General features: G+C 71.3%; 112 protein-coding genes and 4 tRNA genes (2 of these 116 running past the window's edge). 72 read left to right on the top strand and 44 right to left on the bottom strand.

The features are described from left to right. Window positions 1-599, top strand: the 3' portion of a protein-coding gene (locus tag DWB05_RS03710; RefSeq protein WP_114375147.1) for an extracellular solute-binding protein. 436 nt of this gene lie to the left of the window's left edge; the window shows 599 of its 1,035 coding nt (coding positions 437-1,035); its start codon lies beyond the left edge, outside the window; its stop codon occupies window positions 597-599. A gap of 29 nt (window positions 600-628) precedes the next feature. Then, a complete protein-coding gene (locus DWB05_RS03705) occupies window positions 629-1,078 on the top strand; it encodes a hypothetical protein (RefSeq protein ID WP_114375145.1) in 450 nt (149 codons plus the stop codon). 145 nt (window positions 1,079-1,223) lie between these two features. Here the strand turns inward: DWB05_RS03705 and DWB05_RS03700 are convergent, their stop codons facing one another. After that, a complete protein-coding gene (locus tag DWB05_RS03700; protein WP_114375143.1) occupies window positions 1,224-1,865 on the bottom strand; it encodes a DUF1826 domain-containing protein in 642 nt (213 codons plus the stop codon). A 64-nt stretch (window positions 1,866-1,929) separates the two neighbouring features. On the opposite strand from DWB05_RS03700, the gene zigA reads away from it, so the two are divergent. Both zigA and DWB05_RS03690 read left to right on the top strand, forming a co-directional pair. Continuing rightward, window positions 1,930-3,132, top strand: coding sequence for a zinc metallochaperone GTPase ZigA (zigA, locus tag DWB05_RS03695; protein ID WP_114375141.1), 1,203 nt, complete (start codon window positions 1,930-1,932; stop codon window positions 3,130-3,132). Then, a complete protein-coding gene (locus DWB05_RS03690) occupies window positions 3,129-3,371 on the top strand; it encodes a hypothetical protein (protein ID WP_114375139.1) in 243 nt (80 codons plus the stop codon). The genes zigA and DWB05_RS03690 overlap by 4 nt, the downstream gene beginning before the upstream one ends. 8 nt (window positions 3,372-3,379) lie before the next feature. On the opposite strand, the gene DWB05_RS03685 is transcribed toward DWB05_RS03690, so the two are convergent. From DWB05_RS03685 to uvrB, 3 genes are all read right to left on the bottom strand, one after another. Beyond that, window positions 3,380-5,056, bottom strand: a complete 1,677-nt coding sequence (locus tag DWB05_RS03685; protein ID WP_114375137.1) for an ABC transporter permease — start codon at window positions 5,054-5,056, stop codon at window positions 3,380-3,382. Between the two features lie 175 nt (window positions 5,057-5,231). Further along, window positions 5,232-5,873: a flavin reductase family protein gene (locus DWB05_RS03680; RefSeq protein WP_114375135.1), complete on the bottom strand. Its 642-nt coding sequence runs from the start codon at window positions 5,871-5,873 to the stop codon at window positions 5,232-5,234. Window positions 5,874-6,007: 134 nt separating this feature from the next. After that, a complete protein-coding gene (gene uvrB, locus DWB05_RS03675) occupies window positions 6,008-8,194 on the bottom strand; it encodes an excinuclease ABC subunit UvrB (protein ID WP_114375133.1) in 2,187 nt (728 codons plus the stop codon). A gap of 84 nt (window positions 8,195-8,278) precedes the next feature. Here uvrB and ggt point away from each other — a divergent pair, with 84 nt between their 5' ends. After that, entirely contained in the window at window positions 8,279-9,979 is a 1,701-nt protein-coding gene (gene ggt, locus DWB05_RS03670; RefSeq protein WP_114375131.1) for a gamma-glutamyltransferase, read from the top strand. Here the strand turns inward: ggt and DWB05_RS14815 are convergent. After that, window positions 9,915-11,300 carry a hypothetical protein gene (locus DWB05_RS14815; protein ID WP_198669037.1) on the bottom strand — a complete coding sequence of 462 codons (1,386 nt, stop codon included), beginning with the start codon at window positions 11,298-11,300 and terminating at the stop codon, window positions 9,915-9,917. The two genes, ggt and DWB05_RS14815, sit on opposite strands and share 65 nt — an antisense overlap. A 123-nt stretch (window positions 11,301-11,423) precedes the next feature. On the opposite strand from DWB05_RS14815, the gene DWB05_RS14810 reads away from it, so the two are divergent. From DWB05_RS14810 to DWB05_RS03640, 5 genes are all read left to right on the top strand, one after another. Next, on the top strand, window positions 11,424-12,281 hold the full coding sequence (locus tag DWB05_RS14810; RefSeq protein WP_198669036.1) for an FAD binding domain-containing protein: 858 nt from the start codon (window positions 11,424-11,426) through the stop codon (window positions 12,279-12,281). Further along, window positions 12,274-12,762, top strand: a complete 489-nt coding sequence (locus DWB05_RS03655) for a (2Fe-2S)-binding protein (RefSeq protein ID WP_114375127.1) — start codon at window positions 12,274-12,276, stop codon at window positions 12,760-12,762. Before DWB05_RS14810 ends, DWB05_RS03655 begins: the two co-directional genes overlap by 8 nt. Beyond that, window positions 12,759-15,020, top strand: a complete 2,262-nt coding sequence (locus DWB05_RS03650) for a xanthine dehydrogenase family protein molybdopterin-binding subunit (RefSeq protein ID WP_114375126.1) — start codon at window positions 12,759-12,761, stop codon at window positions 15,018-15,020. The genes DWB05_RS03655 and DWB05_RS03650 overlap by 4 nt, the downstream gene beginning before the upstream one ends. 29 nt (window positions 15,021-15,049) lie before the next feature. Next, the gene (locus DWB05_RS03645; protein WP_114375125.1) at window positions 15,050-16,063 is read left to right on the top strand and encodes a TAXI family TRAP transporter solute-binding subunit; all 1,014 of its coding nucleotides are present in this window, start codon (window positions 15,050-15,052) and stop codon (window positions 16,061-16,063) included. Window positions 16,064-16,138: 75 nt separating this feature from the next. Beyond that, window positions 16,139-18,157, top strand: a complete 2,019-nt coding sequence (locus DWB05_RS03640; RefSeq protein WP_114375124.1) for a TRAP transporter permease — start codon at window positions 16,139-16,141, stop codon at window positions 18,155-18,157. Here DWB05_RS03640 and mtnA read toward each other — a convergent pair. From mtnA to DWB05_RS03615, 5 genes are all read right to left on the bottom strand, one after another. Continuing rightward, window positions 18,139-19,227 (bottom strand): S-methyl-5-thioribose-1-phosphate isomerase, encoded by a 1,089-nt coding sequence (gene mtnA, locus DWB05_RS03635; protein ID WP_114375123.1) that lies wholly within the window; start codon window positions 19,225-19,227, stop codon window positions 18,139-18,141. The genes DWB05_RS03640 and mtnA overlap by 19 nt on opposite strands. Then, complete coding sequence (locus tag DWB05_RS03630) at window positions 19,227-19,715, bottom strand: UPF0262 family protein (RefSeq protein ID WP_456298225.1); 489 nt, start codon at window positions 19,713-19,715, stop codon at window positions 19,227-19,229. The genes mtnA and DWB05_RS03630 overlap by 1 nt, the downstream gene beginning before the upstream one ends. Beyond that, window positions 19,712-20,128: a DUF983 domain-containing protein gene (locus DWB05_RS03625; RefSeq protein ID WP_232818372.1), complete on the bottom strand. Its 417-nt coding sequence runs from the start codon at window positions 20,126-20,128 to the stop codon at window positions 19,712-19,714. Before DWB05_RS03625 ends, DWB05_RS03630 begins: the two co-directional genes overlap by 4 nt. A 97-nt stretch (window positions 20,129-20,225) precedes the next feature. Next, entirely contained in the window at window positions 20,226-21,206 is a 981-nt protein-coding gene (locus tag DWB05_RS03620) for an N-carbamoyl-D-amino-acid hydrolase (RefSeq protein WP_114375121.1), read from the bottom strand. A gap of 51 nt (window positions 21,207-21,257) precedes the next feature. Beyond that, window positions 21,258-22,628 carry a dihydroorotase gene (locus tag DWB05_RS03615; protein WP_114375119.1) on the bottom strand — a complete coding sequence of 457 codons (1,371 nt, stop codon included), beginning with the start codon at window positions 22,626-22,628 and terminating at the stop codon, window positions 21,258-21,260. Between the two features lie 145 nt (window positions 22,629-22,773). Here DWB05_RS03615 and DWB05_RS03610 point away from each other — a divergent pair, with 145 nt between their 5' ends. The 4 genes from DWB05_RS03610 to DWB05_RS14590 all read left to right on the top strand — a co-directional run bounded on the left by DWB05_RS03610 (window position 22,774) and on the right by DWB05_RS14590 (window position 27,716). Next, window positions 22,774-24,498, top strand: coding sequence for an MmgE/PrpD family protein (locus tag DWB05_RS03610; RefSeq protein ID WP_114375117.1), 1,725 nt, complete (start codon window positions 22,774-22,776; stop codon window positions 24,496-24,498). A 31-nt stretch (window positions 24,499-24,529) separates the two neighbouring features. Further along, on the top strand, window positions 24,530-25,675 hold the full coding sequence (locus DWB05_RS03605; protein WP_114375115.1) for a bifunctional 2-methylcitrate synthase/citrate synthase: 1,146 nt from the start codon (window positions 24,530-24,532) through the stop codon (window positions 25,673-25,675). A gap of 105 nt (window positions 25,676-25,780) precedes the next feature. Beyond that, window positions 25,781-26,728 (top strand): branched-chain amino acid transaminase, encoded by a 948-nt coding sequence (locus tag DWB05_RS03600; RefSeq protein WP_114375113.1) that lies wholly within the window; start codon window positions 25,781-25,783, stop codon window positions 26,726-26,728. Between the two features lie 487 nt (window positions 26,729-27,215). Continuing rightward, the gene (locus DWB05_RS14590) at window positions 27,216-27,716 is read left to right on the top strand and encodes a histone (RefSeq protein WP_157967065.1); all 501 of its coding nucleotides are present in this window, start codon (window positions 27,216-27,218) and stop codon (window positions 27,714-27,716) included. A 68-nt stretch (window positions 27,717-27,784) separates the two neighbouring features. Here the strand turns inward: DWB05_RS14590 and otnC are convergent, their stop codons facing one another. The 13 genes from otnC to DWB05_RS03530 form a co-directional block, all read right to left on the bottom strand. Then, window positions 27,785-28,420 carry a 3-oxo-tetronate 4-phosphate decarboxylase gene (otnC, locus tag DWB05_RS03590; RefSeq protein WP_114375109.1) on the bottom strand — a complete coding sequence of 212 codons (636 nt, stop codon included), beginning with the start codon at window positions 28,418-28,420 and terminating at the stop codon, window positions 27,785-27,787. Beyond that, a complete protein-coding gene (gene otnK / locus DWB05_RS03585) occupies window positions 28,417-29,688 on the bottom strand; it encodes a 3-oxo-tetronate kinase (protein ID WP_114375107.1) in 1,272 nt (423 codons plus the stop codon). Before otnK ends, otnC begins: the two co-directional genes overlap by 4 nt. 3 nt (window positions 29,689-29,691) lie before the next feature. After that, window positions 29,692-30,549, bottom strand: a complete 858-nt coding sequence (locus DWB05_RS03580; RefSeq protein WP_114375105.1) for a class I SAM-dependent methyltransferase — start codon at window positions 30,547-30,549, stop codon at window positions 29,692-29,694. Next, window positions 30,546-31,619, bottom strand: a complete 1,074-nt coding sequence (locus DWB05_RS03575) for a glycosyltransferase family 4 protein (RefSeq protein WP_114375103.1) — start codon at window positions 31,617-31,619, stop codon at window positions 30,546-30,548. The genes DWB05_RS03580 and DWB05_RS03575 overlap by 4 nt, the downstream gene beginning before the upstream one ends. Beyond that, window positions 31,616-32,017: a 6-pyruvoyl trahydropterin synthase family protein gene (locus DWB05_RS03570; RefSeq protein WP_114375101.1), complete on the bottom strand. Its 402-nt coding sequence runs from the start codon at window positions 32,015-32,017 to the stop codon at window positions 31,616-31,618. Before DWB05_RS03570 ends, DWB05_RS03575 begins: the two co-directional genes overlap by 4 nt. 24 nt (window positions 32,018-32,041) lie before the next feature. Further along, entirely contained in the window at window positions 32,042-33,022 is a 981-nt protein-coding gene (locus tag DWB05_RS03565; protein WP_114375099.1) for a zinc-dependent alcohol dehydrogenase, read from the bottom strand. Beyond that, window positions 33,013-33,825: a RibD family protein gene (locus tag DWB05_RS03560; RefSeq protein WP_232818371.1), complete on the bottom strand. Its 813-nt coding sequence runs from the start codon at window positions 33,823-33,825 to the stop codon at window positions 33,013-33,015. Before DWB05_RS03560 ends, DWB05_RS03565 begins: the two co-directional genes overlap by 10 nt. Before the next feature lie 11 nt (window positions 33,826-33,836). Continuing rightward, window positions 33,837-34,352, bottom strand: a complete 516-nt coding sequence (locus DWB05_RS03555) for a hypothetical protein (protein ID WP_114375097.1) — start codon at window positions 34,350-34,352, stop codon at window positions 33,837-33,839. Next, window positions 34,349-34,894 carry a permease gene (locus DWB05_RS03550; protein ID WP_114375095.1) on the bottom strand — a complete coding sequence of 182 codons (546 nt, stop codon included), beginning with the start codon at window positions 34,892-34,894 and terminating at the stop codon, window positions 34,349-34,351. Before DWB05_RS03550 ends, DWB05_RS03555 begins: the two co-directional genes overlap by 4 nt. 49 nt (window positions 34,895-34,943) lie before the next feature. Further along, on the bottom strand, window positions 34,944-35,645 hold the full coding sequence (gene aqpZ, locus DWB05_RS03545; RefSeq protein ID WP_114375093.1) for an aquaporin Z: 702 nt from the start codon (window positions 35,643-35,645) through the stop codon (window positions 34,944-34,946). Between the two features lie 118 nt (window positions 35,646-35,763). Next, window positions 35,764-36,162, bottom strand: a complete 399-nt coding sequence (locus DWB05_RS03540; protein ID WP_114375091.1) for a hypothetical protein — start codon at window positions 36,160-36,162, stop codon at window positions 35,764-35,766. Then, window positions 36,159-36,461: a rod-binding protein gene (locus DWB05_RS03535; RefSeq protein WP_114375089.1), complete on the bottom strand. Its 303-nt coding sequence runs from the start codon at window positions 36,459-36,461 to the stop codon at window positions 36,159-36,161. Before DWB05_RS03535 ends, DWB05_RS03540 begins: the two co-directional genes overlap by 4 nt. Further along, window positions 36,461-37,564: a flagellar basal body P-ring protein FlgI gene (locus DWB05_RS03530; RefSeq protein WP_114375087.1), complete on the bottom strand. Its 1,104-nt coding sequence runs from the start codon at window positions 37,562-37,564 to the stop codon at window positions 36,461-36,463. Before DWB05_RS03530 ends, DWB05_RS03535 begins: the two co-directional genes overlap by 1 nt. 195 nt (window positions 37,565-37,759) lie before the next feature. Between DWB05_RS03530 and DWB05_RS03525 the strand changes: the two genes are divergently transcribed. Beyond that, entirely contained in the window at window positions 37,760-38,185 is a 426-nt protein-coding gene (locus tag DWB05_RS03525) for a flagellar assembly protein FliX (protein WP_114375085.1), read from the top strand. Window positions 38,186-38,310: 125 nt separating this feature from the next. Beyond that, window positions 38,311-38,727: an RNA polymerase-binding protein DksA gene (dksA, locus tag DWB05_RS03520; RefSeq protein ID WP_114375083.1), complete on the top strand. Its 417-nt coding sequence runs from the start codon at window positions 38,311-38,313 to the stop codon at window positions 38,725-38,727. A 137-nt stretch (window positions 38,728-38,864) separates the two neighbouring features. Here dksA and flgH read toward each other — a convergent pair whose 3' ends face one another. The 4 genes from flgH to flgF are packed head-to-tail and all read right to left on the bottom strand — an operon-like array spanning window position 38,865 to window position 42,125. Further along, entirely contained in the window at window positions 38,865-39,605 is a 741-nt protein-coding gene (gene flgH / locus DWB05_RS03515; protein ID WP_114375081.1) for a flagellar basal body L-ring protein FlgH, read from the bottom strand. Further along, on the bottom strand, window positions 39,602-40,567 hold the full coding sequence (gene flgA / locus DWB05_RS03510; RefSeq protein WP_114375079.1) for a flagellar basal body P-ring formation chaperone FlgA: 966 nt from the start codon (window positions 40,565-40,567) through the stop codon (window positions 39,602-39,604). Before flgA ends, flgH begins: the two co-directional genes overlap by 4 nt. Before the next feature lie 8 nt (window positions 40,568-40,575). Then, window positions 40,576-41,361, bottom strand: a complete 786-nt coding sequence (flgG, locus tag DWB05_RS03505; protein WP_114375076.1) for a flagellar basal-body rod protein FlgG — start codon at window positions 41,359-41,361, stop codon at window positions 40,576-40,578. A 23-nt stretch (window positions 41,362-41,384) separates the two neighbouring features. Continuing rightward, complete coding sequence (gene flgF, locus DWB05_RS03500; RefSeq protein ID WP_114375073.1) at window positions 41,385-42,125, bottom strand: flagellar basal-body rod protein FlgF; 741 nt, start codon at window positions 42,123-42,125, stop codon at window positions 41,385-41,387. Window positions 42,126-42,317: 192 nt separating this feature from the next. On the opposite strand from flgF, the gene DWB05_RS03495 reads away from it, so the two are divergent. The 9 genes from DWB05_RS03495 to speE all read left to right on the top strand — a co-directional run bounded on the left by DWB05_RS03495 (window position 42,318) and on the right by speE (window position 50,801). Next, a complete protein-coding gene (locus DWB05_RS03495; protein WP_232818370.1) occupies window positions 42,318-42,869 on the top strand; it encodes a flagellar basal body-associated FliL family protein in 552 nt (183 codons plus the stop codon). Window positions 42,870-42,882: 13 nt separating this feature from the next. Next, on the top strand, window positions 42,883-43,974 hold the full coding sequence (fliM, locus tag DWB05_RS03490; protein ID WP_114375071.1) for a flagellar motor switch protein FliM: 1,092 nt from the start codon (window positions 42,883-42,885) through the stop codon (window positions 43,972-43,974). Then, the gene (locus DWB05_RS03485) at window positions 43,974-44,420 is read left to right on the top strand and encodes a DUF6468 domain-containing protein (RefSeq protein WP_114375069.1); all 447 of its coding nucleotides are present in this window, start codon (window positions 43,974-43,976) and stop codon (window positions 44,418-44,420) included. The genes fliM and DWB05_RS03485 overlap by 1 nt, the downstream gene beginning before the upstream one ends. Next, complete coding sequence (locus DWB05_RS03480; RefSeq protein WP_157967064.1) at window positions 44,417-45,139, top strand: MotE family protein; 723 nt, start codon at window positions 44,417-44,419, stop codon at window positions 45,137-45,139. Before DWB05_RS03485 ends, DWB05_RS03480 begins: the two co-directional genes overlap by 4 nt. 50 nt (window positions 45,140-45,189) lie before the next feature. Continuing rightward, window positions 45,190-45,570 (top strand): chemotaxis response regulator CheY, encoded by a 381-nt coding sequence (locus tag DWB05_RS03475; RefSeq protein ID WP_114375065.1) that lies wholly within the window; start codon window positions 45,190-45,192, stop codon window positions 45,568-45,570. Then, a complete protein-coding gene (locus DWB05_RS03470; protein ID WP_114375063.1) occupies window positions 45,563-46,225 on the top strand; it encodes a protein phosphatase CheZ in 663 nt (220 codons plus the stop codon). The genes DWB05_RS03475 and DWB05_RS03470 overlap by 8 nt, the downstream gene beginning before the upstream one ends. Continuing rightward, window positions 46,225-49,230: a hypothetical protein gene (locus tag DWB05_RS03465; RefSeq protein WP_114375061.1), complete on the top strand. Its 3,006-nt coding sequence runs from the start codon at window positions 46,225-46,227 to the stop codon at window positions 49,228-49,230. Before DWB05_RS03470 ends, DWB05_RS03465 begins: the two co-directional genes overlap by 1 nt. Before the next feature lie 118 nt (window positions 49,231-49,348). Then, window positions 49,349-49,813, top strand: coding sequence for an adenosylmethionine decarboxylase (gene speD / locus DWB05_RS03460; protein WP_114375059.1), 465 nt, complete (start codon window positions 49,349-49,351; stop codon window positions 49,811-49,813). Window positions 49,814-49,931: 118 nt separating this feature from the next. Continuing rightward, complete coding sequence (gene speE, locus DWB05_RS03455; protein ID WP_114375057.1) at window positions 49,932-50,801, top strand: polyamine aminopropyltransferase; 870 nt, start codon at window positions 49,932-49,934, stop codon at window positions 50,799-50,801. An 86-nt stretch (window positions 50,802-50,887) separates the two neighbouring features. Here speE and fliP read toward each other — a convergent pair whose 3' ends face one another. The 3 genes from fliP to DWB05_RS03440 are packed head-to-tail and all read right to left on the bottom strand — an operon-like array spanning window position 50,888 to window position 52,199. Beyond that, window positions 50,888-51,631: a flagellar type III secretion system pore protein FliP gene (gene fliP, locus DWB05_RS03450; protein WP_114375055.1), complete on the bottom strand. Its 744-nt coding sequence runs from the start codon at window positions 51,629-51,631 to the stop codon at window positions 50,888-50,890. Between the two features lie 2 nt (window positions 51,632-51,633). After that, complete coding sequence (locus DWB05_RS03445) at window positions 51,634-51,900, bottom strand: flagellar biosynthetic protein FliO (protein ID WP_114375053.1); 267 nt, start codon at window positions 51,898-51,900, stop codon at window positions 51,634-51,636. Window positions 51,901-51,932: 32 nt separating this feature from the next. Continuing rightward, entirely contained in the window at window positions 51,933-52,199 is a 267-nt protein-coding gene (locus tag DWB05_RS03440; RefSeq protein WP_114375051.1) for a hypothetical protein, read from the bottom strand. Between the two features lie 198 nt (window positions 52,200-52,397). Here DWB05_RS03440 and DWB05_RS03435 point away from each other — a divergent pair, with 198 nt between their 5' ends. From DWB05_RS03435 to DWB05_RS03405, 7 genes are all read left to right on the top strand, one after another. Next, window positions 52,398-52,790, top strand: coding sequence for a flagellar basal body rod protein FlgB (locus DWB05_RS03435; protein ID WP_114375049.1), 393 nt, complete (start codon window positions 52,398-52,400; stop codon window positions 52,788-52,790). 85 nt (window positions 52,791-52,875) lie between these two features. Then, window positions 52,876-53,283: a flagellar basal body rod protein FlgC gene (gene flgC, locus DWB05_RS03430; RefSeq protein ID WP_114375047.1), complete on the top strand. Its 408-nt coding sequence runs from the start codon at window positions 52,876-52,878 to the stop codon at window positions 53,281-53,283. Between the two features lie 17 nt (window positions 53,284-53,300). Then, complete coding sequence (fliE, locus tag DWB05_RS03425; protein ID WP_114375045.1) at window positions 53,301-53,618, top strand: flagellar hook-basal body complex protein FliE; 318 nt, start codon at window positions 53,301-53,303, stop codon at window positions 53,616-53,618. A 108-nt stretch (window positions 53,619-53,726) separates the two neighbouring features. Continuing rightward, window positions 53,727-53,999 (top strand): flagellar biosynthetic protein FliQ, encoded by a 273-nt coding sequence (locus tag DWB05_RS03420; RefSeq protein ID WP_114375043.1) that lies wholly within the window; start codon window positions 53,727-53,729, stop codon window positions 53,997-53,999. Between the two features lie 6 nt (window positions 54,000-54,005). Further along, window positions 54,006-54,782 (top strand): flagellar biosynthetic protein FliR, encoded by a 777-nt coding sequence (locus tag DWB05_RS03415; protein WP_157967063.1) that lies wholly within the window; start codon window positions 54,006-54,008, stop codon window positions 54,780-54,782. A gap of 6 nt (window positions 54,783-54,788) precedes the next feature. After that, on the top strand, window positions 54,789-55,865 hold the full coding sequence (gene flhB / locus DWB05_RS03410) for a flagellar biosynthesis protein FlhB (protein WP_114375039.1): 1,077 nt from the start codon (window positions 54,789-54,791) through the stop codon (window positions 55,863-55,865). Continuing rightward, on the top strand, window positions 55,855-57,492 hold the full coding sequence (locus DWB05_RS03405) for an ATP-binding protein (RefSeq protein WP_114375037.1): 1,638 nt from the start codon (window positions 55,855-55,857) through the stop codon (window positions 57,490-57,492). Before flhB ends, DWB05_RS03405 begins: the two co-directional genes overlap by 11 nt. Before the next feature lie 21 nt (window positions 57,493-57,513). Here DWB05_RS03405 and DWB05_RS03400 read toward each other — a convergent pair whose 3' ends face one another. After that, on the bottom strand, window positions 57,514-59,316 hold the full coding sequence (locus DWB05_RS03400; RefSeq protein WP_114375035.1) for a gamma-glutamyltransferase family protein: 1,803 nt from the start codon (window positions 59,314-59,316) through the stop codon (window positions 57,514-57,516). 240 nt (window positions 59,317-59,556) lie between these two features. Here DWB05_RS03400 and otnI point away from each other — a divergent pair, with 240 nt between their 5' ends. The 3 genes from otnI (at window position 59,557) to DWB05_RS03385 (ending at window position 62,349) form a co-directional block, all read left to right on the top strand. Beyond that, window positions 59,557-60,336, top strand: coding sequence for a 2-oxo-tetronate isomerase (gene otnI / locus DWB05_RS03395; RefSeq protein WP_114375033.1), 780 nt, complete (start codon window positions 59,557-59,559; stop codon window positions 60,334-60,336). A gap of 39 nt (window positions 60,337-60,375) precedes the next feature. Beyond that, entirely contained in the window at window positions 60,376-61,260 is an 885-nt protein-coding gene (locus tag DWB05_RS03390) for a 2-hydroxy-3-oxopropionate reductase (RefSeq protein WP_114375031.1), read from the top strand. 204 nt (window positions 61,261-61,464) lie between these two features. Continuing rightward, the gene (locus DWB05_RS03385; RefSeq protein WP_114375029.1) at window positions 61,465-62,349 is read left to right on the top strand and encodes a helix-turn-helix domain-containing protein; all 885 of its coding nucleotides are present in this window, start codon (window positions 61,465-61,467) and stop codon (window positions 62,347-62,349) included. A 131-nt stretch (window positions 62,350-62,480) separates the two neighbouring features. Here the strand turns inward: DWB05_RS03385 and DWB05_RS03380 are convergent, their stop codons facing one another. From DWB05_RS03380 to DWB05_RS03365, 4 genes are all read right to left on the bottom strand, one after another. Further along, a complete protein-coding gene (locus tag DWB05_RS03380; protein WP_114375027.1) occupies window positions 62,481-65,090 on the bottom strand; it encodes a bifunctional acetate--CoA ligase family protein/GNAT family N-acetyltransferase in 2,610 nt (869 codons plus the stop codon). Window positions 65,091-65,200: 110 nt separating this feature from the next. Further along, complete coding sequence (locus DWB05_RS03375) at window positions 65,201-66,946, bottom strand: ATP-dependent nuclease (protein ID WP_157967062.1); 1,746 nt, start codon at window positions 66,944-66,946, stop codon at window positions 65,201-65,203. A 267-nt stretch (window positions 66,947-67,213) separates the two neighbouring features. Continuing rightward, window positions 67,214-67,289, bottom strand: a tRNA-Asn gene (locus DWB05_RS03370). A gap of 55 nt (window positions 67,290-67,344) precedes the next feature. Next, window positions 67,345-67,418: transfer RNA gene (locus DWB05_RS03365), tRNA-Cys, on the bottom strand. A 137-nt stretch (window positions 67,419-67,555) separates the two neighbouring features. Between DWB05_RS03365 and DWB05_RS03360 the strand changes: the two genes are divergently transcribed. From DWB05_RS03360 to DWB05_RS03345, 4 genes are all read left to right on the top strand, one after another. Continuing rightward, the gene (locus DWB05_RS03360) at window positions 67,556-68,212 is read left to right on the top strand and encodes a protein-L-isoaspartate O-methyltransferase family protein (RefSeq protein WP_114375023.1); all 657 of its coding nucleotides are present in this window, start codon (window positions 67,556-67,558) and stop codon (window positions 68,210-68,212) included. A 180-nt stretch (window positions 68,213-68,392) separates the two neighbouring features. Then, complete coding sequence (locus DWB05_RS03355; protein WP_114375021.1) at window positions 68,393-69,769, top strand: TolC family outer membrane protein; 1,377 nt, start codon at window positions 68,393-68,395, stop codon at window positions 69,767-69,769. Between the two features lie 10 nt (window positions 69,770-69,779). Continuing rightward, window positions 69,780-70,316, top strand: coding sequence for a DUF2497 domain-containing protein (locus DWB05_RS03350; RefSeq protein WP_114375019.1), 537 nt, complete (start codon window positions 69,780-69,782; stop codon window positions 70,314-70,316). Window positions 70,317-70,595: 279 nt separating this feature from the next. Further along, window positions 70,596-73,265, top strand: coding sequence for a valine--tRNA ligase (locus DWB05_RS03345; RefSeq protein ID WP_114376529.1), 2,670 nt, complete (start codon window positions 70,596-70,598; stop codon window positions 73,263-73,265). Here DWB05_RS03345 and DWB05_RS03340 read toward each other — a convergent pair whose 3' ends face one another. Next, the gene (locus DWB05_RS03340; protein WP_198669035.1) at window positions 73,266-73,859 is read right to left on the bottom strand and encodes a Uma2 family endonuclease; all 594 of its coding nucleotides are present in this window, start codon (window positions 73,857-73,859) and stop codon (window positions 73,266-73,268) included. Window positions 73,860-73,970: 111 nt separating this feature from the next. On the opposite strand from DWB05_RS03340, the gene ilvD reads away from it, so the two are divergent. Further along, the gene (gene ilvD, locus DWB05_RS03335) at window positions 73,971-75,689 is read left to right on the top strand and encodes a dihydroxy-acid dehydratase (protein WP_114375017.1); all 1,719 of its coding nucleotides are present in this window, start codon (window positions 73,971-73,973) and stop codon (window positions 75,687-75,689) included. Window positions 75,690-75,759: 70 nt separating this feature from the next. Here ilvD and erpA read toward each other — a convergent pair whose 3' ends face one another. Then, complete coding sequence (erpA, locus tag DWB05_RS03330; protein WP_114375014.1) at window positions 75,760-76,131, bottom strand: iron-sulfur cluster insertion protein ErpA; 372 nt, start codon at window positions 76,129-76,131, stop codon at window positions 75,760-75,762. 132 nt (window positions 76,132-76,263) lie between these two features. Here erpA and argS point away from each other — a divergent pair, with 132 nt between their 5' ends. The 18 genes from argS to phnE all read left to right on the top strand — a co-directional run bounded on the left by argS (window position 76,264) and on the right by phnE (window position 90,517). Continuing rightward, entirely contained in the window at window positions 76,264-78,024 is a 1,761-nt protein-coding gene (argS, locus tag DWB05_RS03325) for an arginine--tRNA ligase (RefSeq protein ID WP_114375011.1), read from the top strand. 28 nt (window positions 78,025-78,052) lie between these two features. Next, window positions 78,053-78,841 (top strand): SPOR domain-containing protein, encoded by a 789-nt coding sequence (locus DWB05_RS03320; protein ID WP_114375009.1) that lies wholly within the window; start codon window positions 78,053-78,055, stop codon window positions 78,839-78,841. A 4-nt stretch (window positions 78,842-78,845) separates the two neighbouring features. Continuing rightward, a complete protein-coding gene (gene nagZ, locus DWB05_RS03315) occupies window positions 78,846-79,862 on the top strand; it encodes a beta-N-acetylhexosaminidase (RefSeq protein ID WP_114375006.1) in 1,017 nt (338 codons plus the stop codon). After that, window positions 79,859-80,557, top strand: coding sequence for a site-2 protease family protein (locus tag DWB05_RS03310; RefSeq protein WP_114375004.1), 699 nt, complete (start codon window positions 79,859-79,861; stop codon window positions 80,555-80,557). Before nagZ ends, DWB05_RS03310 begins: the two co-directional genes overlap by 4 nt. Further along, window positions 80,554-81,351 (top strand): segregation and condensation protein A, encoded by a 798-nt coding sequence (locus tag DWB05_RS03305; RefSeq protein ID WP_114375002.1) that lies wholly within the window; start codon window positions 80,554-80,556, stop codon window positions 81,349-81,351. The genes DWB05_RS03310 and DWB05_RS03305 overlap by 4 nt, the downstream gene beginning before the upstream one ends. Beyond that, the gene (gene scpB / locus DWB05_RS03300) at window positions 81,348-82,037 is read left to right on the top strand and encodes an SMC-Scp complex subunit ScpB (protein WP_408608461.1); all 690 of its coding nucleotides are present in this window, start codon (window positions 81,348-81,350) and stop codon (window positions 82,035-82,037) included. The genes DWB05_RS03305 and scpB overlap by 4 nt, the downstream gene beginning before the upstream one ends. Next, window positions 82,034-83,101: an ABC transporter ATP-binding protein gene (locus tag DWB05_RS03295; RefSeq protein WP_114374999.1), complete on the top strand. Its 1,068-nt coding sequence runs from the start codon at window positions 82,034-82,036 to the stop codon at window positions 83,099-83,101. Before scpB ends, DWB05_RS03295 begins: the two co-directional genes overlap by 4 nt. Before the next feature lie 103 nt (window positions 83,102-83,204). Beyond that, window positions 83,205-83,390: a twin-arginine translocase TatA/TatE family subunit gene (locus DWB05_RS14585; protein ID WP_157967061.1), complete on the top strand. Its 186-nt coding sequence runs from the start codon at window positions 83,205-83,207 to the stop codon at window positions 83,388-83,390. Between the two features lie 41 nt (window positions 83,391-83,431). Then, entirely contained in the window at window positions 83,432-83,902 is a 471-nt protein-coding gene (gene tatB / locus DWB05_RS03285; protein WP_114374995.1) for a Sec-independent protein translocase protein TatB, read from the top strand. A 6-nt stretch (window positions 83,903-83,908) separates the two neighbouring features. Beyond that, window positions 83,909-84,697 (top strand): twin-arginine translocase subunit TatC, encoded by a 789-nt coding sequence (gene tatC, locus DWB05_RS03280; RefSeq protein WP_114374992.1) that lies wholly within the window; start codon window positions 83,909-83,911, stop codon window positions 84,695-84,697. 33 nt (window positions 84,698-84,730) lie between these two features. Next, window positions 84,731-86,005: a serine--tRNA ligase gene (serS, locus tag DWB05_RS03275; protein ID WP_114374990.1), complete on the top strand. Its 1,275-nt coding sequence runs from the start codon at window positions 84,731-84,733 to the stop codon at window positions 86,003-86,005. A gap of 55 nt (window positions 86,006-86,060) precedes the next feature. Then, window positions 86,061-86,137 (top strand) — tRNA-Pro (locus DWB05_RS03270). Window positions 86,138-86,155: 18 nt separating this feature from the next. Beyond that, a complete protein-coding gene (locus tag DWB05_RS03265) occupies window positions 86,156-86,467 on the top strand; it encodes an ETC complex I subunit (protein WP_114374988.1) in 312 nt (103 codons plus the stop codon). A gap of 155 nt (window positions 86,468-86,622) precedes the next feature. Beyond that, complete coding sequence (locus tag DWB05_RS03260; protein ID WP_114374986.1) at window positions 86,623-86,994, top strand: translation initiation factor 2; 372 nt, start codon at window positions 86,623-86,625, stop codon at window positions 86,992-86,994. Window positions 86,995-87,099: 105 nt separating this feature from the next. Next, a tRNA-Arg gene (locus tag DWB05_RS03255) sits at window positions 87,100-87,176 on the top strand. A 141-nt stretch (window positions 87,177-87,317) separates the two neighbouring features. Beyond that, complete coding sequence (gene phnF, locus DWB05_RS03250) at window positions 87,318-88,070, top strand: phosphonate metabolism transcriptional regulator PhnF (protein ID WP_114374984.1); 753 nt, start codon at window positions 87,318-87,320, stop codon at window positions 88,068-88,070. Further along, window positions 88,067-89,005, top strand: coding sequence for a phosphate/phosphite/phosphonate ABC transporter substrate-binding protein (locus DWB05_RS03245; RefSeq protein ID WP_114374982.1), 939 nt, complete (start codon window positions 88,067-88,069; stop codon window positions 89,003-89,005). The genes phnF and DWB05_RS03245 overlap by 4 nt, the downstream gene beginning before the upstream one ends. A gap of 33 nt (window positions 89,006-89,038) precedes the next feature. Beyond that, window positions 89,039-90,517, top strand: a complete 1,479-nt coding sequence (phnE, locus tag DWB05_RS03240) for a phosphonate ABC transporter, permease protein PhnE (protein WP_114374980.1) — start codon at window positions 89,039-89,041, stop codon at window positions 90,515-90,517. Between the two features lie 68 nt (window positions 90,518-90,585). Here phnE and DWB05_RS03235 read toward each other — a convergent pair whose 3' ends face one another. Further along, a complete protein-coding gene (locus DWB05_RS03235; protein ID WP_332871703.1) occupies window positions 90,586-91,257 on the bottom strand; it encodes a DsbA family oxidoreductase in 672 nt (223 codons plus the stop codon). A gap of 167 nt (window positions 91,258-91,424) precedes the next feature. On the opposite strand from DWB05_RS03235, the gene DWB05_RS03230 reads away from it, so the two are divergent. Continuing rightward, entirely contained in the window at window positions 91,425-93,113 is a 1,689-nt protein-coding gene (locus DWB05_RS03230) for a methyl-accepting chemotaxis protein (RefSeq protein WP_114374978.1), read from the top strand. 176 nt (window positions 93,114-93,289) lie between these two features. Here DWB05_RS03230 and DWB05_RS03225 read toward each other — a convergent pair whose 3' ends face one another. Both DWB05_RS03225 and DWB05_RS03220 read right to left on the bottom strand, forming a co-directional pair. Further along, window positions 93,290-93,937: a COQ9 family protein gene (locus tag DWB05_RS03225; protein ID WP_114374976.1), complete on the bottom strand. Its 648-nt coding sequence runs from the start codon at window positions 93,935-93,937 to the stop codon at window positions 93,290-93,292. A gap of 37 nt (window positions 93,938-93,974) precedes the next feature. Next, a complete protein-coding gene (locus DWB05_RS03220; protein WP_114374974.1) occupies window positions 93,975-94,547 on the bottom strand; it encodes a peptide deformylase in 573 nt (190 codons plus the stop codon). Window positions 94,548-94,756: 209 nt separating this feature from the next. Between DWB05_RS03220 and rpsU the strand changes: the two genes are divergently transcribed. Both rpsU and DWB05_RS03210 read left to right on the top strand, forming a co-directional pair. After that, complete coding sequence (rpsU, locus tag DWB05_RS03215; RefSeq protein ID WP_114374972.1) at window positions 94,757-94,960, top strand: 30S ribosomal protein S21; 204 nt, start codon at window positions 94,757-94,759, stop codon at window positions 94,958-94,960. A gap of 299 nt (window positions 94,961-95,259) precedes the next feature. Continuing rightward, window positions 95,260-95,622: a hypothetical protein gene (locus DWB05_RS03210; RefSeq protein WP_232818369.1), complete on the top strand. Its 363-nt coding sequence runs from the start codon at window positions 95,260-95,262 to the stop codon at window positions 95,620-95,622. A gap of 3 nt (window positions 95,623-95,625) precedes the next feature. On the opposite strand, the gene DWB05_RS03205 is transcribed toward DWB05_RS03210, so the two are convergent. After that, window positions 95,626-96,051, bottom strand: coding sequence for a DUF3293 domain-containing protein (locus DWB05_RS03205; protein WP_157967059.1), 426 nt, complete (start codon window positions 96,049-96,051; stop codon window positions 95,626-95,628). After that, the gene (locus DWB05_RS03200) at window positions 96,048-96,542 is read right to left on the bottom strand and encodes a gamma-glutamylcyclotransferase family protein (RefSeq protein WP_157967058.1); all 495 of its coding nucleotides are present in this window, start codon (window positions 96,540-96,542) and stop codon (window positions 96,048-96,050) included. The genes DWB05_RS03205 and DWB05_RS03200 overlap by 4 nt, the downstream gene beginning before the upstream one ends. Window positions 96,543-96,606: 64 nt before the next feature. On the opposite strand from DWB05_RS03200, the gene DWB05_RS03195 reads away from it, so the two are divergent. Together DWB05_RS03195 and DWB05_RS03190 are read left to right on the top strand one after the other, a co-directional pair. Next, the gene (locus tag DWB05_RS03195) at window positions 96,607-97,587 is read left to right on the top strand and encodes a TAXI family TRAP transporter solute-binding subunit (protein ID WP_157967057.1); all 981 of its coding nucleotides are present in this window, start codon (window positions 96,607-96,609) and stop codon (window positions 97,585-97,587) included. A gap of 36 nt (window positions 97,588-97,623) precedes the next feature. Beyond that, window positions 97,624-99,576: a TRAP transporter permease gene (locus DWB05_RS03190; protein ID WP_114374962.1), complete on the top strand. Its 1,953-nt coding sequence runs from the start codon at window positions 97,624-97,626 to the stop codon at window positions 99,574-99,576. A gap of 16 nt (window positions 99,577-99,592) precedes the next feature. Here the strand turns inward: DWB05_RS03190 and DWB05_RS03185 are convergent, their stop codons facing one another. Beyond that, window positions 99,593-99,949: a tRNA-binding protein gene (locus DWB05_RS03185; RefSeq protein ID WP_114376525.1), complete on the bottom strand. Its 357-nt coding sequence runs from the start codon at window positions 99,947-99,949 to the stop codon at window positions 99,593-99,595. Between the two features lie 126 nt (window positions 99,950-100,075). Here DWB05_RS03185 and DWB05_RS03180 point away from each other — a divergent pair, with 126 nt between their 5' ends. From DWB05_RS03180 to DWB05_RS03140, 9 genes are all read left to right on the top strand, one after another. Then, entirely contained in the window at window positions 100,076-100,864 is a 789-nt protein-coding gene (locus DWB05_RS03180; RefSeq protein WP_114374960.1) for an SDR family NAD(P)-dependent oxidoreductase, read from the top strand. A gap of 50 nt (window positions 100,865-100,914) precedes the next feature. Beyond that, the gene (locus DWB05_RS03175) at window positions 100,915-101,424 is read left to right on the top strand and encodes a macro domain-containing protein (protein ID WP_332871702.1); all 510 of its coding nucleotides are present in this window, start codon (window positions 100,915-100,917) and stop codon (window positions 101,422-101,424) included. Continuing rightward, a complete protein-coding gene (locus DWB05_RS03170) occupies window positions 101,421-102,917 on the top strand; it encodes an amidase (protein ID WP_114374958.1) in 1,497 nt (498 codons plus the stop codon). The genes DWB05_RS03175 and DWB05_RS03170 overlap by 4 nt, the downstream gene beginning before the upstream one ends. Window positions 102,918-102,991: 74 nt before the next feature. Next, entirely contained in the window at window positions 102,992-104,176 is a 1,185-nt protein-coding gene (locus DWB05_RS03165; protein WP_198669034.1) for an ABC transporter substrate-binding protein, read from the top strand. 92 nt (window positions 104,177-104,268) lie between these two features. Continuing rightward, window positions 104,269-105,189: a branched-chain amino acid ABC transporter permease gene (locus DWB05_RS03160; RefSeq protein WP_114374956.1), complete on the top strand. Its 921-nt coding sequence runs from the start codon at window positions 104,269-104,271 to the stop codon at window positions 105,187-105,189. Next, window positions 105,182-106,189 (top strand): branched-chain amino acid ABC transporter permease, encoded by a 1,008-nt coding sequence (locus DWB05_RS03155; RefSeq protein ID WP_114374954.1) that lies wholly within the window; start codon window positions 105,182-105,184, stop codon window positions 106,187-106,189. Before DWB05_RS03160 ends, DWB05_RS03155 begins: the two co-directional genes overlap by 8 nt. Next, window positions 106,170-106,937: an ABC transporter ATP-binding protein gene (locus tag DWB05_RS03150; RefSeq protein ID WP_332871701.1), complete on the top strand. Its 768-nt coding sequence runs from the start codon at window positions 106,170-106,172 to the stop codon at window positions 106,935-106,937. The genes DWB05_RS03155 and DWB05_RS03150 overlap by 20 nt, the downstream gene beginning before the upstream one ends. Then, window positions 106,930-107,613 (top strand): ABC transporter ATP-binding protein, encoded by a 684-nt coding sequence (locus DWB05_RS03145; protein ID WP_114374952.1) that lies wholly within the window; start codon window positions 106,930-106,932, stop codon window positions 107,611-107,613. Before DWB05_RS03150 ends, DWB05_RS03145 begins: the two co-directional genes overlap by 8 nt. 24 nt (window positions 107,614-107,637) lie before the next feature. Then, the gene (locus DWB05_RS03140) at window positions 107,638-108,474 is read left to right on the top strand and encodes an alpha/beta hydrolase (protein ID WP_114374950.1); all 837 of its coding nucleotides are present in this window, start codon (window positions 107,638-107,640) and stop codon (window positions 108,472-108,474) included. Window positions 108,475-108,483: 9 nt separating this feature from the next. Here DWB05_RS03140 and DWB05_RS03135 read toward each other — a convergent pair whose 3' ends face one another. Continuing rightward, window positions 108,484-109,437: the 3' portion of an AbrB family transcriptional regulator gene (locus tag DWB05_RS03135; RefSeq protein WP_157967056.1), read on the bottom strand. The gene runs 108 nt beyond the window's last position; only the last 954 of its 1,062 coding nucleotides appear in the window; its start codon lies off the right edge, out of view; it ends in the stop codon at window positions 108,484-108,486.

Raw genomic sequence — 109,437 nt, 5'->3', positions numbered from 1 at the left:
GCTACGAGGACATCGCCGATCCGGCGTTCCGCAACACCATCCTCACCCGCACCTCCAACCACCCCTACAACATTTCCCTTGCCGGATCGATCCTGCACTACAACGGTGCCGACGGGCTGGAGGCTTGGGCGCGGGGCGTGGTCGCCAATCTCGCGCGGCCGCCGCAAGGGGGAGATACGCCGCAGATCCTCGCGGTGGCTGCCGGCCAGGGCCGCATCGCCATCGCCAACACCTACTATCTCGCGCGGCTCCTGCGCTCGACCAACCCGCGCGAACGCGAAGCCGCACAGCGCATCCGCGCCATCTTCCCCAACCAGGGCGACCGCGGCACGCACGTCAACATCTCGGGCGCGGGCGTGGTGCGCACCGCCCCCAACCGCGAGGCGGCGGTCGGCTTCATCGAGTACCTCACCTCGGTGCGCGCGCAGGAGATGTTCGCCAACGGCAACAACGAGTACCCCGTGGTGGCGGACGAGGTGAACGTGGTGCCCGAGGTCGCCGCCTGGGGCCGCTGGAAGCAGGACCGGCTGAACGCCGCCACCTACGCGAAGCTCGGCCCGCAGGCGCTGATGATCATGCAGCGCGCGGGCTGGCTGTGAGGCGAGTGCCGGTCGGCGCGGGCTGCACGATGCGGACGTCGCTCGACGCCGAGAAGGGCGCAGCCCTGTCGGAGGCCGGCGGTGAGGCGACGGCGCACGTTCTCCTTGCTGCGCGAATCGCGGCGCGCGATGCGGGCCGGGCAGCCGTGGTGCTGAGCCGCGCCGGTGCGGCGGGCGAGGGGGCTGCAGCCTTCCTCGCCGCCCTGGCGCTCCTCCGCCTCGGCACCCGCGAGACGATCGGCCTGCTCCGGCCGGACGCTCCCGCCCCCTCGCGGGACGAGAGCCTGCTCGTCGCGGCGCTCGCCGGGCTGCAGCGCGGTGCGCCTTGGGTGGCGCAGCGCGCGCTTGCCGAGTGGCTGCCGCCCGATCTCGCGGTGCGCGCGATCGCCCTGTTGGCCAAGGCTGCCGCCGCGCTGGCGCGGGCCGGGCTGCGCGTCGAACCCTTCGCCGTGCCCCGGCCGCGCCGCGGCCTCGCCTGACCCCGATCGTCGCGGCGTCAGCCCCGTTCGGCGCCGCGACGCTCCCCGGGCGCCCGGCTTCGTTCCCACCCATGGCGCCCCAACGATCGCTCCGTTCCCACCTCGCGCCCCGCCAGCCGGGGCGCCTTTTTCTCGGCGGATCGTGTCAGAACCGTCCCGGCTCGTCGAGACAGAGGAGAAGCCGCGGACGGTCGGGCGAGGCATCGGGCGACCGATGCACCACCCCACGCCCGGCATTGCCCGGCCAGGCGTGGCCCTTGAGGATGGCGACCGCGAACCGCGGCAAGCGCCGCACGGCGGCCGGGTCGCGCAGAGCGGCGCGATTGTCGCCGAAACGGGCGCGATCGACGGCTGCATCGGGGACCCACTCCGTGCCGGCCCCTGCGTAGGTGCAGAGGAGACGCAAGCCCACATGGTCGGCGTGGAACAGCCGGCAGGCGGGGCTGTCGATCGCCTCCAGTCGTCCGCGCACGGCAGTCGTGCCGAGGAGCGCGGCGAAGAGCCGGGCAAGCCGGGCGATGTCGGTGGCGAGGCGGGTGCGGGCGCACGGATCCGGCGGCAGGTCGGCGACCAGGGCGGCACCCAGCCGGTCGGGCCGTTCCTCCGCAACGCGGCAGAACGGCGCGCGGGCGGCCAGACCCTCCGTGGCGTCCAAGAGTCGCGGCGGCGGAGGCCGGGTCCAGATCGCGAGGGTGATGCCGGGGTGGAGAATGGTGCGCAGCACGCCGGCGTGGCGAGCGGCGCGGGCGTGGGCAGCAGGGGATAGGGTGGTCGCCTCGCGCATCATGCTGTGTTATGTTATATTATAACATGTCAGCCGCAAACCTCACCCCTGCGGGAGACCTCCAACCATGCGCGACCACCGCCTTCCCGTCACCGTCCTCTCCGGCTTCCTCGGCGCCGGCAAGACGAGTCTGCTCAACCACATCCTCGCCAACCGCGAAGGGCGCCGGGTCGCCGTCATCGTCAACGACATGAGCGAGGTGAACATCGACGCCGCGCTGGTGCGCGAGGGCGGGGCGCTGTCGCGCACCGAGGAACGCCTCGTCGAGATGAGCAACGGCTGCATCTGCTGCACCCTGCGCGAGGACCTGATGGTCGAGGTGCGCCGCCTCGCCGCCGCGGGGCGGTTCGATGCGCTGCTGATCGAGGCGACAGGGATCGCCGAGCCGATGCCGATCGCCGCCACCTTCGACTTCCGCGATGCCGAAGGCCGCTCGCTCTCCGACCTCGCCCGCCTCGACACCATGGTCACGGTGGTCGATGCGGCGCGCTTCCTGCATGACTACGCCTCGACGGACAGCCTCGCCGCGCGTGGCGAGACCGCGGGCGAGGGCGATACCCGGCTGCTCGTCGATCTGCTCGTCGAGCAAGTGGAGTTCGCCGACGTGATCGTGGTCAACAAGATCGACCTCGTGACGGAAGCGGAACGGGAGCGGCTCGTCGCCATCCTGCGCAGCTTCAACCCTGAAGCGAGGATCCTGACCGCAAGCCACGGGCGCGTGCCGCTCGACGCCGTGCTGGACACCGGGCTGTTCGATTTCGGGAAGGCCTCGCGCGCGGCGGGTTGGGCGAAGGCGCTCGCCGGCGAGCATCTGCCGGAGAGCGAGGAATACGGCATCCGTTCCTTCGTCTGGCGCGCCCGGCGGCCGTTCCACCCCGCTCGTTTCCATCGTTTCATCGCCTCGGACCTGCCGGGCGTGATTCGGGCCAAGGGCTTCTTCTGGCTCGCAACGCGCATGGACTGGGCAGGGGTCTGGCAGCTCGCCGGCGCGATCGGGCGGCACGAGGCGGCCGGGTTCTGGTGGGCCGCCGTGCCGCGCGAGCGCTGGCCCGACGACCCTGAGTGGCGCGCGGGCGTGCGCAAGCTCTGGTGCTCTCCTTACGGCGATCGGCGGCAGGAGATCGTGTTCATCGGCCAGCACATGGACGAGGTGGGGATCCGTCGGGCGCTCGACCACGCGCTCTTGACGGAGGCCGAGTTCGCCATGGGGCCGGCCGCCTGGGCGCGGCTGCCCGACCCCTTCCCCGCCTGGCGCCGCGAGGCGGCGTGAGCGGGCTTGCCGGCTCCGGTCCCCCGCCGCCGCGCTTCGCCGAGGCGGTGGAGGCGATCGAGCGGGCGCTGATCGCCCTCGATGCGGCGGGTGTGGGACGCGAGGCCCAAGCCGCCGCCCTGCTCGCCGCGCTCTTGCCGCGTCTCGTCGCGCTGCACGGCCCGCATGCGGTGGCCGCCGTGTTCGGCCGCCTCGCTTCCGCCGTCGCCGAACAGGCCGGGACGCCGGGCAGGGCCTGACCTGCCGCTCAGTGCCCGGCCCGTCGCATGGCGCGGGTGAGGATGACCACGGGGATCAGCCCGACGGCAACGATCAGCAGGGCGGCGGTCGAGGACTGCGCGAGGCGTTCGTCGGAGGCGAGGTTGTAGACGCGTACGGCGAGGGTGTCGAAGTCGAACGGCCGCACGATCAGCGTGGCCGGCAGTTCCTTCATCGTGTCGACAAACACCAGCAGAGCTCCGGCGAGCAGGCTGCCGCGGAGCAAGGGGAGATCCACCTGCAGGAGCGTGCGGCCGGGCCCGCGGCCGAGCACGCGCGCGGCATCCTCCACCGAGGGTTTGATCTTGGCGAAGCCGGATTCGACGGCGGAGAGGGCGACGGCGAGGAAGCGCACGACATAGGCGAAGACAAGGGCAGCGATCGTCCCCGACAGGAGAAGCCCCGTCGAGACGCCGAAGGTCGCCCGCATCCAGGAGTCGAGCGCGTTGTCGAAGGCGCCGAAGGGAACGAGCACGCCGACGGCGATCACCGACCCCGGAATGGCGTAGCCGAGGGAGGCGAGGCGGACGGCGAAGCGGATCGCCACCCCGCCGGCCGTACGCAGAGCATAGGCGAGCAGCACGGCAGCGCCGACGCAGACCAGGGCGGCAAGGCCGGCGAGGATAAGGCTGTTGCGCGCGAAGGGCAGGATGGTGGGACCGAGCAGCGGATCGCCCTCCGTCACGGCGAAGTGCAGCAGCACGCTGGCCGGAACGGCGAAGCCGCCCAGCACGGGCAGCCCACAGATGAGCACCGCGGCCGCCGCGGCTGCCCGTGACAGCCGCCGCCGCTCGAGCGCCTGCTGCTTGGAGGAGGTGTTGTGGAACCGCGCCCGCCCGCGGGCGAGACGCTCGAGCGCGAGCAGGAGCGCAATCACGCCCATCAGGCAGGCGGCGAGCTGCTGGGCGGCCACCCGGTCGCCCATGGAAAGCCAAGCCTGGTAGATGCCCGTGGTGAACGTGTCGACGGCAAAATGCTTCACCGCGCCGAAATCGGCGAGCGTCTCCATCAGCGCAAGGCCCGCCCCGGCGGCGATGGCAGGGCGCGCCAGCGGCAGGGCCACACGGAGGAACATGGCACGCCGGTCGCACCCCAGCGTGCGCGCCACCTCGCCGAGACAGACGGACTGCTCGAGGAAGGCCGTCCGCGCGAGCAGATAGACATAAGGATAGTTGGCGAGGGCCAGGATCACGATCGCGCCCGGAAGCGAGCGGATCTCGGGGAACCAGTATTCGCCCCAGCCCCAGCCGAAGGTCGCACGCAGCCAGCTCTGCACCGGTCCGGTGAACTCGAGCAGGTCGGTGTAGACGTAGGCGAGCAGGTAGCCCGGCACGGCAAGCGGCAACAGCAGCGCCACCTCGAACAGGCGCCGGCCCGGAAAGGCGCAAGTGGTGACCAGCCAGGCGCAGGCCGTGCCGAGCACCACGACGATCACACCCACCCCGAGCGCGAGCAGCACCGAATTACGAACGAAGAGGGGAAGCAGCGTGCCGGCGAGATGGCGCCAGGTTTCGCCCGCCGGGGCGAGGGCCCCGGCGAGGACGGCGAGGACGGGGGAGGCGACCGCGAGGGCGACGAGGAGGGCGGCCGCCACCCAGCCGTTGGCCCGCCGGGGCGCGGCGCGTGGCAGTGCCGGTGGCAGGGGCAGGGCGAGGTCGCGCGGCACCGGGAGGGTCGTCGGTGGTTCGTCTGCGGTTGCGATTGCGAGTCGTTTGCAGTCGCATTTGTAGCATGTCTGCTGGGCCGGGGCCAACCCCGGTGTCGCGCCCCCGTCTCCCCGCCATCCGCCGGGAGGGACGCCGGTCGGGCTTCCGCGGCCCCGGCCGGGGAGACGCCGCGCGCTACTCCGCCGCCGTCCGGCGCGCCTGCCAATCCGCCACCGTCAGGCGCGGGATCTCGATCCGGTCCGTCGTGCGCGCGTACCAGCCTCGGCCGTGCATGCGCCCGATCAGGCCCAGTTTCGGCGTGTCGATGTAGGCCTTGGCGGCATCCAGCACGCAGTCGTCCCGCACGTGCGCGGCGAGCACGCGCCCCAGCACCACCGCCTTGCCGTTGCCGACCTCCACCACCGCCAGCCGCTCGCACTCCAACGCCACGGGGCTTTCGGCGATGCGCGGCGGCGTCACCTTGGTCGAGGCGAGCGGGGTCAGCCCCGCCATGGCGAGCTCATCGACTCCGGGTTCGACGTCGATCGCGGTGATGTTCATCGCCTCCGCCAACTCCTCGGAGACGAGGTTCACCACGAACTGGCCGGTCTGGCGGATGTTCTCCCCCGTATCTTTCAGCCCCTTGCCTTTGGAGCCGATGCCGATCGCCACCACCGGGGGGTCGGAGGAGACGGCATTGAAGAAGGAGTAGGGGGCGGCGTTGACCCGCCCTTCGGCATCCACCGTCGTCACCCAGGCGATCGGGCGCGGCACGATGGTGGAGACGAGCAGCTTGTAGGCGAGGTCGGGGCCGATGGCGGCGAAGTCGAACAGCATGCGGGGCTCCGGAGGTTGGCCATGCCGGACATAAGGCACCCGAACCGTTCCGGCGAGGGGCCGACGGACGTGCGGAGGGGCGAGCGCCGATCAGCGACGCGTGAGCCACCGTCTGGCACGCCGATCGTGCCGCCTCAGGGCCCTTTCCGCCCGCGCCGCCCGCCCCCCTTGCGTTTGGCCGGGTCGTACCCCCCGCCGCCGGGGCCGAGCGGCTTCGGCTTCCAATCCGACGCGCGTGCTCGTGCCACCGGCGGCGGCTCGAGACCGAGTTCCATCGCCTCGAGCCGGCGGATCTCGTCGCGCAGCCGGGCGGCGGTCTCGAACTCGAGGTCGGCCGCCGCCTCGCGCATCTTCCGCTCGAGCTCGGCGATGGTCGCGCGCAGGTCCTTGCCGACGAGCTCCGCCACCCCGCCCTGCTCGACGGGGGCGACGGTGACGTAGTCCTGCTCGTAGACGGAAGCGACGATCTCCGCCACCTGCTTCTTCACCGACTGCGGCGTGATGCCGTGCGCCTCGTTCCAGGCGATCTGCTTCGCTCGCCGCCGCTCCGTCTCCTCCAAGGCGCGCCTCAGACTCTCCGTCATCGTGTCGGCGTAGAGGATGACGCGGCCCTCGACGTTGCGCGCCGCCCGGCCGATGGTCTGGATCAGCGAAGTGGTGGAGCGCAGGAACCCTTCCTTGTCGGCATCCAAGATGGCGACCAGCTGGCATTCCGGGATGTCGAGCCCCTCGCGCAGCAGGTTGATCCCCACCAGCACGTCGAACACGCCCAAGCGGAGGTCGCGGATGATCTCGATCCGCTCCAGCGTGTCGATGTCCGAATGGAGGTAGCGCACCTTCACGCCGGCGTCGTTCAAGTATTCGGTGAGCGTCTCCGCCATCTTCTTGGTCAGCGTCGTCACCAGCACGCGCCCGCCCTTCGCCGCCACCGCCTTGCACTCGGCGAGCAGATCATCGACCTGGTGTTCCACGGGGCGGACGATGCAGACCGGATCGACGAGCCCTGTGGGACGGATCACCTGCTCGACGAACACCCCGCCCGTGCGCTCGAGCTCCCACGGCCCCGGCGTGGCCGAGACGAAGATCGTGTCGGGGCGCATCGCGTCCCACTCCTCGAACTTGAGCGGGCGATTGTCGACGCAGGAGGGCAGGCGGAAGCCGAACTCGGCCAGGATGGACTTGCGGTTGAAGTCGCCGCGGTACATCCCGCCCAATTGCGGCACCGTGACGTGGCTCTCGTCGACGAACAGGATCGCGTTCTCGGGCAGGTACTCGAACAGGGTGGGCGGGGGTTCGCCCGGCGCGCGGCCCGTCAGATAGCGCGAGTAGTTCTCGATGCCCTTGCAGCTGCCCGTCGTCTCCAGCATCTCGAGATCGTAGAGGGTGCGCTGCTCCAGCCGCTCGGCCTCGAGCAGCTTGCCTTGCGCGCGGAGTTCGGCGAGGCGCTCCTTCAGTTCCGCCTTGATGCCCCGGATCGCCTGGCTGATGGTCGGGCGCGGCGTCACGTAGTGGCTGTTGGCGTAGACGGTGATCGCCTCCAGGCTCGCTGTCCGCTCGCCCGTGAGGGGATCGAACTCGTGGATCGCCTCCACCTCGTCGCCGAACAGGGAGATGCGCCAGGCGCGGTCCTCGAAATGGGCGGGGAAGATCTCCACCACGTCGCCGCGCACGCGGAACGATCCCCTTGCGAAGGCGAGATCGTTGCGCCGGTATTGCAGCTCGACGAGCGCCCTGAGCAGCCGATCGCGATCGATCCGTTCCCCGACTGCAACCTTCACCACCATCGCCGAATAGGTCTCGACCGAGCCGATGCCGTAGATGCAGGAGACCGAGGCGACGATGATCACATCGGGGCGTTCGAGCAGGGCGCGCGTGGCGGCATGGCGCATGCGGTCGATCTGTTCGTTGATCTGCGCGTCCTTCTCGATGTAGGTGTCGGTGCGCGGGACGTAGGCTTCGGGCTGGTAGTAGTCGTAGTAGGAGACGAAGTACTCGACCGCGTTCTCCGGGAAGAAGGACTTCATCTCGCCGTAGAGTTGCGCGGCGAGCGTCTTGTTGGGGGCGAGGATCAGCGCCGGGCGGCCGGCATTGGCGATCACATGCGCCATGGTGAAGGTCTTGCCCGAGCCGGTGACGCCGAGCAGCACCTGGTCGTGCTCGCCGCGCTCGAGCCCCTCGGTGAGGGCGGCGATCGCCTGCGGCTGATCGCCCGACGGCGCGTAGTCGGAGACGAGCTTGAAGCGTGCGCGCTCGCGCCAGGCGGGGCGCCGGGGCGGCTTGAACACCGGGCGGCGAACGTCGATCAGACCGTGCGGGGGCATCGGGTCTCCTTCGCCCCGTGAGATAGGGCCGCCGTCCCGCCTTGGCCATGGCGGAGGCGGCCAGGGCGGGGCAGGATCGCGAGCATGACCGCCCTCCGCTTCGCCCTCGCCCTGTTCGTGGTCGCTGTCGTTGCGGTGCCGGTTGCCGCGCGCGGGCCCGAGATCGCCACCCGCCACATGGTCGCCGCCGCCCACCCGCTCGCCGCCGAAGCGGGGCTTGCGGTGCTGCGCCGCGGTGGCGCGGCGATCGACGCCGCCGTCGCCGTGCAGGCGGTGCTTGGCCTCGTCGAGCCGCAGTCCTCGGGCATCGGCGGCGGCGCCTTCCTCCTGCACTGGGACGCCGCGACGCGCGCCCTCTCCGCCTGGGACGGGCGGGAGACCGCGCCGCGCGCCGCCGGGCCCGATCTCTTCCTTCGTCCCGACGGCTCGCCCATGGGGTTCCACGAGGCGGCGGTCGGCGGCCGTGCGGTCGGCGTGCCCGGCGTGGTGGCGATGCTCGAGGCCGTGCATCGCCGGCACGGGCGGCTTCCTTGGGCCGACCTGTTCGCTCCTGCGATCGCGCTCGCCGAGGAGGGCTTCCCGGTCTCGCCGCGCCTTGCTGCCGCCATCGCCGCCGACCGCGAGCGCCTGGCGCGCGACCCTGCCGCCCGCGCCTACTTCTTCCTTCCCGATGGGTCGCCGCTGCCGGCGGGGCATCGCCTGCGCAACCCGGCCTATGCCGAGACGCTGCGGGCGATCGCGCGCGACGGCGCCGAGGCGCTGAGGGAGGGGCCGATTGCGGAGGCGATCCTCGCCGCGGTGCGCGGCGCTTCCTGGAACCCTGGCCTGCTCGCCGCGGAGGACCTGCGCGCCTACGCCCCGCGCGAGCGCGACCCGGTGTGCATGCTCTACCGTGTCTGGCGCGTCTGCGGCATGGGTCCGCCCTCCTCGGGTGGTGTCGCCGTGGGCCAGATCCTCGGCCTGCTCGCCCACACCTGGCTCGGCGCGATGGACCCGCGCGGGGCGGAGGCGGCGCACTGGCTGGTCGAGGCCGGCCGGCTCGCCTTCGCCGACCGCAACCTCTACCTCGCCGATTCCGACTTCGTGCGCGTTCCCGTGCGGGGCTTGCTCGATCCCGCCTATCTCACCGTGCGCGCGCAGGTGATCGACCCGGCGCGGGCGGCGGAGACCGTCCGCCCCGGCAACCCGCCCTGGCGCGAGGGCGGCCTCGCCCCCGACGACACGGCGCGCGAGTTCGGCACCTCGCACCTCTCCATCGTCGACTCGTCGGGCAATGCGGTGGCGATGACGACGACGATCGAGGACGTTTTCGGCGCCCGCGTGATGGCGGCGGGGTTCCTGCTCAACAACCAGCTCACCGACTTCGCGTTCCGCCCGGAGATCGATGGCCGGCCGGTCGCCAACCGGGTCGAGGGCGGCAAGAGGCCGAGGAGTTCCATGGCCCCGACCATGGTCTTCGACCCCCAAGGCGCGCTGCGCGTCGTCGTCGGCTCGCCCGGCGGCGCGCGCATCATCGGCTACGTGGCGCAGACCCTCGTCGCCATCCTGGATTGGGCGATGGACCCGCAGGCCGCGATCGAGCTCCCGCGCGTCGTCACCGTGGGGGCGGGGGCGGAACTCGAAGCGGGAACGGAGGCCGAGCGCCTCGCTCCGCTGCTCGAGGCGCGCGGCCATCGTGTGACCGTGCGCGCCCTGCCCTCCGGCCTCCATGCCATCGTCATCACCGCCCGGGGCCTTGAGGGCGGGGCGGATCCGCGGCGGGAAGGGGTCGCGCGCGGCGACTGAGCGCCTCCGCCGCGACCAGCGCAAGCGCGAAGGGAAAGAGCCACATCAGCCGCGCCGCGTAGCGGTCGTGCACCGCTCCGCCCATGCCGACCGCCACCGCATTGCCGATGGCGGCGGCGAGCGCGGCAAGCGCGAGCACCGCGACGGGCGAGCGGCGCGCGCCGGGCGAGACGGCGAAGACCAGGGCGAGCAGGGGCACGGCGGCGAGCGAGAGCGGACCCGCGACGACCGCCGGCCAGGCGCGCGCGATCTCCTCGTTCGTCTGCCGCGCGCGATCGAGGGCTTCCCCGGCCGCCGCCCCCAGCGCCTCGGCGAAGCGGGGAATGACGAGGCGGGCGAGCAGGGCGCGGTCCTCGTTCACCCGCACCGACAGGTCGGTCCCCACCCGGGCGGTGACCAGCTGTCGCGCGGCACGAGCGAGCCCACTCGCGACGAACTCGGGCCAATGGGCGGCGAGGACGCGCGGGTTGATTGCCGCGAGCTCCGCCTCGAGGCGGAAGAAGTTCAAGTCGCGCCAGACCGGCGAGCCGGGGTTCCAGAGGAAGTGGTCGGAGTCGGCGATCAGCGCGTCGCGGTCCTCGCAGAGCGTCACACCGGGCAGCGGGCAGTGGGCGTCGAGCCAGCGCTGCATCAGCCCATCCCCGACCAGGCGGGCGCCGAGGAAGACGGAGGAGCCGAAGGCAAGGCGGGCTTCGCCGTGCGCGAGACGGTTGGCGGCGAGGTTGAGCGCCGGGGCGAGGAGCAGAGCGGCGAGGATGGCGCCGAGCCCGGCGAGGCGCACCGGCGCCGCCCGCCAGGCAAGACGGAGGAGCAAGAGGGCGCCAAGCAGGGCGGCGAGCGCGGGCAGGTGGGTGAGATGCACCGCCGCCGCGGCGACGAGGGAAAGCCACACGCCAACCGCCTCGCGGCGGGAGAGCCCGCCGAGTGCGAGCAGCACCGCCGCCAGCACCATCGGCGCCGACAAGGCATCCGCCATCACCCAGGAGGCGAACCAGGGCGCGCCGGAGCAGAGGGCGAGCACGCCGACGATGGCGAGGTAGGCGGTAGCGCCCAGCCCCACGCGCCGCGCGGCGAGCCACATCAGCCACGCCGTCAGCAGCGCCTGCGCCGCCACCACGGGCCAGAGCGTGCGCCCCTGATGCAGGGGCCCGATCAACCAGCCATAGGCCGGCGGGCGGATCGGGCGGAACCATTCCGGCTGCGTCCACACCCAGAGGTAGTCGGGCGTGTCGGAGAAGATCAGCGGCCAGCCGTTCCAGACCGCCGGCCAGAGGAGGAGGGCGGCGGCGAGCGGAATGGCGAGCAGGGCAGGTCGTCGCATGGGAGGGGCGCTACGGGCGAAACTCGGCGCGGGCAAGGCGGCTGGCAGGAGGCTTGCCTGGACTCCCCTGGCGTCGCCCCGGCTTGCCGCGGGGCGCGTCTCGCCTGCACGCTTGGTCATCGGATGGACGGTACCCTGCACACCACGGAGGCAACGGGCACGCTGCCGCTGCGCTCGCGCTGGCTGATCCCGCCACTCGCGCTTCGTCGTCCGCGCGATGTCGACGAGGCAGCGGCGATGCTCGCGGAGCCGGACGCGATCGCCATGGCCGGTGGGGTCGAGGTGATCGCAGGGCTGAAGTTCGGCGGCCCGCCGCGCACGGTCGTGTTGCTGCGGGGGATCGCGGGCCTCGACGGGATCGAGCCCTGCGAGGGGGGCGTGCGCATCGGCGCGCTCGCCACGCATGAGCGGGTGGCGCGCGATCCTCTCCTGCGGGCGGCGGTGCCCGGCTTCGCCGAGGCGTGGGGAAGCATCGCCAACATCCGCATTCGCCACCAGGGCACGCTCGCGGGCTGCCTGCTCGCCGGCCTGCCGCAATACGACGCACCGCCCGCCCTTGCCGCCTTGAATGCCCGCCTCGTCTGTCGCGTACGAGGCGAAACGATCGTCGCGCCCTGGCACGCCCCGCGCGGCCTGGTGCTCGGCATCGACATGCCCGCCGGCGTCCGTTTTGCGCACGACCGCAGCCTTCGCCCCTGGCTGGTCGTCTCCGCCGCCGCCCGGTTCGAGGGGGGGCGCGTGCGGACGCTTCGTCTCGCGCTGGGTGGCGCGCATCGGTGCGCGGTCGTCGCCGATCTTGCCGACGCGGCGGAGCTCGACCGCGCGGCTCTCGGCCGCGAGGCGCAACGCCTTGCGGAAGCGTGGGCGCGCGCCCTGCCCGAACCCGATCACCTGCCACCCGGCACGCCCGGCGCGACCTGGCGCCGCCGCGCCGCCGCCGTCCTCGCCACGCGCCTGATCACCCGCCTCGCCGATGGTTGATCACACGGAACGGATCACCTTCGACCTCGACGGTCGCGCCGTCGTCGCCACCGTCGCGACCAACCGGCTGTTGATCGACCTCCTGCGGGAGGAGTTCGGCATCATCGGCGTGCGCGCGGGCTGCGACGGCGGGGTGTGCGGTGCGTGCACGGTGCTGATCGACGGCGTTCCCGCCACCGCCTGCCTGATGCTGGCCGTGGAGGCGGATCGGCGTCGCATCACCACCATCCGCGGCCTCGAGCGGGCGGACGGCACCCTGCATCCCGTGCAGCGCGCCTTCCTCGAGGAACGTGCGCTGCAGTGCGGCTCCTGCACTCCCGGGATGGTGCTGCTCGCTTCCGCCCTGCTCGCCGAGAACCCTGACCCCGACGAGGGGACCATCCGCGGCTGGATGAGTGCCGCGCTCTGCCGCTGCGGCGGTGGGGCCGCCATCCTGCGGGCGGTGCGCCGGGCCGCCGAGCTGATGCGCGAGACGCCATGACCGCCGCCAACGATGTCGCGCGGGTGCGCGGCACCTTCGCCTACGCCATCGACCTCGCCTTGCCCGGCATGCTGCATGCCGCGCTGGTGCGCTCGCCGCATCCGCATGCGGAAATCCTCGCCATCGACACCGCCGCCGCACTCGCCGACCCTGACGTCGTTGCGGTGGCCACCGCCGACGACCTCGCCGGGCTCGACCCCTGGCAGGGTGTGGTCGTGCGCGACCAGCCGCTGCTCGCCATCGGCAAGGCCCGCCACACGGGCGAGCCGGTGGCCGCGGTGGTGGCGCGCGATCCGGCCGCCGCCGCACGGGCTGCCGCCCGCATCACCGTGCGCTGGCGCGTCCTGCCGCCGGTGCCGAGCATCGAAGCCGCCCTCGCCCCGGATGCGCCGGCGCTGTTCGACCAGGGCCCGCCCGAACACCTGCCCAAGGGACCGGGGGCCGAGGCCTGGCGCGAACCGGCGCGCAACGTCCTCTGGCGCTTTCGCTTCCGGGCAGGGGACGCTGACGCCGTGTTCGCGCGCGCCGCGCACGTCTTCACCGACACCTACCGTTTCCCGCGCATGAGCCACCTGCCGATCGAACCCCTGTGCGCGGTGGCGCGTTGGGACGGCGATGGCGGAGAGGTGTGGTGCAACAACCAGGATCCGTTCCTGCTGCGCACCGATCTCGCCCGCATCTTCGCCCTGCCGGAGGCCGCGATCCGCGTGCACGCCCTGCCGGCCGGAGCGGGGTTCGGGGCGAAGTCCTACCCGAAACACGAAGCGCTCACGCTGCTCCTCTCTCGGCTCGCCCGCGCTCCCGTGAGGCTCGCGCTGACCTGGGACGAGATGATGCTGACCCTCTCGCAGCATGCCGCGGAGGTGACGCTGACGACGGCCGTCTCCGCCGAAGGCCGGCTGCTCGCCCGCCGCGCCTTGCTTCGCCTCGACGGCGGCGCCTACGCGGATGCCTCGGTCATCGTCTGCGAGAAGGGGGCCTATCGCAGCCTGCCCGGGCCCTATCGGTGGCAGGCGGTGGAGAGTGTCGGCGAGGTGGTGCGCACCGCGACCGTTCCCGCCGGCTCCTTCCGCGGCTTCGGCGGCCCTCAGGCCTGTTTCGCCGGCGAACGCCAGCTCGATGCGATCGCGCGTCGTTTGTGCCTCGACCCGGTCGAGTTCCGGGCGCGCAATCTTCTCCGTCCCGGCGAGGCGCCCTGGCCCGGCGAGACGCCGATGGACTCCGACCTCGAGGACGGTCTCGCCACTGTGGCCAGTCGCATCGGCTGGAGCAGCGCGCGCGCGCCGGGGCGCGGGCGCGGCATCGCCGTCGGCATGAAGGACGGCGGGGGCTTCTCCCGCCGCAGCCTTGCCGTGGTTAAGCTCGCCCGCGACGGCTCCGCCCTCGTGCTCTCGGGCATCGCCGATCTCGGCCAGGGTCCCGAACGGGTGGCGGCGGCGATCGTCGCCGAGGTGCTGGGCATCGATCCCGCGCGAGTCAGGCTCGCCCCCATCGACACCGACCGCACGCCGCACGATCAGGGCACGCATGCCTCGGTCGGTGCGGCGATGGTCGGGCTCGCCATCCGCCGCGCCGCCGAAGCCGTACGCGAGCGCCTGCTTGCCCTCGCCGCGGAGGTGATCGACGAGGCCTCGGGCGAGATCGCGCTCGAGGCCGGCATGATCCGTTGCGGCAACGTTGTGCTCTCGATCCCGGCCCTGTTCGACCGCGCCTTCGGCGCCCAGGGCAGCGAACTGATCGGCGAGGGCGAGGCGCGCAATCCGTTCGACGCCGCCGCCCCCTTGGGATCGCGCTGCGGCTTCTGGATGCCCTCCTTCGCCGCTGCCGAAGTGACGGTCGACGCCGAGACGGGACGCGTTGTGGTCGAACGCCTCGTCGTCGCGGGTGACGCCGGCCACGCCATCGACCCCGCCGGCTGTCGTGCGCAGACGGAAGGTGGCGCAGTGCAGGGCCTCGCCCAGGCGCTGATCGAGGCGCTTGCCTTCGACGGCGAGGGGCGTCTCGCCAACGGCGCGCCGCTCCTCTACCGCATGCCGAGCGTGCTCGACCTGCCGCGAGACTTCGAGGCGATCACGCTGGAACACGGGCTCGGGCCAGGGCCGCATGGCGCGAAGGGCTTGGGCGAGCACGCCATTCTCGCCGTGGCGGCGGCGATCGCCAATGCGGTGGCGGACGCGACGGGGGCGGACATCCGCTCTTTGCCGCTCAACCCCGACGCGGTGCTCTCCGCCGTTGCGGAAGCCGCAGGCGAGGGCTAGCGTTCGCGTTGCCACAGCAGGAGAGAGCCATGCGGAACGGACGTCGGCGCGTGTTGGGGGCTGCGGCCTTCGCCCTGGCAATCGGTGCTGCCCTGCCGGCGGCCGCGCAGGCGCCGCAGTTCTTCCGCATCGGCACCGGAGCGGCGGGTGGTACCTACTATCCCGTCGGCGGCATGATCGCGAACGCGATCTCCTGCCCGCCGGGGGCACCCTGCCGCGAGGCGGGCGGCACCGCCGGCGTGCCCGGCCTCGTCGCGGTGGCGCAGGCGACCCAGGGCAGCGTGCAGAACGTCAACCTGATCCAGTCGGGCGCGGCCGAGAGCGGCTTCTCGCAGTCGGACGTCGCGCACTGGGCCTACACCGGCACGGGCCTGTTCGAGGGGCGGCCGAAGCTCGATCGCCTGCGCTTCATCGCCTACCTGTTCGGCGAGCAGCTCCATGCCGCCGTCCGCCGCGACAGCCCGATCACCCGTTTGGAGGACCTCGCCGGCAAGCGCGTGACCGTGGGGCTGCAGGCCTCCGGTGCCCGCATCGGCTCCGAACTCGTGCTCGAGGCGGCTGGGCTGAGGGGCCGCTACACGCCGGAGTTCCTCTCCGCCGCGCAGGGGCTCGAGCGGATGCAGGACCGTGGCATGGACGCCGTGCTGCAGGTGGTGGCCGCTCCCGCCGCCGCCTTCACCGAGTTCTGCGCCCGCGCTGGTTGCCGCCTCCTTCCCTTCTCCGACGAGGTGATCGCGCGGGTGAGCGAGCGGGCACCCTTCTACACGCGGGGTGTGATCCCGCGCGGCACCTACGAGGGGATCGAGGAGGACGTGCCGACCCTCGTCGTCGGCGCGGTGTGGCTGGTCGGTGCCCAGGTGCCGGAGGCGCTCGTCTACGAGATCACCAAGTCGCTGTGGTCGGACACCACCGCCTCGCTCCTGCAGCGTGGGCATGTGCGGGCGCGCGACATCCGCCGCGAAACCGCATTGCTCGGCCGCGGCGAAGTGCCGCTCCATCCGGGTGCGGAACGGTTCTATCGCGAAGCGGGCATGCTGCGCTGAGGTGCTGCGGCACGGCAGGCGTGCGCCGCAGGTCGGCAAGGGCCGGGTGACGGCGCGCGGGGCGGCGAGGCCGCCGTGAAGCGCGAGATCGACGCCGATCGCGCAGCGGAACTCGAGCGGCACTACGACAGCGAGCTTGCCTTCCGCGAGCCGGCGGGCTTGCTCAAGCCGCTCGCGTCGCTCGTGCTGGTCGCCCTCTCCGTCTACCAGATCTACACCGCCGGCTTCGGCCTGCCGCCCGAGCACTGGCACAACGCGACCTACCTCGCCGCCGTGCTCGCTCTCGTCTTCCTCTTCTTCGACGCCCGAGTGCCGCTCGGGCCAAGCCTCGGCGGTGTGGCGATCGTCGATTGGCTGCTGGTCGCGCTCGCCGTCGCCGCCGTCCTCTATCTGCCGCTCAACTTCGACGTACTCACCTTCCGCATCGGTGTGCCCAACACCTGGGACCTGGTGATGGGCATCGCGCTGATCGTCGTCGTGCTGGAAGCCACAAGGCGCACGATGGGGCTGGTGCTGCCCATCATCGTGCTCGTCTTCATCGCCTATGGGCTCTACGGCAACCACGTGCCCGGCGTGCTCGCCCACCCGGGGGCGACGGTCGAGAACTTCGTCAGCCAGATCTACATGACGCAGGAGGGGATCTTCGGCATCCCCCTCAAGGTGGTGGCGACCTTCGTCTTCCACTTCGTGCTGTTCGGCACGATCGCGACCAAGATGGGGCTCGGCCAGTTCTTCATCGACGTCGCGACCGTCATCGCCGGGCGCTTTCCGGGCGGGCCTGCCAAGGTGTCCGTCGTCGCCTCGGCCTTTTTCGGCTCGATCTCGGGCTCCTCGATCGCGAATACGGTGACGACGGGAAGCCTCACCATTCCCGCGATGAAGCGCATCGGCTACCGCCCGCACTTCGCGGGCGCGGTGGAGGCGGCGGCCTCGGCGGGGGGGCAGATCACGCCGCCGATCATGGGGGCGGCCGCCTTCGTGATGACCGAGTTCCTGGGCGTGCCGTACACCACCATCATCACGGCCGCCCTCGTTCCGGCGGCGATGCATTACCTCGGCGTGCTGATCCAGGTGCATCTCGAAGCCAAGCGCGAAGGGCTGCGCGGGCTGACGGACGACGAGATGCCGCGGCTCGGGCCTGTGCTGTGGCGCGGCTGGCCGACCGTGATCCCGCTCGTCATCCTGGTCGCCACCATCATGCAGGGCTACACGCCCTATCTCGCCGCCTTCAACGGCATCATCGCCTGCATCGTCGTGGGGCTTCTCAACCCGCTGCAGCGGATGACGCTGCGTGAGTTGTGGGAGGCGCTGGAGACCGGGGCGAAATACGCCCTCGCCGTCGGCGTCGCCGCCGCGGCGGTCGGCATCGTGGTCGGCGTGATCACGCTGACCGGCGCCGCCTTCCGCCTCTCCTTCATGGTGACCCAGGCCGCGCAGAACGTCGCCGGGAGCGTGCTGCCGCTCCTCTCCTGGCTGCCGTTCGAACTCGCCTCGCTTCAGGGGCTCGCACTCTTCTTCACCCTCGTCTTCGTCGCCCTCACCTGCATCGCGATGGGGGCGGGGGTGCCGACGACGGCGCTCTACATCGTGCTCGCCGCCATCGCCGCCCCGGCGGTGACGCAGCTCGGCGTGCCGGCGATCGCCGCCCATCTGTTCATCTTCTATTATGGTCTGCTCGCCGATCTGACGCCGCCGGTGTGCGTCGCGGCGTACGCCGCCGCCGGCATTGCGGGCGCCAATCCGTTCCGCACCGGGCTCACCGCCTTTCGCCTCGGCTCGGCCAAGGCGCTGGTGCCCTTCGTGTTCGCCTATTCGCCGGCGATGCTGATCGTCGCGCCCGGTTTCGCCTGGGGCGACTTCCTGCTGGTGACGATCTCCTGCGCGGTCGGGGTCTGTGCGCTCGGCGCTGCGCTGACAGGCTACGCCTTCGCCCCGATGGGCTGGCTGGCGCGCGCGCCGCTGCTCGCCGCTTCCGTGCTGATGATCGCGCCGGGAACGACGCCGACGCTGATCGGCCTCGCCGTCGTCGTCCCGGTGCTCGCCGCCAACTGGTTCGCCGCGCGACGCCGCGGTGTTCAGGCCTTCTCCGGGTAGAGCGAGAGAAGACCCGCCTCGGAGGCCGCGCAACGCCCGCGCTCGGTGATCAGCCCGGTGACGAGGCGGGCGGGGGTGACGTCGAAGGCCGGGTTGGCCGCCCGGCTTCCCGGTGAAACCACACGCACGCGCCGCACCGCGCCGTCCTCGGCGAGCCCCGCGATCTCGGTCACTTCGGCCTCCGATCGTTCCTCGATCGGGATGAGCTCGCCGGAGGCGAGCGACCAGTCGATGGTGGAGAAAGGCAGGGCGACCCAGAACGGCACGCCGGTATCGGCCGCGGCGAGGGCCTTGAGGTAGGTGCCGATCTTGTTGGCGACATCGCCGTTGCGCGCCACGCGGTCGGTGCCGACGAGGACGAGATCGACCTCGCCGCGACGCATCAGGTGCCCGCCCGCATTGTCCGCCACCACCGTGTGCGGCACGCCGTGGCCGCCGAGTTCGAAGGCGGTGAGCGCGGCGCCCTGGTTGCGCGGCCGCGTCTCGTCCACCCAGACGTGCACGGGGATGCCGGCATCGTGCGCGCGGTAGATGGGGGCGGTGGCGGTGCCCCAATCGACCGTGGCGAGCCAGCCCGCGTTGCAGTGGGTGAGGATGTTCACCGGATCCCCGCCCTTGCGTTCGGCGATGCCGGCGATGAGGGGCAGGCCGTGGCGGCCGATCGCCTCGCAGCAGGCGGCATCCTCGTCGGCGATGGCGGAAGCCTCGGCCCAGGCGGCGTCGAAGCGATCCCCGCGCGGGCGGTTGCGCACCGCTTCCGCCACCCGCGCCACGGCCCAGGCGAGGTTCACGGCGGTGGGGCGCGTGGCGATCAGGCGGGTGGCGGCGGCCTCCAGCGCCTCGTCTGACGCATCCTCCCGCAGGGCGAGCGCAAGCCCGAAGGCCCCGACCGCGCCGATCAGCGGCGCGCCGCGCACGCGCATCGCCGCGATCGCCTCCGCCGTGTCCTCGAGCCCGGCGAGCCGGATCCACACCACCCGCCAGGGCAGCAGGGTCTGGTCGAGGATCGCGATCGCGGAGCGATCCTGCGCGGGGCGGATGCTTCGCGTCCATTCGGCCCCGAGCCGCATCAGTGGTTGATCCTCTGGTGCAGCACGCAGATCAGGGTGAACAGCCGACGGGCGGTGTCGAAATCGACCTCGATCTTGCCTTCGAGGCGGCGCTGCAGCAGTTCAGCCGCCTCGTTGTGCAGGCCGCGCCGGCCCATGTCGATCGCCTGGATGCGGGCCTCGTGCCCGTCCGCCACCGCGGCGTGATGCGCGCCGAGCAGCATCAGGTAGTCCTTGATCAGGCTGCGGAAGGGGCCGAGGGCGAGCACGACGGCGGTGATCGGCGTGCCGTCGAGGCGGCGGATGTCGAACACGAGCCGCCCGTGATCGAGCCCGAGCCTGAGCGAATAGGGGCCTTCGGGAGCGCCCTTCGGCACGAAGCGGTTGTCGTGCAAGAGGTCGGCCACCGCGGTGGCGCGATCGGCCTCGAGCTCGGCGGAGAGGCGGGTCAGCGCCTCCGCCTCGAGCACGATCTCCGCGATCCGCGTGCGCTGCGGCACCTCGGTCAGGCTCCACCAGAGGCCTGGTCGTCCCCCGAGATGCCGAGATGGAGCATCAGCCCGATCGTCGCCCCTTTCACCGGCCGAATGAGCGCGAGCGACAGCAGCGCGGCGAGCGGCAGGAACAGCGCCGCCATCTGCCACAGCGGCGGTGCGAGGTCGCGCTCGGCCATCAGCATCAGCGGCACGACGACGTGGCCGACGATGAACAGCGTCACATAAGGTGGGGCGTCGTCGGAGCGGATGCGGGCGAAACCCGTGCCGCAGGCGGAACAAATGGGAGCGGGGCGCAGGAAGCCGCGGAACAGGCGCCCCTGGCCGCAGGACGGGCAGCGCCCGCCGGCGCCGCGCAGCAGGGCAGGCAGCAGGGGAGGGGGCGGTGGACCGCCGGCGGGAAAGGCCGAAGCAGGGGGCGGGACCATGCCGTCTGGCGTCTCGGTGTTGCGTTGCAGCAGAGTGACGCCTTGCCGGCCCGTGATCAAGCGCGCCTGTGCCCGGGGGCCCGCCCTCGCCCCCCTCTCACACCGTCGGCGGCTCGACCGCGCCGACCTGCGACGTGATCCGCCCGTAATGTTCCGGCCGGCGGTGGCGGGCGAAGTCGAAGATGGAGACGCGCCCGAGCCGGCAGCGGTCGAGGTCGATGTCGTAGGTGACGAGCTGGTCCTCCCAGGTGTCGGCCATGGCGACGATCTCGCCCTGCGGGTTGACGATGATGGAGTGGCCGAAGAGTTCCGCCCCGTCCTCGATGCCCGCCTTGGCGACGGCGACCGACCAGCAGGCGTTCTGGTAGCAGCCGGCCTGCACGGAGAGGTGGGAGTGGAAGACGCGCAGGTGGTGCGCCTCCCAGCCCTTGGCCTCTTGGTTGATGGAGGGCGTGTTGTAGCCGAGCAGCACGAGCTCGACGGACTGCAGCCCGAGCACGCGCCATGCTTCCGGCCAGCGGCGGTCGTTGCAGATGAGGAGGCCGACGTTCACCCCCTCCTCGCGCTTGCCGAGCCTCGTTTTCACCACCGGGAAACCGAGGTCGCCGACCTCGAAATAGTACTTCTCGAGGTGCTGCACCTTGCGCGCGGGGTCGAAGGCGGCGTGCCCGGGCAGGTGCACCTTGCGGTACTTGAGCACGATGCGGCCTTCGGCATTGACCAGGATCGCCGTGTTGAAGCGGCGCGTGCGTACCCCGCCCGCCCCGTCGGGCTCACGGACGAGTTCGGCGTAGCCGAGATGAAAGGCCATGTTCAGACGCCGCGCGGCGTCGAACAAGGGCTGGGTCGCGGCGGAGGGCATCTCGGTCTCGTACCAATGGTCGGCCTCCTCGATTCGCTCCACCCAATGCCGTGGAAAGAAGGTGGTGAGCGCGAGTTCGGGGAAGACGATCAGCTCCACGCCGCGGCGATGCCCTTCCTCCATCAGGGCGAGCATGCGCGCGACCGCCACCTCGCGCCCCTCGCTCTTCTGGATTGCGCCGAGCTGGGCTGCACCCACCGTCAGTCGTCGTGCCATTCCCGGTTCCTTCCTGATGCGTGATCGTGTGGAGTGGTCCGTGCTGCGGGCTCAGCGCGCCTGGCGCGGCACGAAGCGGCCCTCGCCCGGCGCGTTCAGCACGCGCGCGCCGTCCCAGATCGGCCGTCCCCGCAGATAGGTGGCGGCCACACGGGCGCGCATGGTGCGGCCGTGATAGGGGCTCCAGCGGCATTCCGCGCGATCCACGATCGTGCTCTCGTCGAACACGAAGCGCCCCCGCTCCATCACGCAGAGATCGGCATCCGCCCCCACGGCGAGCCGGCCTTTCTTCGGCGCGAGGCCATGGAAGCGGGCGGGCTCCTCGGCGCAGTACTTGGCGAGCAGGGTGAGCGGCAGCCCGCGCTCCTCGAGAAGCGTGAGCATGAGCGGCGCGAAGGACTGCAGCCCGGTGAGCCCGGCCGAACAGGCGAAGATGTCGGGGCTCGTCTTGCGCTCGATCGGCCACGGCGCGTGGTCGGTGGAGACGTAGGCGACCTCGCCCGCGAGGAGGCTCGCCCACATCCGCTCCACCTCCTCGGCGGTGCGCAGGGGCGGGTTGCACTTCGCCTTGCCGCCCTGGCGGACGAGATCCTCCTCGGTGAGAGAGAGGTATTGGATGCAGGCCTCGGCCGAGGCCGTCACTCCCATCGCGCGGTAAGCGCGGGCGAGTTCGAAGCCGCGCGCGAGCGAGGAGTGGGCGATGTGCGCATGCGCCCCGGTGGCGCGGGCGAGTTCGAAGATCAGCACGTTGGCGAGGTTCTCGGCGAGCGGCGGGCGCGTGCGCGCGTGCTGGATCGGGTCCGTCCGCCCCGAGGCCTTGGCCTCCGCCGTCAGCGCCTCGACGAGTTCCTGGTCCTCGTTGTGCACGGCGACCATCAGCCCCGTCTGCGCGATCAGGCGAAACGCGTGCTCCATCTCGCGATGGTCGATCCGGGGGAACCGGATGGGGTCGTATTCGTAGGTGGAGAGCTTGAAGGCCGAAGCCCCGGCGGCGGCGAGTTCCGGGATGCGCGCGACACCACCGGTCTTGGTGATGGTGCCGTAGAGCGCGACGTCGACATGCGCGGTGCGGTTCACCACCGCCACCTTCTCCGAGAAGATCGTCGCGTCCGTCACCGGGCGGGGGATGTCGTAGGGCATGTCGCAGACGGTGGTGACACCGCCCGCTGCCGCCGTGCGCGTGGCGTGCTCGATGCCGCCCCAGCCGATCGCGGAGGAGGTGTGCATGTGCCCGTCCACGAGGCCCGGAAAGATCAGCCGCCCCGCGTGATCGTCGATCGCGCGCGCGGGCGGTGGTGCGCCTTGGCCGATGGCGGCGATCGTCTCGCCGCGGATGGCGACGAAGCCGCGCGCGAGGATGCCTTCGGCGGTGACGAGATCGCCGCACACCACGCGGTCGAAGGGCGCGGAAAGGTCGCTCATCGGGGCGGGCAACTCCTGGTCGGCGGCTTGCGTGCTGCAGGCGCGAAGTCTAGGAAGGTTTCGCCAGTCAAGACCGGCCGTCCCGCGCGTTCAAGACACCTTGGTTTCGTTGCGCGGCCGGTCGCACCAAGCAAGAGGAAGACCGATGGAGCTCCATCCCGTCCGCGTGCACCGCTCGAAGGACCTCCTGCCGCGCGAGGCCCAGCTCGCCTGGAAGATCGCCGGCGTGGCCGCCGACCGCGTGCCGGTGCAGAAGGACGTGGCGGAGATGATCATCAACCGCATCATCGACAACGCGGCGGTGGCGATCGCGGCGATCAACCGCGGCCCCGTCGTCTCCGCGCGGATGATGGCGCTCGCCCATCCGCGCAAGGGGGGCGCGACCCTGTTCGGCCTGCCGGTGGCGCGCACCGTCAGCCCCGAATGGGCGGCCTGGGCGAACGGCACGGCGGTGCGCGAACTCGACTTCCACGACACGTTCCTCGCCGCCGACTACTCGCACCCGGCCGACAACATCCCCCCCGTGCTCGCGGTGGCGCAAACGGTCGGCGCCTCGGGCAAGGACCTCATCCGCGGGCTCGCCACCGCCTACGAGATCCACATCGACCTCGTCAAAGCGATCTGCCTGCATGAGCACAAGGTCGATCACATCGCCCATCTCTGCCCGGCCGCCGCCGCCGGCATCGGCACCCTCCTCGGGCTCAAGCAGGAGACGATCTTCCAGGCCGTGCAGCAGGCGGTGCACGTCTCCATCACCACCCGCCAGAGCCGCAAGGGCGAGATCAGCTCCTGGAAGGCCTTCGCCCCTGCGCATGCCGGCAAGCTCGCGGTGGAGGCGGTCGATCGCGCGATGCGCGGCGAAGGGGCGCCGAACCCGATCTACGAGGGCGAGGACTCGATCATCGCCTGGATCCTCGCCGGCCGCACGGTGGCCGATCGCGAAGGTCGCGAGGCCGTATACGGGCGCGACTACTACCACGTGCCGCTTCCCGCCAAGGGCGAGCCCAAGCGCGCCATCCTCGAGAGCTACACCAAGGAGCACTCGGCCGAGTACCAGGCGCAGGCGCTGATCGACCTCGCCCGGCGGATGCGCGAGAAGATCGAGGATTTCGAGGCGATCGAGCGCATCCTCATCCACACCTCGCACCACACGCACACGGTGATCGGCACAGGCGCGAACGACCCGCAGAAGATGGACCCGAAGGCGTCGCGCGAGACGCTCGATCACTCCATCATGTACATCTTCGCCGTCGCCCTGCAGGACGGCACCTGGCACCATATCGAGAGCTACACCCCGCGCCGCGCCTCCCGGCCCGACACCGTGCGGCTGTGGCACAAGATCGAGACCCGCGAGGACCCGGAGTGGACGCGGCGCTACCACGCGACCGACCCGCGCGAGAAGGCGTTCGGCGGCCGGGTGCAGATCTTCCTCAAGGACGGGCGGGTGATCGAGGACGAGATCGCCTTCGCCGACGCCCATCCGCTCGGTGCGCGTCCGTTCCGGCGCGAGGACTACATCCGCAAGTTCCGCACCCTGACGGAGGGCCTGATCTCCACCCGCGAGGCGAACCGTTTCCTCGAGGCGGTGCAGGACCTCGCCGCCATTCCCGCCGGCGGGCTCGATGCGCTGAACGTCGCCCTGCCGGCCGGCCGGCTGACGCTTTCGCCGGTGCGGGGGATCTTCGACGCTCCGGTCCGCTCGGCCGAACCCGCCGCGGTGCGTCGCGTGGCGCGCAAGGCGGAGGCGAAGGCGCGCACCACGACCCTCAAGCGCGCGCGCACGGCAAAATCCGCCCTGACCGGCAAGCCGGCGAAGATGCGGCCGGGCCGCACCACGGGGCGAACGGTGGCGCGGCGCCGCAAGGGCTGAGCGCGCGGGGGAACGAGGACGGGGAAACGCCATGAACCACATCGCAGCCGAAGGCGCGCCGCAGGTCTTCAAGGGCCTGGTCGGCGTGCATGCCGACGTCACCGCGATCTCGAAGGTGATGCCGGAAACCAACAGCCTCACCTATCGCGGCTATCCGGTGCAGGACCTCGCCGAGCAGTGCCGCTTCGAGGAGGTCGCCTACCTCCTGCTCGAGGGCGAGTTGCCCAACCGGCGGCAACTCAGGGCCTTCGAGAAGGAGGAACGGGCGAACCGCGGCATTCCGAAGAAGCTCATCCGCATCATCGAGGAGTTTCCCCGCCGCGCTCACCCGATGGACGCCACGCGGACGGCGGTGAGCTTCCTCGGCATGGAAGACCCCGAAGCCGGCGACAACTCGCTCGAGGCGACGAAGCGCAAGGCGATCCGTCTCTACGCCAAGATTCCGACCGTGATCGCCGCCATCGCCCGGCTGCGCAAGGGCAAGCGGCCCATTCGCCCGAAGGCGGAGCTCGGCTTCGCCGAGAACATCTTCCACATGTTCTTCGGTCGGGTACCGGATGCCGAGATCGTCAAGGCATTCGACGTCTCGATGACGCTCTATGCCGAGCACTCCTTCAACGCCTCGACCTTCGCCGCCCGCGTGGTCGCCTCGACCATGGCGGACATCCACGCCGCGGTCACCGCCGGCATCGCCGCGCTGAAGGGGCCGCTGCACGGGGGGGCGAACGAGGCGGTGATGCACATGCTGAAGGAGATCGGCACGCCCGCCCGCGCCAAGGGCTGGATCGACGACAAGCTGGAGCACCGCGCCCTCGTCATGGGCTTCGGCCACCGCGTCTATCGCAAGGGAGACTCGCGCGTGCCGACGATGGCGAAGTGGCGCGATCGGGTGGCGGAGCGGCTGGGCGGGCAGAAGTGGCTGGAGATCAGCCGCATCCTGGCCGAGGAGATGCTGGCGAAGAAGAACATCCACCCGAACCTCGATTTCCCGGCCGGCCCCACCTACTACATGATGGGGTTCGACATCCCGATGTTCACCCCGCTCTTCGTCGCGTCGCGCATCACCGGCTGGTCGGCCCACGTGCTCGAGCAGATGAGCGACAACCGTCTGATCCGCCCGCTCTCGCACTACGTCGGCGTGCCGGAGCGCGCGGTGGTGCCGCTCGCCGCGCGCTAGAGGCGCAGTTCGCACGCGCATCATCGGCGGGGCGCGGGGAGGGCCTCCTCGCGCCCCGCTCCGTTTCGGCCTACCGTGCCCGCAACGGCTGCAAGGGAGACTGCGATGAGCGAGACCGTTCCGGGCTTTGCATGGTTCGACGGGCGGGTGGTGCCGTGGGGCGAGGCGAAGATCCACGTCTATTCGCCGGCGGTGAAGTACGGCGCGGGCGTGTTCGAAGGCCTGCGCGGCTACTGGAACGAGGCCGAGGGCGAAATGTACGTCTTCCGCCTCGCCGCCCATCTCGATCGCATGCTCTACGGGCTGAAGGTGATGCGCTTCGACTGCAGCCCCGATCGCGCGTGGCTGGCCGAAGCCGTGTTGGAGACCGTGCGCGCCAACGGCTTCCGCGAGGGCGTGCACATTCGCCTCACCGCGCTCCTCGACGGCATCGGCGAGATGGCGGCGACGGGCCCGGTGGTGTTCGCCTGCACCGCGACCGTCCGCCCGCCCGCGCGCGCGCTGACGGAAGGCATCTCCGCCGGTGTGGTGTCCTGGCGCCGGCCGGAGGATTCCGCGATCCCGATGCGGGTGAAGGCGAACGCGAACTACCACAACGGCCGCCTTGCCACGCAGGAGGCGAAGGTGGAGGGCTACGGGGCGGCGATCCTCTTGAACGATCGCGGCAAGGTGGCGGAAGGGCCGGGGATGTGCCTGTTCATCGTCCGCAACGGCGTCGCCGTCACGCCGGCCGTCACCTCGGGCATCTTGGAGAGCATCACCCGCGATACCGTGATCCGCCTCCTGCGCGAGGAGATGGGGGTGAGTGTCGAGGAGCGCGAGCTCGACCGCAGCGAACTCTATGCGGCGGAGGAGGCGTTCTTCTGCGGCACGGCCTGGGAGGTGACGCCGATCACCACGATCGATCGCCTCGCGGTCGGAGCGGGCGTGCCGGGTCCGCTCACCAAGCGGCTGCAGGCCCTCTACTTCGCGATCGCGCGCGGCGAGGTTGCTCTGCATCCGGAGTGGCGCACGCCCGTCTACGGTGCGCGCGCAGCGCGCGCGGCGGAGTGAGGAGGTGACGATGCACCGCAGCGCGTCGATCGCGCTGCGGTGTGCGATGCGACGACATCATCATGTGCGTCGGCGTGCGGAAATGCGCGTCGCGCACATGCTTTTTGTTGACAGCACCACGTGCGACTCGCATAGCGTGATGTTGCGGATGCAGATGCATCGCGATTCGTTTCGACGGTCGTGGCATCTCGAGCATTCGTGGCAGGGAAGGACGGTCCATGGACCGCACGCATGCCGAGATCGCTGGTCCGATCGAGGCAGTCGAAGGCGAAGGATCGAGAGGCGATGCCCCGCCGCTGTCGGCGCGTGCCGGAGCGGGGCGTCGTTCGCTCTCCCCAATCCAGGGTCCTTCCGTTCCGCAGGTCAGGCGGCCTCGTCGGACACCGCATGCGCTCCGCTGCGGGTCGCCTCACACCGCCGCGGCGACGCCGTGGCCTGCGGAGCAGCGCGCGGTCCTGACCCCTCGAACGGAAAGGAGTGAGAGCACGTGTCCATGAGCAAGGACGTGCCGGCGGCGGTGGAAGCCATCCGTGCGGCGCGCGAAACCAACGAGTCGGCCGCGGCGACGCGCGCGCAGCCGATGGCGATGCGGGCGGCGACCCGGAAGGGCGCCACCACGAAGCGCACGACGGCGCGCAAGACGACGGCAGCGAAGAAGCCGGCGGCAAAGAAGGCGGCGCCGAAGCGCACCGCGACCGCCGCCAAGCGCGCCGCACCGAAGCGGGCGGCAGCGGCGAAGAAGACGACCGCCACCCGTCGCACGGCGGCGGCCAAGAAGCCGGCGGCCAAGCGCGCGACCGCGAAGCGGACGACGACGACGCGCAAGACCACCACGCGCGCGGCGGCCGCGAAGAAGACGACGACGCGCAAGACCGCGGCGGCGAAGACGACGACGCGCAAGGCCCCCGTGCGCCGCACCCGCAAGGCGGCAGCGGAGGCGGAGGCGCCGGCGCCGGAGACCCCGTCCTCCGAGACGCCGACGACCTGACCGCCTCGTCGCGTCAGGGTCATGTCCGGGCGCGTCGCGCGATCGTGCGGCGCGCCCTTTCTCTTTCGTCAGCCGAAGGTCGCCCGCAGCTCGGCCACCTGCGCCGCGCTCAGCTGTCGCACCGGCAGGCCGCGCAGCAGCAGGAACAGCTTCGCCGCCTCCTCGAGCTCTTCCGCGGCGTAGACGGCATCGGTCAGCGTTCGGCCGGACACCACCGGGCCGTGGTTGGCGAGCAGCACCGCCCGTGCCTCATGCGCGGCCTCGGCGATCGCCGGTTCCATCGCCGGATCGCCTGGCCGGTAGTAGGGCACGATCGGCAGCGTCTCGCCGATGCGCATGACGAAGTACGGGGTGAGCGGCGGGATCGGTCGCAAGCGATCGACGTCGGCGAGGCAGGAGACGGCCGTCGCCCAGGTGGAATGGAGATGCACCACGGCGCGCGCCTCCGCCCGCGCGGCCAGCATCGCGCGGTGCATGAACACCTCCTTCGACGGCGGATCGCCCGCGACATGGCGCCACGACGCATCGAGCTTGGCGATGCGGGCGGGATCGAGCCGGCCGAGGCAGGAGTTGGTCGGGGTGATCAGCACCCCGTCCTCGAGCCGGGCCGAGATGTTGCCTGCACTGCCGACCGAGAAACCCCGCGCGAACAGGCTTTCCGCGAGGCGGCACATCTCCTCGCGCAGCCGCGCCTCCTCGCTCATGCGCCCTCCTCCAGCATCGCCAGCGCCTTGGTGAAGAAATCTTCCGAGCCGAAATTGCCGCTCTTCAGCGCGAGCAACAGGTCGCGTTCCGGGGCGAAAGTCCAGGGCACGCCCGGATCGATGGTGGGGCCGATGACGAGGCGGGTGAGCCCGAGGCGAGAGACCACCGCGCCGGAGGTTTCGCCTCCCGCGACGATGAGGCGGCGCACACCGCGGGCGATGAGCGCCTCGGCGATGGCGGCGAAGGCCCGCTCGACGATCTCGCCCGCCCGTTCGCGCCCCAGTGCCGCCTGCACCGCGGCGACCCGCTCGGGCGGTGAGGATGCATAGATAAGGAGTGTCGCGTCCGCCGGCTGTCGCTCGCTCCAGTCGATCGCCGCCGCGGCGAGCGTGGCGGGATGCGGGTGGGCGAGCGGGTCGAGCGCGAACGAGGCGCAGGATCCACGCGCCTGCGCCACCTGCGCAAGCGTGGCGCGCGAGCAGCTTCCCGCCAGGATGGCGGCCCGCCCGGCGAGGCGCGGCAGCCGCGCCGCGTCGCCCCCTTCGCCAAGCCAGCCGCGGCGACGCCACGCCGCCGGCAGCCCCAACGCAAGCCCCGAGCCGCCGACGACGAGCGGCGAGTCGGCGATCGCCTCGCCGAGGGTGAGGAGTTGGGTGTCGGACACCGCATCGAGGATGGCATGGGCGACGCCGTCGTTCGCGAGGCTGGCGAGCGCCGCACGCACCGCCTCCGCGCCGCGCTCGACGGTGGCGAAAGGCACGAGCCCGACGCGGGCGCGCGTCTGCCGCCCGAGCACACGCACGAGATTGGCGTCGCGCATCGGCGTCAGCGGGTGGTTCTCCATGCCGCTCTCATTGAGCAACGCCGAACCGACGAAGAGGTGGCCTTGGTAGACGGTGCGCCCGTTGGTCGGGAAAGCGGGGCAGACGGGCACAATGTCGGCGCGCAGGGCGGCGCGCAGCGCATCCGCCACCGGGCCGATGTTGCCCTCATCCGTGGAATCGAAGGTGGAGCAGACCTTGAAGTGGATCGCGCGCGCGCCCCAGGCGCGGAGACGATCGAGGGCGGCGAGCGAGTCGGCGACCGCACGTGTCACGGGGGCCGTGCGCGACTTCAGCGAGACGACCACCGCATCGGCTTCCGGCGGCGCGGCATCCGGCGGGGGCACGCCGAGCAGCTGCACGGTGCGCGCACCGTTGTTCACCAGCATGGCGGCGAGGTCGGTCGCTCCCGTGACGTCGTCGGCGATCGCGCCGAGGATGGGCATCGCTCAGCTCCGCGGCAGGGCGAGAAGGTCGTGATGGCCGATGCGCAGGGCGAGCCGGCCACGCGCGATCTGCGTGAGGCGTCGCTCGCGCCAGGCGTCGATGCGGTCGGCGAACGCGGGAAGAGCGGCCGCGGCGGCGGTGGCGTGGCCGGTCACCATCGTGGTCAGCATGGCGTGACCGACGCGGGGAATGATCCAGTCCGACGGCGCCGCCAGCACGCGGAAGCCGCGCGCGGCGAAGAGCCGCCGTGCACGTGCGGGTGCGCGCGGGCCCAAGGCGGGCCCGAAGCCCTTGTCGCGCCCCATGTCGCGCGCGAAGCCCCGTGCAATCAGACGATCATCGGCATCGCGCGGCAGCCAAGCGTCGCGCCCATCGACGGAGAGGAAGGCGGCGAAGGGCGAGTCGAGCGCGAAGGAGAGCATCTCCAGCCAGTGTGCGGAGACGAGATCGAGCAGCGCCGAGCAGACCACCGCATCGTGCTCGCGCAACGGAAGGCGCTGCGGGTCGGTGGCGACATCGCGCGCCAGCGCCTCGACGCGCCACGCCCCCTGGGGCGTGTGCACCAGCATCGCCCGCCCCGGCGTGGTGACGCGGTACCCTTGCCCTTCCGCCCAGGTCGCGATGCGGAGGAAGGCCTCGTCGAGCAGGTCAGCGTCGGCATCGACCAGCGTCCACGCCTGCGGTCGGGCGAGGCGCGGGGCGAGCCAGCGGAACAGCGAGCCCGTGCCGGCGCCGAGATCGATCAGCCGCGGCCGTGTGGGCAGCACCTCGGCGAGGGCGGCGGCGAGGCGGGGCGAACGCGCCGCCCGATCGAAAGGTTCGCGCAACGACAGCCAGTCGGCGGAGAAGGTCTCGCTCATCGCTCGGCGTGTGCGGCGCGCAGTTCATCGGCGAAACGCCGGGCCTGGTCCTCCCAGCGCGGCAGGCGCTGCCCGGTGGCGTACGCGGCGTCGCTCATGCGACGGCGAAGCTCGGTGTCGAAGATCAGCCGTCGCATGGCGCGCGAGAGCGCCTGCCAGTCGCCGGCGGGAACGACCACGCCCGCTTCCGGCGGCACGAGGTCGGCCACCGCGCCGCCGGCGGTGATGGCGCAGGGAATGCCGCGCGCCAACGCCTCCGCCACCGCCATGCCGTAGCCCTCGAACCAGGTGGCGAGCGCGAAGACGTCCGTCCGCCGCCACAGGGCCTCGAGGGAACTCTCGTCGATCTCGCCGGCGAAGGTGACGCGCTGCGCGATGGCGAGCTCCTCGGCGAGGGCGGCGAGCCCCCGCGCATGCACGGGGTCGCGCGTGAGCGAGCCGACGATGGTGAGGTGCCAGTCGAGATCGAACAGCCGAGCCAGCGCGCGGAGGAGAAGATCATGGCCCTTGCGCGGCACGCAGGCACCGATGGACAGGATGGCGCAAGCGTCGCTGCCCGAGCCTTCGGCGCGCGGCGCGGGGTCGGTGCCGGGTTCGACGATTCCGATGCGCTCGCGGGCGATCCCCATCTCGCCGAGACGGTCGGCGGTCGCTCGGCTGGTCGCGATCACGCGGGAGAGCAGAGGGAGGAGGCGAGCCTCCTTCTCGCGCAACAGCGCGGCTTCCGCTTCGGAAAGCCCCTTCTCCAAGGGCGTGGGGTGATGGATCAGCCCGACGGTGGTGCGCGCGGCGATCGCCTCCGCCGCCGCACCGAAGGAGGGCAGGCAGAGCCCGTCGATCACCGCGATCTCCTCCGCGCCGAGATCGGCGATCGCCTGCCAGGCGGCGGCTTCGGCGGTCTCGTCCGGCAGCGGGTGGCGGCCCGCGAGTTCGACCGCGCGCACGCGGTGACCGATCTCGGCGAGGCCGCGCAGGATCCGCCGGTCGTAGCCGTAGCCGCCGGAGACGGTGTCGATCGGCCCCGGAACGATCAGCGCGACGGATAGGTCCGCCCCGGCAGCGATACTCATGCGATCGGGGCTTCGTAGGCGGCCCAAGCGACGGGGCTTTCCCGCAGCAGCACCTTGAGGGTCGTCACGCGCCGCCCGCCTTCGCCGAGCCGCCCCTCCTTCAGCGCCGCGGCGAGCAGGGCGTGGATGTGCGCGGCCAAGAATTCGGTGGTGGTGTTCGCCCCGGCGAACTGGGGAAGGTCGTCGAGGTTGCGGTAGTCGAACGTGTCCAGCGCGCGGCGAAGCTCGGCCCGCGCCAGCCCGATGTCGACCACGAGCCCGTGCTCGTCGAGCGAGGGCACGCGAAACTCGGCCTCCACCGTGTAGGTCGCGCCGTGCAGACGCTGGGCCGGGCCGAAGATCTCGCCCCGGAACGAATGCGCGATCATCACGTGGTCCATCACGGTCAGGCTGAACACGGGAGAGTCCTTCGAGTCGGAAGGTCAGGGGCCGGGGTCGTAGCGCACGACATGGCAGAGCGCACCGGGGGAGGCGGCGAGCCGCGCCATGGTGGCGGGAAGATCCTCGAAGCGCGACGGCCCGTCCAGCAGCGCATCGAGGCGGGCGTCGTCCAGCATGGCGAGCGCAAGGGCAAGCCTCTCGGCATGCGTTCGCCTCCCCCGCATGCGGGGGGCGACCGCGCCGACCTGGGAGGAGATCAGCCTCAGACGCCGCGCATGGAAGGCGCCGCCCAGCGGCAGCGTGACGGGGCGGTCGCCGAACCAGGAGGCCTCCACGATACGCCCCTCGAAGGCGGCAAGGTCGAGAGCGTGCGCGAGCGCCTCCGGTGAGGCGGAGGCGTGCACGACAAGGTCGGCCTCGCGCCGCACTGCTCCGGGCAGGGCGAAGGCGAGACCCAAGGCACGCGAGGGCGCTTCCTTCGCCGGGTCGCGATCGACCACGGTGACGGCAAGTGCGGGGAAGCGGGAGAGGAGGAACGCGACCAGAAGCCCGACCACGCCGGCGCCGATCACCACGGCCCGCTCCCCGGGCACGGGCTCGGCGTCCCACACCACGTTCAGTGCCGTCTCCATGTTGGCGCCGAGCACGGCGCGGGGCGTCGGCACGGCATCGGGGATGGGGATGACCGCGGCGGCGGGGACGACGAAGCGGTCCTGGTGCGGATGAAGGCAGAACACGCGCCGGCCGAGCAGGGGCCCCGGTCCTGCCTCGACCACGCCGACCGTGGCGTAGCCGTATTTGACGGGGAAGGGGAACTCGCCGGCCTGGAAGGGGCAGCGCATCCGGTGCCATTCGCTCTCCGGCACGCGCCCGGCGAAGACGAGGGCTTCGGTGCCGCGCGAGACGCCCGAGGCGAGGGTGCGCACGAGGACCTGGTCCGGCCCCGGTGCCGGAAGGGGCTCGACCCGGAGCTCGCCGCAGCCCGGGGCGACGGTCCAGAAGGCGCGGGCGGTCAGCGCCATGTCGGGCGTCGGCGCGCGATCGCGCAGTCGAACAGCACGTCCTCGCCGAGGCGATGCAGCACGACCGCGAACCGCAGGCCGTCCTCGGGGGCGGCGATCTCGGGCAGTTGCAGGGCCGGCACGCCGGAGCCGATCAGGAGCGGCGCGACCGCGACATGAAGGCGGTCGATCAGCCCGGCGGCGAGGAAGCGGCCCACCGTCACCCCCCCACCCTCGACGAAGAGGTGGCTGATGCCGCGGGCGCGCAGGGTGCGCAACAGGGCGGCGAGGTCGATCCCTCCCGGTCCGCGTGGCACGGCGATGAGCTCGGCGCGGCCGGGGGGCTGGGCTCCCGCGCGGTCCTCGGCGCAGACGAGCCAGGTCGGTGCCTCGCCGTCGCGGAATACGGCGTGGCGGTCCTCGAGACGGCGCTCCGGGTCGAGAATGATTCGCACCGGGTTCGGTCCGGGCACGAGACGGACGGTCAGCCGCGGGTCGTCCGCCCGTACCGTGCCGGCGCCGACCAGCACGCCCTGGGCAAGGGCCCGCATGCGGTGGGTATGGGCGAGATCGGCCTCGCCGCTGATCCAGCGCGAGGCGCCCGAGGCGGTGGCGATCCGTCCATCCAGGCTCTGCGCGAGGTGGGCGGAGACGAGGACGCCGTCGGGGGCGGCGGGCGGTTCGGTGAGCGGCGCGAACAGCGCCTTCAGCGTCGCCGCCTTCTCGTCCGCCGGTTCGGGCAGCACGCGCGGCCCGCCGCCGCGGCGGGCGATCAACGCCCGCCACATCGCCGCCGCATCGGCCGCCCGTTCCGCCCCGTCCATGGCGGCCCGCTTTAGCGTCCGACCGTGCCAGGGGGAAGCAAGGCGAGAATCGCCTCCGCCGCCAACCCGGAGGCCAGCGGCAAGGGCAAGCTCGCCACGAGGCGAAGGGCGGCGAAACGCCAGCCCAAGAGCGGCCCTTCCCAAACCACCAGCCGGTGCACGGCGAGCACCGACCAGGCCGAGATCAGCGTGACCATCTGCGCCGTCCCTGCCCCCGACTGCCACAGCGCGAGCACGACGGGGAAGGAGACGAAGGGACCGCCCGGCAGGACGGCGCCGACGAGGGTCGCCAGCAGATGCCCAGCCAGCCCCGTCTCGGCGCCGAACAGGGCGGCGGCGAACCGGTCCGGCACCAGAACGGTGAGGAAGCCCGCCGCCGGCAGGGCGAGGGCGAGGGTGGGGAGGACGGTGCGCAGGCTGGTGCCGGTCTGCAGCGCGGCTGCGCGCAGGGCCGGCCGCCCGCGCCGCACCACCACGGCGAGCGCGACCAGTGCAGCCGCCCAGACGATGACGGCGGCGGCACTCACCGCACCCTCCCCTCGAGCGGCAGCCGCCGGGCGAGGGCGCCCGCAAGCACGGGCAGCGGAAGCGAGGCGGCGAAGCGGAGCAGAGCGAACTCGGGCCCGAGCAGAGGAGCCTCGAAGACGAGGATCCGGCTCACCCCATTCAGCGCCCAGGCGGAGACGTAGGCGACCAGCGCGCCGCGATCCGCCCCACCGGCAGCGAGAGCGGCGACGAGGGGGAAGGCGGCCATCGGCCCGCCCGGTGTCGCCATGCCGGCGGCGGAGGCCAGCAGAAGCCCCCTGAGCCCGGAGTCGGCGCCGAGCAGGCGGCCGATGCGCTCGCGCCCCACCCCGCCTTGGATCACCGCGGCAAGAAACAGGGCAGGCACCATCACCGGCAGCACGGCCAAGGCGAGATCGGCCGCGGTGGCGAGGCCCTCGCGCAGCCCCTCCGTGCCGCGGAGGAGGTAACAGGCCGTCGCAGAACCGAGAGAGAGCAGGGCGACGAAGGCGAGGCTGGCGAGGCGGGACGACGGCCGCGCGGGCGGAGACGGGGGTGGGCGCATCGGGCGGGCGGCATGGTGCCCCAGGCCGCCCGCGCCGGTAAGACTGCCGTCAGCGGGTGTCGTCGCCGCAGTCGAGCCGGCGATGGATCACCCCGCCGATCACCGCGCCGGCGATGGGCGCGAGCCAGAACAGCCACAGCTGCGCGATGGACTCGCCCCCCGCGAACAGGGCGGGGCCGGTGCTGCGCGCCGGATTGACGGAGGTGTTGGTGACCGGGATGGAGACGAGATGGATCAGGGTGAGCGCGAGCCCGATCGCGATCGGGGCGAAGCCGGGCGGTGCGCGCGCCGAGGTCGAACCGAGGATGACGACGAGGAAGATCGCGGTCAGCACGAGTTCGGTCAGCAGGCCCGAAACGAGGCCGTAATTGCCGGGCGAAAGTTCGCCGAAACCGTTGGCGGCGAAGCCGCCGGCGAGGAAGCCCGGCTTGCCCGAGGCGATCAGGAACAAGAGCGCGGCGGCGGCCACCGCACCGATGACCTGGGCGATGATGTAGGATGCGACCTCCGCGGCCTTGGCGCGGCCGGCCACCGTGAGCCCGATGGTGACGGCGGGGTTGAAGTGGCCGCCCGAAATGTGGCCGACCGCGTAGGCCATGGCGAGCACGGTGAGGCCGAAGGCGAGCGAGACGCCGACGAGGCCGATGCCCACTTGCGGGAAGGCGGCGGAGATGATCGCGGAGCCGCAGCCGCCGAAGGTCAGCACGAAGGTGCCGAGGAATTCGGCGCCGAGCTTGCGCGGAAGGTCCATGGTCGTTCCCCTGCCGGATGAAAGCTGCGCGACCATGGCGCGGACGGGGGCATGAACCAAGCACGAAACGGTGACGCGCGCGCAACGCAGCCGCGGGTGGTTACGTTGCGGCGCCGTTTCAGAGTTGCGCGCTGAAAGAGAGGGCAGGCATCTCGCGGCAACGCGGGTGGCCTGCTCCCGGTGCGGCGTAGCGGCCGTCGGCCGGGCGGGCGGCTTCGATCAGCAGCCGGACCACCGTGTCCTGGGCGGCGAGCGCGCGTTCCAGCATGCGCCGGTTGGTGGCGGCGAGGGCGTTGAGCCGTTCACCCAAATCCTTCACCGCCTCGCGTTCCTGGGCGGCCGCGCGGGTCCCTGCCTTGCGCAGCGTCTGCTCCGCGGCGATGAAGCGATCGACCGCCGACCGTTTCCGCTCCGCCAAGGCCGCGGCGGCGGCGAGGTCGAGGGCGGCAAGGGCGCGGTTCTCCTCCTCGAGCAGGGCGGCGAGGGCGACGCCGGCATCAACCAGGGCGGGGATCATCGCCCACCTCCCGCCGCGGCGCCCGTCTGGCGCAGCACCAACTCGGCGATGCCGACCCCGCCCGCTTCCGCGATCGCGCGCGCGATCTCGTTCACCAGCACGGGCCGCCACATCGCCTCCGCCGCCCCGCCACCGAACGCACCCCCCTTGCCCAAGCCCTCGAACATCGGCTGCAGCAAGGCCCCCAAGGCCATCGCCTCGAACGCGCGCGCGGCCTGGGCGGTGCGCGGGTCGGGCGCGGGCTGGCGGGAGGTGGTCAGGCGCGGGTCGGAGACCGGCGGAAGGAGCGGGGAGAGCATCACATCACCTCCAGTTCTGCCTGCAGCGCACCGGCGGCCCGGATCGCCTGCAGGATCTGGATCATGTCGCGCGGGCCAACCCCGAGGGCGTTCAGCGAGGAGACGAGGTCCTGTAGCGTGACGTTGCCGCGCACGATGCCGAGCCGGCGGTTCTGCTGTTCGTTGACCTCGATCTCGGTGCGCGGCACGACCACCGTCTCGCCCTGGCCGAAGGGGTTGGGCTGGCTCACCTGCGGCGTCTCGGTCACGCGGATGGTCAGGTTGCCCTGGGCGATGGCGACGGTGCTGATGCGCACGTTGGCGCCCATGACGATGATGCCGTTCGCCTCGTCGATCACCACGCGCGCCACCTGGTCGGGCTCGACGCGGAGCTGCTCGATGTCGGTGAGGAAGCCGACGAGATCGTTTTCCCGCCCCGGCGGGGGGCGGACGACGACGGTGCCCGGGTCGGACGGGGTGGCGACGGGGGAGCGGGCGAAGGCGTTGATCGCGGCGGCGATGCGGCGGGCGGTGGTGAGATCGGGGTTGCGCAGCGCGAGCCGCACGGCGGGGCGTTCGCCGAAGGCGAAGCCCGTCTCGCGTTCGACGATGGCGCCCGAGGGGATGCGGCCGGCGGTCGGCACGCCGCGCGTCACCGTCTGCGCCGCGCCGCGGGCGGCGATCGCGCCCGTCGTCACCTGGCCCTGGGCGACGGCGTAGACCTCGCCGTCGGCGCCGAGCAGAGGGGTGACGAGCAGCGTGCCGCCGGTGAGGTTGGTCGCATCGCCCAGCGCAGCCACCGAGACGTCGATGCGAGACCCTTGCCGGGCGAAGGCCGGCAGCGAGGCGGTGACCATCACCGCGGCGACGTTCTTGGTGTCCAGGCGGTTGGCTTCGTCGCGGGTGTTGACGCCGAGCCGCTCGAGCATGCCGATCAGGCTCTGCCGGGTGAACACGGCGGACGACAGTCGATCGCCCGTACCGTTCAGCCCGACCACGATGCCGTAACCGACGAGCTGGTTCTCGCGCACGCCCTCGACGTCGGCGATGTCCTTGATCCGCACCTGGGCCGAGGCGGTGGTGGCGAGGAGAGAGAGGAGGACGGCAAGGGCAACGCGACGCATGGGGCTCCTCGACGGGCTGTCCCCGGGTGGGGACCTCCGGCAACGAAGAGTTAGCGAACGGCGTGCCAGGAATGAGGCGCCGTCGTTCCCTCCCGCGCCGCGGGTTTCGCCTCGGCGCAGGCGGGAGGGAGGCCGGCAGGTTTTGCCGGCAGGGGCGATTCCTGCCGGGTCGCCGCGAAGGAAGGGGTCGATCGCATGGTGAAGATCGTCGGGCTCGGTTCGCCGCCTGTGCTGCAGCCTCGGCCCGTCGGGCGGAGTGCGGCCGGCGGCCGGTTCCGCGTTGCCGTCGAGCCGGGGGTGGAGGAGAGCCGCGAGGCGGCGCCGGTCGAGAGCGTCAGCATCGCGCCCTCCCTGCTTGCCATCCAGGAGAGCCTCGAGGCGGCGGAACGCGATGCGCGGGTGAAGCGGAGAGCGGAGGCGATGCTCGACGAGCTGGGCGCCATCCAGCTCGGCCTGCTCACCGGGCGTCTGTCCGAGTCGCGGCTGACGGCGCTCGCCAAACTCGCGCGTGAGGGGGAGAAGGCGGCGGATCCGCGGCTTGCCGCCATCGCCGAGGAGGTCGAGGTGCGCGCGGCGGTGGAGCTTGCTCGCCTCGAACGGGCGCGCGGGTCGGGGGACTGAAGTCAAAACCGTTGTTTTCCAACGCGTTGGGCGGAGCGGGGGCGGCTTGGCGGGGCGGGGGGCCGTGAGTATAGTCCGCGCGCCTTCGCCCCCCCGGGCTTGTCTGTCGCGAACAGGAACGAGCGATGATCGTCACGTTGCCGCCGGACTATCGCCCCTCGGAAGACGAAGAGTTCATGAACCCGATGCAGCTCGAGTACTTCCGGCAGAAGCTGTTGCGGTGGCGTGCTGAACTTCTTCGTGAGGCCGACGAGACCCTGTCCAGCCTGCAGAATGGCGGGTTGCAGGAACCGGATTTGACCGACCGCGCCTCGATCGAGACTGACCGCGCGCTCGAGCTGCGCACCCGCGACCGCGCGCGCAAGCTGATCGGCAAGATCGACGCCGCGCTGGAGCGGATCGAGAACGGCACCTACGGCTACTGCGAGGAGACGGGCGAGCCGATCAGCCTGAAGCGGCTGGAGGCCCGGCCGATCGCCACCCTCTCCATCGAGGCGCAGGAGCGGCACGAGCGGATGGAGAAGACCCACCGCGACGACTGAGCGGTCGTCTCCGGCGCCATCGCGCTTCCGTTTTCGGTGCGGCGATCGGCGACACGCGGTGCCGAATGGTCACCGGCCAGTGCAGCGGGCGGCGCGCATCGCCTCGTGGGTTCCCTGCGACCCGGCGGCCCTCCCCGTCAGAACGGCAGGATGATGTCGAGCAGCTGCTGGCCGTAGCGCGGCTGCTGCACGTCGCTGATCATGCCGCGCCCGCCATAGGCGATGCGGGCCTCCGCCATCCGGTCGTGGCGGACGGTGTTGTCGGAGGCGATGTCCTGCGGCCGGATCACGCCCTGGATGGCGAGCTCGCGCAGCTCGTTGTTCACCCGCACCTCCTGCCGCCCCGACAGCACCAGGTTGCCGTTGGGCAGCACCTGCGTGACGACCGCGGCCACGCGAAGCGTGACGGTCTCGCTGCGGTCGATCTTGCCCGATCCGGTCGAGCTGCCGGTTGAGTTGGCGCGCACGAGTTCGGCCGGGTTCACCGTGTTGGGCAGGATCCGGGTGAGGCTCGATTCGAGGCCGAGCAAGGCGGGCAGCCCCATCGATTCGCCGTTGTTGCGGCTGCGTGTGGAGCTGTTCTCGAGCTGCGCCTCGTCGCGGATGGAAACGAGCACGGTGACGATGTCGCCGACCTGCGCCGCCCGCTGGTCCTTGAAGAAGGCGCGCGCTCCCGGTCGCCAGAGGCTGTTCGCGGTGCGCACCGGCTCCTGTGGGGCAGGCATGGGCAGCGAGACCGGGCGCCAGTCGGGCCGCGCGGTCGGGTTCTCGATCGCCGACAGCTGGGGCCCGCGGCCGATCTCGGACAACCGCTGCGGTGCATTGCAGCCGACGAGCGCCAGCGCCGAAGCGAGAAGGAGAAGACGAAGCCCGATCATCGCGACAGCTCCGCGCGGGTGTGGGGACGAGGGGGAGAGGTCGGGCGCGAGAGGGGCAGCGAGCCGGGCGCGACGGCGACCCGGCCTGGGCCGAGAACCTTCGCCTCAACCACGGCACGGCTCGCCAGGTTCATCACCTGGATCACGTCGCCCGGCGCGCCGTCCTCCAGTGCCCGGCCCTGCGCGGTGACGACAAGCCCCGGCAGGGAGACGCTCATCGTCACCGCGCTGTTGCGCGCGACCACCGCCCGCCCGCCGAGATCGGCAGCCAGGATCGGCGCCCCGGCCGCCACCGGCCGCTGCACGATGCGGCCGCGCAGGCGGGTTTCGTCGACGATCGCCTCCTCCGGCACCCGATCGAGCGGCAGCGCGACCTGACGCAGATCGGTGGCCTGGATGGTCGCGCCGGGCGCAAGACGGCGCGCCGCCACCGGCACGGTGATGGTGCGTGCCGCGACCCGCCCGCTCAACCGCGTCCGCAGCGGCGGCTCGCCGGCCGCGACCACGGCGAGCGTGGCGGTGAACCGTCCCGTCGCCGGGTCGAGCTGGAGATCCTCGGCGACCACCCGGAGGTCGGCGGCGAGCGGCACCATCGGCGGGGCGTAGGGAGCGAGCTCGATCTCCCGCTCCCGCTCCACCCCGAGCGCGTCGCGCAGGGCGACCAGCACCGCCTCGCGCGACAGGGCCCGGCCGGGCCGCTCGACCACGGTCGGTCCGCCGCCGGCGAAGCGCAGGCCCTGGCTGCGGGCGATCGCGGCCAGTTGCTGCGGCGGCACCACGTAGCGGCTGCCCGGCGCCGGGGCGGGGCCGAGCGGCCGTTCGGCGCCGGCGCCGACACCCTCGAACAGGTCGCCGAGCCTGACCACAGGACCCGCCACCTCGGCATGGGCCCGCGCCACCACCTCGGCGGCGGCGGCCGGAGCGGCGAGCAGGAGGGGGAGGGCGAGCAGCAGCGCACGCATCGCGGGCCTCAGCGCAGGCGGGTGAGGGTGGAGAGCATCTCGTCCGAGGCGGTGATCACCTTCGAGTTCATCTCGTAGGCGCGCTGGGCGGTGATCAGCGCGGTGATCTCGGACACCACGTTGACATTGGAGGTCTCGATGAAGCCCTGCAGCACGTTGCCGAAGCCCGGTGAACCGGGCACGCCGACCTGAGGCTGGCCGGAGGCGGGCGTCTCCAGCAGCAGGTTGTCGCCGATCGCCTCGAGCCCCGCCTCGTTGGCGAAGATGGCGAGCGTGATCTGGCCGACGTTCAGCGGTTGGATCTGCCCATCGAGCTTCACCAGTACCTCGCCGTTGGCGTTGATCGTCACGTCGCGCGCCGCCTGCGGGATCACCACCCCGGGCAGCAGGCGGAAGCCGTCGGCGGTGACGATCTCGCCCTCCGGAGAGAGGCCGAAGGTGCCGTCGCGGGTGTAGGCCTCCTGGCCGTTCGGCAGTTCGATGCGGAAGTAGCCCGGGCCGCGGATCGCGAGATCGAAGCGGTTCTCCGTGTTCTGCAGGTTGCCCTGCTCGTGGATGCGGTAGACGGCGGCGGTCTTCACGCCGAGGCCCAACTGCACGCCCGCCGGCACGATGGTTCCGGTATCCGAACTCGTCGAACCGACCCGGCGCAGGTTCTGGTAGATCAGGTCCTGGAACTCGGCACGGCGGCGCTTGAAGCCCGTCGTGTTCATGTTGGCGATGTTGTTCGAGATCACCTCGACATTGGTCTGCTGCGCGAGCATCCCGGTCGCGGCGATGTGGAGCGAGCGCATCGGGTTGGGCCTCCGGAGGTGGATCAGCTTCTGCGGCGCGTCAGCCGTTCGATCGCCTGGGCGCGGCGTTCGCCTTCCTGCTCGACGAGCTGGGTGGTGAACTGGAACTCCCGCAGCTGCGTCATCAGCGTGACGAGCTCGACCACCGGCTCGACGTTCGCCTCCTCCACCATGCCTTGCGCGATCTTCGGCTCGGCCACCGGCACGGGGGCCTCCTCCGCGGCGTACAGATTGGCGCCTTCCGCCTTCAGCGCCTGCGGATCCTCGAAGCGGACGACGCGCAACCGCCCGATCGGGCCGTTCTCCGTGCTCACCGTGCCGTCGGGGGCGATGCTGATGCGCACGTCGGTCGGCGCGACGACGATCGGCGCCCCGGCCTCCGACAGCACAGGCGAGCCGTCCGAGCCGACGAGGCGCCCCTCGGGGTCGATGGCGAGGCGACCATTGCGGCCATAGCGTTCGCCGCGGTCGGTGGCGAAGACGAGGAAGCCCTCGGCGCCGAGCGCGATGTCGAGCGGGTTCTCCGTCTTCTGCATCGCCGCCGGCGAGAAGTCGCGGTGCGTGCCGCGGTCCTGCACGAACTGGACGGGCCGGGCGCCGATCGGTTGCGTCACGCGGTGCTGGGTGACGAGGTAGTCGCTGAACAGCATGCGTGAGGCCTTGAAGCCGGGCGTATTCGCGTTGGCGATGTTGTGCGCCGTCATCTCCGTCTGCCGCTGCAGGGCGACCAGGCGCGAGAGGCCGACATAGGTCGTGGTGTCCATCGGACGGTCCGCCGTTGCGGTTACGATCGCATCGAGAGCAGCAACGCGCGTGCCACGGCTTGGAGCGGCTGAAACCGTGCCCCTTCCGAAGTGCGCACCGCCGGCCGGGCAAAGCCTGCCGGGCAAAGCCGGCCAGGCGACCGTCCGTGCTCCGCGGCTTCAGCTTTCCTTAACCGGCCGTGGTGCAGATGCATGTCTGCGGCCGCGCACGTCGCGGCCGGTTCGGCGAACGGGGTCGGGCGCATGGCATCGGGTGCGACGGCGGAGGCGGCAGACGGGGGCGACGCGGCAGGCGGGGCCGGCAAGCGCAAGCTCATCCTGCTCGCCGCCCCGCTGGTTCTGCTCGCTGCCGGCGCCGGGGCCTGGTTCTCCGGCCTGCTGCCCGGCCTGCTCGGCCTCGGCGCTCCGCCGGAGGAGGCGGCACCGGCTGCGCCGAAGCGCGCCGTGTTCGCGATGCCGGATATCATCGTCAACCTCTCCGTGCCGCCCGGGCGCCGTCCGTCGTACCTGAAGGTCGCCATCCGGCTGGAAATCGCGGATGAGCGGGATCTGCCGCACGTGCAGGCGAACCTGCCGCGGCTGCAGGACCTGTTCACCACCTACCTGCGCGAACTCCGCCCCGAGGAGCTTCGCGGCTCCGCCGGCACACACCGCTTGCGCGAGGAGCTGATGGCGCGCGCCACCCTTGCGGTGGCGCCGGCGCAGGTCACCGACGTGCTGTTCGTCGAGATGCTGGTGCAGTGAGCGGGGGTCGGCGATGAGCGAACCGACCGACAGCACTCAAACCGACGACGATGCCCTCGCCGCCGCCTGGGGCGAGGCGCTCGCTGCCGAAGGCGGGGAGTCGCAGGCAGCACCGGATGCCGCGCGCGTGCTCAATCAGGCCGAGATCGACAGCCTGCTCGGTTTCGACTCCGGTCCATCCGCCGAGGTCGAGCTTTCGGGCATCCAGCGCATCATTCAGCAGGGGCTCGTCACCTACGAGCGCCTGCCGATGCTCGAGATCGTGTTCGATCGGCTGGTGCGCATCATGAGCACCTCCTTGCGCAACTTCACCTCGGACAACGTCGAGGTCTCGATCGACAACATCGTCAGCCTGCGTTTCGGCGATTATCTGAACTCAATCCCGCTGCCCGCCATGCTCGCCGTCTTCAAGGCCGAGGAATGGGACAACTACGGGCTGATGATGATCGATTCGGCGATGATCTATTCCATCGTCGATGTCCTGCTCGGCGGCCGCCGCGGCACGGCACCGATGCGCATCGAAGGCCGCCCCTACACGACGATCGAGCGCACCCTCGTCGAGCGCATGATCCACGTCGTGCTCGCCGACCTGTCGCAGGCCTTCGATCCGCTCTGCCCGGTGAACTTCCGCTTCGAGCGGCTGGAGACCAACCCCCGCTTCGCCGTCGTCTCCCGCCTCGCCAATGCCGCTGTGGTGGCCAAGTTGCGCGTGGAGATGGAGGATCGCGGCGGCAAGATCGAACTGCTGTTGCCTTACGCGACGCTCGAGCCTGTGCGCGAACTGCTCCTGCAGCAGTTCATGGGCGAGAAGTTCGGGCGCGACAGCATCTGGGAAACCCACCTCGCCGAGGAGCTGTGGGAGACCGAAATCGAGATCTCCGCCGTGCTCGACGAGCAGTGGCTGAAGCTTTCCCAGATCCTCTCCTGGCAGGTCGGCAGCCGCCTCGTGCTGAACGCGACCCCCGACAGCCTGGTCAGCCTGCGCTGCGGCAATGTCCCTCTCTTTGAGGGGCGGATGGGACGGCGCAATGGCCGCATGGCGATCGGCATCGAGCGTGACCTGTTGCGCCGGCAGGGGCGCGGCTATGCGGAGGGGCGTGGTTGATGATCACGACGGCGCAATGGGCGCTCGAAATCCTTCTCGCCGTGCTGCTCCTTCTCACGCTGTGGTACGCGATCCGGCTCGAACGTCGGCTCGGCGTGCTGCGGCGCGACAAGGCAGCGCTGGAGCAACTGATCGCCGGCTTCAATGAGGCGACCGCCCGCGCCGACACGGCGATCGTGCGGCTGCGCGGCGCGGCCGAGGATGCAGGCGCGCGGGTGGCGCAGCAGATCGAGGCGGCGGAACGTCTGCGGTCGGACCTGCAGTATCTGGTCGAGCGGGCGGAAACCCTGGCCGACCGGCTCGATGTGCGCGTGCGTGAGGCGCGGGGTCTTGCCCAGTCGGAGCACCGTTCCCCGCTCAGGGCGGTTCCCGACCCGGGCGAGCCGGCGCGCGTGCGCAGCCAGGCGGAACGCGATCTGCTGCAGGCGTTGAGGTTCGGCCGATGACCGAAACGAAGCGTATGAACGCGGCCAACACTCGGCTCGGCATCCGGCTGCGGGTGCTGCCGTTCGTGATCGTGACCGCGGCGTCGCTGCTCGCGGTCCGGGTGATCGGCCTTGCCGTGAGGGCTCCTGCACCGGACGCCGCGACGCCGGCTGTGGCAAGCCTGCCGATGGTTCCAGTCGCGCAGGCCGCCCGTGCCCAGGCCCCTTCAGCACCGCCGCAGCCGACGACGGGCGGCACGGCCCAGCCGCCCGCCGAATCGCCGGCGCAGCGCGAGGGGGTTCGTGAGGGAGCGAGCCTCGGCGAACTCGCCGTGCTCGAGGACCTGCGACGCCGTCGCCTCGCGCTCGAGGAGCGGGAGCGAGCGCTGGCCGAGCGCGAGGCGCTGGTGATCGCGGCCGAACGGCGGCTCGCCGCGCGGATCGAGGAGATCGCCGCCCTGCAGCGGAGCCTCGAGGCGCAGGATCGCGCCGCACGCGAGCGCGAGGAGGCAGGCTGGCGCGGTCTCGTGCGCATCTACGAGCAGATGCGGCCGCGCGACGCCGCGCGAATTTTCAACGAACTCGAAATGGGTGTGCTGATAGAGGTCGTATCCCGCATGCGTGAACGCCTCGCAGCCCCGATCCTCGCCGGCATGGAGCCGGAGAAGGCGAAGGCGCTGACGGCGGAACTCGCGCAGCGTCGAACGCGACCGGGCGGCGAGGCGGCGAGCGGCGGCTGAAGGGCTGCGCGCCGCTCAACCGAGCGAGGCGAGAGGAGAGACCGAAGGCGATGGACAAGAACATCAACGTCCTGATCGTGGACGACTACAAGACGATGCTTCGCATCATCCGCAACCTGCTGCGCCAGCTCGATTTCAACAATGTGGACGAGGCGACCGACGGCGCGCAGGCCTTGTCCATGCTGCGCGCCGGCAATTACGGGCTGGTGATCTCGGACTGGAACATGCAGCCGATGACCGGGCTGCAGCTCCTGCAGGAAATCCGCGCCGACGCCAAGCTGAAGCACCTGCCCTTCATCATGGTCACGGCGGAGAGCAAGACGGAGAACGTCATCGCCGCCAAGCAGGCGGGCGTGTCGAACTATATCGTCAAGCCCTTCAACGCCGAGACGCTGAAGGAGAAGATCGAGAAGGTCCTCGTCCATGCTTGAGGTGTCGAAGGAGGCGATCTTCGACCGGATCGGCAATCGGCTGGAGGAGATCCGGCAGCGGCATCGCGAGGCGACGTCGCCGGAGGCGGTGGCGGACATCGTGGTGCAGGTCCTGTCAACGATGCGCGGGGACCTCTCCGGTCCGGAGGCGGCGCTGCTTGCCGAGGTGGAGCAGATCGGCCGCACCATCGCCGCCGCCAAGCGCGAGATCGCGGCCCTGCGGGTCGAGGACATCAAGCAGGCTTTCATCCCCTCCGCCACCGACGAGCTCGATGCGATCGTCGAGGCGACGGCGAAGGCCACCCACGAGATCCTCGACAGCTGCGAGGCCCTGGAGGGAGCGCTGTCCGTCCTGGAAGGCGCGGCCGCCGAGGCGGCGCAGTCCGCCGTCACGCGGATCTATGAGGCCTGCAGTTTCCAGGACATCACTGGGCAGCGCATCACCAAGGTCGTGCGCACCCTGAAGTCGATCGAGGAGCGGATCGAGCGCATCGTCGCCACCTTCTCCGAGCGGCTTCCGGTGGCCGACGCGCCGGCGCCCGAGGTGCCCACGCCGATGCAGGATCCGGCGGCGTCGCTGCTCAATGGGCCGCAACTGCCCGGCAACGGCGTCGATCAGGCCGAGATCGATCGCCTGCTCGCGAGCTTCGACTGATGCGCCTCCTGTCCGCGCTCATGGTGGCGCTTGCGGCGCTGACCTGGCCTGCAGCGGCGGCGGACGAGGTGGCGCTGCGGGTTGGGGCGCATCCCGGCTTCGGCCGGGTGGTGTTCGAGTGGCCGGCCGCGGTCGGCTACACCGTCGTGCGTGAACCGGGCCGGGTTCGGGTGGTGTTCGATCGGCCGGGAAGCTTCGGGCAGCCCGCGCTGCCGCGCGTCCTGCCACCGCCCATTCTCGGGGTCCAGGCTCAAGGCGAGGAGGCCGTCATTCTGGTGGCCGAGGGGGCGACCGCCCGCCATTACCGGCTTGATCGCCGGATTGTGGTCGATGTGTCGCCCGCTGCGCAGTCCTCCAGCGTCGCTTCCGCCGCCGCTGCCCAGGCTGCTGCCGCCTTGCCGTTGCCGCCGCCCTGGCCAGGGGTGGCGAGCGACCATCGAAGCGATCCATCGGATCCTGCCGCCACTCCGGCCGGGCGCCCCCCGGCGACCGCGGTGGAGACGGCCGCCATCCGCCCGGAGCCGGCAGCGGCGCCACCGCAAGCTCCTTCAGCGGAATCGAGCATTCGGGGCGACCAGGCGGAGCGATCCGTCGTTCCGACGGAGCTCCGCGCACCGCAGGCCGACGGGGGACTGACCCGGGCCGCCGGAGCAGCCTCACAGGCCTCGGGCCGCTCCCCCGGCGCCGGGCAACCGGTTTCGTTGCTGGTGCGCCCGCTGCCCGATCGGAGCATGCCCGCGATGCTACTTCCGTTCCCGGCGGAGACGGGCTTCGCCGCGTTCCGGCGTGCGGGCGCCTTGTGGGTCGTCGCCGACGAAGCGAGGCCGCTCGATCTGCGCGGTCTGCGGGGGCACCCGACCTTCGGCGAAGCGGAGGTGACGGTCACGGCGACCGCCACCTTGCTCAGGTTGCCGAGCGCCGGCGTGTCGAGCGTTCGCGTGACGCGCAGTCACGACGGTTTCGAGTTGACGCTGGGTGCTGCCGAGCCGGCTACGGGGTCAATCAGGGTAGAGGTCGGCCGCGACGGCGACCGGACCGATTTGCGTCTTCGCGTCAACGGGGCCCATCGCGTGCTGCGGCTGACGGATCCCGAAACGGGGGAGAGGCTTCTCGTCGGCACGCTGGTCGGTGAGGGCGCGGCGATCGGGGTGGGACGGTCGGGTCCCGAGTTCACGTTGCTGCCGAGCGAACGCGGCGTCGTCGTTCTCGCCTGGTCGGAGGCCGTGCAGATGCGACCCACGGCGGACGGGTTTCGAATCGAGGCGACGCCGCAGGTTCCGGACGGACTCGCCCTGACGCGCCTTGCCGGCAGCCCGGATTTCGCGATCGCGTCGCGGGCGCCGACCCGCTCCTTCGACCTGCCCGCGCTTCCCGCGGAAGCCTTGGCCGAACGCCTGAGACTCCTTCGAGCCGAGGTCGCGGCGGCCCCGCCGCTGGCCCGATCCCGTCCGCGTTTGCTTCTTGCCGAAACGATGCTCGCCGCCGGTCTGGGTGCGGAGGCGCATGCGCTGCTCCTGCTCGCGGCGGCGGAAGATCCGCTCTTGGCCGTCTCACCCCGCTGGAAGGCATTGACTGGTGCAGCCGCGTTGTTGGCGTCACGGCTGGCCGACGCGCGTGGCCTGCTGTTCGACGCCGCCATTCCGGAGACGGACGAACTGTCGCTGTGGCGTACGTGGCTTGCCCACGAGGAGGGCGCGTCGCCGACCGACACCGCGCCCCGCTTCGCCGCCGTGGCCCCGCTGATTCCCGCCTATCCGCGTGACCTGTCGCGCCGAGTTGCCCCCTTGGCCGTCGAGGCCATGCTTGAGGGAGGCGAGGTCGCCGTCGCGCAGGCCCTGCTTCGCCACTTCGCCGACTGGCCCGAACTGACGCTCGCGCGGGCGATGCTCCATGAGCAGCTGCGCGAGGTCGACCGGGCGTTGGAAGCGTATTCTCATGCTGCGTCCGTGCGTGATCGGCGCCAGCGCGCGCGGGCGCTGTTGCGGGCAACGGAACTTGCCCTGCGCCAGGGGCGTATCGGCGTTGCCGAGGCGGCAGCCAGGCTCGAGCCGCTGCTCTACGCGTGGCGCGGCGATGCCTGGGAGCGCACCCTCCGTCTCCGTGCCGCTGACCTGCGGGCGCAGGCGGGCGACTGGCCCGGTGCGATGGCGCTGCTGCGGGAGACCGCCGAACTGTTCCCGGAGGCGGCGGCGCCGGCACGGGAGCGTTTGTCGGCGGCCTTTGCGTCACTGTTCCGGGACGGGGCGGCGGAGGGTCTGCCGCCCAGTCAGGCGATCACGTTGTTCGAGGAAAACCTCGACCTCCTGCCTGCCGGCCCGGCCGGCGATGAGATGGTGGCACGGTTCGCTGATCGACTTGTTGCTTACGACCTGACGGCGCGCGCCTCTGCCGTGCTGGCGCGACTGATGGAACGGCAGTCCGAACAGAGCCTGGATCGTGCCCGAACCGGCCTTCGGCTGGCGCGCCTCCGGCTGGAGGATGGGGATCCCGCCGGCGCGCTGGCTGCCTTGGAGGCCAGTGAACCGGCACGATCGGTCGCCGGCCTGAGCGAGGAACGGGCTCTCGTCCGGGCGCGCGCGCTCGCGGCGACGGGGGCGACGAGGGAAGCGCGCGACATCCTGCGCGGACTCACGCACCCCGCGGCCCGGGAGCTCGAAGCCGAGATGGCCTCTGCGGCGGGAGACTGGGCGGAGGTGGCCTCTGCGCTGACCGCGATGCTGCGCGAGGTGGCTCCGGCCGGCGCGCGGCTCGACGCGGCACAGCGCCGCGTGGTGTTGCGGGCTGCGGTGGCTGCGACGCTGGCGGAGGACCAGACGCGCATGCGGTGGCTGCGCGAAACCTACGGCCCCGTCATGGCGGACGGTGCGCTCTCGGAACCATTCCGCCTCCTTCTGGCGGATGGCGCCGAGTCTTCGGGCAACGCACGCCAACTGGCCGCCGAGCTTCAGCTCGCGCGCTCGGTCCAGCGCAGCCTCGCCGGCGGCTCGAGCATGACCCGAAACTGACGCGGACCAGCCGCGCGTGCCGCGGCGCGATTTGGTCTTGCATCGCGGGGGGTCTTGCCCCAGATAGCGCGGCCTGACCGCGCCCGCTGGTCATCTGCTGGTTGGAAAGGGGTTCGCCATGAACGCTCTCACCCGACTGGGGATGGTCTCGGACCCTCCGAGCAATGCCCAGACGATCGATCACCCCGAGGCATCCGGCTCGGAGGAACGGAAGGACTATTTCGTCGAGCGCAACGGCCTGCGCTTCGCTGGCACGCACCTGCTGCTCGACCTGTGGGGTGCCTCCGGTCTCGACGACCCGGAAGCGATCGAGCGCGCGCTGCGCGAGGCGGCGGTCGCCGCCGGGGCGACGATCCTGCATGGCCACTTCCATCACTTCTCGCCCAACGGCGGCGTGTCAGGCGTGCTGGTGCTCGCTGAGAGCCACATTTCGATCCACACTTGGCCTGAGCGGGACTTCGCCGCGATCGACATCTTCATGTGCGGCGCCTGCGATCCCTACGCCTCCATTCCCGCCCTGAAGAAGGCGTTCCGGCCGGAGCGAATCCTGCTCGGCGAACAGCGGCGGGGCCTCGTCGGCTGAGCCGTACGTCGGCGTCGGACGGCTGAGCGGGCCGGTCGTCCGACGACGCGCCGCCGACGCCAACCGGCGGAGCCCAGGGCCGCCCGTGCTCCGAAACGATCCGCCACCGCAAGCAGCCATGACCAACGCCGACATCTGGCTGAACGAGACCCTTCACCCGAACTGGGGGCAGCGTTTCCTCATCGTGCGGGAGATCGCGCGCGAAACGTCACCCTACCAGAAGATCGTCATCATCGAGACGGCGTCGCACGGGCGGGTCCTCGTCCTCGATGGCGTCGTCCAGATCACGGAAGCGGACGAGTTCGTCTACCAGGAAATGCTGGTACACGTGCCGCTGATCGCGCATGGCGCGCCGCGTCGTGTGCTGATCATCGGGGCCGGCGACGGCGGCGTCTTGCGGCGGGTGCTGCAGCACCCGAGCGTCGAGCGCGCGGTCATGGTCGAGATCGATGAAGCGGTGATCAGGCTGTGCCGGCAGCACATGCCCATGATCGGCGGCGAGTGCTGGTCCGACCCCCGCGCCGAGGTGGTCATCGGCGATGGCATCGCATTCGTGCGCGAAGCGCCCGAAGCGAGCTTCGATGCCATCATCGTCGACAGCACGGATCCGATCGGGGTTGGCGAAGTTCTCTTCACCGACGCCTTCTACGCCGATTGCGCGCGGATCCTCACACCTGGCGGGGTGGTGGTCAACCAATGTGGGGTGCCGTTCATGCAGGCCGATGAGCTGCGCGAAACCAGCCTTCGGCGTGCCCGCGCATTCAGCGACGTCTCGGCCTATGTCGCCGCCGTGCCGACCTACGTGGGCGGACTCATGACGCTCGGCTGGGCATCGAACCGGCCGGGCTTGCGCCATCTCGGGGTGGAGGAGGTGGCCCGGCGGGCGGAAGCGGCCGGCATCCTCGGCAAGACTCGGTACTGGACTCCCGCTGTGCACGTCGCTTCGTTCGCTCTGCCGCCGTACATCGCGGAGCTGTTGCCCGGCTGACGCGGCCGGGTTCGGCGCCGCCGGGCAGCCCCCGCGCGAGCCGACACGTCGCATTTCGCCAACCCAACGAGCCCTGAGACGCCCTCTCAGGTGCCGGTGAAGCTCTGCGCGAGGCTGCCCGAAACCAGTCGCCAGCCGTCGATCAGCACGAAGAAGATCAGCTTGAACGGCAGGCTCACCACTGTCGGCGGCAGCATCATCATGCCGAGGCTCATCAGGACGGACGCGACGACAAGGTCGATGATCAGGAACGGCACGAACAGGAGGAAACCGATCTCGAAGGCGCGACGCAGTTCGCCCACCAGGAAAGCCGGGACCAGCACCCGCCACGGGGCCGTTTGCGGGTTTTCCGGTGGCGGCAAGTTCGCGAGGTCGAGGAAGAGCGCCAAATCCTCCGCCCGCAGATTGGCGAGCATGAAGGTGCGGAACGGCTCAGCCGCCCGTCGCAAGCCCTCGATCTCGTCGATCCGTCCTTCGCTCATCGGCAGGATGCCGGCGGTCCACGCGGCATCGAACACCGGCTGCATCACGAAGAAGGTGAGGAAGAGGGCAAGGCCGATGAGGACCGTGTTGGGCGGTGTGCCTTGCGTGCCGAGGGCAGCGCGCAGGAGCGACAGCACGATCACGATGCGGGCGAACGCCGTGATCATCACCAGCAACGAAGGGGCCAGGCTGAGGAGGGCGATCAACGCCGACAGCTGAATGATCCGGCCGGCAGTCTGGGCGTCGCCGACCTCGCCGAGATCGACCGTGATCGACTGCGCCATGCCGGGCTCGCCGGCCGCCAGCGCTGCGAGCAGGACGCCGATGCCGACGAGGGCGTTGCGCATCGTCACGCCTCCCGTCCCGCCAGGGAGCAGACGACGAGATCGTTCGGACCGCCGACGAGGAGCACGACCTCGGTGCCGTCGCAGCGCGCCAGCAGGAGGCGTCGCCGCGAATCGAGAGGGAGGGTCTCGATGATGGACAGCCGGCGCCCCTGTCGCGGCCCGGCACCAAGACCCAGGCGCGCCGCCAGCCGGCCGCTCAGCAGCACGGCAAGCAGGGTGACCGCCAACGCGGCGATCGCCCAAGGAAGGGAGGAGAGGGGGTCTGTCATCGCATCCGGCCTTCTGCCGCGGGGAGGGCTGATCAGGGTGGCGAACGATGGACGAGGGCGGACTCCAAGGCAGCCACCTCGTCGAGAAGTCGGGCGAGCGGCGCGACCAGATCGCGACCGAGCCGACGCGGCAGGCTCACCGCGTCCGCGCACAGGTCCGACACTTCGCGATCCAGCCCTTCGAGATCGATGGCAACGCCCGCGTCGACGAGAGCACGCGCGACCGACACGGTGGACCGCATGGTCTCGACCACCATTTCGATCATGGCGGCACGTGCCGTCTCGTCGTCTTCATTCATGCGGTTGCACCTGGCCAGCTGCGGTCCGACCGCCGAGGTGGCGGGCGGCGCTCACGTGTTGAGGGTGCTGCGCCGGGCTTTGAAAAACTCTTAAGCGCCCGGACGTTTCGGCGCTTTACGCGTTGTTAAGCGTGCAGCCTGCAGGGTCTGGTGGCTGGGGCGGTCGCGGAGAGCAGGCCGAACCGCAAGGAGGCGCCGATGGACCCTGGAAAGCTGCCGCTGTTCCGGCTTGCCGAACAGAGACTCGCTTGGCTTGACCGGCGGCAGGAAGTGCTCGCGCAAAACATCGCCAACGCCGATACCCCAGGCTACGCTGCGCGCGACGTCCAGCCATTCGCGCGCTTCCTCGCGCGAGCGGGGGCAATGGCGCCGTTGCGGACGCATCCGCAGCATCTCCCAATCACCGTGTCGGCGGCACCCGCTGCCCGTGCCGAGCGGCTGGCGGCGGAGCGCACGCCGGTCGGGAACGCGGTGCAGATCGAACGCGAGCTGATGAAGGTGGCGGAGACGGAGACGCACCACTCCCTCACACTCGGGCTCTATCGCGGGTTCGCGGGTCTGTTGCGGACGGCGCTCGGCCGGTCGGGGTGAGCGGCCCGCGCGGTGCGGAAACCGCTCGGAAAGGTTTGCCGGCTAACGTTCGCCGTAACCGGCGGATGCCGGCACGGAGGGTGGCATGGACCTGTTCAAGGCGCTCAAGGTCTCGGCGGCGGGAATGGATGCGCAGGCGATGCGGCTGCGCGTGGTCGCCGAGAACTTGGCCAATCGCGATACGACGGCGAGCACGCCGGGCGGCGATCCCTACCGGCGCAAGACGGTGACGTTCCAGTCACGGCTCGATCGCTCGCTTGGGGTCGAGACGGTGCGCGTGCAGCGGGTGGGGCGCGACGAGAGCCCGTTCGGCACGCGCTTCGATCCCGGGCATCCGGCAGCTGACGAACGCGGTTACGTCAAGACCCCCAACGTCAACTCTTTCATCGAGCTGATGGACATGCGCGAGGCCCAGCGTTCCTACTCCGCCAATCTGTCCGTCCTCGAAGTGACGCGGGGCATGCTGACCCGCGCGATCGAACTGCTGCGCTGACCGCCGGAGGGCTGGCGATGGCAACGGTGAGCACCGCCGCAGCCGCCGCGCGCTACGCGGCGGCGGCATCTGCCGCCACCGGCGAGACCGGCGCTACGCCGGTTCCAGGGCCGGAGGCGGTCGGGTTCGGCCAAGTGCTCGAGAACGCGCTTGCGGCCACCGTGCGCAGCGTGAAGGAGGCCGATGCGAAAGCGATGCAGGCGGTGGCCGGTGCGGCGGACATCACCGACGTCGTGACGGCCGTGGCACGGGCGGAGTTGGCGCTGCAGACAACCGTCGCGATCCGTGACCGCGTCATCCAGGCCTATCAGGAGGTGATGCGGATGCCGATCTGACTGTGGCCGGCGCACGGGTCACCCTTCGGCTGACCGCTGCGCGCCAGGTCACGATCGGTTCGTTCGCCGTGCGGTCGAGGAACGAGAGAGAGCCCAGGAGGGGCGCGGATGACCGATAGCGACGCGATCCTGCTGATCCGCGAAAGCCTTGCCGTGACGCTGCTGGTCGGCGGGCCGCTAATGCTGACCGCGCTCGTGGTCGGGCTCGTCGTCTCGCTCCTGCAGGCACTCACCCAGGTGAATGAGGCCTCGCTGATCTTCGTGCCGAAACTGCTGGCCGTGGCGGGGGTCGCCGCGCTGGTGGCTCCGTTTCTCGGCCGCACGCTGGGCGATTTCGCCCGATTGTTGTTCGATCGCATCGTTGCCGTCGGCGGGGGGTGAGCGGTGGTGACGGAGGGGCTGCCGCTGCCGGACTTGCTGCCTGCCTGGACGTTTTCGTTCCTGCTCGTCGTCTGTCGCGTCGGGACAGCGATCGCGCTGCTGCCCGGTCTAGGCGAACCCGAGTTGCCGGTGACGGTGAAGGTGGCGCTCGCCCTCGCCATCTCCGCCCTGCTCTGGCCTCCCCTGGTGCAGGCGCTGCCCCCACCAGCCGACACGGTCGCGCAAGCCATGCGCCTGGTGGTCGGTGAATGCCTCGTTGGGCTGTGGCTGGGGCTGCTTGCGCGCATTGCCGTCCTCTCGCTCGCCATGGCGGCGCAGTACCTCGGCCTCCTGCTCGGGCTTTCCAGCGCGATGCTGTTCGACCCGTCCTTCGGCCCGACGGGCACGGCGCTGTCGCGGCTGATCGGCCTCGGTGGGATCGTGGTGCTGTTCGCGACCGGGCTGCACGTGGTGCCGATCGCGGCCCTGGGCGGATCCTATCGCCTCTTCCCGGCCGGCGGGGTCGTTCCGACGGAGGCGGCGGTGGAGAGCGTGGTCGCCGCCACGGCGTCCTCCATCGCGCTCGCCTTTGCGCTCGCCGGGCCCTTCGTGCTCGCCTCCGTGGTGTTTCAGCTCGCGCTCGGCTTGCTGTCACGGCTGGTGCCGCAGATGCAGGTCTATTTCGTCGCCTTGCCGCTGCAGCTGGCCGGCGGGCTTGCTCTGCTCGCCGCGCTCGCGGGCACGATGACAGGGGTGTGGCTCGAGGCCGTGCGGGGGCTGCTTGGCGGCCTGCCGGGGCTGTGATCCGCCATGGCGGAAGACCACGAACCCTCCGGCGAGCGGACAGAGGCGCCGACACCGCGGCGGCTCGAAAAGGCGCGCGAGGAAGGTCAGGTCGCCGTCTCGAAGGACGTCGCAACCGCGGCCGCCCTCGCCGGGGCAACGGTCGGGCTCGCCCTCGTCGTTCCGTCCGCCGCCGGTTCCCTGTTCGCCGCTCTGCAGCCTCTCATCGAGCGGCCGCACGCGATCGACGCTGGCCTGTTCGGTCCCGCGCTCGAGGCCGCCGCCACGGGATCGCTGTTTGTCGTGCTCGGCGTCGCCCTGCTGGCGTTGCTTGCCGGCGCCGCTGCCACCGTGCTGCAGACCGGTTTTCTCGTCTCGGCCAAACCGCTTGCTCCCAAACTCTCCAAGATCAGCCCACTCGCGGGCGCGAAGCGGCTCGTCTCGCCGGAAAACCTGATGGAGTTCGTCAAGAGCCTGGCGAAGCTCGTCGTGCTCTCGGCGGTCGCCGCCTTCGTCTTGTGGGATGCTCCGTCGCGCTACGCGCGCGCGGTCGGGCTGGACGTGGGGCCCCTCCTTCGCCTGCTCGCCGCCGATTCGCTCAAGCTCGTCGTGGTGCTGCTCGCTGCCCTTGCGGTCGTGGGTGCCCTCGATCTGCTCTGGGCACGATACCGACACATCGAGCGGCTGCGGATGTCGCGCCAGGACATCAAGGAGGAGCTCAGGCAGAGCGACGGCGACCCAGAGGTGAAGGCGCGACTGAAGCGCATCCGGGCCGAGCGCGCGCGCAAACGGATGCTCGCGGCGGTGCCGCAGGCGACGGTGGTGGTGACCAACCCGACCCACTATGCGGTGGCGTTGAAATATGACCGCGTCAGCCAAGCCGCGCCCAAGGTCGTCGCCAAGGGCGTCGATCACTTGGCGGCCCGCATTCGCGCGGTCGCCGAGGAGAACCGGGTGCCGATCGTCTCCAACCCGCCGCTCGCGCGCGCCCTCTACACGGTGGAGCTCGATCGCGAGATCCCGGAGGAGCACTATGCGGCGGTGGCCGAGATCATCGCGTATGTCTGGCGCATGAAGGGGCTCGTGTCGCGCCATGCCGGCTGAGGGCGGCGGTCGGGTTGGGCTGATCGCGCGTCTCGTGGGTTCCGATGGCGGGGGATGGCGTCTCCTGTTCGAGGACTCGCCGATGGGGATTGCCATCGTCGATCGTGCCGGCAGGATCCTGCTCGCAAATCGGGCGGCGTACGCCTTGGCCGGTCACGTCGGTGCGCCGCCCCCGCCCGGCACGGCCCTGGCCGAGCTCTTCCATCCCGAGGATCGCGCCAAGTTGGAGACGGAGACGGCGCGGGCGTGCGGGGGCCTCGGGCCTCGGCTCGGTCTCGAACTGAGGCTGGCGGAACGGCGCGGCGCCGACGGCGCCGCCCTCGGCTGTTCGGTGGCGATGGTTGCGATCAGTCCGCTCGCCGAAGACGATGGCTCGATCTGCGGCGCGGTGGTGCGCATGACCGACATCACCCGCCACCGCGTCATCGAGACCCAGCTTGCGCAGAACCAGAAGATGCAGGCCGTCGGTCAGCTGGCCGGCGGCATCGCGCACGACTTCAACAACCTCCTCACGACCATCATCGCCGCGACGGATTTCTGCCTCGCTCGCCGCCCGCTGGATGAGGCGACCGAGGCCGACCTCCTGCACATCCGGCGCAGCGCCGAACGCGGCGCCGCACTCGTGCGCCAACTCCTCGCCTTCAGTCGGCGCCAGACGCTGCAGCCGAGGGTGCTTCGGCTCGCCGAAGCGATCGAGGACGTGGCCTCGCTGCTGCGCCGCCTGCTCGGCCACCGCGTGGTGCTGGAGCTCGATCTCGACCGCCCGGGCCCATTCGTCCGCGTCGATCCCGTCCAGTTCGACCAAGTGATCGTCAATCTCGCGCTGAATGCGCGCGACGCCATGCCGCAGGGGGGGGCGCTCGCGGTGCGCACGGCAACCCTCACCGTGTACCGACCGATGGTCCGCGGTCAGGAGGTCATTCCGCCGGGGCGGTACGCGGTGGTCGAGGTGGCGGACAACGGCATCGGCATTCCGCCGGACGTGCTGCCGCGGCTGTTCGAGCCGTTCTTCACCACCAAGAAGGACAGCGGCGGCACCGGCCTTGGCCTTGCCACGGTCTATGGCATCGTGCGCCAGACGGGCGGCTTCATCGCGGTCGACAGCAAGCAAGGGGAGGGTACGACCTTCCGCATCTACCTGCCGATCGCCAGCGGTGAGGACGCGCCGGCCGCGCCCGAGACACCTCGGCCGGCGAGCGTGCGCCACGTCTCGCTTCCGCAACCACCGGAGGCGGCCGCCGGCAGCGCGGCCGGCGAGCGCGGCACCGTGCTTCTGGTGGAAGACGAGGAGGGGGTTCGTCGCCTCACCGTGCGCGCGCTGGAGAACGCGGGCTGGCGCGTGCTGGTGGCACCCACGGGCGATATCGCGTTGCAGCTGCTCGCGCGCGAGCCCGAGCCGCCGCGCGTGGTGGTCACCGACTTCGTCCTGCCCGGCATGGACGGGGCGGAGGTGGTGCGCGCCGTGCGTGCGCTGCACCCGAGGGTGCCCGTCATCCTCGTCTCGGGCTATGCCGAAAGTGCCGCGCGCGAAGGCCTTCCCGACGCCGACCTTCGCTTCCTCGCCAAGCCGTTCACCTTCCGCCAGCTCCTCGAGGCGATCGAGCGATCGCTCGAAGCGGCGGGGTGACGGTGCTGCCAATGCGTCGGCTCAGCGGCCGACCGCATAGCCTTGCATGCCGCGCGGGTTGGCGCCCCCCTTGAGCACGCCGCCCTCACGGCGTGCCGCCGAGAGGCGGCCCTCGCTCCAGGGCGGGCCCACCACCACGTCGTGGCCGCGCGCGCGCAGTGCTGCGATCGTCTCCGGCCCGAACCGCTCCTCGACCAGGATTCGCCCCGGTTGCGCCGCGCGTGGCCAGAACGAGGACGGCCAGTGCCGAGAATGAAACGCTGGCGCATCGATCGCCTGCTGGATCGAGAGCCCGTGGTGCAACATGCGCAAGAGCATCACCACGCTCCACTGGTCCTGCTGGTCGCCCCCCGGCGTACCGTAGGCCATCCAGCCCTCGCCGTCCTTCAGCGCGAGCGAGGGCGAGAGCGTGCTGCGCGGGCGCTTGCCGGGCGCGAGCCCGTTGGGGTGATCGTCGCGCAGCCAGAACATCTGCGCCCGCGTTCCCAGCGGGAAGCCCAAGGCCGGGATCGCGGGGGAGGACTGTAGCCAGCCGCCCGAAGGGGTGGCGGAAACCATGTTTCCCCAGCGGTCGATTACGTCGAGATGGCAGGTGTCTCCCCCCACGGCGCCGAGCCGGGCCAGTGTGGGCTCTCCGGCCGCGGCCTCGAGCGGGGCAAGCGCCCGGGACGCCGCTTCATGGTCGACCCAGGGCGTGGTCCGGCCGGGCACGGAGCCCGGGCGCAGCGCGTAGGACGCCTCCTTGCCGATCAACGCGCGCCGCGACTCGTTGTAGGCAGGCGAGAGGAGGTGGGCGAGCGGCACATCGACGAAGGCGGGGTCGCCGTACCAGGCCTCGCGGTCGGCGAAGGCGAGCTTCTCCGCCTCGACGACGAGATGGACGAAGTCGGCCGAACAGGGGTCGAGAGCATCCAGGTCGAAGCCGGCGAGCAAGGCGAGGGTTTGCAGCTGCACCGGGCCCTGGGTCCAGGGGCCGCATTTCAGCACCGTCACGCCCGCGTAATCGAAGGCGAGCGGCTCCTCCCAATGGGCGCGGTAGCGCGCCAGGTCGTCGGCCGTCAGCACGCCGCGGTTGCGCCGCCCCGAGGTGTCGAAGGCCTCCGTCTCCTGCACGAAACGGTCGATCGCCTCGGCGACGAAGCCTTCCGCCCACACTCGGCGGGCACGGTCGATCCGCTCCTCCCGGCTCCCCCCTTCCGCTTCCGCTTCGCGGGCGATCCGCTCGTAGGTCGCGGCGAGGGCCGGATTGCGCAACAGCGTGCCGGGGGCGGGCACCGAACCGTTCGGCAGGAAGAGGGCGGCCGAGGTCGGCCACTCCTGCCGGAACAACGGCTCGACGGAGGCGATGGTGGCGCTGATCCGTGGCAGCACGGGAATGCCGTCGCGGGCGTAGGCGATCGCCGGGGCGAGCGCCTCGGCAGGGCCGATGGTGCCGAGATCGCGCAGGAGCAGCATCCAGGCGTCGAAAGCGCCGGGCACGCAGGCGGCGAGCAGCCCCGTGCCGGGGACGAGATCGAGCCCGAGTGCGTCGCGGTAGTGCGCGATCGTCGCCGCCGCCGGCGCCGGCCCCTGACCGCACAGCACGCGGGCGCGCCTCGGCTTCGCCTCCCACACGATGAGCGGCACCTCGCCCCCCGGCCCGTTCAGGTGCGGTTCCACCACCTGAAGCACGAAACCCGCGGTGACGGCGGCATCGAAGGCGTTGCCCCCCTTCTCCAGCACGCCCATGGCGACGGCGGAGGCGATCCAGTGCGTCGAGGCGCACATGCCGAACGTGCCGAGGAGTTCGGGGCGGGTGGTGAACTCGGGGGACCAGGCGGTCATCGCGGCTCCTTCCGGGTGAGGCCGCCGACGGTAGGCCTCACGGTGACGGTCCGGAAGGGGCCCCGGTTGACGGGCGGGGTCGGGCGGTGGGAGACAACGTCGCGCCACGTCCGACCCGCCTTGCCCTCTTCCCCTTCGTCAGCCGGGGCCCAGCCGCCGCATGGTCAGCGCCGATCGGCCGCGTCGCGCCGGCTATGGGGGGCAGAGGTCGCCGGCCGTGCGCCAGCCGCGGAGGAGCCGATGCCGAAATTCGCCGCCAACCTCTCGATGATGTTCACCGACTCGCCGTTCCTCGAGCGCTTCGCGCGGGCCGCGGCGGCAGGGTTCCGTGCGGTCGAATTCCTGTTTCCCTACGATTACTCGGCCGGCGAGGTGACGCAGGCGGTGCGCGCCTCCGGGGTGGAGGTCGTGCTGTTCAACACCGTGCCCGGCGACTGGGCGAAGGGCGAGCGCGGCATCGCCGCCATCCCGGGGCGCGAGCAGGAGTTCCTCGCCGGGGTCGCCAAGGCGCTCGAATACGCCGATGCCCTGGGCTGCCGGCAGATCCACGCCATGGCCGGGCTCGTGCCGGAGGGTGTCGATCGCGCGGCGATGCGCGAAACCTATGTCGCCAATCTGCGCGAGGCGGCGGCGATGGCGGCCAAGACCGGGGTGACCGTGCTGATCGAGCCGATCAACACCCGCGACATCCCGGGCTACTTCCTCAACCACACGGAGGAGGCGGCGGCGATCATCGCCGAGGTGGGTGCTCCCAACCTCAAGCTGCAGTTCGACATCTATCACCGCCAGGTGATGCAGGGCGACCTGACGCCGGCGATCGAGAAACACCTGCCGCTGATCGCCCACATGCAGGTCGCCGACACGCCGGGGCGGCACGAGCCGGGCACCGGCGAGATCAACTACCCCTTCCTGTTCGAGGCGATCGACCGGATGGGGTACGGGGGCTGGATCGGCTGCGAATACCGCCCGAAGGGCGACACCGAGGCGGGCCTCGGCTGGTTCGCCCCCTACAAGGGCTGAGACCGCGCGACCAGGCGAGAGGAAGGAGAGGGGAGACAGATGAAGGTCGGGTTCATCGGGCTCGGCATCATGGGCCGTCCCATGGCGCTCAATCTCAAGAAGGCGGGGCACGCGCTCTTCGTGCCCGAGCGCGCCTCGCTCACCGACGAGATCCGTGCCGCCGCCACCGTGCTCGCCGATGCGGCCGCGGTGGCCCAGGCCGCCGAAGTGGTGATCACCATGGTGCCCGACACGCCGGACGTCGAGCAGGTGCTGTTCGGCCCGCGCGGTGTGGCCGAGGGGCTGTCCCCGGGCAAGCTCGTGATCGACATGTCCTCGATCAGCCCGACCGCGACCAAGGTGTTCGCCCGTCGGATCAACGAGAAGGGCTGCGACTATCTGGACGCCCCGGTGTCCGGCGGCGAGGTGGGGGCGAAGAACGCCACCCTCACGATCATGGTCGGCGGGCCGGAGGCGGCGTTCGAGCGGGCGAGGCCGCTGTTCGAGGCGATGGGCAAGAACATCACGCTCGTCGGCGAGAACGGGGCGGGCCAGACCTGCAAGGTGGCGAACCAGATCATCGTCGCGCTGAACCTGCAGGCCGTCTCGGAAGCCCTTGTCTTTGCGGCAAAGGCAGGAGCGGATCCGGCCAAGGTGCGGCAGGCGCTCATGGGCGGCTTCGCCAACTCCCGCATCCTCGAGGTGCATGCGGAACGGATGATCAAGCGCAGCTTCGCGCCCGGATTCCGCATCCGCCTGCACCAGAAAGACCTCAACATCGCGCTTCAGGCCGCGCGCGAGATGGGCATAAGCCTGCCCAACACGGCCCTGGCGCAGCAGATGTTCTCGGCGGTGGCCGGGGCGGGTGGCGCCGATCTCGACCACTCGGCGATCGTGCAGGCGATCGAGCGTCTTGCGGGGACCGAGGTCGCCGCGGGCGGCTGACGGCCGTCCGGGCGCGCTCACCGGCGTCTGTCGCACGCGCGGGAACGGGACGGGCACCACCCGTCCCGTGGCATGACCTCTCCTCTTGCGGTGGTGCTTGCGCAGGGCTAAGAAAGAATCGAAAGACGATGTGTCGCTGGACGAGACGCCGTCTCGCTTGGGGAGGAGGATCGACGTCCGGCGACAGGACTCGCGGAGGGCTGCATGCGCTTTGCCGAAATCGGTCAGCAGTTGCGTCAGTATCGTCTCGAGTCCGGGCTGCGGGCGGAGGAGATCGCAGCCAGGCTGGGCGTGAGCCGGGCTGCCCTGTATCGTTACGAAAAGGGCGAGGTCATCAAGCTCGACACCATCAAGCGCCTGGCCGAGCTGCTGAAAATCTCGCCGCTCAGCCTGCTCGGCATCGGCGTCGAGTACATCTCGCGCCCAGCCTTCTACTACGAGCGGATCAGGGCGATCGAGGAGACCTGCGACCAGATCCTGCAGGTCTTCGGCCCCGTCGCCTATCTCGTCACCACCGATGCCTTCGACTCCGCCCTCGCCGAGGTCTATGCCGAGGCGGCCGAAGCGGCCGGCACCGACCGGGCCGCGCTGCGCGCGCAGTCCGACCAGCTGCTGAACGTGCTGGCCGCACGCAAGAAGATCTACCAAGCGCGCAAGCCGGCGATCACCGCCATCCTCTCGGTGCCCTCCCTGAAGCGCTTCCTGGAAGGCGGGGTTGCCGCCGGGGTGCCGGTTTCCGAGCGCACGCGGGCCCGGGCGAAGGCAGCGGCACGCGCAGAGGTGGAGCACATCGCCGCCCTGATGGAGGCGGAGCCGATCGGCGTCCAGCTCGGCCTGATGGCTTCGGTCGAGCCGAACGGCAACTTCAAGATCTTCCGCTCGCGCGAACGCGCGAACCTTGCGATCAACCCGTTCCGGCTCGACGCCCATCCGGCCGTGCAGACCGGCGTGGCGATGATCACGGCGGCCGACGAGGCGATCAGCCTGCATCAGAAGTGCGCCGAGCAGCTCTGGCGCGAGGCGCTGAAGGGCCACACCGCGGCGGCCAAGGTGCGCGAACTCCTCGCCTCCGTCGCCGAACCCGCCTGACGCGGCGGCGGTCGGCGTCGTCAGCTGCGAGCTTCGCCCCTGCCCGCGCGCGCAGGGCGGGCACCGATGGGGGCGGTCGGGACGTCCTCGTCCCCACGACTCGCCGCCGGGCTCCGCAACGACCGCGGCGTTCAGCGCAGCGGAAGACGCGCGATCCTGAGCTCGGGGTCGTCGGGGTGCGGCGCGAGGCTGAAGCCGAGCCTCTGCACGAAGGCGAGCATGGGACGGTTCTCCCCCAACACCTCGCCGACCACCGCCGCCAGTCCCGCCGCCTTCGCCCAGGCGATCGCCTTGCGCATGAGCAGGGTGCCTAGCCCCGAACCCTTCAGGTCGGAGCGCACGATGACGGCGAATTCGCCCTCCTCGCCGCCCGGTTCGCGCACGATGCGCACCACGCCGAGCGTCTCCGGCATGCCCCCCGGTCCCTCGGCAACGCCGATGAACGCCATTTCGCGATCGTAGTCGATCTGGGTGAGGCGCACGACCTGCTCGGGTGGCAGGTCGCTCACCGGGGCGAAGAACCGCAGCCGCACATCCTCGGGTGAGAGGCGGCGGAAGAAGTCGAGATGCGCCTCGGCGTCCTCCGGCCGGATGGGGCGGATCAGCACCGCGCGCCCATCCTTCAGCCGCACCGTCTCCTCGAACTCGGCCGGGTAGGGCGCGATCGCGAGATGCGCCGTGCCGGAGGCGGGCTCGGGCGCGACCGTCGCTCCCGCATCCAGCGCGATCACGCCCGCAGGGCCGGCCAGCAGGGGGTTGATGTCGAGGGCGAGGAGGTCGGGCCGATCGACGACGAGCTGGCTCACCCGCACCAGCGCCTCCGCCAGCGCCTCGAGGTCGATCGCCGGCTGGTCGCGCAAGCCCTCGAGGACCCGGCTGATCCGGGTCCGGGAGACGAGGTCGCGCGCCAGCGCCAGGTTGAGCGGCGGCAAGGCGGCGGCGACGTCGCCGATGACGGAGGCCTTGGTGCCGCCGGCGCCGAACAGGAGGGCCGGCCCGAACAACGGATCGCGCCCGACGCGGATCTGGAGTTCCTGCAGACCGCGCAGGGGCGCCTGGCGCTGCACGACGAAGCCTTCGAGCCGAGCCTCCGGGGCGGCGGCCCGCACGCGCACGAGCATCTCCTCGCCGGCGCGCCGCACCGCGTGGGCATCGGCGAGGTCGAGCACCACCCCGCCTGCCTCCGTCTTGCGCGGCAGGTCGGGCGAGCGGATCTTCAGCACGGCCGGAAAGCCGAGCTCGGCGGCGGCGCGGGCGGCCGAAGCCGGGTCGGCGGCGACACGGGTCGGCACCACGGCGATGCCGTAGGCGGCGACGAGGGCGAGCGCCTCGTCCTCGGTCAGCGCCGTCCGGCCTTCGGCGCGGGTGGCGGCGAACAGGGACTCGATCGCCGCGCGATCCGGCTCGATGCCGACCACGCGGCGCGGCGGCAACTCGCGCGCCGCCTCGCGCGCCCGCCGATGCTCGACCAGCAGTGCCGCCGCCGCCGCCGCCTCCTCGGGCGTGGGAAAGCTCGGAATGCCGGCCTGCTCCAGTCGGGCGCGATCGACCCCCGCGGCGGTCTCGCCGGGCCAGACCGCGAGCAGGGGGAGGCGGCGGGTGAGCCCGGCGGCGGTGGCGAGCGCCTCGGCGACGGGTGACACCGTCTCGGCCGTCCCCGGCCGCTCCGGCACATGGACGACGATCGCGGCATCGGCGAGGTCGAGTTGGGCCAGGGCCGCGGCGAGCTCCGCCTGGCGGGTCGGCGGGGTGCGGGGTGGCAGGACGAAGGGGTTCTCCGCCGCCTGGGCCGGCGGCAGGAGGGTGGAGAGGGCCGGCACCGCCACCGGCGGGGGCCGGGCCAGGGCGAGGCCGTGGCCGGCGAGCGCCCGTTCCGTCAATCGGGCCAGGGCCCTGCTGCGCGCGATCACCGCGATCCGCTCGCCGCGCAGCCCGCGCGCGCGCGGCAAAGCGGCCACGGCGGCGAACATCTCCTCGAGCCCTTCGACGCAGAGGGCGCCCGCGCGGCGCAGCGCGGCGGCGAAGACCTGGTCGGGCGAAAGGTCGGTCGTGCGGTCGCGCGGGTCGGGCGCCGTGCGGATCGCCACCACGGGGCGCGTCCGGGCGATGCTGCGGAGCGCGGAGAGGAAGCCGCGGCGGTCGCGGATCCGTTCGATCTCGAGGAGCACGACCCCGACCGAGGGCTCGCGCGTCAGCCAGTCGAGCGTGGAGGCGAAGCCGACCCCCTCGTTGCGGCCGAGCCCGGCGATGAAGGCGAACCCCAAGTTGCGCGCCGCCGCGTAGGCGATGACGGTGCGCAACACGCCGCGGGATTGGCCGATGAGCGCGATCGGGCCCGCGGGCGGGGTCGGCACGAGCGGGGAGGCGTTGAGGTTTCGCCCCGGCACGATGAGGCCGAGCGAGTCGCCGCCGAGGAAGGGCAGCGGCGAGGGGCCCTCGGGCGGGGCGGGGCCGGGCAGGACGGCGCCGCCGACGCCGAGCCGGGCGAGGGCGGCGAGGATGGGGCCGGGCTCGCCCTCGGTGGCGACGATGGCGAGATCGGGCGGCGGCTCGCCGAGGGTTTGCGCCACGGCGAGGTGGTCGGTGGAGATGGTGGTGATGGGGCCTGGGAAGTTGCCGGCGGCGAGGCCGGCGCGGAAGGCAGCGAGCGGCGCGGCCTGCGCGTGGCCGACCAGGAGGACGGAGGCGGGGCGATAGAGCCGGGCCAGGGTCGCGCTCGGGAAGCGGGCGAAGGGCTTCATGGCCGGCAAGCCTCGCGGGGGAGGGGGGCGGGTGCAACCGCGGGGCGGTGACGGGGGGGCGGCCGAAGGGGCGGCGCGGTCGAAGGCGTTCGGCGTGGCGGCGCCGGCGGCTACGCGGCTTGCACGGGGGGCGTCGGTTGCGTGTTCGTCGCGGCGGAAGGCCGGGTGAGGCTGCGCGCGAGTGCTGCGTCGATGGCGGCGGGCAAGTCGCCGAACAGGCGGCGGACGGTGGCGCGGAGGCCGTCGTCGGTGCGCAGCGCTTGCAGGGCGCAGGCAAGGAAATCGCTTTCGGTGCGGAACCGTAAGGCCTCTGCCACGGCTTTGCCGAGCCCGGTCGCCGCCTTGACGGGATAGCGTGCGACGAGGCGTGGCAGGTCGTCGTTTCGGATCTCGGTCGGGAATGCTGCTTCCTCCTCGGCGTGCAGCGCCGCCGGAAGGCCCTCGACGCGGATTTCGTTCCGGCTCCAGAAGCCCGCCTCCTTCACGTTGATGGCGCGCAGTAGCCGCTCGGGCAGACGTTGTTCGCAGCGCGCACCGATCAGCCGGTCTCGGGCAGCGCGCAGGATGTCGCGGGCGCGAGCGAGGGCGGCCTCGCCCAGACTTTCGTCATCATAGCCCAGGTGCTCGGCCTGTCCGTTCGCGACCGCGGCAATGACGTCCGGGTGGAAGACGACGCCTTCGATGGCGCTGACGGCGAGGGCGTGGACGCCTCTCGTCGAGAGCTGCTGGACCTCCTCGTCGCTGCGCGCGTCGCGGTCGATCAGGCCGAAGGCTTCGATCCAAGCGGCTGAGGGGTCTCGGGCTCGGAGCGCGCGAACGGCCTCCACGGCGCGGATCACGTGTTCGCACCCGCCGCGGGGAACGACGGTGACGCCGGGGAACAGGATTTCCGCGACCCGCCGGTCGAGGCTCGATTCGTTGCCTTCGACGAACAGGATCACGCGCCGCGCGCCGAGGATCGCCTCGAGCACGTCGTCGGGGATCGGGCCCGCGGGATCGAGCAGGTGGGCGTCCCAGCGGTCGTCATTGCCGTTCTCGCTGAGACGGCAGTCGCGCAGGATCAGGACGCGGGCGCCGGGGTGGGCGGTGACCAGCGAGAGGTCGTGGGTGAGGACGATGAAGGCGCAGTCTGGCCGTTCGGCGAACAGGGCGGCGAGAAGCGGGGCGGAGATGGCGCGGTGCAGGTGCCGTTCCGGTTCGTCGATGATCAGCAGCGTGTCGGCTCCGGCGGTCAGGATCTCGGCGGCGAGCAGCACGGCGGCGCGTTCGCCGTCGGACATTTCGTCGGCGCCGAAGGTCTTCCCGGCACGGGTGGCCTCCAGCGCCCAGCCGGACGGGCGGATCGCGATGCGCAGGCCGGCTGAGCCCAGGAGGGCGTTCAGCCGCTCCGACGGACGGGGCTCGCGGCAGAGGTCGGCGGCCGCTTCAGGGTTGTTGCGGACCTCATCGCGGAATGTGCGATCCGACGCCTGGTCGGCTTCCAAAAGCCGGAACAGGGCGGACTGGATGGGTCCTTCGTTGGAATAAGATCCAAGTTCCCGAACGCGGCTGTAGCGGTTTGTCGATTCTTGACTGAGATAGTTCTCGACTTCCGAGGCGGCGGCCGGAGGAATGTTCAGGCGCGCGGAGGAGAACCAGTTTCGCCGGAGTGCCTTGATCCAGCGCGCCCGGCCTTGGAAGGCGGCGGCGAGCCATCGTGCCAAAGCGGACTTGCCCGACCCGTTCGGGCCGACGACGAACAGGAGCTCGCCTCTCCGGAGCGGGACCTCAAGCGGTTTCTCGGGCTTCCCCGGCTCCGGTCCACCCATCAGCGGGATGGTGATCGCGAACGTTTGCGGCACCGTATTGTCGGTCATGGCCGAATGCTTCCTCCACGCGATGCCGAACTCCAAGGCGTCGCGCCTCGCCCCTGGCGCGTCACGCGGCGGCGGTTTATAGGACATCAATCCTAAAGGCAAGCGCGTTTCGGCGCACGTCGCCGGCCTGCCCAAAGGGCCAAAGGGCCAAAGGGCCAAAGCGGGAAAGGCACGAAGCTCGCCGCCCGGGCCGACCGCCGGGCACCGGTGAACCGGCGCCTTGCCCGGTCGCGACAGCCAAGGGGTGTTCCCGGAGGATACGGCCGATGGCTCCCCGAGCAGGGCTCGAACCTGCGACACGCGGATTAACAGTCCGCTGCTCTACCAGCTGAGCTATCGGGGAACGCTTGGCAAGGAGATACGGCAGCGAGCGCGCGGTTGCAAGGACCCGTGACGCGTGGAGGCCCGGGCCGGAATCGAACCGACGTCCGGGGATTTGCAGTCCCCTGCATGGCCACTCTGCCACCGGGCCGCCTCTTGCCGCGAATAGGCGCGCGGGCGAAGGCGGTCAATGCCGCCGTGCGAGACCCTGGGGGGCTGCTGGCGCGGCACGCCGCAAGCCCGTATAAGCCGCGCCGATCCTGCCGGTCCCGTTCGGAAAGCCTCAGCATGGATTTTGCGCAAGCCCGCCTGAATATGGTGGAGGGCCAGCTTCGGCCCAACGGCGTGGTCGATCCGCGCGTGATCGAGGCGATGCTCGCCCTGCCGCGCGAGGCCTGCCTGCCGCCGGCCAAACGCGCCATGGCCTACGTGGATGCGGACGTCCCGCTGACCCCCGGGCGGTGGCTGATCGAGCCGATGGCGCACGCCCGCCTGGTGCAGGCGGCCGAGCCCGCTGCGACCGACCGCGCCCTCGTCATCGCCGCCGGTGCGGGATACGGCGCTGCCCTCCTCTCACGTCTCGTCGCCTCGGTCATCGCGCTGGAAAGCCCGGAACGGCTGGCGGATCTGCAGGCCGGCCTCGCCGCCCTCGGCGCCGATGACGTCTTGGCCGTCGCCGGGCCGCTCACCGAAGGCTGGCCACCGGAGGCACCCTACGACGTGATCCTGATCGACGGCGGGGTCGAGGTCGTGCCCGAGACGATCCTGAACCAACTCGCCGAGGGCGGGCGACTGGTGACGGTGGAGACGACCGGTCAGCCCGGGGTGCTGGGACGGGCGGTGCGCTGGGTGCGCGTTGCCGGGGTGGCGACGCGGCTCGAGCTGTTCGATGCCGGCACCCCGCTGTTGCCGGAGTTCCGCCGCAAACGGGGCTTCGTGTTCTGAGCCGGCCGCGGCGGCATCGCCACCGCGTGGCGGAGCGCGCCGCAACATGCGATGGTGCGGTTGCTCTGGCGACGGGAACGCTTCGTTCATACTCGCCGGTGTAGGGTGCCGGCGGTCGGCGAGGCGTCGCCCGCGCGGCATGGTGACGTTGGGGCGAAGGCGAGCCGACGGATGAGGACGATGCGGCACTTGGGTCTGGCGGGTGCGGTTCTCGGGGTGGCGGTCGTGCTGGCCGGGCAGCCGGCCTCGGCGCAGACGCTGCAGCAGGCCCTGGCCCAGGCCTACGCCAACAACCCGACCCTGCAGGCGGCGCGCGCCCGGCTGCGGGCGGTGGACGAGAACGTGCCGCAGGCCCTGTCCGGCTGGCGCCCGACCGTCACGGTGCAGAGCCGCGCCGGTGCCGCGGAAGGAACGACGCGCGTGCGCGGCGTGTCGCGTGATGACGATCGCGGCCTGTTCTCCGCCTCCGCCACCCTCGTGCAGCCGCTCTATCGCGGCGGGCGGACGACGGCGCAGATCCGCCGGGCCGAAAACCAGGTGCTGGCCGAGCGGGCCAACCTGATCGCGGTGGAACAGCAGGTGCTGTTCGACGCCATCACGGCCTACGTGAACGTGATCCGTGACCAGGAGGTGCTGCGGCTGGCCGAGAACAACGTGCGTGTGCTCGAACGCCAGCTGCAGGCGGCGCGCGACCGCTTCCGGGTGGGCGAAATCACCCGCACGGACGTCGCCCAGGCGGAGGCCCGGCTCGAGGGTGCGCGGGCGCAGCGTCTGGCCGCCCTGGGCGAGCTCGAGGCCAGCCGCGCGTTCTACGAACGCGTCATCGGCGAACCGCCCCGCAATCTGGTCGCCCCGCCCGCCATCCGCCCCATCGCCGCCACCGCCGACGAGGCGGCGCGCCTCGCCGAGGCGAACAACCCCCAGGTGCTGCGCGCGCTCTATGACGAGCAGGCGGCGATCGCCAACATCGACGTCGTCTTCGGCGAACTGCTGCCCAGCGTGAACCTGGAAGCGAGCGCGTTCCGCAACGACAACGTCGCCCAGGAGCGCACCCGCGCCACCGGTTCGCAGATCGTCGCCGCCCTGTCGGTGCCGATCTTCCAGGGCGGGCAGGAGCACGCCCGGGTGCGCCAGGCGAAGCAGGAGGCGGCACGGGCGCGCGAAGCGGTGCTCGATGCCCGCCGCCAGGTGGTGGAGACCGCGCGCCGGGCCTGGGAAACGCTGAACTCCAGCCGGGCGCAGATCACCGCCCGTCAGGCTCAGGTGCGGGCGAACGAGATCGCGCTCGAGGGCGTGCAGCGCGAGGCCCTGGTCGGCAGCCGCACCACCCTCGACGTGCTCAATGCCGAACAGGAACTCCTCGATTCGCGCGTGGCCCTCGTGCGCGCAACACGGGATCTGGTGGTCGCTTCTTACGCGCTCGCCGCCACCGCGGGGCGTCTGACGGCGCGCGATCTCGCCCTGCCCGTGACCCTCTACGACCCGCTCGAACACTACACCGCGACGCGCGACCGCTGGTTCGGCACCGATCCGACGGTGCCGCGCTCCGGCAGATGAGGATCGGACGATGACGACACCGGGCAGCACGCCGGCACCGGCGGGAGGCCAGACGAAGACGACCACCGACGGCGACCCGTCGATGGAGGACATCCTGGCCTCCATCCGACGCATCCTCGACGACGAGGTGGCCGCCGAGCCGAAGCCCGCCCCGTCTGCCACCTCCGCCGAGGTGGTGGAGCTGACGGAGCAGATGCTCGTTGCCGAGGATGCGGCGGGCGAGGGCCGCGACACGCGGGCCGGGATCCCGCCACCATCCGCCCCACCTCCCTCCGCCCCGGCGCCGGCGGTCGGCGAGGGGCTGATCGGCGCCGCCGCGGCCGGGGCAGCCGCCGCCTCCTTCGCAGCGTTGCGGGCCGCGACCTCCGGTGGTGCAGCCCCGCTGCCGCCAAAGCCGGAAACGCCGATCGGGCACGCCACCCTCACCCTCGAGGAGATGATCCGGCAGGAGATCCGCCCGCTCCTCAAGGCGTGGCTGGACGAGAACCTCCCCCCTCTCGTCGAGCGTCTGGTCAAGGCGGAGCTCGAACGCATCGCGCGCGGCTGAGCGGGCGTCGTCCGGCGCAGGGCGGGCGGACCGAGGCGGCAAGCCGAGGTCGACCGGCAACGCCGTGGCGGGGAGGGGGCGCGAGGCCGTCCTGCCCCCCCCACCGGCCGGGGATCGCGGGTGGGCCTGCATGCGGAGGTGGATCGCCGGGCTTCGCGGGCCGACAGGGGCCGACCGGCCATGACCCCGTGCGGCACGCCACCCCGCCGCGTCCCTTGACTCGCCCTCCCACCCGTCTCCCTATCGCCCGCCGAACGGATGCCCGCTGACCGCCGCACGATGACCGACAAGACGTTTCCGCACGCCGAAGTCGAACCGCGCCTTTACGCCGCCTGGGAACGCTCCGGCCTGTTCGGCGCCAAGCCGAACTCCACGGCGCGCCCGTACTGCATCGTCATCCCGCCGCCGAACGTGACCGGGTCGCTGCACATGGGGCATGCGCTGAACAACACGCTGCAGGACGTGCTGATCCGCTGGCGCCGGATGAGCGGCGACGACGTGCTGTGGATGCCGGGCACCGACCACGCCGGCATCGCGACCCAGATGGTGGTCGAGCGCATGCTCGCCGCCGAAGGCACCTCGCGCCAGGCACTGGGGCGCGAGGCGTTCCTGGAGCGGGTGTGGACGTGGAGGGAGCAGTCGGGCGGCACCATCACCCGCCAGTTGCGCCGCCTCGGCTGTTCGCTCGATTGGCCGCGCGAACGCTTCACCATGGATGCCGGGTTGTCGCGCGCGGTGACCGAGGTGTTCGTGCGTCTGTATCGCGAGGGCCTGATCTACCGCGCCAAGCGGCTGGTGAACTGGGATCCGAAGTTCCACTCCGCGATCTCCGACCTCGAGGTCGAGAACCGCGAGGTGAAGGGCAATCTCTGGTACATCCGTTATCCCATCGACGGCGAGGACGGGCGCTTCATCGTCGTCGCCACCACCCGGCCCGAGACGATGCTCGGCGACACCGCTGTCGCGGTGCATCCCGAGGACGAGCGCTGGAAGGACCTGATCGGCCGCCACGCCATCCTGCCGCTCGTCGGCCGTCGCATCCCGATCGTCGCCGACGCGTACTCCGACCCGACCAAGGGCTCGGGCGCGGTGAAGATCACGCCGGCGCACGACTTCAACGACTTCGAGGTGGGCCGGCGCCACGGGCTCGAGGCGATCAACATCCTCGACCGCGACGCGCGCCTGCTCGACGGACCGCCCGTTCCGGAACCGTATCGGGGGCTCGACCGCTTCGAGGCGCGCAAGCGGATCGTCGCCGACCTCGAGGCCTTGGGACTCATCGAGAAGGTCGAACCGCACACGCACATGGTGCCGCACGGCGACCGTTCGGGCGTGGTGATCGAGCCCTATCTCACCGACCAGTGGTTCGTCGACGCGAAGACCTTGGCCGGCCCCGCCATCGCCGCGGTGGAAGCAGGCCGCACCCGCTTCGTGCCCAAGCAGTGGGAGAACACCTACTTCGCCTGGCTGCGCGCGATCGAACCCTGGTGCATCTCGCGCCAGCTTTGGTGGGGACATCAGATCCCCGCCTGGTACGCCCCGGATGGGGCGATCTTCGTCGCCCATGACGAGGCGGAGGCGAAACGTCTCGCCGCCGAAGCGTACGGGCACGAGGTGGCGCTGGAGCGCGACCCTGATGTGCTCGACACCTGGTTCTCCTCCGCGCTGTGGCCCTTCTCCACCCTCGGTTGGCCCGACAAGACGCCCGAGCTCGCCCGCTACTACCCGGGCGAAGTGCTGGTGACGGGGTTCGACATCATCTTCTTCTGGGTCGCGCGGATGATGATGATGGGCCTGCACATGATGGGCGAGGTGCCGTTCCGCACCGTCTACGTGCATGCCCTGGTGCGCGACGAGCGCGGGCAGAAGATGTCGAAGTCGAAGGGCAACGTCATCGACCCGCTCGACCTGATCGACACCTTTGGTGCGGACGCGCTGCGTTTCACCCTCTGCGCGATGGCCGCCCAGGGGCGCGACATCAAGCTCTCCACCGCCCGCGTGGAGGGCTACCGCAACTTCGGCACCAAGCTGTGGAACGCCGCCCGCTTCTGCCGCATGAACCTTTGCGTCGCACCGGTGGGCTGGGATCCGGCTTCCGCGCGGGCCACCCTCAACCGCTGGATTCTGGGCCGGCTCGCCGAGGCGGCGCGCCATGCCACCGAGGCGCTGGAGCAGTTCCGCTTCGACGCCTACGCGGGCGGCCTCTACCAGTTCGTGTGGGGAACGTTCTGCGACTGGTACCTCGAGCTCGCCAAGCCCGCGCTTGCCGAGGAGGGGGCCTTGCGGGAGGAGACGCGGGCCACCGCAGGCTTCGTGCTCGACGTCATTCTTGCGCTGCTCCATCCGGTGATGCCGTTCATCACCGAGGAGATCTGGCATCTGCAGGCCGATCGCGGCCCCGGGCCCTGCGAGGGGCGGCGCACGCTGATGGTCGAGCCTTGGCCCGATGCTGCCACCCTGCCGCGCGACCCTGCGGCCGAGGCGGAGGTCGATTGGGTGGTGCGCCTCGTCTCCGAGGTGCGCGCCATCCGCGCCGAGACGAACGTGCCGCCCGCCCGCGCGATCCCGCTCTTTCTCAAGGACGCCTACGGCACCACGCTCGATCGCCTCGCGCGCTGGAAGGAGCCGATCCTCAGGCTGGCGCGTCTGTCCGACGTCTCGCCGCTCGCGGGCGAGGTGCCGAAAGGCTCGGCGCAGGCGGTGCTGGACGAGGCGACCCTCGTGCTGCCGCTCGCCGAGGTGATCGATCTCGAGGCGGAACGGGCGCGGCTTGCCCGCGAGGTGGCGCGGCACGCGGAGGAGATCGCGCGGCTCGATGCCAAGCTCGCCAACCCGGCCTTCGTCTCGCGTGCGGCGGAGGAGGTGGTGGAGGAGAGCCGCGAACGCCGCGCTGCCGCCGCCGAAGCCAAGGCACGCCTGGAGGCCGCGCTCGCCCGCCTCGCCGGCTGATCAGCCGGCCGCAGTGCCGGCCTCCGGGTCGGCCGGGAACAGGATGGCGAGATCGAGCACGAGACCGGGCGGGTCAAGGGTGAGGGACCCCTCGCTTACGACGCGCGTCTCGAACGCCTCACCCTCGGCCCGCCGGTGGTGCAGCACGAGCGTCTCCAGGGGATCGACCACGAGGTAGTGCCGAACCGCGGGGTGGCGGGCGTAGAGGGCGAGCTTCACCGTCAGGTCGCGTTGCGCCGAGGAGGCGGAGAGAACCTCGGCCACGATCACCGGGCAGGGCACGATCATGGTGTCGCCGGGGATGGGGCTGCCGCAGTGCACGATCACGTCGGGCTGAAGCACGGTGCGGTCGTCGATCTTCACCACCGGCCCGTCGATCAGCGCCTCGCAGGGGAGATCGGTCCCCACCAACGCCCGATCGAAGGCCACGCAGAGCCGATATTTCAGCCGCGCATGCCGCACCAGTTCCGGCGCCATGTCCTCCACCACCCGCCCGGCGATGAGCTCGAGCCGGCCTTCGCGCGCTTCCGCCCAGGCGAGGAAGGCCTCGGCCGTCATCGGCTCCGTTCGCATCGGCGGCAGCGTCTCGTTCATCGCCCGCACGCACCTCCGCCCGGCACTTTAGCCGTGTCCGCCCGTCTTGTCGTGCGCGAGGCCGCGGGGGAAAAGACGAGCGGGGACAACGCCATCGGAGCGACATCGACCATGGGTGCCTGGGACAAGAGCCGCCTGCCGAGCCGCCACGCCACGGAAGGGCCCGGTCGGGCGCCGCACCGCAGCTACTACTACGCGATGGGCCTCTCCAAGGAGGACATCGCGCGGCCCTTCGTCGGTGTCGCCACCTGCTGGAACGAGGCCGCCCCCTGCAACATCGCGCTGCACGACCAAGCGCAGGACGTGAAGCGCGGCGTGCACGACGCGGGCGCAACCCCGCGCGAGTTCTGCACCATCACCGTCACCGACGGCATCGCGATGGGGCATCAGGGCATGAAGTCCTCGCTCGCCTCGCGCGAGGTCATTGCGGATTCGATCGAGCTCACCGTGCGCGGCCACGGCTACGACGCCCTCGTCGGCCTCGCCGGCTGCGACAAGACGCTGCCCGGCGTGATGATGGCGATGCTGAGGCTGAACGTGCCGTCCGTCTTCATGTACGGCGGGTCGATCATGCCGGGCCGCTACCAGGGGCGCGATGTCACCGTGCTCGACGTCTTCGAGGCGGTCGGTCAGCACGCCGCCGGCAAGATCACGGACGCCGAGCTCGAGGAGCTGGAGCGGGTCGCCTGCCCGGGCGCCGGTGCCTGCGGCGGACAGTTCACCGCCAACACGATGGCGATGGTCTCCGAGGCGCTCGGGCTCGCGCTGCCCGGCTCGGCGGGGCCGCCCGCGCCGCATGCCGAGCGTGCGGCTTACGCCCGGCGCTCCGGCGAGGCGGTGGTGGAGGCGCTCAGGCGCAACCTTCGCCCGCGCGACATCGTCACCCGCGAGGCGCTGGAGAACGCGGCGACCGTGGTCGGTGCGACGGGCGGTTCGACCAACGCGGCGCTCCATTTGCCGGCGATCGCGCACGAGGCGGGGATCAAGTTCACGCTGAAGGACGTCGCCGCCATCATGAAGCGCACGCCCTACATCGCCGACCTCAAGCCGGGCGGGCGCTACGTCGCGGCCGACGTGCACCGCATCGGCGGCGTGCCGGTGATCATGAAGACCCTGCTGGATGCCGGCCTGCTGCACGGCGATTGCCTCACCGTCACCGGTCGCACGCTCGCCGAGAACCTGCGCGACGTGGTCTTCCCGACCGACCAGGACGTCGTTCGCCCCGCCTCCAACCCCCTCTCGCCCACCGGCGGCGTGGTGGGCCTGTTCGGCAACCTCGCTCCCGACGGGGCGATCGTGAAGGTCGCCGGGCTGAAATCGCTCCGCTTCGAGGGCCGCGCGCTCTGCTTCGACTGCGAGGAGGATGCCTTCGCCGCCGTGCAGGCCCGCGCCTACCAGGCAGGTGACGTGATCGTCATCCGCTATGAGGGGCCGAAGGGGGGGCCGGGCATGCGCGAGATGCTCTCCACCACCTCGGCGATCTACGGCCAGGGCATGGGCGAGAAGGTCGCGCTGATCACCGACGGGCGGTTCTCGGGGGCGACGCGCGGCTTCTGCATCGGTCACGTCACACCGGAGGCGGCGGTCGGCGGTCCCATCGCTCTCCTGCGGAATGGTGATCGGATCATCATCGACGCCGAAGCCGGCACGCTGACGGTCGATCTCTCCGAGGAGGAGCTCGCGCGACGCCGCGCCGAGTGGAAGCCGCGCGCGACCCTCTACACGTCGGGCGCGCTTTGGAAGTACGCCCAGCTCGTCGGCCCCGCGCACGAAGGGGCGGTGACCCACCCCGGGGCGGCGGCCGAGTCGCACGTCTACGCGGATCTCTGAGCCGCGGCGGGCGGGGCGGGGAGGGCGGTTCCGCTCCCCCCTTCCGCCGCGGCGCCGTCCCCCACCGACGTCAGACGGAGAACGAGGCGCCGCAGCCGCAGGAGGCGGTGGCGTTGGGGTTGCGCACGGTGAAGTGCGCTGCCATCAGCCCGTCCTCGTAATCGACCTCCGATCCCGCCAAGAGGTCGAGCGAGACCTCGTCGACCACGAGCTTCTGCCCGTCGCGTTCGAACACCCGGTCGTCCGCGTTCACCGTGGTGTCGAGCGAGAACTGGTACTGGAAGCCCGAACAGCCGCCCCCCGCGACGGAGAGGCGCAGCATCAGCCCCTCGCGCCCGTCGGCGGCGACGATTTCGGCGAGGCGGCGCGCGGCGGAGGCGGTGAGCGACACCACCCGCGGCGGCGCGGTTTCGTCGGCAACGGTGGGCGGCAGCGTGTCCATCGATCGCATCTCCCCGGCTCCAACATCGGGAGCCATCGCCGCGCTGTCAAACGCCCATGGCCTTTGACGGGGGCGTCTCTCCCTGACACAACCCCGCCCGCCCGTGACGCCACCGCTGAGCCGACGGAGCCGATGAACCTCTTTCATGCCTTGCGCGAGAAGATCGCGCGTCTGGTCGAGGACCCGCTGCCGGATGCAGTGACGGTCGAGCCGCCGCGCGACCCCGCGCATGGCGACGTCTCGACCAACGCCGCGCTGGTGCTCGCCAAGCGCCTTGCGAGGCCGCCGCGCGCGATCGCCGAGACCATCGCCGAGGGCCTGCGCGCCGACCCCGCTGTCGCCTCGGTCGCGGTCGCCGGCCCGGGCTTCGTCAACCTGACGCTTTCGCCCGATTTCCTGCGCGAACGCCTGGGCGACATCCTCGAGGCCGGCACCGACTACGGGAACTCCACCCTCGGGGCGGGGATGAAGGTCAACGTCGAATACGTCTCCGCCAACCCCACGGGGCCCCTGCACATCGGCCACTGCCGGGGCGCGGTGGTCGGCGACGCGCTCGCTCGCCTGCTCGCCAAGGCGGGCTACGACGTCACGCGCGAGTACTACATCAACGACGCCGGCGCCCAGGTCGAGGCGCTCGCCTGGGCCGCCTACTGGCGCTACCTGCAGGCGCTCGGCACGACGCTGACCGAGGAGGCGTTCGACGCCCTAGTGCCCGGCGGGCTGCAGTATCGCGGCGACTATCTCATCCCCGTCGGCCAGGCTCTGGCACACCGCCATGGCACGCGCCTCGCCGCCGAAGGGGCGATGCCCGCCGAACCCGATGTGTGGCTCGCCACCGTGCGCGAGGAGGCGGTGGCGGCGATGATGGAGACGATCCGCGACGACCTCGCGGCGTTGGGGATCCGCCACGACGTGTTCGTCTCGGAAGCGGAACTGGTCCGTTCGCGCGCGGTGGAGCGCGTGCTCGCCGAACTCGAGGCGCGGGGGTTGATCTACGTCGGCGAACTTCCCCCGCCCAAGGGCCAGAAGCCCGAGGACTGGGAGCCCCGGCCGCAGACCCTGTTCCGCGCCACCGCCTATGGCGACGACACGGATCGGCCGCTGAAGAAGTCGGACGGGTCCAACACCTACTTCGCCAACGACATCGCCTACCACGCCGACAAGATCGGTCGGGGCTTCGTGCGCCTGATCGACGTCTGGGGGGCCGATCATGGCGGCTACGTGCGGCGGATGCAGGCTGCCGTCGAAGCGGTGGCCGAAGGGCGCGCCCGGCTCGAGGTCGTGCTCTGCCAGATCGTGCACCTCGTCAAGGGCGGCGAGCCCGTGCGCATGAGCAAGCGCGCCGGCACCTTCGTCACCTTGCGCGAGCTGATCGACGAGGTCGGGCGCGACGTCGTGCGCTTCATCATGCTCACACGGCGGGCGGACGCGCAGATGGAGTTCGACCTCGACCTCGTGCGCGAGCAGTCGAAGGACAATCCGGTGTTCTACGTCCAGTATGCGCATGCGCGCTGCCGCTCCGTCCTCCGTCATGCGGCGGAGGTGTTCGGGGCGGAGGCGGTCACGCCGACCGCGCTCGCCGCCGCCCCGCGCGACGCGCTGACCGACGAGGCTGAGCTCGCGCTGATCAAGCAGCTCCTCCTCTGGCCGCGCGTGGTCGAGCAGGCCGCGCTGGCGGCGGAGCCGCACCGAATCGCCTTTGCGGTCTATGATGTCGCCGCGGCCTTCCATGCGTTGTGGAACAAGGGCCGCGAGGAGACGGAGCTCCGCTTCATCCGCGCCGACGACCGGAGGGCGACGATGGCGCGGTTGGCGCTGGTGCAGGCGACCGCGACCGTGATCGCCTCCGCCCTTGAGGTGATGGGGGTCGAGCCGGTCGAGGAGATGCGCTGACGGCGCGGGGCTCCGCGAGGAGGCGCTGATGGCGACCGAGGTCGATCGGCTCGATGGACGCTTGCAAGGCCCCGTATGGCGCGAGCGCGAGGGCAGGGGGCGCCGCGGCGTGGGCCTGCTCTGGGCAGGTTTGCTCGTTCTCCTGCTGGCCGGTGCGGCGGCGATCTACTTTGCGACTCGCGGTGGGGGCGAGGGCGAGGTGCCGATGATCCTCGCCGACGACTCGCCGTTGCGCGTGCGCCCGGCGGAGCCTGGCGGCTATCGGGTGCCGAACCAGGACATCGAGGCCTATCCGGGGGCCCGGGCGAGGCAGGCCGAGCGTCGCGTCGAGGTTCTGCTGCCGCCGCCCGAGGAGCCGAAACCGCTGCCGCGTCCCGCTCCGGCCGCGCCACCGCCTGCGGCCGCGCCGCCGCCCCCGCCGTCCGCTCCCGCCACGGCACAAGCGGTCGCGCCAGCCACCCAAGCTGTCTCCGCCGCACCCCCGCCGGCGACGCCCTCGGCCCCACCCTCACCCCCGCGCATCGCCCAGCCCGAGCCGCCTCGCCCTGCCCCGGCTGCGCCGGCCACCGGCCCGGTTTCGGTCCAGCTCGCCGCCGTCACCGCCGAAGCCCAGGTCCAGCCGGAGATCGCGCGACTCCGCGCCCGCCTCGCGCAGGAACTGGGCGCGCGCCAGCTGACGGCGAGCCGCATCGACCGCGACGGGCGGCCGCTCTGGCGCATTCGCGCCGGCGGCTTCCCGGACGAGGCCTCGGCGCGCGCGTTCTGCGAGACGGTGCGGGCGAAGGGCATGGGCTGCCTCGTCGTCTCGGGCTCCTGATCCGTTGGCCGATCCGACCCCGCGGGCGGCGATCGTCGGTCTCGCCGGCCCGGAGCTTACCGCCGACGAGGCCCGCCTGTTCCGTCGCTTCCCACCCTTCGGCGCCATCCTGTTCGCGCGCAACGTGGTCGCCCCCGCCCAGGTCGCCGCCCTGGTCGCCGCCTTCCGCGCCGCCGTCGGTCGGGCGGAGGCGCCGGTGCTGATCGATCAGGAGGGCGGGCGCGTGGCGCGGCTTCGCCCCCCGCACTGGCGCCTCCCGCCTCCCGCCGCCCACTTCGGCGCGGCGTACGGCCGCGACGCGAGGGCGGCCCGCCGCGCCGCCTACCTCAATGCTCGGCTGATCGCCGAGGATCTGCGCGCCCTGGGGCTCACCGTCTGCTGCGCTCCCGTGCTGGATCTGCCCGCCGAGGGGGCCGATCCGGTGATCGGCGACCGCGCCTTCGGCCCCGACCCGCGCGTCGTGGCGAGTCTCGGCCGGGCGGTGATCCGCGGCCTGCAGGCGGGGGGCGTGGTCCCGGTGATGAAGCACATCCCCGGGCATGGGCGGGCGCGCGTCGATTCCCACCTCGCCCTGCCGGTGGTCGAGGCGGCGGCCGAGGATCTGCTTGCTCATGACGCCCGACCCTTCGCCGCTCTGGCGGGGGAGGGGGCCTGGGCGATGACCGCCCACATCCTTTACACGGCGTGGGATGATCGGCTGCCCGCCACCCTCTCGGCCCGCGTGCTGCGCGTCATCCGCCGCCGGCTCGGCTTCCGGGGCCCTATCCTGTCGGACGATCTCGCCATGAAGGCGCTGAGCGGATCGCCGGGGGAGCTCGCGCGGGCGGCGATCGCCGCCGGTTGCGACGCCGTGCTCGAATGCCCCGGTGATCTCGCGCGCAGCGAGGCGGTGCTCGCCGCCGCCCCGCCCGTCTCGCGCGCCTCCGCCGCCCGCTTCGCCGCCTCGGCGCGCCGCGCCACGGCTTCCCCCCGCTTCGACCGCGCACGCGCCGAAGCCGCACTCGCGGCCCTCATCGGATGATCGAGAACATCCTGATCGCGCTCCTGGTCATCGCGCCCGGAGCGCTGATCGCCATCATCCTGCATGAGGTGGCGCACGGGTGGGCGGCGGATGCGCTGGGCGACCCCACGGCACGCGAACGGGGCCGGCTTTCCCTCAATCCCCTTCGCCACCTCGATCCGTTCGGCACCGTCGCCCTGCCTCTCCTGTTGTTCGGCCTGCAGATGCTCTCCATCGGGCGGGTGGAGTTCCTGTTCGGCTGGGCCAAGCCGGTGCCCGTGGATCCGCGCAATTTCCGCCGCCCGCGCCAGGACATGGCGCTGGTCGCCGCCGCCGGGCCGGCGATCAATCTCGCTTTGGCGTTCGCCATCGCCGCACTCGGGCATGTCGTCGACCTGCTGCCGCGCCCGGCCGACATGCTGGCCGTCGAGGCCATCCTGTTCGCCGTCCAGATCAACCTGCTGCTCATGCTGTTCAACCTGATCCCGATCCCCCCGCTCGATGGGGGGCGGATCCTGGTCGGCGTCCTGCCGCTCGGCCCTGCCCGCGCGCTCGCCCGCCTCGAGCCCGCGGGGCTGATGCTCGTGCTCTTGGGCCTGTTCGTCCTGCCGGCCTTCCTCCGCCTATCGGGGGTTCCCTTCGATCCCCTCTCTCAGCTTCTGCTGCCGCCGCTTGCGGCGCTCAGGCGCCTGGTGTTCACCGCGGTCGGCCTATGACGCATCCCGGCACCGATCCGTTCGAGGAGGCCCCGCCCGTCCGTCCCGGTCCTCTCACCGTTTCCCTCGAGGGCTGGGAGGGACCGCTCGATCTGCTGCTCGAGCTCGCGCGCGACCAGAAGGTCGATCTCGCCCGCATCTCCGTCCTCCGCCTCGCCGAGCAGTATCTCGACTGGATCGCGCGGGCGCGCGCCCTCGACCTGGAGATCGCGGCCGATTACCTCGTGATGGCGGCGTGGCTCGCCTACCTGAAGTCCCGGCTCCTGCTGCCGCCCGCCGAACGGCCGGCGGACGAACCGAGCCCCGAGGCGGCGGCCGAGGCGCTCGCTTGGCAGCTTCGCCGCCTGGAGGCGATGCGCGAGGCGGGAGCGGCGCTGATGGCGCGGGTGCGGCTCGGGCTCGACGTCTGGCCGCGCGGCGCGCCTGAGGCGCGGGTCGAGCGCGTGCCGGGCGGCTGGGCGGTTTCGCTGGCCGACCTGATCGCCGCTTACGCGGCGGCGCGGCGGCGCGCGCTCGGTAAGCGCCGCTACGCCCCGCCACCGCTCGATCTGATGAGCGTGCAGGACGCGCTGGCTCGTCTCACCCGACTTCTCAGGGTCGTTCCCGATTGGGCCGTTCTCACGCGATTCCTGCCGCCCAACCTGGCCCCTGGTTTGCCGACCCGCGCCGGCGTTGCCTCCATGCTCGTGGCCGGGCTGGAGCTCGCCAAGGGCCGGGCGCTCAGCTTGCGCCAGGACGAACCGTTCGGCCCGATCTGGATCAAACCCCGCCGCGAACCGGAGCCCGAGGCGTGACCGAACAGCCGCCGCCGGATGCCGCGCTTGCCCTGCCCTTGCCGGAGCCGCCCGTGCGCCCCGAGTGGCTGCGCATCGCCGAGGCGCTTCTGTTCGCCTCCGCCGAGCCCGTCTCCGAGAAGGCGCTGGCGGAACTCCTTCCCGAGGGGGCGGACGCCGCCGCCGTGCTCGCCGCCTTGGAGAAGGCGTTCGCCGGCCGGGGCGTGGAACTCGTCCGCGCCGGCGGGGGCTGGATGCTGCGCACTGCCGAAGACTTGGCCCCCGTGCTGCGCAAGCGCTTCGAGGTGCCGCGCCGCCTCTCCCGCGCCGCGGTCGAAACACTCGCCATCATCGCCTATCACCAGCCGGTGACGCGGGCCGAGATCGAGGACCTGCGCGGGGTGGCCCTGAGCCAGGGCACGCTCGAGACGCTGATCGAGGCCGGGTTCGTCGAACCGAAAGGCAGGCGGGAGGTCCCGGGCCGCCCCACCACCTGGGGCACGACGAAGGCCTTCCTCGTCCACTTCGGGCTTGCTTCGCTGAAAGAGCTGCCGCGCCTCGACGAACTCAAGGCGGCGGGGCTTTTGACCGCGACCCCGCCCCTCCCCATCTCTGCGACTGCGTCGCAGGATCAACACCGCGACCCACCGGGGGAGGAGAGGCTGCCGCCGCTCGATCCGGAGGGCGAGGAGAGGCGAGGGGAATGAGCAGGACCGCGCTCAGGCTGGAGGGCGTGCGCCACCGTTTCGGGCGGACCGAAGTGCTGCGCGGCATCGATCTCACGGTCGGCGAGGGCGAGATCGTCTGCCTGCTTGGCCCCTCGGGCGACGGCAAGACGACGCTTCTGCGGATCGCCGCCGGGCTCACCCCCCTGCAGGAGGGGCGGGTGTGGATCGATGACGTACTGGTCGCCGAACCGGAGCGCGAGGTGGCGCCGGAAGCGCGCGGGGTCGGGCTGCTGTTCCAGGACTTCGCGCTCTTTCCTCACCTGACGGTGGCGGAGAACGTGGGCTTCGGCGTGAAGGGGCCGAAGCGGGCCGAGCGCGTGCGCGAGATGCTGGCCCGCGTGCGGCTCGAGCGCTTTGCGGATGCGATGCCGCACACGCTGTCGGGCGGGCAGCAGCAGCGCGTGGCCCTGGCTCGGGCGCTTGCTCCGCGCCCGCGCGTGCTCCTGCTCGATGAGCCCTTCTCGGGGCTGGATGCCCGACTGCGCGACCGCGTGCGCGACGACACCCTGCACGTGCTGCAGGAGGAAGGCATCGCGGTTCTGATGGTGACCCACGATGCCGAGGAGGCGATGTTCATGGCCGATCGGCTGGCACTGCTGCACGAGGGGCGCATCGTGCAGGAGGGCCCGCCGGCCGAGATCTATCTCCACCCGACCTCGGCCTTCGTCGCCTCCTTCCTCGGCGAGGTGAACCGCGTGGTGGGCCAGGTGCGGTTCGGCATGGTGGCGACGCCGTTCGGCCCGGTGCCGGCACCGGGCCTGCCGGAGGGGCAGCCGGTGGAAGTGCTGATCCGCCCCGAAGGCATCCGCCTGCTGCCGGCCGAGCGCGCCGAACCCTGCCATGCCCGGGCCCGCGTCGAGGCCTCGCGCCTCCTGGGGCGCACCTCGCTCGTCCACCTGTCGGTCAGCGAGGGCGGGCGCGAGGTGCACATCCATGCCCGCGTGCCGGGCGAATACCTGCCGGCCCGGGACGCCACCGTCGCGGTGGCCCTCGACCCCACGCGCGCGCACGTCTTCGCGACCGAGGCGCGGGCGGCGGCCTGACGGCGGCTTTTCGGCCGGGCCGCGCGTTGCGGGCCGTCCCCCCCTCTGCCATGATCCTGCGGGTGGCTCGCGATGCGCGGGCCACGCCGAGGTGGGCGTTTCGATGACGATCGGTCTGTGGCAGATCCTGCTCGTTGGCCTGGTGGTGGCGGCACTGTTCGGCTCTCGCCACATCCCGGCTCTCGCCGCGGAAGCGGGGCGCGGTGTCGCGTCGTTGCGCCGCCAGCTCGCGGGCAAGGCGAGCGCCGACGAGCCCTTCGACGAGCCCACCGCCGACCGGACCCGTTGACGGCGGGCCCGCCGCGGCGGAAGGCGGGAAACTGAGGCGGCATGTTCGATCTCGCTTGGACCGAAATCGCGCTGATCCTCCTGGTCGCGCTCATCGTGATCGGGCCGAAGGACCTGCCGCACGCCATTCGCGGTGTCGCCGACTTCATCAAGAAGGCGCGGCGGATGGCGGCCGAATTCCAGGTCCACGTCGACGAGATGATGCGCGAATCCAAGCTCGACGAGGTGAAACGCCAGATCGACGAGGTTCGCGCCGGCGCCTACGACTTCAAGCGCAAGTTCGAGGAGGAGCTCGACCCGAACCGCGAGATCGCGACGACCTTCTCGGATCCTTTCGCGACCACGTCACCGGGCTACGACAGCGCCGCACACGCCCCGCCCCCCGAGCCCGAGCCGGCCGCGCTGACGGCGGAGCCGGCGGTGGCCTCCGCCACCCCCGCGGCGGAACCGCCGCCGCCGCCCGACGAACCCCCACCCTTCCTGCCTCCTTCCGTCAAGCGCGAGGGGGCCTGACCCGCCATGCGGCCCGAGGACGACGTCATCGACGACAAGCCGATGCCGCTGATCGATCACCTGATCGAGCTGCGGCAGCGCATCCTCTACGCCCTGGGCGGCTTCGTCGCCGCCTTCATCCTCTGCTACGCCTTTTCGAAGCAGATCTACGGCTTCCTCGCCGCCCCGCTGGCCGACATCCTCGCCTCGCAGACGGGGCAGGAGCGGCGGATGATCTTCACCGCCCTCTACGAGGCGTTTTTCACCTACCTCAAGGTCGCCTTCTGGGGCGCGTTGATGATCTCCTTCCCCTGGTGGGCGATGCAGCTCTGGCTGTTCGTCGCCCCTGGGCTCTATCGCAGCGAGAAAAGGGCGATCCGTCCTTTCCTCATCGCCACCCCGTTCTTCTTCGCGCTGGGCGCCGCGTTCTGCTACTTCTTCGTCATCCCCGCCGCCTGGCACTTCTTTCTGTCCTTCGAGAGCCCGGAAGGCGCGGGCGGCCTGCCCATCCAGCTGGAAGCCAAGGTCGGTGAGTATCTCTCGCTGGTGATGCGGCTCATTTTCGCCTTCGGCTTCGCCTTCCTGATGCCGGTGGGCCTCGTTCTGCTGGCGCGGGTCGGCATCATCACGCCCGAGGGCATGGCGTCGAAGCGGCGCTATGCCATCGTCGGCATGTTCGTGCTGGCCGCGATCATCACGCCCCCCGACGTGATCAGCCAGATCGGGCTCGCCCTGCCGTTGATCCTGCTCTACGAGGCGTCGATCATCGCCGCCAAGCTCGCGCGCCCCAAGCCCGAGCCCGCCGCCGCCGACTGACCTCCGCCGCCCGACACCGAGCGCACGCTTTCGATGCATGACCTGAAACGGATCCGGGAGGCCCCGGACGCCTTCGACGCGATGCTGGCCCGCCGCGGCCTCGACCCGGCTGCCGCACGCGTGCTCGAACTCGATCGCCTCCGCCGCGCCGCCCAGACCGCGTTTCAGGAGCTGCAGGCGCGTCGGAATGCGCTCTCCAAGCGCATCGGTGCTGCACGGGGCGCTGGCGAGGACGTGGCACCCCTCTTGGCGGAGTCGGCCGAACTCGCCGCGGCGATCGCGCGCGAGGAGGCGGAGGAGAAGCGGCTCGCCGCCGAACTCGAGGCTCTGCTCGCCACCATCCCGAACTGGCTCGACGACGCCGTGCCCACGGGGGCCTCGGCCGAGGACAACGTGGTGCTGCGGGCGTGGGGCGAACCGCGGCGGTTCGACTGGACGCCGTTGCAGCATTTCGAGCTCGGCGAACGGCTGGGCCTGATGGACTTCGAAGCGGCGGCGAAGCTCGCGGGGTCCCGTTTCGTCGTGCTGAAGGGGGCGCTCGCGCGGCTCGAGCGGGCGCTCGCGCAGTTCATGCTCGACCTGCAGGTGGGCGAACACGGCTACACCGAGGTGAGCCCGCCTCTGCTCGTGCGCGAGGAGGTTCTCTACGGCACCGGGCAGTTGCCGAAGTTCCGCGAGGATCAGTTCGTCACCACCGACGGGCGCTGGCTGATCCCCACTGCCGAGGTGCCGCTGACCAACCTGGTGCGTGAACGGATCCTCGCCGAAAGCGAGCTTCCCATCCGCGTCACCGCGCTGACCCCTTGCTTCCGTGCCGAGGCCGGCAGTGCCGGCCGCGACGTGCGCGGCATGCTGCGCCAGCACCAGTTCCTGAAGGTCGAGCTCGTCTCCATCACCGCCCCCGAGCAGTCCGAGGCCGAGCACGAGCGCATGACGCGCTGCGCGGAGACCGTCTTGCGCCGGCTTGGCCTTGCTTATCGGGTGGTCGATCTCTGTTCCGGCGACATCGGCTTCTCGGCCGCCCGTACCTTCGACCTTGAGGTGTGGCTGCCCGGCCAAGGGGCGTGGCGGGAGATTTCGTCCTGTTCGAACTGCCGCGACTTCCAGGCCCGGCGGATGGAGGCACGCTACCGCCCCGCCGACGGCAAGGGCACGCGCTTCGTGCACACGCTGAACGGCTCCGGGCTCGCGGTCGGGCGAACCCTGATCGCGGTGATGGAGACCTACCAGCGCGCCGATGGCGGCATCGACATCCCCGACGTGCTCCGACCCTACATGGGCGGGCAGGAAGCGATCCTTCCCTCCTGACGGGGGCGGGCGGCGGTTGCGGCGGGGCGGCGCCATCGCTAGGGTCCGCGCCGGTCGGGGCGTAGCGCAGCCTGGTAGCGCGTCTGCCTTGGGCGCAGAAGGTCGTCGGTTCGAATCCGGCCGCCCCGACCAGCGGAGACCGCGCAGGCGATGACCAAGGCCCGAATCTATCGGCTGCCCAAGACGGCGACTCAGTCCGGCAAGGCGCGCACCAAGGAGTGGTGGCTCGAGTTCGAACCCACCGAGCCGCTGCGGCATGATCCGCTCACCGGCTGGGTGGGGGGTGGCTCGACGCTGGAACGGCAGGTGCGGCTTCGCTTCCCCTCGCTCGAGGCGGCGAAGGCCTATGCGGAGAAGCACGGGCTTCTCTACGAGGTGGAGCCCGTGCCGGAACAGCAGGTGAAGCCGAAGAGCTACGCCGACAACTTCGCCTACACCCGTCGCGAGAACTGGACGCACTGATCCTGCGGCTCCGGCCTTGGGCAAGCTCGGTCCTCCGTGTCGAGATCGCCTGAGGTTCGGGCGCGTGCAGTATCTCCGTCGCCTATCCCACGTCTGAAGCTGACGCACTGCGTCGTTAGCCTCTTCGTCGATCCGGTCGAACGGAGGAGGAGGACATGCGCTGCAAGGCGTTCGGCGTGGCCGTGAGCATCGCCCTGATCGGCCTGACGGGCTGCGCGACCATGATCCGCGGCACCGAACAGCAGGTGTCGATCAACACCATCCCCGTCGGCGCGCAGGTTCAGCTCTCCAACGGGATGTCCTGCGTCTCTCCGTGCACGCTCACCGTGCCGCGCAACCAATCGCTGACGATGACGATCACCCGCGAGGGCTGCGCGCCGCAGACCGCCTCGATGGTTCCCGTTCTGGCGGGGGCCGGCGTGATCCTGGGCGGGTTGATCGACTACGGCACGGGGGCGGTCTATGACCTGCAGCCCAACCCGCTGACGGTGACGCTGATTTGCCGCGACACCTTGACCGCGCGGTGATCCGCCCGCGCGCCTGGCGGCTCGTCGCGGGCGGCGGCGCTCTGAGGACAGGCCGCCGCGCGGTTCTGTCCTCGCGCGCTCCTGCTATAAGGGTCGGCAGTCCGTGCGCCCTTAGCTCAGCTGGATAGAGCGGCAGCCTTCTAAGCTGCGGGTCGGGGGTTCGAATCCCTCAGGGCGCGCCATGCCCTTGGCCGCGACGACCCCTTGAGGGCCGGTACCGCCGAGCGGCAGTTCGATCCGCTGTCGCATCTAAACCGTTCCGTCATCGGCCCGTCACCGGCGTGACCCGACCCGTGCGTAGCGTTAGGCGCACAGAGGTCCAGATGTCTGTCGTCGGTCTCACCCGCATCGGCGGCGCCCCCCTCTACCGCCAGGTCGCCGATCGCCTGGAGGAGGAGCTGCGCGCCCACGCCAGCCCCGGCCGGAAACTGCCGGCCGAGGAGGAGCTCGCCGCCCGTTTCGGCGTGCACCGCCACACCCTGCGCCGCGCCATCGACGAACTGGTCGATGCCGGTCTGGTCGAGCGCCGCCACGGCCTCGGCACCTTCGTCGTGCGCGCCCCCGTCACCTACGCCCTCTCCGGGCGCACCCGCTTCACCGCCACCCTCGCCACCCTCGGCCGCGAAGCCGACAGTGCGGTGCTGCGCAAGCAGCGCATCCCGGCCGAGGGCGGGGTCGCCGCGCGCCTCAACGTCATCCCCGGCACCCTTGTCACCTGGGTCGAGACGCTGCGGCGGGTCGATCGCGCGCCGTTCTGCGTCATCTCGCACTTCGTCGCCGACCCGTGGGGCGAGGCCGTGTTCGCCGACTACGAGGGCGGTTCGCTGCACGGTTTCCTCGAGACGCGCTTCGGGGGCCTTCGCCTGCGCCGGTCGGAAACCCTGCTCTCGGTCAGCCTGCCGCGCGGCGACGACGCCGCCTTGCTCGAGATGCCCCGTCACCGCCCGGTGCTGCGCGCGAAGAGCGTGAACCTCTGCGCCGCCACCGGCACTCCCGTCGAATACGCGCTCACCCGCTTTCATGGCGAACGCGCTCAGCTCCGCCTCGACTTTCCCGACCGAGGAGAACCGTCATGACCGCCCGCTTCACCCGCCGCGCCGCACTCGCTGCTGCCCTCCTCCTCACCGCCCCGCACCTTGCGGAGGCGCAAGCACCGCGCGACGGCTCCGCCGCCCGCCCACTCCGCGTCATGCTCGTGCCTTCCGACGGCGGCACCGAGGACGGCACCAAGGCCGACTTCGCGCCCCTCTTCGCCGCCGTCACCCGCGCCACCGGCCTGCATTTCGACGTCCGCGCCGGCCAGTCCTACAGCGCGGTGGTGGAGGCGATGTGCGCCGGCGTGGCCGAGATCGCCTGGTTCGGTGCCGTCTCCTTCCTCGAGGCGGCGAAGCGCGGCTGCGCCGAACTCCTCGCCGTCGACGTGCTGAACGGCGAGAGCGTCTACTACTCGGGCCTCTTCGTGCGCGCCGACTTCCCGGGTCACGACATCGCCGCGCTGAAGGGACGTACGCTTGCGCTCGGCGATGTGATCTCCACCTCGTCCTTCACCTACCCGGTGGCGATGATGATCCGCGCCGGGCTCGATCCGGTGAAGGATCTCGCCCGCGTGCGTCTTGCCGGCAGCCATGCCAACGCGCTGGCCGCTTTGCGCGACGGGCTCGTCGATGCCGCCGGCGCCTCGTTCGACTCCTTCGAGAAGGCGGTGCGTTCCGGCGCGCTCGATGGCAGCCGCTTCCGGGTGCTCGCCAAAAGCGAGCCGATCCCCAACCCCCCGCTCGCCATGCACCCCGCCCTGCCCGAGGAGCGGAAGCGTCGGCTCCGCATCGCCTTCGATACCGTGCACCTGAGCGAAGGTGTCAGCCGCGAGCAGATCCGCGGCTATGGCGGCAAGCGCGTCGACCGTTACGACGCCTCCGTCACGCTCGCCGATCTTCGTCCTGCTCTCGAAACCATCGCGCTGGTGGACGAGCGCGTGCGCGAGGCGCTGATGCGCCTCGCCGCCGAGCGCTGAGCGAACGACCGGCCGGCCGCCCGGATCCCGCCCGTGCTCGTCTTCGACCGCATCGGCAAGACGTGGCCGGGCGGGGCGCGCGCCCTCGATGACGTGTCCTTCGTCGTCCCCCGCGGCGCGTTCGTCGTGCTGCTCGGTCCCTCGGGGGCGGGCAAATCCACCTTGCTGCGGATGGTGAACGGGCTCGTCTCGCCGTCATCCGGCGCGGTGGTGGTGGACGGCATCCCGGTCCAGCGCGACACGCTCACGGCGGTGCGGCGTCGCGTGGCGATGGTGCACCAGCAGTTCAACCTGGTCGAACGCCTCTCGGTCGCCGCCAACATCCTCTCCGGCGCCGTCGCCGTCGTGCCGGGCTGGCGCGTGGCCTTGTGGTGGTATCCGCCCGATCTGCGCCGGCGTGCGTGGGAGCTCTGCCGGGCGGTGGGGCTCACCGAGCGCGAGTTCTTCCGCCGCGCCGCCACGCTTTCGGGCGGGCAGCAGCAGCGGGTCGGCATCGCGCGGGCGCTGATCCTGGAACCTGCACTCCTGCTCGCCGACGAGCCGGTGGCGAGCCTCGATCCGGTGATCGCGCGCGAGGTGCTCGCGCTCTTGCGCGAGCTTGCCCGCGCGCGCGGCACCACCGTGCTCTGCTCGCTGCATCAGATCGATCTCGCCCGCGACTTTGCCGATCGCATCGTTGGCCTCGGCGGAGCGCTCGCCAAGCTGTGGCGGCCCCAGCTGTCCGAACAGTCCGAGGTCGCGCGTCTTGCCGCGTTCCATCCCGACCGCCTCCCGTTGCTGGCGCGGATCGAGGTGGAGGAGCGGGTCGAACGCCGCCTCGACCCGGCCTCCTTGCGCTTCGTCGAACACGTGGAGCGGCGGGAGGTTCTGGTCGAGCCGTTCGGTTACCTCTTCGTCGTGCTCGGCAAACTCGCCGAGACGATCGAGATCGCGCTCTGGGCCACGCTGCTTGCCGTGCTGCTGAGCCTGCCGCTCGCCGTGCTGGGGGCGGCGAACTACGCGCCGAATCGCGCGCTCTATTACGGCTCGCGTGCTACGGTGAGCCTGCTGCGTGCCTTGCCCGAGCTCATCTCCGCGCTCTTCCTCGTCCTTGCCTTCGGTTTCGGCCCCGCTGCCGGCGTGCTCGCGCTTGCGCTGCACTCGGCGGGGTTCCTCGGCAAGTTCTTCGCCGAGGACATCGAGAATGCCGATCGCAAGCCGCAGGAGGCGATGGACGCGATCGGTGCGGGACGGCTGCGCACGCTCTGGGTGGCGGTGCTGCCGCAGGTGCTGCCGCAATACGTCGCCTACGTGCTCTACATCCTCGATCGCAACCTTCGCATGGCGGCGGTGATCGGCCTGGTCGGCGCCGGCGGCATCGGCCAGGAACTGAAGGGTCGGTGGGACATGTTCCAGTACGGACACGTCTCCACCATCCTGACCGCGATCTTCCTCGCCGTCCTCGTGCTCGACCAGGTTTCGGCCCGGTTGCGCGCGCGGCTGATCGGCCCGTCTGCGATGCGGCCCGCCTGAGCCGAACGCCGATTACGGGCAGCAGACGGTACCGGAGCGGCGCGCCGGGTGGTGGCGGTCTGCGAGCGTTACGCGAGGCCCGGCTGTTCCATCGCGGCGAGTTCGAACAGCCGCTCGATCACCTCCGGCTCCTGCGCCCCGGCGACGGCATGGCGACCATTGATGACGAAGCACGGCACGCCATTGATGCCGAGGCGATGCGAGCGGAGGTTCTCCAGCATCACCCGCTCGGTCTCCTCGTCGTCGGTCGCGAACGCCGCGACGGCGGCCTTCTCGAGCCCCGCCTCGGCAGCGATGGCGGCGAGCACGGTCCGATCGCCGATGTCCTGCCCGTCGCGGAAATGGGCGGCGAACAGGGCATCGATCACCGGCCAAGCGCGCCCTTCGCGAGCGGCGAGCCGAACCAGGCGATGCGCTTCGAGCGTGGGCGGCGTGCGCTGGATGCGGTCGAAGCGGAACACGATCCCCTCCTGCCGCCCCACTTCGAGGATGGCCGCTTGCAAGCGCCGCGCCCTGTCCTCGCCGCCGAACTTGCGCTGCAGGTACTCGCCCTGCGGCATGCCGCGGGCCGGCATCTCGGGGTTGAGAAGGAACGGCCGGAACGTCACCTCCACCGCCAGGTCGGGGCGCTGCGCGAGCGTTCGCTTGAGGCGCCTCAGCCCGATCCAGCACCACGGGCAGACGAGGTCGAACACGACCTCGCAGCTGAGCCGGACCGGCGGTGGCGCCAGCATGTTCATGGCGGAACTCTAGCCCGAGGGCGCTTGGGGCACAAAACCCGAGGCGGAGAGGAATGCATGCGCGGCGTGCGGATGGCGATGGCCACGGCGTGGAGCCGGCAACGGTTCTTTAGCGTTTCCCGCTGAGGCTCCGCAGCCAGCGTCGTCGAGGAAAGGTGTCTGAACCGATGGCTCTGCTCTCCGACCGCCCGATCGCGGCCAAGCTCTCGCTCGCTCTCGGCGTCGTCGCCCTGGTCGCGTGCGGGGTTCTCGCCGGCGCTGCCGTCGGCTTGCGGACCTACGACCGCGCCGTGCGCGACCTGCAGAACGCCTCCGAACGCGCCCAGCTCGCCGAGCGCCTGAACGGTCTCGTCTATGCCGTGGTGATGGACAGCCGCGGCATTTACATGTCGGTCAACACCGAACGCGCCCGCCCCTTCGCCGAGGGCATGCGGCGCTTCCTCGCCCAAATGGAGCAGGACGTCGCGCGTTGGCAGGCGCTGTTGCCGGCCGACCGCCACGACTCGATCGCGCCCCTGATGGCGTCGGCGCGCGATTTCATCCGGCTGCGTACCGAACTCGCTCGGGTCGGCGTGGAGGAGAGCATCGAGGCGGCCAACCGCCTCGGCAACAACGACGAGAACCGCCGCAACCGTCAGGCCTTCAACGCCGCGCTGGACGCCGCCGCGCGCGCGACCGCCGCCGAGGTCGCGGCGGCCACCCGGGCGGTGGAGGGGCTGGCGACGCGTCTCGCCTGGTGGCTCGCCGGCGGCACCGCCGCCGGGCTTGTGCTGGCCTCGCTGTTGGCTTGGTTCACCGTCGCGCGCGGCGTGGTGTCTCCCCTGCGCGGCGTGACTGCGGCGTTGGAAGCCTTGTCCACCGGCCGCACCGACGTCGCCGTGCCGGGGTCGCAGCGTCGCGACGAGGTGGGGCAGGTGGCGCGCGCCGCGGAACGGTTCCGGGCCGCCATCGAGGAGCGCGCCGCGCTCGAGGAGGTCCGGCGCGCCGAAGCCGAGGCGAAGGAGAAGCGCGCGCTCGCCCTGGCGGAGGAGGTTCGCCGCTTCCATGCCGAGGCCACGAAACTCATCGGCGAGGTCGGGCAGTCGGTCAGCGGGCTCGAATCGACCGTCTCGGCCCTGCGCCGCTTCGCAGCCGCCGTCGCGGACGGTTCGGGCGCCGCCGGCGTGGCGGCGGATCAGGCGTCGGGCAATGTGGCGACCGTGGCCTCGGCGGCGGAGGAGCTCTCCGCCTCGATCGCCGAGATCACCCGGCAGGTGGCGGAAAGTGCCCAGGTTGCGGCGGCGGCGGTCGCCAAGGCGCGCGAAACGGACGCGACGGTGCAGGGTCTTGCCGAGGGGGCGAAGCGCATCGGAGACGTGGTGCGCCTGATCGGCGACATCGCGGGCCAGACGAACCTGCTGGCCCTGAATGCCACCATCGAGGCGGCGCGGGCGGGAGAGGCGGGCAAGGGGTTCGCCGTCGTCGCCTCGGAGGTGAAGAACCTGGCGAGCCAGACGGCGAAGGCGACGGAGGAGATTGCCGGCCAGATCGCCGCCATCCAGGGCGAGACGGAGAGGGCCGTGCAGGCGATCCGCGCCATCGGCGGCGTGATCGACGAGGTGAGCCGGATCGCCTCCGCCATCGCCGCCGCGGTGGAGGAGCAGGGGGCGGCGACGCGCGAGATCGCGCGCAACGTGCAGGAGGCGGCGCGCGGCACGCAGGAGGTGTCCGGACGGGTCTCGGAGCTCGCGCGCATCGGTGGCGAGGCCGCTGGGCGAACGGAGGAGGTGGCGACCGCGTCCGCCGCCGTCGCCGCCTCGGCCCAGGGCTTGAAGGATGAGATCGAGCGGTTCCTGGCGGAGGTGCGGGCAGCCTGACGAAAGGGTCGCGCGACGGTGCGACCGACTGCGGGGGAAACGGGCGAGGGCTGAGGTTCAGGGAGCCGGGTGACCGCTGCTCCCGTCGGCACCGCCGCTCCCCGCGCCTCCGTCCACGCTCGTCCGCCCGGCTTGGACTATCGGTCCGGGCCAGGCGCGAGGCGATCCCCGTCTTGTCAGGCCGCGCGGCGAAGGCGGCCGAGCAGGCGGAACGGGTCGGGCAGCCGCGACACGACGGCGTCGATCCGCTTCTGCAGGCGGGGGATCAGCATCAACGACTCGATGCGGCGATCGAGGAAGGCGCGGGTGCGCTCCGCGCCGGGGCTGTCGTCGCCGAGCCAGAACAGCAGGGTGGCGCCGTAGACCGCGGCGAGGGTCGCCCGCTTGGTGTACCAGTTGAAGTCGGCCGAACGGTCGCCGATGGCGCGCCAGACCGAATCCACGGTGCGCGCCGTGATGCGCGCCGCCGCCGCCGCATGGACCGGCAGGGCAAGCAGGGCGAGGGCACGCCGGGCCGCTTCCTTGTGGGGCTCGACTTCGCCAAGCCGCGCCATGACGGCCGCCGCGACCTTGTCGCGAACCCGCAGGGTCTCGAGCGGCATCTGCCGAACCCGTTCGACCATGCGCCGGTCGACCAGGTCAGACCAGACTTCGATCGCTTCGATCGGACCGCGCGGGAACAGGAACGACACATCTTCCGGCGCGAAGCCCGCCTCGGCGAGCCCGGCGCGCAAGGCGCGCTGCGTCCAGCCGTCGACGGCGACGTGGGGCAAGGCCGCCTCGATCGCGCGATCGCGCTCTTCGCTTCGTTCGATCTCGCTCATTCGCTCCTCCTCGCTCCCCCGTTTCGCGTCGCTGCCGTCAGCCGTCCCGCCCCCCGCCGTGCGGGGCGCCGATCGAACGGTGGGCGGCGCGGGCGAGCTCCTCGGTGAAGCCGAACAGGGCGAAGTCCTCCATCCGCATCGGGTAGAGGATGCCGTCGAGATGGTCGACCTCGTGCTGGACGACCCGGGCGTGGAAGCCGCTGACCGTCCGCTCGAAGGCCTCTCCCTCCAGCGTCTGTCCGCGATAGCGGATGCGCAGATGGCGCGGCACCGCGCCGCGCAACCCGGGGATGGAGAGGCACCCCTCCCAGGCCGTCTCCATCTCGCTGCCGATGGGCTCGAGCTCGGGGTTGATCACCACCTCGACGTCCGGCCCCGTCGGCCGATCGTCTGGATCGGCGCCGAGGCGCTCGGCCCGGCAACGAAAGACGAACAGGCGCAGCGGCACATGCACCTGCGGCGCAGCAAGGCCTGCGGCGTCGGCATCGAGCAGGGTGTCGATCATGTCCGCGACCAGGCGACGAACCTCCGGCGCGGACGGGTCGGGCACCGGGTCGGCGCGCGCGAGCAGGATTGGGTGACCCATGCGGGCGATTTTCAGGATGGCCATCGCGATCCCACGGTGAGGCTCGCATCACATGGGATGCAGGCGGTTCCGCGCAAACGGGGGCGCCTTGGGGGACCGGCCTTCCGCGAGGGGGCCCAGTGTGCTAGAAACACCCTCCCCGAGCCGGCTTGCCGGCTCGGCCTGTTTTTGCGCCCGCAGGTGACCCGAATGGTCGGGAGGGCGCGTCCTCAAACGATGGAGGTCAGCCGCACGTGCAGGTTCTGGTTCGCGACAACAACATCGATCAGGCGCTGAAGGCGCTCAAGAAGAAGATGCAGCGGGAGGGGATCTTCCGCGAGATGAAGCTCCGCCGCCACTATGAGAAGCCGTCCGAGCGTCGTGCCCGCGAACAGGCTGAGGCGATCCGTCGGGCCCGCAAGCTCGAGCGCAAGCGGCTGGAGCGGGAAGGCTTCTGAACCCCATCTGTCCCGCCGGGCCACAGATCCGCGCGGGTTGACCCTCGGCTGGACGGGCGCGGTCTCGAGCGCACCGCCAGCCGGCGACGGAAAGAGTTTCGGGGGCGACCATCCGGACGGCGATCGCATTGCTCTGGAGCCTCGTGTCCATGGTCTGGCACGGGCTGCTCTGGGTGTTGACCCCCTGGCGGTGGTTCCGGCGTTCCTCAGCAGGGGTTACGGCGGCGCAGGCGCCCGTCGCCAATCATCCTGATCCGACCCCCCCCGATGCGCAGCCCGCCTGGCGCGAGATGCCAAGGGTGGGCCGGGCGGGCAGCGCGACCGACGAACAGGTCGAGGCGCTGATGGCCCTGCGCCTCGTGCCTGCCCCGCCGTGCCGCGACCTGCACGACTATTCGACCGAGGAAGCGCAACTGTTCCTCGACGCCATCGCCTATGCGCGCGCAGTTGCCGCCCAAGTGACCGGCGGTGAGGACGAGCAGGCTCCGCCCGAGGTTCTGACCGAACTCCTCAACGACCTGATGGCGGAAATCCTCGCCGACGAGGAACTCCGCGCCGCCGCGCAGCGATGGGTGCGCAACGGTTCGCCGCGCCCGCTGCGCGAGAACACCACCTTCGCCAAGGCGCGCGCCGTCGTGCTGCGCTACTGGCAGCCGGCCTGAGATTTACCTGAGCCAGACCAGCTCCACCGTGCCGGCAAGCGGCAGCCAAAGGATCGCGTTCTGGCGGAAGGCGCGGCCCAGCCGCTCGGCTTGGGTCCTCGAGTCGAGCGCGACCAGCAGGCTCGGCTCGGCCGGCCAATCGCCGCGCGCGCTGCCTCCGGCCCCCGGCAGCGCCGGCCAACCGCGGGCGGCGACCAAGGCGCGCAGGCGCCCGATCGCGTCGGCGTTCTCCGCCTCCGCGGCAAGCCTGCCGTGCGGGTTGCAGGCGGTGACGAAGGCCGCCCCCGGCTTGCGCCCGCTCGCGATCCAAGCCGCGACCCGAGGCGGCACGGGCTCGCCCACCCGCAGCGGCTCCTCACCGTCGGTCAGCTCGACTCGATACCACGCCGTCTCGTAGGCCACACGCAGGGCGTCGGTCCCGGCACTCAATCCGCCGTCTCCACCCGTTCCAGCCACGCCACCCATGCCGGGCTCAGCAGGTCGCGCGCGGCGAGAAAATGGGCCAAGTACCAGCACGGTGGCTTGAGGCCGTCCGCCAGCCGGGCGGGGTTGGCGAGATAGGTGACCGCCGCCAGGGCAGGGCCGCCGGCGCGCGGGATGACCTCGACGATCGCGCGGAGATAGTGCCCGGGTACCCCTTCCACCCGGTCGAGCCGCGCGAGCTCGTCGTCGGTCAGGTCGTAGGCGATCCCTTCGGCCTCCGCAGCGTGCTCGGCGAGCAGGGTTGCGAACCCGGTACCGTCGTCATTGCGCTTGGCGAAGGCGAGCCGGAAGCCGCGCAGTCGGACGGCGTATCGGGCCGCGACGCGTGCCGGGTCGGCGCCCGTCCGGGCGGCCAGCCGGGCGGGATCCATGTTGCTGCCGTAGGAGACGTAGAGCGGCACGGGCGACAGAGGACCACCCTCCGATCCGCGCGACAAGCGCCGTTGCCTGCCGCGCCGCGCCGTCGCACCATGTGCACGGGCTCACGAACGGGAGAGGATGATGATCGCGATCCGCCGCACGCTGTTCGCCGCCGCAGCCGCCTTCGGCTTGGCCACCCCAGCTCCGGCCTCCGCCCAGACCTACGAGATGGTCGCCGGCGCCCTCGGTGGCGGCTGGTTCACCATGGCGACGGGGCTGTCCCAGATCCTGCAGGAGAATATCCCGGGCCTCACCATCCGGGTCGTTCCCGGCGGGGGGCTCGGCAACCCGACCCGGGTGCAGAACGGCATCTCGCAGATCGGCTTCGGGCTCGACTTCCTCGTCTCCTCGGCCATCAAGGGCGAGGAGCCCTATCGCGCCCCACACGACAAGATCAGCCATATCGGCGTGGGCTGGAGCCCGACCGAGCATCACATGCTGCGCCGGGTCGACGGCGGCCCGACCGACATGCGCGCGATCCTGACCATGCCGGGGCTGCGCATCGGCGCCCCGCAGGGAACCTCCTCCGACACGCTGACCTTGATCTACATCCTGCGCTACTTCGGCACGAGCTTCGACAGGATCCGCGCCGAAGGCGGCCGTGTGGTGCAGGGCTCGTACAACGATCTCGCCGCCGCCTACATGGATGGCCAGGTCGATTACGTGTACGTCGCCCTCGCGCGGCCGGCGGCGATGGTGAACGAGATCCAGCGCGGCCGTCGGCCCGCCACCCTGGTCGCCTTCCCGCAGGACGTGCGCGACCATCTGAGCAGGACCTACGGCTTCTCGCAGGGCGTCATCCCGGCCGGCACCTACCCGCCGCCGATGCAGACCGAAGAGGTGCCCGTCACCACCTTCGACACCGTGCTCGTCGTCGCCAACACCATCCCCGAGGAGACGATGTATCGGATGGTGAAGGTTCTGATCGAGAACCGGTCCCGTCTCGGCTCGATCCATCCGTCGATGGCCGCCTTCAACCCCGCCGTCGCCTGCAAATATCCCGGCGCGCCGCTGCATCCCGGCGCGCGCCGTGCCTATGCCGAGGTGGGCTGCACGCCCTGAGCCGTCCCTCCTTCGGCCGGATCTCCCTGTCCCGCGGTGCGTGACCTCGCGGGGGCGTGGCGCTGGCTGATCACCGCCTACGCGGCGCTGATCGGCTTCGCGCATCTCTGGCTCGGCGGGGCGGGGCTGATGGAGAATGTCGCGCGCCATGTGTTCGGCGCCGGGGCGTGGACGCGCGACGTGTTCTTCGTCCCCGAACCGCTCGCCTTGCGGGGCTTCCACCTCGCCGCCCTGCTCCCGCTCTGTTTCCTCGTTTTCCCGGCGCGACGCAGTGCCGGGCTCCGCGAGAGGCCATCCGCGCCGGACCTCGTCCTCGCCCTGCTTGCTCTCCTGCCAAGCCTGCACATCCTCGCCGAGGCGGGGTCGATCAACGCGCGGATGGAGTTCATCGAACCCTTGAGCCCGCGCGAGTTCTGGCTCGGCGTGATCGCGATCGTCACGCTGCTCGAGGCGATCCGTCGGGCCGTCGCGCCGGCCTTCGCCGCGATCGTCGCGGGGGCGTTGCTCTACATGCACCTGGGCGAACACCTGCCGGGCGTCTTGCACACCCGGCCGTTTCCGCTCGCGATGATCGTCGAGACCGCCTTCCTCGTCCCCATCGTCGGCGGCATCTACGGTCCGCTCACCGGGATCGTCGCCGGCACCATCGCGATGTTCATCCTGTTCGGCGCCTTCGTGCAGGCCTCCGGGACGGGGCGGCTGTTTTCGAATTTCGGCGCGGCGGTTGCTGGCCGCTTCGCCGGGGGGCCAGCCAAGGTCGCCGTCATCACCTCGGGCCTGTTCGGCACGATGAGCGGATCGACGGTGTCGAACGTCGCCACGACGGGCGCGATCACCATTCCGATGATGAAACGCCTGGGCTACGCGGCCGCGGTCGCGGGCGGCATCGAGGCCGCGGCCTCGACGGGCGGGGCGCTGATGCCTCCCGTGATGGGGGCGGCGGCCTTCGTGATGAGCGAGATCACCCAGATCCCCTACGGCGAGATCATCATCGCCGCCTCACTCGGCGCCGTGCTCTACTACTTCGCCCTCTTCGTCTCCGTGCACTTCGAGGCGAAGCGCCGCGGCATCGCGGCGATGACGGAGGCCGAGATCCCGTCGTGGCGAGAGGTTGCGCGCGACGCCCATCTCGTCCTTCCCATCGTGGTGCTCGTCTGGCTGCTGGTGACGCGATGGAGCGGCAACGCCGCCGCCTTCGCCGCCACCGTGTTGATGGTCGTCATGGCCGCCTGCCGCCGCCGCACGCGCATGCGCCCGGGCGCGATCGTCGCCGCGCTGGCGGAGGCCGCGCGCACGATGGCGGTGTTGGCAGCGGCGGTGGCGGGGGCGGGGATCGTCACCGCCGCGCTCACCGTCACCGGGCTTGCCGTCGCCTTCGGCGGCATCGTGAAGGGGCTGGCGGGTGGGTCGCTCGCGCTGCTCTGCGTGCTGCTGATGATCACCGCCCTCGTGCTCGGCATGGGCGTGCCGACGACGCCGGCCTACATCATCACTGCCGCCCTCGGCAGCCCCGTGTTGCGCGAGTTCGGCGTCGAGCTGCTGCCCGCCCATCTCTTCATGTTCTATTTCGCGGTGCTGGCGGATGCGACGCCCCCGGTGGCGGTGGCCTCCTTCGCCGCCGCCGCCATCGCCGGGGCCGATCCTTTGCTCACCGGGCTGCAGGCATTTCGTTTCGCCCTCGCCGGCTTCGTCGTGGGTTTCGCGTTCATCTACGACCCTGGCATTCTCTGGCGCGGTGGTGTGCTGACGATCGCCCTCGAGACGGTGACACTCGTCCTCGCCCTCAGTCTGATCGCAGCGGCCTTCGCCGGCTTCCTCCGCCGTCCGCTCGCTGTGGCGGCGCGCGGTTTCGCGCTTGCCGCCGGCGCTGCCGCAGCCTTCGGCCACGCGCTCGCCGACCCTCTGCGCCTCGGCCTGGCGGCCCTGTCCTTCGCCACGCTCTGGTTCGGCTCGGGCTTCGCTCGCGCGCGCCGTGCGGGGGGCGCGTGAGGGGAACGAGGCGTCGTCAGAACAATCGGCCGCCGTTCGGCACCGGAAAGTCGGGACGGATCAGCACCACGTGGCCGAATTCGTCGGGGAAGCCGAGGACCAGGAACTGGCTCTCGAAGCCCGCGATCCGCTTCGGCGGGACATTCACCACCCCGGCCACCTGTCGACCGATCAGCGCATCGGGCCGATAGTGCTGCGTCAGTTGGGCGGAGGTCTGCAGCGTGCCGCGCTCGGGTCCGAAATCGACCCAGAGCTTGATCGCGGGCTTGCGCGCTTCCGGGAACGGCTGCGCATCGACCACCGTGCCGACGCGAATGTCGATGCGCGCGAAATCTTGCCAGGTGATCGTCGTCGCCTCCGTTTCCTCCGCCATCATTCCTCCCCTTTCCTCGGCATTTCGTGCAGGCCCGACTTCTCCCGTGGTCGTCTGGACCGGAGCAAGCCGGCATGGCATCACCGCTCGAGCGAGCGAGAATGCCACGGGGAGCGTCACCGGACCATGCCCGTTCCCTCTTCCGAAACGCGGTTCCCGACCACGCCGTCGTTTCGTCTCGACGGCAAGCGCGCCTTCGTCACCGGCGCCTCGCGCGGGCTTGGCCGGGCCATCGCCATCGCCTTCGCCGAGGCCGGAGCGGAAGTGGTGCTCGCGGCGCGTGCGCTCGAGGAGATGGAACGCACCGTCGCCCATCTCGCCCAACGCGGCCTGCCGCCGGCGCGCGCTGTGCGCCTGGACGTGACGGATCGTGCCGAGGTGCGCCGCGTGGTCGCCGAACTGGGGCCGTTCGACATCCTGCTCAACAACGCCGGCACCAACATCCGAGAGCCGTTCCTCGAGGTGAAGGACGAGAGCCTGGATGCGCTGATCGACCTCAACCTCCGCGCCGCCATCACGGTCGCGCAGGCGGTGGCACGCGGCATGGTGGAGGCGAACAGGCCCGGCGCGATCATCAACCTCTCCTCGGTGAACGGGCATGTCGCCGGTATCAACCGCTCGATCTACACCGCGACCAAGCACGCGATCGAAGGGCTGACCAAGGCGATGGCGGCCGAGCTCGGGCCGAAGGGAATCCGCGTCAATGCGATCTGCCCGACCTACGTCGAGACCCCGCTGACGGCCGGCGTGCTCGCCGACCCGGCGTTCCGGGAGCGCGCGCTGCGCGCGATCCCGCTCGGGCGCCTCGGTGAGGTGGAGGACGTGATGGGGGCGGCGGTCTTCCTCGCCTCTCCGGCGGCGGCACTGATCAACGGCGCATCCTTGCTGATCGACGGCGGGATGACGTGCCTGTGAGCGACGTCACGGTCGCGGAACCATCCGCTTTCGGCATGGGCTAGTGCGCCATGCCGATGCGCGCTTGGCAGGGCGACATCACGCAGCTTGCCGTCGATGCGATCGTCAATGCGGCGAACGAGGCGCTCGCACCGGGCGGGGGGGTGTGCGGTGCGATCCACCGCGCCGCGGGGCCCGAACTCTGGGAGGCTTGCCGGCCGCTCGCTCCGGTGTCGACGGGGGATGCGGTGCTGACGCCCGGGTTCCGCCTGCCGGCACGGTTCGTCATCCATGCCGTCGGCCCGCGCTGGCACGGGGGAGGGCAGGGGGAAGCCGCCCATCTCGCCTCCTGTTACCGCGCGAGCCTTGCCCGGCTGCGCGAGGCGGGCGGACGATGGATCGCCTTCCCGGCCATCTCCACCGGCATCTTCGGCTATCCGCCGGATGAGGCGACGGCGGTCGCGGTCGAAACCGTGCCCGAGGATCTCGCCGCGCACGGCGACGACCTCGACGTCATCTTCGCCTGTTTCGACGAGCCGATGTTTTCCCGCTACCGCCGCGCCCTCGGAGAGACCGCATGACCGACTCCGCGCTCTGTGACCTCTCCGCGCTCGAACTGAGGCGCCTGATCGGACGGCGGGAGATCAGTCCGGTCGAGCTCTTGGACGCCTGCCTCGCGCGCATCGCCGCGATCAACCCGGCGGTGAACGCCATCGTCGCGATGGATGTCGAACGCGCGCGGGCCGAAGCGAAGGCGGCCGAACAGGCGGCACGGTGCGGCGACCGGCTGGGCCCGCTCGCCGGGCTGGTGATCGGGGTGAAGGATCTCGACGAGACGGCGGGGCTGCGCACCACCTACGGCAGCCGCCAGTTCGAGACCTTCGTGCCGGAAGAGGATTGCGGCATGGTGGCGCGGCTGCGCGCTGCCGGGGCGATCGTGCTCGCCAAGACCAATACGCCCGAGTTCGGCGCCGGCGCCAACACCGTCAATCCCGTGTACGGGCCGACCGGCAATCCGTTCGACCCGGCCCTCTCCTGCGCCGGTTCCTCGGGTGGGTCCGCCGTCGCGCTCGCCACCGGCATGCTGCCGCTCGCCACCGGCTCCGACACCGGCGGCAGCCTGCGCAACCCGGCAGCCTGGTGCGGCATCGTCGGCTTCCGCCCCACCCCCGGTCTCGTTCCGTCGGAAAAACGAGGCTCCGGGTGGTCGCCCCTGCCGGTGCTCGGGCCGATGGCGCGGAACGTGCCCGACCTCGCGCTGTTCCTCTCCGCGATGAGCGGGGAGGACGCGCGCGACCCGCTCGCCGCCCCGGTCGATCCCGACACGTTCTTCCCGCTCGCCGAGTGCGACCTCGCCGGGCTTCGCGTGGCGGTGACGGAGGATTTCGGCTTCGCCCCGGTTTCGGCCGAGGTGCGCGGGCTGTTCCGCGATCGCATCGACCGCATTCGCCACCTGTTCGGCGCGGTGATCGAAGCAAGCCCCGACATGAGCGGGGCCGATGAGGCCTTCGCCGTGCTGCGCGCGGAAGGGATGCTCGCGCGTCACCTGCCCACCTACCGCACACGGCCGTACATGCTGGGGCCCAACCTGATCGCCAACATCGAGGAGGGGCTCGGCTACAGCCTGGCCGACCATGCGCGCGCGCACGCGCTGCAGACCGCGATCGCGCGACGCGTGCATGCGTTCTTCGATCGGGTCGATCTGATCCTGTCGCCGGCGATGGCCCTGCAGCCGATGCCATGGACGGTGCTTGCGCCGATGGAGATCGACGGCGTGGGGCTTCGCTCCTACTATCACTGGCTTGCCCTTGCATACGGGGTGACGCTGGCGGCGCACCCCGCCGTCGTGCTGCCGTGCGGGACGGATTCGCGGGGTCTGCCGTTCGGCCTTCAGGTGGTGGGGCGACGGCGTGGCGACGCTGCGCTGGTCGCCGCCGCCGCCGCGCTGGAGCGGGCGTTCGCCGGCATCCCGGGCTGCGGTCGGCCGCTGCCCGATCTCGCCGCGTTGGCCGCCATGCCGCCGATCCGAGATCGCCCGGGCGCCGACATGCTGGCCCATGTTGGGCGAAGCTGAGGCCGGTGGTCTCGTCATACGACCGCCGCCTACACTCGCGACACGCCTGTCGCCTTGGGGGAGGGGAGACGATCATGCGCACGACGAGACGGAGCATCCTGGCCGCAACGGCAGCCCTGCCGGCCCTGGGGCTCGCGCGCCCCGCGATCGCGCAGCCGGAGGCGGTCAAGATCGGCATGATCACCACCCTCTCCGGACCGGGGGCCGCGCTCGGCGCCGACATCCGCGACGGGTTCAACCTCGCGGTGAAGAACGCGGGCGGCCGGCTCGGCGGAGTTGCGGTCGAAGTCGTCGTCGCCGATGATGGTCTGCGTCCCGAGAACGGCCGGGCCATCGCCGAACGCATGGTGCGGCGCGAGCGCGTGCAGGTGTTGACGGGGATCGTCTTCTCCAACGTCCTGCTCGCGGTTGCCCCCGTCGTGCTGCCCGCCGCGACGTATGTCAGCGCCAATGCCGGCCCGAGCCAGCTCGCCGGCGAGGGCTGCCATGCCAACTACTTCAATGTCGCCTGGCAGAACGACAACCTGCACGAGGCGGTCGGCCAGTACATGACGCAACAGGGCGTGCGGCGCGCCTTCATTTTGGCGCCGAACTATCCCGCCGGTCGCGACGCGCTGACGGGCTTCAAGCGCTTCTACAAGGGCGAGGTGGTTTCCGAGACCTACACGCGGCTCGATCAGCTCGACTACGCGGCGGAACTCGCCACCATCCGCAACGCCTCCCCCGAGGCCGTCTACATCTTCCTGCCCGGTGGTCTGGGGATCAACTTCATCAAGCAGTACGCCGCGGCCGGCCTGCGCGGTCGTATCCCGCTCTATGGCCCGGGCTTCTCCTTCGATCAGGACGTGTTTCCGGCCGTGGGCGAGGATGCGCTCGGCTGCTTCAACGCCGCGCAGTGGGCGCTCGATCTGCCCAATCCGGCCAACCGGACCTTCGTCGAGACCTTCGAGCGCGAGTATGGGCGACTGCCGAGCCTCTATGCGAGCCAAGGCTACGATGCGGCGAATCTGATCGGCTCCGCACTCGCCGCCACACGGGGCGACGTGTCCGACCGCGCGGCGTTCGCCGCCGCGCTGAAGCGGGCCGACTTCGCCTCCGTGCGCGGGGCGTTCCGCTTCGGCAACAACAACCATCCGATCCAGACCATCTACATGCGCGAGGTCGTGCGCGACGGCCAGGGGCGCATCGTCAATCGCACCATCGGGGTCGCTTTCGAGAACCACCAGGACGCCTACGCCGCGCTGTGCCGGCTGGGCTGAGGCGGGACCGACCGCACGGGTCCGCTTCACCCGCGCGGGGGTGTTGATTGCCCTCCGATTGCCGTTGACCGCGCGCCTTCCCTCCGCTCGCGATGGATCCCTCCCTCCTGCTCGAACAGACTCTGAACGGGCTCACGCTCGGGGTGATGCTGTTCCTTCTCGCCGCAGGCCTGACGCTGATCTTCGGCGTGATGGACGTGATCAACCTCGCGCACGGCTCGCTCTACATGGCCGGTGCCTTCGCCTCCGCCGCGGTCACGGCACGAACGGGATCCTTCGCCGCTGGCGTGCTCGCCGGCATCGCGGTCGGCGCCGCGTTCGCCCTTGTGCTCGAACTGGCTTTGATCCGTCGTCTGTACGCGCGGGCGCATCTCGATCAGGTGCTCGCCACCTTCGCCGTGATCCTGATCGCGAACGAGACGGTGAAGATCCTGTTCGGGCCGCAACCGATCTTTGCCGCTCCTCCGCCCGCTCTCGCCGGCAGCGTCGAGCTCCTGCCCGGCGTGCCGTACCCCGCCTACCGGCTCGTCATCATCGCCGTGGGTCTTCTCGCCGCCCTGTTCCTGTGGTGGCTGATCGGACGGACGCGGCTTGGCATGTTGATCCGCGCCGGCACCACCCATCGCTGCATGGTCCAGGCGCTCGGCGTGAACATCGAGGTGCTGTTCGCCTTCGTGTTCGCGATCGGCGGGGCGCTCGCCGGGCTGGCCGGGGCAATGGCGGGCCCCATCCTCGCCGTCCAGGTCGGCATGGGCGAACAGATCCTGATCCTCGCCTTCGTCGTCGTCGTCATCGGCGGGCTTGGCTCCGTCCGGGGCGCGTTTCTCGCCGCGCTTCTGGTCGGGCTCACCGATACGATGTCGCGCGCCCTTCTGCCCTCGCTGATGCGCGACCTTCTGCCGCCTGCGGCAGCCGACCAGGTGGCGGCGAATCTCGGTTCCGTGGCGGTCTATCTGCTCATGGCCGTGGTGCTCGCGGTTCGCCCGCGTGGGCTCTTCCCCGCCCATGGCTGAGGCTCAGGCGACGGCTCGCGTCGGGTTGGACGGCGTCGTCGCGCTGTGCGGGCTGTGCCTGCTTGCCGCGGCACCGCCCGTGCTCGAGCATCTGCAGGCCGATTATCTCCTGCCCACGCTCACGCGCATGCTCGCCTACGGGCTCGCGGCGGCCGCGCTCGATCTCGTGCTCGGCTATGGTGGTCTCGTCAGTTTCGGCCACGGCGCGTTCCTCGGTACCGGCGCCTATGTCGCGGGTGCTCTCCTCCAGCACGCGAGCCGTGGCACGCCCGTGCTTGCGTGGCCGATCATGGTTCCAGGCTCGACCGAGGCGCTGGTCATCCTGCCTGCGGCGGCGGCAGTCGCCGGCATCCTCGCCTTCCTGATCGGTGCCATCTCGCTGCGCACGCGCGGCGTGCACTTCATCATGATCACGCTCGCCTTCGCGCAGTTGGTCTATTTCCTGGTGCTCGCCGTGCCGGAATACGGCGGCACGGACGGGCTGATGCTGTCCGCGCGTTGGCGATTGGCGGGGCTCCCCGTGCGAGGGGATGCGCCGCGCTACTGGATCGCGCTCGTGCTCCTCGTGCTGTTCCTTCTGGCGGCACGCCGTGCCATGGAGGCCCGGTACGGGCTTGCGCTGCGCGGCGCGCGGCAGAACGAGCGGCGGCTCCTGGCGCTCGGTTATCCCGTCTATGCCATCCGGCTGCTCGCCTTCACCGCGTCGGGCGCCTGTACGGGGCTCGCCGGCGCCCTGCTCGCCGACGTCGCGATGTTCGTCTCGCCGGATCTCCTCTCCTGGCAGCGATCGGGCGAACTGATCATCATGGTGGTGCTGGGTGGGCAGGGCACCTTGATCGGCCCTGTGGTCGGGGCCTTCACCCTGCTTGCGTTGGAGGAGGAATTGTCCGCGCTGACGGAGCACTGGATGCTCGTGCTGGGGCCTATCCTTCTTCTCTGCGTGCTCCTGTTCCGTCGCGGCATCTGGGGGCAGGTGATCGGTGCTGCGTACCCCGGGTGAGCCCGTGCTGGAGGCCCGGGGCCTGACGCGACGCTTCGGCTCGCTGGTCGCGGTGTCGGAGGTGTCGCTCGATCTCTTGCCCGGCGAATGTCATGCCGTGATCGGGCCGAACGGAGCGGGCAAGAGCACGCTGATCGGCCTGATCGCCGGCGAGCTCGTGCCCGACGCTGGCACCGTGCTCCTGGGTGGGGAGGATGTCGGCCGGCTCGATCCTGCGGCGCGGGCACGGCGGGGGCTTGGGCGCACGTTTCAGATCGCCGAGCTCTGCCTCGAGTTCTCGGTCCGCCGGAATGTCCTGCTTGCGGTCCAGCCGCGTTTTGCAGGCCCGTTCCACTTCCTCCGCCGCGCCGAGCGCCTGTCGCAGCTCGCCGCTCATGTCGATGCCGCCCTCGTCTCCGCCGGACTGATCGACCGCGCCGACCTTCCCGCCGCGACGCTGAGCCACGGTGAGCGGCGCCAGCTTGAGCTTGCCGTGGTGTTGGCCTCCCGCCCGCGCGTGCTCCTGCTCGACGAGCCGGCGGCAGGGCTCGGCCCGAGCGAGACGGAGGCGCTGGCCAACCGCCTCGCCGCGCTGAAGGGCCGGTTCGCGATGCTGCTCGTCGAGCACGACATGGATACGGTGTTTCGTCTTGCCGACCGCATTACCGTGCTCGCCGAGGGCCGGGTCATCGCCTCCGGCCTGCCGGAGGACATCCGTGCCGATCGCACGGTGCGCGAGGCGTATTTGGGCGAGATGGTCGATGCTTGAGCTCGAGGGCGTGTCCGCCCGCTACGGGGCGAGCCCGGCCTTGTTCGACGTCTCGCTTCGCGTCGGCGAGGGCGAGGTGGTGGCGCTCGCCGGGCGCAATGGCATGGGCAAGACCACGACCATCCGCGCGATCCTCGGCCTGGTCGAGCGATCGGGAACGATCCGCTTCGCGGGCGAGGCGATCGCCCAGGCTTCCCCGCATCGCATCGCCCGGCGGGGCATCGGCCTCGTGCCCGAGGGGCGGCAGGTGTTCCCCACGCTCACCGTGCGCGAGAACCTGATCGCCACCGCCCGGCCGGGAGCCTGGAACCTCGACCGCGTGTTCGCGCTCTTCCCCCGTCTGGCGGAGCGCGAGCGCCAACCGGCGCGCACGCTGTCGGGTGGCGAGCAGCAGATGCTCGCGATCGGGCGGGCGCTGCTGACCAACCCGCGGCTGTTGATCCTGGACGAGGCGACGGAGGGCCTCGCCCCCCTCGTGCGTGCCGAGATTTGGTCGGTGCTCGGGCGGCTGAAGGCGGAGGGGCTCTCCATCCTCGTCGTCGACAAGGACGTTTCGGCGCTCGCTTCCCTCGCGGATCGGTTCGTCGTGTTGCAGAAGGGCCGCGTGGTTTGGGTCGGCGATGGCGGCTCGCTGCTCGCCGACGCGGGCCTGCTGCATGGCATGCTCGGGGTGTGAAAGGGGGAGGGGACGGGGCCGTCGATGATGTCCGGTTGGCTCGAGCGCGAATACGCCACCGTCGCCGCGGTGCCCGACTATCCGGCGATCGAGGCCGGTTGGGCCGATCGCATGGTGCGGGCGCTCGCGCAGCACCCGCCGACGGTCGTGCCCTATGGCGAGGGCGAACGACGCGCGATCGACCTCTACCGGCCCGCGGGTGTGTCCGATCCGCCGGTGCTGATCTGGATCCATGGCGGCTATTGGCAGCGGCGGCATCGGCGCGAGTTCGCTTGGATCGCGGCACCTTGGCTTGCGCGCGGCGTGGCGGTCGCCCTGCCCGGCTACCCGCTCTGCCCGGAGGTGACGCTCTCCGCGCTGGTGAACGATGTCCGGTCTGCCGTCGCGCTTCTCTGGCGCGAGGCTTCGGCGGTCGGGCTGTCGCGGCGCTGGGCGGTCGGTGGGCATTCCGCCGGCGGGCATCTCGCGGCCATGCTGGCGGCGGCCGACTGGTCGGAGCGTGGTGTGGCCGACCTTCGCTTCCGCGCCGTGCTGCCCTCCTCGGGCCTGTTCGATCTCGCCCCTCTGCTCGGCACCACGCACAACCGCGCCTTGGGCCTCGATCTCGCCGAGGCGACACGGCTTTCGCCCATCCTGCTTTCCCCACCCGCCGGCACCCGGCTGCTGGCGGCGGTCGGGGGGGCGGAGAGCGGGGAGTTCCGACGCCAGTCGCGCGACTTCGCCGCTGCCTGGGGAGAGCGCGGGGCGGTTGCCGCCTCGCTCGAACTGCCAGGCCGCAACCACTTCACGGCGCAGGACGCCTGGGCCGAGCCGGCGAGTCCCCTGTTCGCCGCCGCCCAGGCGTTCCTCACCTGCGACTGAGCCCGCCGTTCAGGCCCTCCCGCTTCCCCTCGTTGCACGATCGTAGAGACGCCATACGGGGGGCACGAGCAACGTGCACAACAGGACACGCACGAGGTGAAAGCCCAGCACCAGCGGCGCGCCGAGATCGAGCACCTTGGCGGTGATCGCGAGCTCCGGCATTCCGCCCGGCGCGGTGCCGAGCAGCACCGCCGGAAAGGGAAGCCGCCAGACCGCGACGATGGCGAGCGCGAGCAGAAGGCACAGCACCGCAACGATCGCCATCGACACCACGGCGGCGAGCGCAAGACGGGGCGCGCGCAGCACCACGCCCCGCTCGAGCCGCGTGCCCAGCGTCCAGCCGAGCAGGAGCTGGGCGAGATCGACCAGCGCAGGCGGCAACCCTGACAGCGGCTCTCCCGCGACCGCAAGGCCGAGCGAAACGAGCACCGGCCCCATCATCCAAGGATTGGCGAGCCCCACGCGTCGCAAGAGGAGGGCGCCGAAGGTGGCAGCCGCAAGCAGGACGGGCAGGAGCGGCCAGACGACGGCAAGCGCAGGCAGGCTGAACGCGTCGCGCCCGCGCTCGACCACGGCGACGACGAGCGGCGGATAGAGCAGCACCACCAGCATCATGCGTAGCGTCTGGGTGAGCGTGACGATGCCGACCGAGAGCCCCGCCCGCGCGGCGAGCACCGCCATCACCACCACCCCGCCCGGCACGGAGGCGTAGTACGCCGTGTGCGCATCGATCGCGCCGATGCGGGCGGTGGCGCGCGACGCCAGCGCCCCGGCGAGGATGGTGCCGATGCCCGCCGCCACCATGGCGGGGAGGGACACCGCGAGGGCCGCGAGCACGGGTGGGGTGAAGCCCTGGCCGAGCCCCGTGCCGAGCACGATCAGCCCGGCGGGACGCACCACCTCGGGGGCCGCGACGCGGGCTCCGGCCAGGGCGGCGGCCACCACCGCCACCATCGCCCCCAC

This window comes from Elioraea thermophila (ex Habib et al. 2022) (assembly GCF_003336755.1).
GTDB lineage: Bacteria > Pseudomonadota > Alphaproteobacteria > Acetobacterales > Acetobacteraceae > Elioraea > Elioraea thermophila.
The sequence above is the reverse complement of the archived record's forward strand: the minus strand, read 5'-3'. Positions and strand labels throughout refer to the sequence as shown.

Coding starts and splice junctions, on each gene's coding strand:
- DWB05_RS03375 (WP_157967062.1), bottom strand. CDS start 66,946: ATGACCGACAATACGGTGCCGCAAACGTTCGCGATCACCATCCCGCTG.
- DWB05_RS03680 (WP_114375135.1), bottom strand. CDS start 5,873: ATGCTGTTCGACTTCGCCGCCATCGGCCCCGACCTCGCCTACAAGCTG.
- DWB05_RS03605 (WP_114375115.1), top strand. CDS start 24,530: ATGAACCACATCGCAGCCGAAGGCGCGCCGCAGGTCTTCAAGGGCCTG.
- otnI (WP_114375033.1), top strand. CDS start 59,557: ATGCCGAAATTCGCCGCCAACCTCTCGATGATGTTCACCGACTCGCCG.
- DWB05_RS03350 (WP_114375019.1), top strand. CDS start 69,780: ATGACGACACCGGGCAGCACGCCGGCACCGGCGGGAGGCCAGACGAAG.
- erpA (WP_114375014.1), bottom strand. CDS start 76,131: ATGGACACGCTGCCGCCCACCGTTGCCGACGAAACCGCGCCGCCGCGG.
- flgF (WP_114375073.1), bottom strand. CDS start 42,125: ATGGACACCACGACCTATGTCGGCCTCTCGCGCCTGGTCGCCCTGCAG.
- DWB05_RS03480 (WP_157967064.1), top strand. CDS start 44,417: ATGACCGAAACGAAGCGTATGAACGCGGCCAACACTCGGCTCGGCATC.
- DWB05_RS03400 (WP_114375035.1), bottom strand. CDS start 59,316: ATGACCGCCTGGTCCCCCGAGTTCACCACCCGCCCCGAACTCCTCGGC.
- DWB05_RS03655 (WP_114375127.1), top strand. CDS start 12,274: ATGGTTGATCACACGGAACGGATCACCTTCGACCTCGACGGTCGCGCC.
- mtnA (WP_114375123.1), bottom strand. CDS start 19,227: ATGCGGCTCGGGGCCGAATGGACGCGAAGCATCCGCCCCGCGCAGGAT.
- DWB05_RS03145 (WP_114374952.1), top strand. CDS start 106,930: ATGCTTGAGCTCGAGGGCGTGTCCGCCCGCTACGGGGCGAGCCCGGCC.
- DWB05_RS03600 (WP_114375113.1), top strand. CDS start 25,781: ATGAGCGAGACCGTTCCGGGCTTTGCATGGTTCGACGGGCGGGTGGTG.
- DWB05_RS03560 (WP_232818371.1), bottom strand. CDS start 33,825: ATGGACGGGGCGGAACGGGCGGCCGATGCGGCGGCGATGTGGCGGGCG.
- DWB05_RS03435 (WP_114375049.1), top strand. CDS start 52,398: ATGGACCCTGGAAAGCTGCCGCTGTTCCGGCTTGCCGAACAGAGACTC.
- phnF (WP_114374984.1), top strand. CDS start 87,318: ATGTCTGTCGTCGGTCTCACCCGCATCGGCGGCGCCCCCCTCTACCGC.
- DWB05_RS03380 (WP_114375027.1), bottom strand. CDS start 65,090: ATGAAGCCCTTCGCCCGCTTCCCGAGCGCGACCCTGGCCCGGCTCTAT.
- DWB05_RS03580 (WP_114375105.1), bottom strand. CDS start 30,549: ATGAGCGAGACCTTCTCCGCCGACTGGCTGTCGTTGCGCGAACCTTTC.
- DWB05_RS03540 (WP_114375091.1), bottom strand. CDS start 36,162: ATGATCCCCGCCCTGGTTGATGCCGGCGTCGCCCTCGCCGCCCTGCTC.
- DWB05_RS03420 (WP_114375043.1), top strand. CDS start 53,727: ATGACCGATAGCGACGCGATCCTGCTGATCCGCGAAAGCCTTGCCGTG.
- DWB05_RS03390 (WP_114375031.1), top strand. CDS start 60,376: ATGAAGGTCGGGTTCATCGGGCTCGGCATCATGGGCCGTCCCATGGCG.
- ilvD (WP_114375017.1), top strand. CDS start 73,971: ATGGGTGCCTGGGACAAGAGCCGCCTGCCGAGCCGCCACGCCACGGAA.
- flgA (WP_114375079.1), bottom strand. CDS start 40,567: ATGCGTGCGCTGCTGCTCGCCCTCCCCCTCCTGCTCGCCGCTCCGGCC.
- DWB05_RS03620 (WP_114375121.1), bottom strand. CDS start 21,206: ATGGCACGACGACTGACGGTGGGTGCAGCCCAGCTCGGCGCAATCCAG.
- fliP (WP_114375055.1), bottom strand. CDS start 51,631: ATGCGCAACGCCCTCGTCGGCATCGGCGTCCTGCTCGCAGCGCTGGCG.
- DWB05_RS03385 (WP_114375029.1), top strand. CDS start 61,465: ATGCGCTTTGCCGAAATCGGTCAGCAGTTGCGTCAGTATCGTCTCGAG.
- DWB05_RS03155 (WP_114374954.1), top strand. CDS start 105,182: ATGGCTGAGGCTCAGGCGACGGCTCGCGTCGGGTTGGACGGCGTCGTC.
- fliM (WP_114375071.1), top strand. CDS start 42,883: ATGAGCGAACCGACCGACAGCACTCAAACCGACGACGATGCCCTCGCC.
- DWB05_RS03195 (WP_157967057.1), top strand. CDS start 96,607: ATGATCGCGATCCGCCGCACGCTGTTCGCCGCCGCAGCCGCCTTCGGC.
- DWB05_RS03625 (WP_232818372.1), bottom strand. CDS start 20,128: ATGGTCCCGCCCCCTGCTTCGGCCTTTCCCGCCGGCGGTCCACCGCCC.
- fliE (WP_114375045.1), top strand. CDS start 53,301: ATGGCAACGGTGAGCACCGCCGCAGCCGCCGCGCGCTACGCGGCGGCG.
- DWB05_RS03170 (WP_114374958.1), top strand. CDS start 101,421: ATGACCGACTCCGCGCTCTGTGACCTCTCCGCGCTCGAACTGAGGCGC.
- flhB (WP_114375039.1), top strand. CDS start 54,789: ATGGCGGAAGACCACGAACCCTCCGGCGAGCGGACAGAGGCGCCGACA.
- flgC (WP_114375047.1), top strand. CDS start 52,876: ATGGACCTGTTCAAGGCGCTCAAGGTCTCGGCGGCGGGAATGGATGCG.
- DWB05_RS03550 (WP_114375095.1), bottom strand. CDS start 34,894: ATGCGCCCACCCCCGTCTCCGCCCGCGCGGCCGTCGTCCCGCCTCGCC.
- speE (WP_114375057.1), top strand. CDS start 49,932: ATGACCAACGCCGACATCTGGCTGAACGAGACCCTTCACCCGAACTGG.
- aqpZ (WP_114375093.1), bottom strand. CDS start 35,645: ATGGACCTTCCGCGCAAGCTCGGCGCCGAATTCCTCGGCACCTTCGTG.
- DWB05_RS14810 (WP_198669036.1), top strand. CDS start 11,424: ATGGACGGTACCCTGCACACCACGGAGGCAACGGGCACGCTGCCGCTG.
- otnK (WP_114375107.1), bottom strand. CDS start 29,688: ATGCCCATCCTCGGCGCGATCGCCGACGACGTCACGGGAGCGACCGAC.
- DWB05_RS03235 (WP_332871703.1), bottom strand. CDS start 91,257: ATGAACATGCTGGCGCCACCGCCGGTCCGGCTCAGCTGCGAGGTCGTG.
- DWB05_RS03565 (WP_114375099.1), bottom strand. CDS start 33,022: ATGGCGCTGACCGCCCGCGCCTTCTGGACCGTCGCCCCGGGCTGCGGC.
- DWB05_RS03650 (WP_114375126.1), top strand. CDS start 12,759: ATGACCGCCGCCAACGATGTCGCGCGGGTGCGCGGCACCTTCGCCTAC.
- DWB05_RS03485 (WP_114375069.1), top strand. CDS start 43,974: ATGATCACGACGGCGCAATGGGCGCTCGAAATCCTTCTCGCCGTGCTG.
- DWB05_RS03700 (WP_114375143.1), bottom strand. CDS start 1,865: ATGATGCGCGAGGCGACCACCCTATCCCCTGCTGCCCACGCCCGCGCC.
- tatC (WP_114374992.1), top strand. CDS start 83,909: ATGCGGCCCGAGGACGACGTCATCGACGACAAGCCGATGCCGCTGATC.
- DWB05_RS03345 (WP_114376529.1), top strand. CDS start 70,596: ATGACCGACAAGACGTTTCCGCACGCCGAAGTCGAACCGCGCCTTTAC.
- DWB05_RS03440 (WP_114375051.1), bottom strand. CDS start 52,199: ATGAATGAAGACGACGAGACGGCACGTGCCGCCATGATCGAAATGGTG.
- DWB05_RS03175 (WP_332871702.1), top strand. CDS start 100,915: ATGCCGATGCGCGCTTGGCAGGGCGACATCACGCAGCTTGCCGTCGAT.
- DWB05_RS03225 (WP_114374976.1), bottom strand. CDS start 93,937: ATGAGCGAGATCGAACGAAGCGAAGAGCGCGATCGCGCGATCGAGGCG.
- DWB05_RS03165 (WP_198669034.1), top strand. CDS start 102,992: ATGCGCACGACGAGACGGAGCATCCTGGCCGCAACGGCAGCCCTGCCG.
- DWB05_RS03245 (WP_114374982.1), top strand. CDS start 88,067: ATGACCGCCCGCTTCACCCGCCGCGCCGCACTCGCTGCTGCCCTCCTC.
- DWB05_RS03310 (WP_114375004.1), top strand. CDS start 79,859: ATGATCGAGAACATCCTGATCGCGCTCCTGGTCATCGCGCCCGGAGCG.
- DWB05_RS03355 (WP_114375021.1), top strand. CDS start 68,393: ATGCGGCACTTGGGTCTGGCGGGTGCGGTTCTCGGGGTGGCGGTCGTG.
- DWB05_RS03475 (WP_114375065.1), top strand. CDS start 45,190: ATGGACAAGAACATCAACGTCCTGATCGTGGACGACTACAAGACGATG.
- DWB05_RS03230 (WP_114374978.1), top strand. CDS start 91,425: ATGGCTCTGCTCTCCGACCGCCCGATCGCGGCCAAGCTCTCGCTCGCT.
- DWB05_RS14585 (WP_157967061.1), top strand. CDS start 83,205: ATGACGATCGGTCTGTGGCAGATCCTGCTCGTTGGCCTGGTGGTGGCG.
- zigA (WP_114375141.1), top strand. CDS start 1,930: ATGCGCGACCACCGCCTTCCCGTCACCGTCCTCTCCGGCTTCCTCGGC.
- tatB (WP_114374995.1), top strand. CDS start 83,432: ATGTTCGATCTCGCTTGGACCGAAATCGCGCTGATCCTCCTGGTCGCG.
- DWB05_RS03705 (WP_114375145.1), top strand. CDS start 629: ATGCGGACGTCGCTCGACGCCGAGAAGGGCGCAGCCCTGTCGGAGGCC.
- DWB05_RS03260 (WP_114374986.1), top strand. CDS start 86,623: ATGCGCTGCAAGGCGTTCGGCGTGGCCGTGAGCATCGCCCTGATCGGC.
- DWB05_RS03140 (WP_114374950.1), top strand. CDS start 107,638: ATGATGTCCGGTTGGCTCGAGCGCGAATACGCCACCGTCGCCGCGGTG.
- DWB05_RS03305 (WP_114375002.1), top strand. CDS start 80,554: ATGACGCATCCCGGCACCGATCCGTTCGAGGAGGCCCCGCCCGTCCGT.
- flgG (WP_114375076.1), bottom strand. CDS start 41,361: ATGCGCTCGCTCCACATCGCCGCGACCGGGATGCTCGCGCAGCAGACC.
- DWB05_RS03180 (WP_114374960.1), top strand. CDS start 100,076: ATGCCCGTTCCCTCTTCCGAAACGCGGTTCCCGACCACGCCGTCGTTT.
- DWB05_RS03495 (WP_232818370.1), top strand. CDS start 42,318: ATGTCTGCGGCCGCGCACGTCGCGGCCGGTTCGGCGAACGGGGTCGGG.
- otnC (WP_114375109.1), bottom strand. CDS start 28,420: ATGAGCGAGGAGGCGCGGCTGCGCGAGGAGATGTGCCGCCTCGCGGAA.
- ggt (WP_114375131.1), top strand. CDS start 8,279: ATGACCGCCCTCCGCTTCGCCCTCGCCCTGTTCGTGGTCGCTGTCGTT.
- DWB05_RS03295 (WP_114374999.1), top strand. CDS start 82,034: ATGAGCAGGACCGCGCTCAGGCTGGAGGGCGTGCGCCACCGTTTCGGG.
- uvrB (WP_114375133.1), bottom strand. CDS start 8,194: ATGCCCCCGCACGGTCTGATCGACGTTCGCCGCCCGGTGTTCAAGCCG.
- DWB05_RS14815 (WP_198669037.1), bottom strand. CDS start 11,300: ATGCGACGACCTGCCCTGCTCGCCATTCCGCTCGCCGCCGCCCTCCTC.
- DWB05_RS03185 (WP_114376525.1), bottom strand. CDS start 99,949: ATGGCGGAGGAAACGGAGGCGACGACGATCACCTGGCAAGATTTCGCG.
- serS (WP_114374990.1), top strand. CDS start 84,731: ATGCATGACCTGAAACGGATCCGGGAGGCCCCGGACGCCTTCGACGCG.
- DWB05_RS03320 (WP_114375009.1), top strand. CDS start 78,053: ATGGCGACCGAGGTCGATCGGCTCGATGGACGCTTGCAAGGCCCCGTA.
- dksA (WP_114375083.1), top strand. CDS start 38,311: ATGATCGTCACGTTGCCGCCGGACTATCGCCCCTCGGAAGACGAAGAG.
- DWB05_RS03220 (WP_114374974.1), bottom strand. CDS start 94,547: ATGGCCATCCTGAAAATCGCCCGCATGGGTCACCCAATCCTGCTCGCG.
- DWB05_RS03405 (WP_114375037.1), top strand. CDS start 55,855: ATGCCGGCTGAGGGCGGCGGTCGGGTTGGGCTGATCGCGCGTCTCGTG.
- DWB05_RS03265 (WP_114374988.1), top strand. CDS start 86,156: ATGACCAAGGCCCGAATCTATCGGCTGCCCAAGACGGCGACTCAGTCC.
- DWB05_RS03610 (WP_114375117.1), top strand. CDS start 22,774: ATGGAGCTCCATCCCGTCCGCGTGCACCGCTCGAAGGACCTCCTGCCG.
- DWB05_RS03160 (WP_114374956.1), top strand. CDS start 104,269: ATGGATCCCTCCCTCCTGCTCGAACAGACTCTGAACGGGCTCACGCTC.
- DWB05_RS03530 (WP_114375087.1), bottom strand. CDS start 37,564: ATGCGTCGCGTTGCCCTTGCCGTCCTCCTCTCTCTCCTCGCCACCACC.
- DWB05_RS03575 (WP_114375103.1), bottom strand. CDS start 31,619: ATGAGTATCGCTGCCGGGGCGGACCTATCCGTCGCGCTGATCGTTCCG.
- DWB05_RS03360 (WP_114375023.1), top strand. CDS start 67,556: ATGGATTTTGCGCAAGCCCGCCTGAATATGGTGGAGGGCCAGCTTCGG.
- DWB05_RS03645 (WP_114375125.1), top strand. CDS start 15,050: ATGCGGAACGGACGTCGGCGCGTGTTGGGGGCTGCGGCCTTCGCCCTG.
- DWB05_RS03465 (WP_114375061.1), top strand. CDS start 46,225: ATGCGCCTCCTGTCCGCGCTCATGGTGGCGCTTGCGGCGCTGACCTGG.
- argS (WP_114375011.1), top strand. CDS start 76,264: ATGAACCTCTTTCATGCCTTGCGCGAGAAGATCGCGCGTCTGGTCGAG.
- DWB05_RS03535 (WP_114375089.1), bottom strand. CDS start 36,461: ATGCTCTCCCCGCTCCTTCCGCCGGTCTCCGACCCGCGCCTGACCACC.
- DWB05_RS03445 (WP_114375053.1), bottom strand. CDS start 51,900: ATGACAGACCCCCTCTCCTCCCTTCCTTGGGCGATCGCCGCGTTGGCG.
- DWB05_RS03525 (WP_114375085.1), top strand. CDS start 37,760: ATGGTGAAGATCGTCGGGCTCGGTTCGCCGCCTGTGCTGCAGCCTCGG.
- flgH (WP_114375081.1), bottom strand. CDS start 39,605: ATGATCGGGCTTCGTCTTCTCCTTCTCGCTTCGGCGCTGGCGCTCGTC.
- DWB05_RS03615 (WP_114375119.1), bottom strand. CDS start 22,628: ATGAGCGACCTTTCCGCGCCCTTCGACCGCGTGGTGTGCGGCGATCTC.
- DWB05_RS03340 (WP_198669035.1), bottom strand. CDS start 73,859: ATGAACGAGACGCTGCCGCCGATGCGAACGGAGCCGATGACGGCCGAG.
- DWB05_RS03470 (WP_114375063.1), top strand. CDS start 45,563: ATGCTTGAGGTGTCGAAGGAGGCGATCTTCGACCGGATCGGCAATCGG.
- speD (WP_114375059.1), top strand. CDS start 49,349: ATGAACGCTCTCACCCGACTGGGGATGGTCTCGGACCCTCCGAGCAAT.